109 protein-coding genes and 1 riboswitch (2 of these 110 cut by a window edge) are annotated in these 112787 nt (G+C 66.3%); of the genes, 69 read left to right on the forward strand and 40 right to left on the reverse strand.

The features are described 5' to 3' along the window. The 8 genes in view from gspN to gspG are tightly spaced (at most 16 nt apart) and all read right to left on the reverse strand, a layout consistent with a single transcriptional unit that may run on beyond the window. Positions 1-29: the 5' portion of a type II secretion system protein N gene (gene gspN / locus AC07NT_RS15115; protein ID WP_498599662.1), read on the reverse strand. The gene continues 772 nt to the left of window position 1, outside the view; 29 of the gene's 801 nt are visible here — the first part of the coding sequence; the start codon lies at positions 27-29; its stop codon lies off the left edge, out of view. A 2-nt stretch (positions 30-31) separates the two neighbouring features. Continuing rightward, entirely contained in the window at positions 32-526 is a 495-nt protein-coding gene (locus AC07NT_RS15120; RefSeq protein ID WP_498599298.1) for a type II secretion system protein M, read from the reverse strand. After that, positions 523-1734 (reverse strand): type II secretion system protein GspL, encoded by a 1212-nt coding sequence (gspL, locus tag AC07NT_RS15125; protein WP_498599297.1) that lies wholly within the window; start codon positions 1732-1734, stop codon positions 523-525. Before gspL ends, AC07NT_RS15120 begins: the two co-directional genes overlap by 4 nt. Before the next feature lie 16 nt (positions 1735-1750). After that, positions 1751-2713 carry a type II secretion system minor pseudopilin GspK gene (gene gspK / locus AC07NT_RS15130; RefSeq protein WP_498599296.1) on the reverse strand — a complete coding sequence of 321 codons (963 nt, stop codon included), beginning with the start codon at positions 2711-2713 and terminating at the stop codon, positions 1751-1753. Further along, a complete protein-coding gene (locus tag AC07NT_RS15135) occupies positions 2710-3423 on the reverse strand; it encodes a PulJ/GspJ family protein (RefSeq protein ID WP_498599295.1) in 714 nt (237 codons plus the stop codon). Before AC07NT_RS15135 ends, gspK begins: the two co-directional genes overlap by 4 nt. Next, positions 3423-3806 (reverse strand): type II secretion system minor pseudopilin GspI, encoded by a 384-nt coding sequence (gspI, locus tag AC07NT_RS15140; protein WP_498599294.1) that lies wholly within the window; start codon positions 3804-3806, stop codon positions 3423-3425. The genes AC07NT_RS15135 and gspI overlap by 1 nt, the downstream gene beginning before the upstream one ends. Positions 3807-3817: 11 nt before the next feature. Beyond that, positions 3818-4273 carry a prepilin-type N-terminal cleavage/methylation domain-containing protein gene (locus AC07NT_RS15145; RefSeq protein WP_498599293.1) on the reverse strand — a complete coding sequence of 152 codons (456 nt, stop codon included), beginning with the start codon at positions 4271-4273 and terminating at the stop codon, positions 3818-3820. Next, the gene (gspG, locus tag AC07NT_RS15150; RefSeq protein ID WP_498599292.1) at positions 4248-4694 is read right to left on the reverse strand and encodes a type II secretion system major pseudopilin GspG; all 447 of its coding nucleotides are present in this window, start codon (positions 4692-4694) and stop codon (positions 4248-4250) included. Before gspG ends, AC07NT_RS15145 begins: the two co-directional genes overlap by 26 nt. Before the next feature lie 24 nt (positions 4695-4718). Here gspG and AC07NT_RS15155 point away from each other — a divergent pair, with 24 nt between their 5' ends. The 7 genes from AC07NT_RS15155 to AC07NT_RS15185 all read left to right on the forward strand — a co-directional run bounded on the left by AC07NT_RS15155 (position 4719) and on the right by AC07NT_RS15185 (position 11514). Continuing rightward, the gene (locus tag AC07NT_RS15155; RefSeq protein WP_498612079.1) at positions 4719-5180 is read left to right on the forward strand and encodes a type II secretion system protein N; all 462 of its coding nucleotides are present in this window, start codon (positions 4719-4721) and stop codon (positions 5178-5180) included. Further along, positions 5177-5935: a heparan-alpha-glucosaminide N-acetyltransferase gene (locus tag AC07NT_RS15160; protein ID WP_498599290.1), complete on the forward strand. Its 759-nt coding sequence runs from the start codon at positions 5177-5179 to the stop codon at positions 5933-5935. Before AC07NT_RS15155 ends, AC07NT_RS15160 begins: the two co-directional genes overlap by 4 nt. A 130-nt stretch (positions 5936-6065) precedes the next feature. Continuing rightward, the gene (locus AC07NT_RS15165) at positions 6066-7136 is read left to right on the forward strand and encodes an efflux RND transporter periplasmic adaptor subunit (protein WP_498599289.1); all 1071 of its coding nucleotides are present in this window, start codon (positions 6066-6068) and stop codon (positions 7134-7136) included. Positions 7137-7144: 8 nt separating this feature from the next. Further along, a complete protein-coding gene (locus AC07NT_RS15170; protein ID WP_498599288.1) occupies positions 7145-10465 on the forward strand; it encodes an efflux RND transporter permease subunit in 3321 nt (1106 codons plus the stop codon). A gap of 16 nt (positions 10466-10481) precedes the next feature. Further along, entirely contained in the window at positions 10482-10709 is a 228-nt protein-coding gene (locus tag AC07NT_RS15175; RefSeq protein WP_498599287.1) for a YgaP family membrane protein, read from the forward strand. A gap of 17 nt (positions 10710-10726) precedes the next feature. Then, entirely contained in the window at positions 10727-11173 is a 447-nt protein-coding gene (locus tag AC07NT_RS15180) for an OsmC family protein (RefSeq protein ID WP_498599286.1), read from the forward strand. Positions 11174-11184: 11 nt separating this feature from the next. Beyond that, entirely contained in the window at positions 11185-11514 is a 330-nt protein-coding gene (locus AC07NT_RS15185; RefSeq protein ID WP_498599285.1) for a metal-sensing transcriptional repressor, read from the forward strand. Positions 11515-11529: 15 nt separating this feature from the next. Here AC07NT_RS15185 and AC07NT_RS15190 read toward each other — a convergent pair whose 3' ends face one another. The 7 genes from AC07NT_RS15190 to AC07NT_RS15220 all read right to left on the reverse strand — a co-directional run bounded on the left by AC07NT_RS15190 (position 11530) and on the right by AC07NT_RS15220 (position 18184). Continuing rightward, positions 11530-11799, reverse strand: coding sequence for a DUF2798 domain-containing protein (locus AC07NT_RS15190; RefSeq protein WP_498599284.1), 270 nt, complete (start codon positions 11797-11799; stop codon positions 11530-11532). Between the two features lie 60 nt (positions 11800-11859). Beyond that, positions 11860-12345 carry an arsinothricin resistance N-acetyltransferase ArsN1 family B gene (locus AC07NT_RS15195; protein ID WP_498599283.1) on the reverse strand — a complete coding sequence of 162 codons (486 nt, stop codon included), beginning with the start codon at positions 12343-12345 and terminating at the stop codon, positions 11860-11862. Between the two features lie 14 nt (positions 12346-12359). Then, positions 12360-13403, reverse strand: coding sequence for an adenosine deaminase (locus tag AC07NT_RS15200; RefSeq protein ID WP_498599282.1), 1044 nt, complete (start codon positions 13401-13403; stop codon positions 12360-12362). A gap of 70 nt (positions 13404-13473) precedes the next feature. Further along, positions 13474-14616, reverse strand: coding sequence for a BMP family ABC transporter substrate-binding protein (locus AC07NT_RS15205; RefSeq protein WP_498599281.1), 1143 nt, complete (start codon positions 14614-14616; stop codon positions 13474-13476). A gap of 34 nt (positions 14617-14650) precedes the next feature. Further along, positions 14651-15571 (reverse strand): ABC transporter permease, encoded by a 921-nt coding sequence (locus tag AC07NT_RS15210; RefSeq protein ID WP_498599280.1) that lies wholly within the window; start codon positions 15569-15571, stop codon positions 14651-14653. Next, positions 15571-16632: an ABC transporter permease gene (locus AC07NT_RS15215; protein ID WP_498599279.1), complete on the reverse strand. Its 1062-nt coding sequence runs from the start codon at positions 16630-16632 to the stop codon at positions 15571-15573. The genes AC07NT_RS15210 and AC07NT_RS15215 overlap by 1 nt, the downstream gene beginning before the upstream one ends. Beyond that, positions 16619-18184, reverse strand: a complete 1566-nt coding sequence (locus AC07NT_RS15220; protein WP_498599278.1) for an ABC transporter ATP-binding protein — start codon at positions 18182-18184, stop codon at positions 16619-16621. Before AC07NT_RS15220 ends, AC07NT_RS15215 begins: the two co-directional genes overlap by 14 nt. A 105-nt stretch (positions 18185-18289) precedes the next feature. Between AC07NT_RS15220 and xdhA the strand changes: the two genes are divergently transcribed. From xdhA to AC07NT_RS15235, 3 genes are read left to right on the forward strand one after another with little or no spacing between them, the layout of a single operon-like run. Next, positions 18290-19717 (forward strand): xanthine dehydrogenase small subunit, encoded by a 1428-nt coding sequence (xdhA, locus tag AC07NT_RS15225; protein WP_498599277.1) that lies wholly within the window; start codon positions 18290-18292, stop codon positions 19715-19717. After that, entirely contained in the window at positions 19714-22002 is a 2289-nt protein-coding gene (gene xdhB, locus AC07NT_RS15230; protein WP_498599276.1) for a xanthine dehydrogenase molybdopterin binding subunit, read from the forward strand. The genes xdhA and xdhB overlap by 4 nt, the downstream gene beginning before the upstream one ends. A gap of 9 nt (positions 22003-22011) precedes the next feature. Continuing rightward, complete coding sequence (locus AC07NT_RS15235) at positions 22012-23418, forward strand: 8-oxoguanine deaminase (protein WP_498599275.1); 1407 nt, start codon at positions 22012-22014, stop codon at positions 23416-23418. Here AC07NT_RS15235 and xdhC read toward each other — a convergent pair whose 3' ends face one another. Then, the gene (gene xdhC, locus AC07NT_RS15240) at positions 23419-24213 is read right to left on the reverse strand and encodes a xanthine dehydrogenase accessory protein XdhC (protein ID WP_498599274.1); all 795 of its coding nucleotides are present in this window, start codon (positions 24211-24213) and stop codon (positions 23419-23421) included. Between the two features lie 28 nt (positions 24214-24241). Further along, positions 24242-25387 (reverse strand): tRNA 2-thiouridine(34) synthase MnmA, encoded by a 1146-nt coding sequence (mnmA, locus tag AC07NT_RS15245; protein WP_498599273.1) that lies wholly within the window; start codon positions 25385-25387, stop codon positions 24242-24244. Positions 25388-25438: 51 nt separating this feature from the next. On the opposite strand from mnmA, the gene AC07NT_RS15250 reads away from it, so the two are divergent. Together AC07NT_RS15250 and AC07NT_RS15255 are read left to right on the forward strand one after the other, a co-directional pair. Beyond that, positions 25439-26371 carry a LysR family transcriptional regulator gene (locus tag AC07NT_RS15250; protein WP_498599272.1) on the forward strand — a complete coding sequence of 311 codons (933 nt, stop codon included), beginning with the start codon at positions 25439-25441 and terminating at the stop codon, positions 26369-26371. 150 nt (positions 26372-26521) lie between these two features. Next, complete coding sequence (locus AC07NT_RS15255; RefSeq protein ID WP_498599271.1) at positions 26522-27034, forward strand: GlcG/HbpS family heme-binding protein; 513 nt, start codon at positions 26522-26524, stop codon at positions 27032-27034. Between the two features lie 37 nt (positions 27035-27071). On the opposite strand, the gene AC07NT_RS15260 is transcribed toward AC07NT_RS15255, so the two are convergent. Beyond that, positions 27072-28007, reverse strand: a complete 936-nt coding sequence (locus tag AC07NT_RS15260) for a LysR substrate-binding domain-containing protein (RefSeq protein WP_498599270.1) — start codon at positions 28005-28007, stop codon at positions 27072-27074. Between the two features lie 148 nt (positions 28008-28155). Here AC07NT_RS15260 and AC07NT_RS15265 point away from each other — a divergent pair, with 148 nt between their 5' ends. The 19 genes from AC07NT_RS15265 (at position 28156) to AC07NT_RS15355 (ending at position 50508) form a co-directional block, all read left to right on the forward strand. Beyond that, positions 28156-29427, forward strand: coding sequence for an ABC transporter substrate-binding protein (locus tag AC07NT_RS15265; RefSeq protein WP_498599269.1), 1272 nt, complete (start codon positions 28156-28158; stop codon positions 29425-29427). Positions 29428-29502: 75 nt separating this feature from the next. Continuing rightward, positions 29503-30378: a branched-chain amino acid ABC transporter permease gene (locus AC07NT_RS15270; RefSeq protein ID WP_498599268.1), complete on the forward strand. Its 876-nt coding sequence runs from the start codon at positions 29503-29505 to the stop codon at positions 30376-30378. Between the two features lie 22 nt (positions 30379-30400). Continuing rightward, positions 30401-32935 (forward strand): branched-chain amino acid ABC transporter ATP-binding protein/permease, encoded by a 2535-nt coding sequence (locus AC07NT_RS15275; protein WP_498599267.1) that lies wholly within the window; start codon positions 30401-30403, stop codon positions 32933-32935. Between the two features lie 33 nt (positions 32936-32968). Then, positions 32969-33355 carry a cupin domain-containing protein gene (locus AC07NT_RS15280; RefSeq protein ID WP_498599266.1) on the forward strand — a complete coding sequence of 129 codons (387 nt, stop codon included), beginning with the start codon at positions 32969-32971 and terminating at the stop codon, positions 33353-33355. Next, positions 33355-34815 carry an aldehyde dehydrogenase family protein gene (locus tag AC07NT_RS15285; protein ID WP_498599265.1) on the forward strand — a complete coding sequence of 487 codons (1461 nt, stop codon included), beginning with the start codon at positions 33355-33357 and terminating at the stop codon, positions 34813-34815. The genes AC07NT_RS15280 and AC07NT_RS15285 overlap by 1 nt, the downstream gene beginning before the upstream one ends. A 25-nt stretch (positions 34816-34840) precedes the next feature. Next, positions 34841-36619: a thiamine pyrophosphate-binding protein gene (locus tag AC07NT_RS15290; RefSeq protein ID WP_498599264.1), complete on the forward strand. Its 1779-nt coding sequence runs from the start codon at positions 34841-34843 to the stop codon at positions 36617-36619. A gap of 118 nt (positions 36620-36737) precedes the next feature. Beyond that, positions 36738-37460 (forward strand): SDR family oxidoreductase, encoded by a 723-nt coding sequence (locus AC07NT_RS15295; RefSeq protein WP_498599263.1) that lies wholly within the window; start codon positions 36738-36740, stop codon positions 37458-37460. A 113-nt stretch (positions 37461-37573) separates the two neighbouring features. Continuing rightward, on the forward strand, positions 37574-38470 hold the full coding sequence (locus tag AC07NT_RS15300) for a sugar ABC transporter substrate-binding protein (protein ID WP_498599262.1): 897 nt from the start codon (positions 37574-37576) through the stop codon (positions 38468-38470). Continuing rightward, on the forward strand, positions 38467-39432 hold the full coding sequence (locus AC07NT_RS15305) for a Bug family tripartite tricarboxylate transporter substrate binding protein (protein WP_498599261.1): 966 nt from the start codon (positions 38467-38469) through the stop codon (positions 39430-39432). Before AC07NT_RS15300 ends, AC07NT_RS15305 begins: the two co-directional genes overlap by 4 nt. 11 nt (positions 39433-39443) lie before the next feature. Then, positions 39444-40415 carry a tripartite tricarboxylate transporter substrate binding protein gene (locus AC07NT_RS15310; protein ID WP_498599260.1) on the forward strand — a complete coding sequence of 324 codons (972 nt, stop codon included), beginning with the start codon at positions 39444-39446 and terminating at the stop codon, positions 40413-40415. Between the two features lie 10 nt (positions 40416-40425). Then, entirely contained in the window at positions 40426-41895 is a 1470-nt protein-coding gene (locus AC07NT_RS15315; protein ID WP_498599259.1) for an FAD-dependent oxidoreductase, read from the forward strand. A gap of 102 nt (positions 41896-41997) precedes the next feature. Then, positions 41998-42753, forward strand: coding sequence for an SDR family oxidoreductase (locus tag AC07NT_RS15320; protein WP_498599258.1), 756 nt, complete (start codon positions 41998-42000; stop codon positions 42751-42753). A 92-nt stretch (positions 42754-42845) separates the two neighbouring features. Then, entirely contained in the window at positions 42846-44264 is a 1419-nt protein-coding gene (gene tcuA, locus AC07NT_RS15325; RefSeq protein WP_498599257.1) for an FAD-dependent tricarballylate dehydrogenase TcuA, read from the forward strand. Next, a complete protein-coding gene (gene tcuB, locus AC07NT_RS15330; protein WP_498599256.1) occupies positions 44251-45438 on the forward strand; it encodes a tricarballylate utilization 4Fe-4S protein TcuB in 1188 nt (395 codons plus the stop codon). The genes tcuA and tcuB overlap by 14 nt, the downstream gene beginning before the upstream one ends. A gap of 80 nt (positions 45439-45518) precedes the next feature. Continuing rightward, on the forward strand, positions 45519-46058 hold the full coding sequence (locus AC07NT_RS15335) for a thiamine pyrophosphate-binding protein (protein WP_498599255.1): 540 nt from the start codon (positions 45519-45521) through the stop codon (positions 46056-46058). Positions 46059-46068: 10 nt separating this feature from the next. Further along, positions 46069-46716, forward strand: coding sequence for a thiamine pyrophosphate-dependent enzyme (locus AC07NT_RS15340; RefSeq protein ID WP_498599254.1), 648 nt, complete (start codon positions 46069-46071; stop codon positions 46714-46716). Beyond that, positions 46716-48128, forward strand: coding sequence for an aldehyde dehydrogenase family protein (locus AC07NT_RS15345; RefSeq protein ID WP_498599661.1), 1413 nt, complete (start codon positions 46716-46718; stop codon positions 48126-48128). The genes AC07NT_RS15340 and AC07NT_RS15345 overlap by 1 nt, the downstream gene beginning before the upstream one ends. Before the next feature lie 21 nt (positions 48129-48149). Continuing rightward, a complete protein-coding gene (locus AC07NT_RS15350) occupies positions 48150-49496 on the forward strand; it encodes an MmgE/PrpD family protein (RefSeq protein ID WP_498599253.1) in 1347 nt (448 codons plus the stop codon). A 1-nt stretch (position 49497) separates the two neighbouring features. Then, positions 49498-50508: a D-2-hydroxyacid dehydrogenase gene (locus AC07NT_RS15355; RefSeq protein ID WP_498599252.1), complete on the forward strand. Its 1011-nt coding sequence runs from the start codon at positions 49498-49500 to the stop codon at positions 50506-50508. A gap of 3 nt (positions 50509-50511) precedes the next feature. On the opposite strand, the gene AC07NT_RS15360 is transcribed toward AC07NT_RS15355, so the two are convergent. Next, complete coding sequence (locus AC07NT_RS15360; RefSeq protein WP_498599251.1) at positions 50512-51015, reverse strand: NUDIX hydrolase; 504 nt, start codon at positions 51013-51015, stop codon at positions 50512-50514. Positions 51016-51157: 142 nt separating this feature from the next. On the opposite strand from AC07NT_RS15360, the gene AC07NT_RS15365 reads away from it, so the two are divergent. The 5 genes from AC07NT_RS15365 to AC07NT_RS15385 all read left to right on the forward strand — a co-directional run bounded on the left by AC07NT_RS15365 (position 51158) and on the right by AC07NT_RS15385 (position 58930). Continuing rightward, complete coding sequence (locus AC07NT_RS15365) at positions 51158-52765, forward strand: Re/Si-specific NAD(P)(+) transhydrogenase subunit alpha (protein ID WP_498599250.1); 1608 nt, start codon at positions 51158-51160, stop codon at positions 52763-52765. A gap of 20 nt (positions 52766-52785) precedes the next feature. Beyond that, positions 52786-54198, forward strand: a complete 1413-nt coding sequence (gene pntB / locus AC07NT_RS15370; RefSeq protein WP_498599249.1) for a Re/Si-specific NAD(P)(+) transhydrogenase subunit beta — start codon at positions 52786-52788, stop codon at positions 54196-54198. A gap of 146 nt (positions 54199-54344) precedes the next feature. After that, positions 54345-56021 carry a long-chain-fatty-acid--CoA ligase gene (locus AC07NT_RS15375; RefSeq protein WP_498599248.1) on the forward strand — a complete coding sequence of 559 codons (1677 nt, stop codon included), beginning with the start codon at positions 54345-54347 and terminating at the stop codon, positions 56019-56021. 5 nt (positions 56022-56026) lie between these two features. Next, entirely contained in the window at positions 56027-56764 is a 738-nt protein-coding gene (locus AC07NT_RS15380; RefSeq protein WP_498599247.1) for a 5'-methylthioadenosine/adenosylhomocysteine nucleosidase, read from the forward strand. A 63-nt stretch (positions 56765-56827) separates the two neighbouring features. Continuing rightward, positions 56828-58930, forward strand: a complete 2103-nt coding sequence (locus AC07NT_RS15385) for an alpha/beta hydrolase domain-containing protein (protein WP_498599246.1) — start codon at positions 56828-56830, stop codon at positions 58928-58930. Between the two features lie 122 nt (positions 58931-59052). On the opposite strand, the gene corA is transcribed toward AC07NT_RS15385, so the two are convergent. Continuing rightward, complete coding sequence (corA, locus tag AC07NT_RS15390) at positions 59053-60039, reverse strand: magnesium/cobalt transporter CorA (protein WP_498599245.1); 987 nt, start codon at positions 60037-60039, stop codon at positions 59053-59055. A 457-nt stretch (positions 60040-60496) separates the two neighbouring features. Between corA and hpf the strand changes: the two genes are divergently transcribed. From hpf to hprK, 3 genes are all read left to right on the forward strand, one after another. Continuing rightward, the gene (gene hpf / locus AC07NT_RS15395; protein ID WP_460489619.1) at positions 60497-60826 is read left to right on the forward strand and encodes a ribosome hibernation-promoting factor, HPF/YfiA family; all 330 of its coding nucleotides are present in this window, start codon (positions 60497-60499) and stop codon (positions 60824-60826) included. A 192-nt stretch (positions 60827-61018) separates the two neighbouring features. Further along, positions 61019-61486, forward strand: coding sequence for a PTS sugar transporter subunit IIA (locus AC07NT_RS15400; RefSeq protein ID WP_498599244.1), 468 nt, complete (start codon positions 61019-61021; stop codon positions 61484-61486). A gap of 19 nt (positions 61487-61505) precedes the next feature. Continuing rightward, positions 61506-62453, forward strand: coding sequence for an HPr(Ser) kinase/phosphatase (hprK, locus tag AC07NT_RS15405; protein ID WP_498599243.1), 948 nt, complete (start codon positions 61506-61508; stop codon positions 62451-62453). A gap of 25 nt (positions 62454-62478) precedes the next feature. On the opposite strand, the gene fur is transcribed toward hprK, so the two are convergent. Then, positions 62479-62937, reverse strand: coding sequence for a ferric iron uptake transcriptional regulator (gene fur / locus AC07NT_RS15410; RefSeq protein ID WP_498599242.1), 459 nt, complete (start codon positions 62935-62937; stop codon positions 62479-62481). Positions 62938-63021: 84 nt separating this feature from the next. Between fur and AC07NT_RS15415 the strand changes: the two genes are divergently transcribed. From AC07NT_RS15415 to AC07NT_RS15455, 9 genes are all read left to right on the forward strand, one after another. Beyond that, the gene (locus AC07NT_RS15415; RefSeq protein WP_498599241.1) at positions 63022-63528 is read left to right on the forward strand and encodes an outer membrane protein assembly factor BamE; all 507 of its coding nucleotides are present in this window, start codon (positions 63022-63024) and stop codon (positions 63526-63528) included. Between the two features lie 13 nt (positions 63529-63541). Next, positions 63542-64357: a 4-hydroxy-tetrahydrodipicolinate reductase gene (gene dapB, locus AC07NT_RS15420; RefSeq protein ID WP_498599240.1), complete on the forward strand. Its 816-nt coding sequence runs from the start codon at positions 63542-63544 to the stop codon at positions 64355-64357. A gap of 16 nt (positions 64358-64373) precedes the next feature. Further along, positions 64374-67058, forward strand: coding sequence for a leucine--tRNA ligase (gene leuS, locus AC07NT_RS15425; protein ID WP_498599239.1), 2685 nt, complete (start codon positions 64374-64376; stop codon positions 67056-67058). Between the two features lie 4 nt (positions 67059-67062). Next, positions 67063-67566 carry an LPS-assembly lipoprotein LptE gene (locus AC07NT_RS15430; protein ID WP_498599238.1) on the forward strand — a complete coding sequence of 168 codons (504 nt, stop codon included), beginning with the start codon at positions 67063-67065 and terminating at the stop codon, positions 67564-67566. A gap of 16 nt (positions 67567-67582) precedes the next feature. Then, entirely contained in the window at positions 67583-68662 is a 1080-nt protein-coding gene (gene holA / locus AC07NT_RS15435) for a DNA polymerase III subunit delta (protein WP_498599237.1), read from the forward strand. Positions 68663-68666: 4 nt separating this feature from the next. Further along, positions 68667-69959 (forward strand): glutamate-5-semialdehyde dehydrogenase, encoded by a 1293-nt coding sequence (locus AC07NT_RS15440; RefSeq protein ID WP_498599236.1) that lies wholly within the window; start codon positions 68667-68669, stop codon positions 69957-69959. Next, positions 69956-70264, forward strand: a complete 309-nt coding sequence (locus AC07NT_RS15445; protein WP_498599235.1) for a c-type cytochrome — start codon at positions 69956-69958, stop codon at positions 70262-70264. The genes AC07NT_RS15440 and AC07NT_RS15445 overlap by 4 nt, the downstream gene beginning before the upstream one ends. Before the next feature lie 86 nt (positions 70265-70350). Next, positions 70351-71646: a glutamate--cysteine ligase gene (gene gshA, locus AC07NT_RS15450; protein ID WP_498599234.1), complete on the forward strand. Its 1296-nt coding sequence runs from the start codon at positions 70351-70353 to the stop codon at positions 71644-71646. A gap of 146 nt (positions 71647-71792) precedes the next feature. After that, the gene (locus AC07NT_RS15455) at positions 71793-73661 is read left to right on the forward strand and encodes a potassium transporter Kup (protein WP_498599233.1); all 1869 of its coding nucleotides are present in this window, start codon (positions 71793-71795) and stop codon (positions 73659-73661) included. Positions 73662-73730: 69 nt separating this feature from the next. Here AC07NT_RS15455 and AC07NT_RS15460 read toward each other — a convergent pair whose 3' ends face one another. Genes AC07NT_RS15460 through argS form a run of 3 tightly spaced genes read right to left on the reverse strand, consistent with a single transcriptional unit; the run spans position 73731 to position 76759 of the window. After that, positions 73731-74372 carry a thiol:disulfide interchange protein DsbA/DsbL gene (locus AC07NT_RS15460; protein WP_498599660.1) on the reverse strand — a complete coding sequence of 214 codons (642 nt, stop codon included), beginning with the start codon at positions 74370-74372 and terminating at the stop codon, positions 73731-73733. 56 nt (positions 74373-74428) lie between these two features. Next, complete coding sequence (locus AC07NT_RS15465; RefSeq protein ID WP_498599232.1) at positions 74429-75022, reverse strand: SPOR domain-containing protein; 594 nt, start codon at positions 75020-75022, stop codon at positions 74429-74431. A 51-nt stretch (positions 75023-75073) separates the two neighbouring features. After that, on the reverse strand, positions 75074-76759 hold the full coding sequence (argS, locus tag AC07NT_RS15470) for an arginine--tRNA ligase (protein WP_498599231.1): 1686 nt from the start codon (positions 76757-76759) through the stop codon (positions 75074-75076). A 156-nt stretch (positions 76760-76915) separates the two neighbouring features. On the opposite strand from argS, the gene AC07NT_RS15475 reads away from it, so the two are divergent. Next, positions 76916-77221 carry a PsiF family protein gene (locus AC07NT_RS15475; protein WP_498599230.1) on the forward strand — a complete coding sequence of 102 codons (306 nt, stop codon included), beginning with the start codon at positions 76916-76918 and terminating at the stop codon, positions 77219-77221. A 66-nt stretch (positions 77222-77287) separates the two neighbouring features. Here AC07NT_RS15475 and AC07NT_RS15480 read toward each other — a convergent pair whose 3' ends face one another. Continuing rightward, complete coding sequence (locus AC07NT_RS15480) at positions 77288-78265, reverse strand: LysR family transcriptional regulator (protein WP_498599229.1); 978 nt, start codon at positions 78263-78265, stop codon at positions 77288-77290. A 98-nt stretch (positions 78266-78363) separates the two neighbouring features. Here AC07NT_RS15480 and AC07NT_RS15485 point away from each other — a divergent pair, with 98 nt between their 5' ends. The 7 genes from AC07NT_RS15485 to AC07NT_RS15515 all read left to right on the forward strand — a co-directional run bounded on the left by AC07NT_RS15485 (position 78364) and on the right by AC07NT_RS15515 (position 86376). Beyond that, a complete protein-coding gene (locus AC07NT_RS15485; protein WP_498599228.1) occupies positions 78364-79635 on the forward strand; it encodes a GGDEF domain-containing protein in 1272 nt (423 codons plus the stop codon). Positions 79636-79717: 82 nt separating this feature from the next. Further along, on the forward strand, positions 79718-80569 hold the full coding sequence (locus tag AC07NT_RS15490; protein WP_498599227.1) for an HTD2 family dehydratase: 852 nt from the start codon (positions 79718-79720) through the stop codon (positions 80567-80569). 16 nt (positions 80570-80585) lie between these two features. Further along, the gene (locus AC07NT_RS15495; protein ID WP_498599226.1) at positions 80586-81743 is read left to right on the forward strand and encodes an acyl-CoA dehydrogenase family protein; all 1158 of its coding nucleotides are present in this window, start codon (positions 80586-80588) and stop codon (positions 81741-81743) included. Further along, positions 81743-82921 carry a CaiB/BaiF CoA transferase family protein gene (locus tag AC07NT_RS15500; protein ID WP_498599225.1) on the forward strand — a complete coding sequence of 393 codons (1179 nt, stop codon included), beginning with the start codon at positions 81743-81745 and terminating at the stop codon, positions 82919-82921. The genes AC07NT_RS15495 and AC07NT_RS15500 overlap by 1 nt, the downstream gene beginning before the upstream one ends. 2 nt (positions 82922-82923) lie before the next feature. After that, positions 82924-84279, forward strand: a complete 1356-nt coding sequence (locus tag AC07NT_RS15505) for an MmgE/PrpD family protein (RefSeq protein WP_498599224.1) — start codon at positions 82924-82926, stop codon at positions 84277-84279. 144 nt (positions 84280-84423) lie between these two features. After that, complete coding sequence (locus tag AC07NT_RS15510) at positions 84424-85410, forward strand: tripartite tricarboxylate transporter substrate-binding protein (protein WP_498599223.1); 987 nt, start codon at positions 84424-84426, stop codon at positions 85408-85410. A 147-nt stretch (positions 85411-85557) separates the two neighbouring features. Next, complete coding sequence (locus AC07NT_RS15515) at positions 85558-86376, forward strand: metal-dependent hydrolase (RefSeq protein WP_498599222.1); 819 nt, start codon at positions 85558-85560, stop codon at positions 86374-86376. 20 nt (positions 86377-86396) lie between these two features. Here AC07NT_RS15515 and AC07NT_RS15520 read toward each other — a convergent pair whose 3' ends face one another. After that, positions 86397-86585 carry a hypothetical protein gene (locus tag AC07NT_RS15520; RefSeq protein ID WP_498599221.1) on the reverse strand — a complete coding sequence of 63 codons (189 nt, stop codon included), beginning with the start codon at positions 86583-86585 and terminating at the stop codon, positions 86397-86399. 162 nt (positions 86586-86747) lie between these two features. Next, entirely contained in the window at positions 86748-87656 is a 909-nt protein-coding gene (locus AC07NT_RS15525; RefSeq protein WP_498599220.1) for a LysR substrate-binding domain-containing protein, read from the reverse strand. A gap of 175 nt (positions 87657-87831) precedes the next feature. Here AC07NT_RS15525 and AC07NT_RS15530 point away from each other — a divergent pair, with 175 nt between their 5' ends. The 6 genes from AC07NT_RS15530 to AC07NT_RS15555 all read left to right on the forward strand — a co-directional run bounded on the left by AC07NT_RS15530 (position 87832) and on the right by AC07NT_RS15555 (position 94527). Beyond that, entirely contained in the window at positions 87832-88554 is a 723-nt protein-coding gene (locus AC07NT_RS15530; RefSeq protein ID WP_498599219.1) for a haloacid dehalogenase type II, read from the forward strand. Positions 88555-88583: 29 nt separating this feature from the next. Then, the gene (locus AC07NT_RS15535) at positions 88584-90800 is read left to right on the forward strand and encodes a malate synthase G (RefSeq protein WP_498599218.1); all 2217 of its coding nucleotides are present in this window, start codon (positions 88584-88586) and stop codon (positions 90798-90800) included. Positions 90801-90906: 106 nt separating this feature from the next. Next, positions 90907-91749, forward strand: coding sequence for an NAD-dependent protein deacetylase (locus tag AC07NT_RS15540; protein ID WP_498599217.1), 843 nt, complete (start codon positions 90907-90909; stop codon positions 91747-91749). A 281-nt stretch (positions 91750-92030) separates the two neighbouring features. Continuing rightward, positions 92031-92795 carry a glucose 1-dehydrogenase gene (locus tag AC07NT_RS15545; RefSeq protein WP_498599216.1) on the forward strand — a complete coding sequence of 255 codons (765 nt, stop codon included), beginning with the start codon at positions 92031-92033 and terminating at the stop codon, positions 92793-92795. Between the two features lie 5 nt (positions 92796-92800). Then, positions 92801-93826 (forward strand): AraC family transcriptional regulator, encoded by a 1026-nt coding sequence (locus tag AC07NT_RS15550; protein WP_498599215.1) that lies wholly within the window; start codon positions 92801-92803, stop codon positions 93824-93826. A gap of 188 nt (positions 93827-94014) precedes the next feature. Beyond that, on the forward strand, positions 94015-94527 hold the full coding sequence (locus AC07NT_RS15555; protein WP_498599214.1) for a Rossmann-fold NAD(P)-binding domain-containing protein: 513 nt from the start codon (positions 94015-94017) through the stop codon (positions 94525-94527). Between the two features lie 155 nt (positions 94528-94682). Here the strand turns inward: AC07NT_RS15555 and AC07NT_RS15560 are convergent, their stop codons facing one another. From AC07NT_RS15560 to AC07NT_RS15610, 11 genes are all read right to left on the reverse strand, one after another. Beyond that, on the reverse strand, positions 94683-94958 hold the full coding sequence (locus AC07NT_RS15560; protein WP_498599213.1) for a KTSC domain-containing protein: 276 nt from the start codon (positions 94956-94958) through the stop codon (positions 94683-94685). Between the two features lie 42 nt (positions 94959-95000). Then, positions 95001-95420 (reverse strand): PaaI family thioesterase, encoded by a 420-nt coding sequence (locus AC07NT_RS15565; protein WP_498599212.1) that lies wholly within the window; start codon positions 95418-95420, stop codon positions 95001-95003. Positions 95421-95488: 68 nt separating this feature from the next. Next, entirely contained in the window at positions 95489-97840 is a 2352-nt protein-coding gene (locus tag AC07NT_RS15570) for an AsmA family protein (protein WP_498599211.1), read from the reverse strand. 157 nt (positions 97841-97997) lie between these two features. Continuing rightward, complete coding sequence (locus tag AC07NT_RS15575) at positions 97998-98354, reverse strand: DUF1304 domain-containing protein (protein WP_498599210.1); 357 nt, start codon at positions 98352-98354, stop codon at positions 97998-98000. 113 nt (positions 98355-98467) lie between these two features. Beyond that, positions 98468-99022 (reverse strand): hypothetical protein, encoded by a 555-nt coding sequence (locus AC07NT_RS15580; RefSeq protein ID WP_498599209.1) that lies wholly within the window; start codon positions 99020-99022, stop codon positions 98468-98470. Positions 99023-99041: 19 nt separating this feature from the next. Further along, entirely contained in the window at positions 99042-99275 is a 234-nt protein-coding gene (locus AC07NT_RS15585) for a hypothetical protein (RefSeq protein WP_498599208.1), read from the reverse strand. 110 nt (positions 99276-99385) lie between these two features. Beyond that, positions 99386-99471, reverse strand: a riboswitch (cyclic di-GMP riboswitch). Positions 99472-99542: 71 nt separating this feature from the next. After that, positions 99543-100283: a sulfite exporter TauE/SafE family protein gene (locus tag AC07NT_RS15590; RefSeq protein ID WP_498599207.1), complete on the reverse strand. Its 741-nt coding sequence runs from the start codon at positions 100281-100283 to the stop codon at positions 99543-99545. Next, complete coding sequence (locus AC07NT_RS15595) at positions 100280-101887, reverse strand: MFS transporter (protein WP_498599206.1); 1608 nt, start codon at positions 101885-101887, stop codon at positions 100280-100282. The genes AC07NT_RS15590 and AC07NT_RS15595 overlap by 4 nt, the downstream gene beginning before the upstream one ends. Before the next feature lie 51 nt (positions 101888-101938). Beyond that, the gene (locus AC07NT_RS15600; RefSeq protein ID WP_498599205.1) at positions 101939-102622 is read right to left on the reverse strand and encodes a glutathione S-transferase family protein; all 684 of its coding nucleotides are present in this window, start codon (positions 102620-102622) and stop codon (positions 101939-101941) included. A 23-nt stretch (positions 102623-102645) separates the two neighbouring features. Then, complete coding sequence (locus AC07NT_RS15605; protein WP_498599204.1) at positions 102646-103434, reverse strand: phosphatase PAP2 family protein; 789 nt, start codon at positions 103432-103434, stop codon at positions 102646-102648. 6 nt (positions 103435-103440) lie between these two features. Beyond that, entirely contained in the window at positions 103441-104964 is a 1524-nt protein-coding gene (locus AC07NT_RS15610) for an ArnT family glycosyltransferase (protein WP_498599203.1), read from the reverse strand. 59 nt (positions 104965-105023) lie between these two features. Between AC07NT_RS15610 and AC07NT_RS15615 the strand changes: the two genes are divergently transcribed. Then, positions 105024-105257, forward strand: a complete 234-nt coding sequence (locus AC07NT_RS15615; protein WP_498599202.1) for a cysteine-rich CWC family protein — start codon at positions 105024-105026, stop codon at positions 105255-105257. A gap of 11 nt (positions 105258-105268) precedes the next feature. On the opposite strand, the gene AC07NT_RS15620 is transcribed toward AC07NT_RS15615, so the two are convergent. Then, entirely contained in the window at positions 105269-105577 is a 309-nt protein-coding gene (locus tag AC07NT_RS15620; RefSeq protein ID WP_498599201.1) for a c-type cytochrome, read from the reverse strand. Between the two features lie 72 nt (positions 105578-105649). Here AC07NT_RS15620 and AC07NT_RS15625 point away from each other — a divergent pair, with 72 nt between their 5' ends. Genes AC07NT_RS15625 through AC07NT_RS15635 form a run of 3 tightly spaced genes read left to right on the forward strand, consistent with a single transcriptional unit; the run spans position 105650 to position 109039 of the window. Beyond that, a complete protein-coding gene (locus tag AC07NT_RS15625) occupies positions 105650-106783 on the forward strand; it encodes a cation diffusion facilitator family transporter (RefSeq protein ID WP_498599200.1) in 1134 nt (377 codons plus the stop codon). Continuing rightward, positions 106780-108267 (forward strand): DHA2 family efflux MFS transporter permease subunit, encoded by a 1488-nt coding sequence (locus tag AC07NT_RS15630; RefSeq protein ID WP_498599199.1) that lies wholly within the window; start codon positions 106780-106782, stop codon positions 108265-108267. The genes AC07NT_RS15625 and AC07NT_RS15630 overlap by 4 nt, the downstream gene beginning before the upstream one ends. A 4-nt stretch (positions 108268-108271) precedes the next feature. Continuing rightward, positions 108272-109039: a class II glutamine amidotransferase gene (locus tag AC07NT_RS15635; RefSeq protein WP_498599198.1), complete on the forward strand. Its 768-nt coding sequence runs from the start codon at positions 108272-108274 to the stop codon at positions 109037-109039. An 8-nt stretch (positions 109040-109047) separates the two neighbouring features. On the opposite strand, the gene gshB is transcribed toward AC07NT_RS15635, so the two are convergent. After that, complete coding sequence (gene gshB / locus AC07NT_RS15640) at positions 109048-110010, reverse strand: glutathione synthase (protein WP_498599197.1); 963 nt, start codon at positions 110008-110010, stop codon at positions 109048-109050. 171 nt (positions 110011-110181) lie between these two features. On the opposite strand from gshB, the gene lptA reads away from it, so the two are divergent. The 3 genes in view from lptA to rpoN are tightly spaced (at most 31 nt apart) and all read left to right on the forward strand, a layout consistent with a single transcriptional unit that may run on beyond the window. Further along, entirely contained in the window at positions 110182-110784 is a 603-nt protein-coding gene (lptA, locus tag AC07NT_RS15645) for a lipopolysaccharide transport periplasmic protein LptA (protein WP_498599196.1), read from the forward strand. A 14-nt stretch (positions 110785-110798) separates the two neighbouring features. Beyond that, on the forward strand, positions 110799-111611 hold the full coding sequence (lptB, locus tag AC07NT_RS15650) for an LPS export ABC transporter ATP-binding protein (protein ID WP_498599659.1): 813 nt from the start codon (positions 110799-110801) through the stop codon (positions 111609-111611). A gap of 31 nt (positions 111612-111642) precedes the next feature. Next, positions 111643-112787, forward strand: partial view of an RNA polymerase factor sigma-54 gene (rpoN, locus tag AC07NT_RS15655; RefSeq protein ID WP_498599195.1) — the 5' portion only. Its footprint extends 430 nt past the window's final position; the window shows 1145 of its 1575 coding nt (coding positions 1-1145); the start codon lies at positions 111643-111645; its stop codon lies beyond the right edge, outside the window.

Consider the following 112787-nt stretch of genomic DNA (forward strand, 5'->3'; position numbering starts at 1 on the left):
TTCGGCGTGCGCGTGGAGGTCATGGTCATCATCACTGGGGCAGGCCCATCACCAGGACCCCGTTCCAGGTCGCAGTGCCAGAGCTGTTGGTGCGCAGCAGACGCGCTTCGAGCGGCGTCGAGCGTGCATTGATTCGTGCCAGCGCCAGCCATTGGGCCAGCGCATCGGCCGGAACGTTCGTGAGCGTGACGGTGACCCGCCCGCCCGCCGTCGTCAGGCGGGCGCTGGCGCCCAGCGTTTCGCGGGTCGCGCGCTCTAGTGCCTGCTGCGCTTCGTCCTGGCCGAGGGACGGCTGGTTGTGCAGGGCCTGGGCCTGCCCTTGCATGGCGCGCATTTGCTGCAGCTGTGTATCCAGGGTCCGGGCCTGCGCTTCGGCCCCGCGCAACGTCGCCACGGCAGGTGCCAGCGCCTGCCACAGCAGCGCGGCCAGCACCAGGGCGGCGGCGAGCTGCACCAGGCCTTGCTCGCGTGCGGGCAAGCGGTGCCAGCGCGCCTGCCATGCCGCTAGCAGAGGGGGCCGGTTCATGGCGTGCCCTCCAGCTGGAGGATCAGGTTGTCCTCTTCCCAGCGGGCAGCGTAGCCCAGCGGCTTGAGCCGGGCGGTCACGTCGGCCAGGCCGGCCGCTGCCGGGTCCAGCCCCTTGAGCTGCAATCCGCCCGCTGCGAACTCGATGGCCGACGCCACGGGAGCCTCCGGTGCCGACTCCTGGTAGCGGGCCAGCATGGTTTCCATGTCGGCCCCGGAGGCTGTGCCGTTGTCGCGTTGCAGTGCCGACAACGCGCGCGCCATCTGCCGCGGGGCATCGACCACGACCCGGACATCGGGAAAGGTGGTGGTGAGAATCTCGCGCATGGCGGCACGCTGTGCCGCCTGCGCGGCCTGTTCCTTCCAGGCCAGGAGCAGCAGGCCTGCGAGATTGACCAGGACCAGCCCCAGGGCAGCCCAGCGCGCTGGGCGCCATTGCGGCGCACGCAGCAGGCTGGCGCCCAACGCGGCCAGCTGTCGGCGCAGGCGCGTGCCGCGAGTGCGCAGCAGCTCGAATTGCGCCAGATCCCAGTCGGACCGCGTGGCGGCGACGGCGCGCTCGGAGCGGGGCTGCAGAGCGACGGGCCCTGGCAGGAGCTGTTCGGCCTGTTCGGCCACCGCCGGTTCGGCGACCACCTCCGGTGGCATGTCGGTGCCGCTGGTCAGCGCTGCGGTGGCGGCCGTCAGGGGCAGCCGTGTCACGCCGCCTGCGCCGGCGTGCAGCAACTGGGGTTGGTCAGGCGTGCCCGTGACGTACAGCGTGCTTGCGTCGGCGGCCGTCGGGGCCAGCTCCGGAACGATGCGGGTGGCGCCGTGTCCGGCCTGCTCCAGCATTCCCAGCCAGGCGCGCAACCACGATTGTTCGCAGGCTGCGACCCAGAGGCTACCGTCCGGATCGGCCTGCGGTCCGAGCGCGAAATGGAGCCGGGCGGGTTCGTCCAGCAGGCGCTCTTCCAGCAGCCCTTCGAGCACGGCGCGCAGGCGCGGCGTACCCCGCCCCAGAACGCCGCGCGGGAGCTGCAGCCGATGCCAGGACAGCTTTTGCGCCGGGACCAAGGCCACGATTTCAGCGCCACGCGGCGCAGACAGCAGATCTGGTGTCACCTGCGTGTGGCGCACGATGCGCCCGCCCGCGTCGGCCAGCACCGTTTCGCAGAGCGTTCCTGGCGCGGGTGGGGTGGCAGGAAGGATGACGATCAGGGTGCTCATGCGCGATATCGTAGAGTCAAAGTGGGGCGGCGGGTTGCAGGACCGGGGCGCCACGCTCGCGCCAGAGCACGGACACCTTCAGTTCGTTGCGCTGCACCACCGATGCCTCTTCCACCACGGCCTGCTCCAGACGCAGCCGCCCCCTCACCTCGAAATAGCGTGAGCTCACGCCGTGCCGGGTCTCCACGAGCTGCCCCGGCGCCAGGTTGAGCACGCCGCTGGCATCCGACAGCGAACGGAAGTGGGACAGCTGGCGCGCATTCACCAGGCGCTGTGCCTGGGCCAGGTCCAGCGACGCGATGCTGGCATACAGCACCTGGGCGCCGGCCGTGTTGAGGTTGACCGTCGTGCGCGCTGGCAGCAGCGTGATGTAGGGGCGCAGCCGCGCCAGGCTGGCAGGCGACAGGCCCAACCAGACCAGCTGGTCCAGGCGTTGCGGCAGCAGGGCAACCAGCGCGTCGGGTCCGGGCTCGCTGCGGGTGTCGCGCGCCAGGCGCAGCCCTTGCGCCAGTGCCGTGAGTTCCGCCGGTGGCAGGCCCAGCAGCTGGAACAGCCGGGCAAAAGCCTGCAGATCAGGTTCGGAAATCCGTGTCTCGTCCACCAGGTTGTAGACGTTCAGGCGGCCCTGCAGATCGCTGATGCGACCCGACAGGAAGGCCTGCGGCAGCAAATCCCCGCTGTCTGCGGCGCCGGTGTCCGCGGCGAGGAAGGTCGTCAGACGTGCTTCCTCGAGCGCCACGGCCCATGGCTCGGCCAGGTGGTCGGCGCCGCCTGAACGGGCGTCTTCTATCAGGATGAGCCGCGCCCAGTCCAGCGCGCCGGTCAGCACCCAGGCCGACTGCACACGCTGCCGTTCGGCGGACTCGATCTCGATGTTGCGCCATTGCTGCCCGAGCGAGGTCGCGGCGATGCTGGTGACCAGGGTCACTGTGAGCATGGCCGAGATCAGTGCGGCACCCGACTGGACCGGCTTCGTCATGATGCACCGCCCCCCAGGGTGGCACGCATCCAGTCCCGGGTGAGGGTGCCGCTGATGGCGTCGCCAGGCGGCAGCGTGAGCACCAGGCGGATGCCATCGGGTGGCGGCAGGCCGACGGTCGTGTCCCCCGGGTCGGCCGGCGTCGCGTCGGCGCTCGACAGCGGATGGCTCCAGGCGTTGTTGCGGAAGTAGAACACCTGCCATTGGTCGAGTGCGGTGATGCGCACCTCGAATTTCTTCTCGTTGTCACCGGGGTTTTGCGCCCACAGTGCCGCCTGCTTCCACGCGGACTGCAACTCGCCGCGGGTGCGCAGCGGGGGCGACTGCCAGCGCAGCCACTGGCCGGTGCCGTCGATGCTGCGGCGCGCCCAGGCCACGACCAGCACGCCGTCGCCGGGGCTGGTGCTGTTACGGCGGGTCAGGCGCAGGCCGCGTCCGTCCCACATCAGCGTTGGCGTCTGCGGCAGCTCCACCAGGGCGTCCAGGTCGCTGCTCCACTGTGTGAGTCCGGCCTGCAGGGTCAGCACCGCGTCGCTGTGGTGGCGGACTGCCTCACGGGTCTGCACCATGGCGTCCAGCCCGCGCCAGCTCAGGCCGGCCATCAAGGCCAGGATGCCCAGGGCAATCAGGAGTTCGACCAGCGTGAAGCCCCGCTGATCCTGCGCACGAGGCGTGAGCGCCGGGCTGCCGGGGGCGAGGGTTGTCCACATCAGTAGCGGCCCACCACGGTCAGCAGGCTGCGTATCTGGCTGGTGCCGTCGAGCACCTGGGCCTCGACCCGCAGGAAGTTGGGATTGGGCGTGGGCTGCACCGCGAGCCGCAGGGTGTACTGCCGTCCCGCCTGCGCGCAAGTCGTGGTGCTCTCGCCCACGGCAGGCATCTGGCGGGCCAGGCGCATGTTGATCAGCGCGTTCTCGGCGCACAACTGGGCCAGCAGCTGCTCCGACTGACGTTCGGCATTGCGGCTCAGGGAGGCGCTGGCGCGTACGCCGGCCAGCAGCGCGACGGCCACGATGCCCAGCGCCACCAGCGCTTCCACCAGCGTGAAACCGCGCTCACGCACGGCGCGACCGGTGTTGATGCTGGTGCGCATGGGGGTGGCGCTCATGGCGGCAGGGGCGCTGTCGCCGTATCGGCAAACACGGCAAAGGGGCGCACGCCATCGGTGGCCACGAGCAGACTTTGCTGCGGCTCGGTGAGGGACTGCAGCCGGATCTGCTGCGGGCCGATCACCGCTTCCGGCCCCAGAACGACGGTGGTGGTGGGACGGACCTGCACATCGGTCCCGAGCCAGTTTGCGGGCAGGGTCGGGCCGGTCTGTCCTTCAAAAGCAAAGCCCTGGCCTGCCGGCCGCCAGCGGATCGGCATGGCGCTCATGCGCGACTGCGCGCGTGCGCTTTCCAGCAGCAGTGCCAGGCGTTGCGCTTCGCGCTCCAGCTGGGCGCCGGCCGTGTCGCGCAGCGCGAGGCCCACGGCGGCCGTGGCCAGCGCCATGATGGCCACCACGACCAGCAGTTCCAGCAGCGTCAGGCCTCTATTCCCAGCTTCCGATGTCCGCATTCTTGCCCTCCCCGCCTGCCTGACCATCGGCGCCGAAGGAGAGCACGTCGATCTCAGACCGGATCCCCGGATTCATGTACTGATAGGGATTGCCCCAGGGATCGTTCGGCAGTTTGTCCAGGTACGGCTTCCAGTTGGCCGGGACGGGGGCGGCGGTCGGCTTGACCAGCAGCGCCTGCAAGCCCTGGGCGGCGGTGGGGTAGCGCAGGTTGTCCAGCTTGTAGAGCTTGAGTGCCTGCATCAGGTTGTTGACGTCGGTCCTGGCCGCCGTGACCCGCGCATCGCTGGCACGGTCCAGCACATTGGGCACGATCAGCGAGGCCAGCACACCGATGATGACCAGCACCACCATCAGTTCGATGAGCGTGAAGCCGCGCGGCCTTGCGCCGGGGCCGGCATGACGAGTGATGGTGATATTCATGGTGCTGTGCATAATAATCCGGTCATGCAACCGCATCGTTACAGAATGTGGCCGAGCAAGGCCGTGGCGTTTGCCTTGTTTGCCCTGCTGGCCGCGAGTGCTGCCTACTGGGCACTGCAGGGCCCGGGCGGGGCTGTGCGGGTTGGCGGGCCGGCGCCGGCCCTGTCGGGTGATTCGGCACTCGACCCGCTGTCCGTGGCCCGTGCGTTGGGCGGGGGCCAAGCTCCGTCTGCGGCACCACCGGGCAGTGCCCCGGCCTCCGACATCCGTCGTTTTGCCCTGGTGGGCGTGCTGGCCGGCACCACCAGCGGTGGCGCGGCCCTGATCTCCGTCGACGGCAAGCCGGCCAAGCCCTATCGCGTCGGAGCTCCGGTGGATCAGCGCCTGATCCTGCAATCCGTGCAGGGTCGCCGCGCGTCGCTGGCCACGGGCATGACCGCGCCGGTGGAAATCACGCTCGAGCTGCCGGTGCCGGACAAGCGATGAGTCGGGAATCCGGGCCCTTCACCCCCGGAGTGCGGTTCGGGTCGCTCGACATCCTGCGGGGCGTGGCCGTGCTGTGGATGACGGCCTACCACTTTGCGTTCGACCTCAACCACTTCGGTTTCATCCAGCAGGACTTCTACCGCTCGCCGGTCTGGACTCTGCAGCGCACCTGCATCCTGAGCCTGTTCCTGCTGTGCGCGGGCATGGGCCAGGCGCTGGCCACGGCGGGCGGCCAGAGCTGGCAACGCTTCTGGCGGCGCTGGGTCCAGATCGCAGGCTGCGCCCTGCTGGTCAGCATCGGCTCCGTGCTCATGTTCCCGAACAGCTGGATCTACTTTGGCGTGCTGCATGGCATGGCGGCCATGCTGCTGGTGGCGCGGTTGACGGTTTCCTGGGGCCGCTGGCTCTGGCCGGCGGGCCTGGCGCTGGTCGTCCTGGACCCACTGGCGCCGCTGGCCCACGCGGCCTGGCCTTGGCTCGGCGCGCTGGACCGACCGGTCCTGCACTGGCTGGGTTTCATGAGCCACAAACCCGCGACGGAAGACTATGTCCCGCTCCTGCCCTGGATGGGCGTCATGTGGTGGGGCGTGGCTGCCGGCCAGTTCGCCCTCGCACGGGGCTGGTTCGATCGCCCGCAGCCCCTGCGGGCGCTGGCTGCCCCGGCCTGGGTCGGTCGCTGGAGCCTGAGCTGGTACATGTTGCATCAGCCGGTGCTCATGGGCTTGCTGATGCTGGTTTCCGTTCTGCTGCGCTGACCGGAGGGGGCCGCGCCGGCCCAGGCATCCGGAACCCCGCTCACCCCAGGGTCGGCGGGGTTTTTTTATGTCTTCAGTTTGTACTCCTGGGGGTATTAATATATACTGCCACCAGTATATGGAGAAGCCCATGAAATCGCTGCACACCCTCGCTTTTGTCGTCTCCCTGGCCGTGCTGACCGGCACACCTGTGCTGGCCCGGGCCGGCGTGGCCGTGCCCACTGTGCAGATCGGCGCGCGCGCCGTCGCCACCGGCTACGAGATCGACGGCGTGATCGAGCCGGTCAAGCAGAGCACGGTCTCGGCCCAGGCCTCCGGCCGCATCGTCACGCTGACCGTGAAGATGGGCGAGCGCGTCAAGGCCGGCCAGCTGCTGGCCACCATTGACGACCGCGAAAGCGCCGTGGGCGTGCAGCGCAGCGCGGCCCAGGTCGCGCAGAGCGAGGCCGAGTTGCGCAATGCCCAGGTTCACTACGAGCGCACACGCAGCCTGCAGAGCCAGGGCTTCGTGAGTCAGGCTGCGCTGGACGTGGCCGAGACCCAGTACAAGGCGGCCCAGGCCGGTCGTGAGCAGGCCACCGCCGGCGCGCGCCAGTCGGCGCTGTCGCAGGGCTACACGCGTGTGACCGCGCCTTATGACGGCTGGGTGCTGCAGACCCACGCCGAAGCTGGGGACCTGGCCGTGCCGGGCAAACCCATCGTGACGGTCTATGCGCCGCAGCCCCTGCGCGCCGTGGTGCAAGTGCCGGCCTCGCTGGCCGACAGCACGCGCGCCGCCAGAGAGGTGCTGGTGCAACTGAGTGAATCCAACGGCGCCTCGAAATGGGTCGCCCCGACCAGGCGCAGCGCCATGCCCGCGGCCGACCCGGTCTCGCAGACCGTGGTGTGGCGCCTGGACCTCTCGCCCCAGGCGGCACAGAACCTGCTGCCGGGCCAGCAGGTGCGCGTGCGTTTCGTTGGCGGTGAGGCGCAGCGCACCGTGGTGCCGGCCGCCGCCGTGCTGCGCCGCGGCGAGCTGACAGCCGTCTATGTGGCCTCTGACACGGGCTTCGTCTTGCGGGCCGTGCGCCTGGGCGCAGACCATGGTGAGCAGGGTGTGGAAATCGTGGCCGGCCTGAACGCCGGCGAGCAGGTCGCTACCGACCCCGTGCGCGCCGGCTTGGCCGGTGCCCGCGCCGCCATCACTGTCGGCAGCCGCTGAGGACCGCCATGAACGAGCGCAAATCGGAAGAATTGGGCATCTCCGGTCGCATCGCGTCCGCCTTCCAGGCCAATGCCATCACGCCGCTGCTGGCGCTCGTTGCGCTGCTGTTGGGCCTGTTCGCCGTGCTCGTGACGCCGCGCGAGGAAGAGCCGCAGATCAACGTGACCATGGCCAATGTGCTGATCCCCTTCCCCGGGGCCAGCAGCACGGATGTGCAGAACATGGTGGCGCAGCCGGCCGAGCAGGTGCTCAGCCAGATCGCCGGCATCGAACACACCTACTCCGTGGCCCGCCCGGGCCTGGCCGTGCTCACCGTGCAATTCAAGGTGGGCGTGCCGCGCACCGAGGCGCTGGTGCGCCTGTACGACGTGCTCAACGCCCACCAGGACTGGCTGCCGCGCGACCTGGGTACGCTGGCACCCATCGTCAAGCCCAAGGGCATCGACGATGTGCCCGTGCTCGCCGTCACACTGTGGAGCAAGGACGCCGCGCCCGCGCAGGAGCTTGAGCGTGTGGCCCACGCAATGGAAACCGAACTCAAGCGCGTGAACGGCTCGCGCGAGGTGCAGACCCTGGGCGGCCCCGGCCGTGCCGTGCATGTGTGGCTGGACCCCACGCGCCTGCGCGCGCGCGGCATCGACGTGCTCACGCTCAAGCAGACCCTGGCGGCCGCGAACTTCGGCATGCCCGCGGGCAGCGTGCTCGATGCGCAAGACAGGAAGAACGGTGCCGCGCCGCAGATGCTCAGCGTCGAAACCGGCGAGTTCCTGCGCTCCGCGCGGGACGTGGGTGACATCGTGGTCGGCGTCAACCGTAGCGCCCCGGTCTACTTGCGTGAAGTGGCGCGCGTCGAGGCCGGCGCACAACAGCCCCAGCGTTATGTTTGGTTCACGCCCGGTGCCGCCATGGCCCAGGGCGCTGGCGCCGAGGCCCCGGCTGCGGGCCAGGCCTACCCCGCCGTCACGCTGACCGTCACCAAGAAGCCGGGCGAGAACGCCGTGGACGTGGCGCGCGCGGCCAACGAGCGCGTGCAGGCCCTGCGCAACAGCGTGATCCCCGCCAACATCGAAGCCACCGTCACCCGTAACTATGGCGAGACCGCGGCCGAGAAGGCCAACAAGCTGATCCAGAAACTCGCGTTCGCCACCGGCTCGGTCATCCTGCTGGTCGGCTTTGCGCTGGGCCGGCGCGAGGCCGTCATCGTCGGCGCGGCCGTGATCCTGACGCTCATGGCCACGCTGTTCGCCTCTTGGGCCTGGGGCTTCACGCTGAACCGCGTCTCGCTGTTCGCGCTGATCTTCTCCATCGGCATCCTGGTGGACGACGCCATCGTGGTGGTGGAGAACATCCACCGCCACCAGCAGCTCACGCCCGAGGCTCCCCTGCGCGAGATCATTCCGCGCGCCGTGGACGAGGTGGGCGGCCCCACCATCCTGGCCACGCTGACCGTGATCGCCGCGCTGCTGCCCATGGCTTTCGTCAGTGGCCTGATGGGCCCGTACATGAGCCCCATCCCCATCAACTCGAGCCTGGGCATGGCCATCTCGCTGGCGATTGCCTTCACGGTCACGCCCTGGCTGGCGCTCAAGCTCATGAAGCAGCACGGCGCCGGCCATGCCGTGCACGACAGCCAAACCGGCGGCGGTATCGGCGCCAAATTGCAGACGCTGTTCACCCGCGTGCTCACACCTTTTCTGGAAACCTCGCGTCGGCGCCTGATGCTGTTGGCTGGCATCGTCGGCGCGCTGCTGCTCTCGGTGGCGCTGACCCTGGTGCCCTCGTCCTTCGTCGGCGTGGTGCTCAAGATGCTGCCCTTCGACAACAAGAGCGAATTCCAGGTGTTGGTCGAAATGCCGGCCGGCGCGCCGCTGGAAGACACGGCTGCCACCCTGCACGAGCTGGGCGCCTTTCTGTCGCAGCAGCCCGAGGTGCAGGACCTGCAGGCCTATGCCGGCGCGGCCTCGCCCATCACCTTCAATGGCCTGGTGCGCCAGTACTACCTGCGCGCCGAGGCCGAGCAGGGCGACCTGCAGGTCAACCTGGTCGACAAGCACCACCGCAGCGAAAAGAGCCACGCCATCGCCCAGCGCCTGCGACCCGCGCTGGAAGAGATCGGCGTGAAGCACGGTGCGCGCGTCAAGGTGGTCGAAGTGCCGCCGGGCCCGCCCGTCATGAGCCCGCTGGTGGCCGAGATCTACGGCCCCGATGAGGCCGGTCGCCAGCAGCTGGCGCAGCGCGTGGCCCGGGCTTTCAGCGGAACCGCCGACATCGTGGGCGTGGACACCTCGCTCAAGGAAGACGCGCCGCGCGCCTGGCTGCGCGTGCGCCGCCAGCGTGCCGAATCGCTGGGCATTCCCGTGGCCGCCGTGGCCCAGACTGTCTCGGCTGCGCTCTCCGGGGCCGATGCCGCCTGGCTGCACGACGCGCAGTCCAAGTACCCGGTGCCTGTGCGCCTGCAACTGCCGCGCGAGCAACAGGTCGGCTTGGACGCGCTGCTGGCCCTGCCCATGCGCGCCGCCAACGGGCAACTCGTGCCCCTGTCCGAGCTGGTGCGCGTGGAGCGCGGCGTGATCGACAAGCCGCTCTACACCAAGGACCTGGCGAACGTGAGCTACGTCTTCGGCGACATGGCTGGCAAGCTGGACTCGCCGCTGTACGGCCTGTTCGCGATCCGTCCGAAACTCGCCGCGGCCGCGCTGCCGGGGAGTGGCGAAGTGAACGAATACTGGATCCGCCAGTCCGTCGATACCTTCCGTCAGTACGCCCTCAAGTGGGACGGCGAATGGCAGATCACCTACGAGACCTTCCGCGACATGGGCGCCGCCTATGGCGTGGGGCTGATCCTGATCTACCTGCTGGTGGTTGCACAGTTCCGCTCCTACACCACGCCCCTGGTCATCATGGCGCCCATCCCGCTGACCATCATCGGTGTCATGCCGGGCCACGCTCTGCTGGGCGCGCAGTTCACCGCCACCTCCATGATCGGCATGATCGCGCTGGCCGGCATCATCGTGCGCAATTCCATTCTGCTGGTGGATTTCATCGAGCTGCAGGTGGCACAGGGCATGAAGTTCCGCGACGCGGTGGTGCAGTCGGCCGCAGTGCGGGCGCAACCCATTGCGCTCACGGGCCTGGCCGCCATGATTGGCGCCTTTTTCATCCTGGACGACCCCATTTTCAATGGCCTGGCCATCTCGCTGATCTTCGGCATCCTGGTCTCCACCCTGCTCACGCTGGTGGTCATCCCGGTGCTCTATTACGCCCTGTACCGTCGCAAGCACGAGAACGCCGACGGCACACCCCTGTTTCCCCTTTCCGCAACCTGAACCTAAGGAGTTTCAAATGACTGTTGAACGTTACATCCGCATCTTCGCCGGCTTCGTGGTCATGCTCTCGCTTGCCCTCGGCGTCGAAGGCAGCCCCCTCTTCGTGAGCAAATGGTTCCTGGCCCTGACGGCCTTTGCCGGTTTCAATCTGTTCCAGTCCGGCTTCACGGGCTTCTGCCCTCCCGCTATCCTGCTCAAGAAGCTGGGCGTGCCGGAAGGCGGCAGCGCCTGCTCCACGAAGTAAGCCCACAAGGAACACCCATGAGCGAGTCCACGCCCCACGCCGTGCTGCGTCAGCAGCAGGATTACCAGTTCACGATCGACTTCGGCGCTGGCATCCCGCCGCTGGTCGGTGACGAGACCCCGCCCCTAGGGCAGGGCAAGGGGCCGACGCCCGTGCAACTGCTGGCCGCCGCCGTGGGCAACTGCATGTCGGACTCGCTGCTGTTTGCCCTGCGCAAGTTCAAGCAGGCGCCCGAGCCCATCACATGCGAAGTCCGGGCCGAGGTGGGTCGCAATGCCGAGAACCGCATGCGCGTGCTGGGCCTGGACGTGACGCTCATCCTCGGTGTGCCCGCCGCCAGCCTGCAGCACCTGGATCGCGTCATCGCCCAGTTCGAGGGTTTCTGTACCGTGGGCGCCAGCGTGGCCCAGGGCATCCCCGTGCGTGTCAGCGTGCGCGATGCCGCGGGTCAGCAGCTCAAGTAAGGAGTTACATCATGGCCAAGAACACCAGCCCGGCCCAGACCGATGTCGACCCTGCCGTGCTGCATGACAGCAGCTCGCGCACCGAGATCCTCAACCGTCTGCGCCGCGCCGAAGGGCAGCTGCGCGGCATTCAGCGCATGATCGAAGACGGTGAGAGCTGTCTGAAGATAGGCCAGCAGTTCTCGGCCGTGCGCAAGGCCCTGGACAGCACCTACCTGCGCATGACGGTCTGCTTCATGGCACAGGAACTCGAGGCACGTCTCACGCCCGATGAGGAGCAGAAGGCCGATCTCTCGGGCATGATGAAGGACATGGAGACCATGCTGGCCCGACTGGGTTGAGGATGCCCCCTGGTTTCAGGCGACATCCACGATGGCGGCCGTGACCCTGCGCACCAGCGGCAACACAAACAGCAGTGTGGGGAAGGCCACCAGCCAGGAGATCGCCCAGGAGCCTAGCCAGAGGTGGGGCAGCGCTGGCGCGAAGCCCACGCTGCGCAAGGTGCTGATCAGGGAAACGATGAAGGTCATCAAGCCGGACAGCAGCAGGGGCGTGAACCAGACGGCGGCACGCGCCGGAAGCTTCGGCAAGCCGAGGAAGGTTTTCTTGGGGTCAGAAGTAGGCATGGGGTTCCATAGGTTGATGAGGTGTTGCCCGGAAGGCGGGTACCGGGCACGGCAAGGGGCTCACAGCACTTTCTGCCAGTAGCCCACGTCCAGCCACTGTCCGAACTTGAAGCCGACCTGTTCGAAGCGGGCCACCTGCTTCATGCCGAACTTCTCGTGCAAGGCGATGCTGCCCGGGTTGGGCAAGGCGATGCCGCCGATGGCGACGTGGACCTGGCGCTCCTGCAGGGCGCTGAACAGCGCCTCATACAGCCGGCTGCCCCAGCCCTGCCCCTGGGCCCGGTCGTGCAGGTAGACCGATACTTCCACCGAGTGGCGATAGGCCGAGCGTGCTTTCCACGGGCTCGCGTAGGCATAACCCACGACCTGCCCCGACTCCTCGGCCACGAGCCAGGGCAGGCCGGCGGCATGGATATCCCGGATGCGCTGCGCGATCTGTTCGGGCGACAGCGTCTGTTCCTCGAAGGTGATCGTGGTGTGGGTGATGTAGGGGTTGTAGATGGCGGCTATCGCGGCGTCGTCGCTCATTTCGGCAAGGCGGATCACGGGCGGCTCTCCTGTCATGCGGCCCAGCGGGCAAAGGTCTGGTCCAGTTCCTGCAGCCAGCGGCGCTGGTCGGCCGCCGGTGCAAAGCTCGCCGTGAGGCTGTTCGCCGCCAGGGTGTAGGCGTGCTGCGCGTTCAGCGGCAGGGCCGCGAAGGTCTGCAGGTAGTTGTCGTTCACATAACCACCGAAATAGGCCGGGTCGTCGGAGTTGATCGTCACGCAGACACCGGCATCGAGCATGCGGCCCAGGTTGTGCTGCGCCAGGTCCTTGAACACGCAGAGCTTGAGGTTGGACAGGGGGCAGACGGTCAACGGCATGCGGCTGTCGACCAGGCGCTGCATCAGGGCCGCGTCGTGGATGGATTGCACGCCGTGGTCAATGCGCTCGACACGCAGCACGTCCAGCGCCGACCACACGTAGGCCGGCGGCCCTTCTTCACCCGCATGAGCCACCAGGTGCAGGCCGAGCTCGCGGCAACGCGCGAACACGCGGGCGAACTTCTCGGGGGGGTGGCCCACCTCGCTGGAGTCCAGGCCGACGCCGATGAAATGCTGGCGCCAGGGCAGGGCGGCCTCCAGCGTGGCGAAAGCGTCCTCCTCGGACAGATGGCGCAGGAAGCAGAGGATGAGGTCGGCGCTGATGCCGAGCTTCTTGTGCGCATCGGCGCAGGCCCGGCGCAGCCCTTCGATCACGGTGGCCATGGGCACACCGCGGGCGGTGTGGGTCTGGGGATCGAAGAAGAGTTCGGCCCGCACCACGTGGTCGGCCCGCGCCCGCTCGAAATAGGCCCAGGCCATGTCGTAGAAGTCCTGTTCGTGCAGCAGCACGCTGGCCCCGGCGTAATACAGGTCCAGGAAACTCTGCAGGTCGGTGAAGGCATAGGCCGCGCGCAGCGCCGCCACGTTGGCGTAGGGCAGCGCCACGCCGTTGCGCCTGGCCAGCGCGAAGATCAGCTCAGGCTCGAGCGAGCCTTCGATGTGGATATGCAGTTCCGCTTTGGGCATGGTCCGCAGCAGATCAGGCAGACGTTCCGCCGGGATGTGGGGGATGGACGGCATGGCCTGTTTCTCCTGCTTCTTGAAACAACAAGGGGCTGCCGAAGCAGCCCCTGATCATCCGCCGGCGGGCTTACTTGCCCCCGGGGATCTTGCCTTCCACGCCCTTGACGTAGAAGTTGATGCCGCCGAGGAACTTGTCGTCGGCGACTTCGTTTTTCTTCAGCACTTCCTTGCCATCCTGGCCGACGATCGGGCCCTTCCAGATGGAGAAGGTGCCCGCCTTCAGGCCGGCCTTGACTTCGTCGATCTTCTTCTTTGTTTCGTCGGGCACGTCGGCGGCGAGGGACACCATGTCGATGGCGCCTTCCTTCACGCCCCACCAGCTCTGGCCGGTGGCCCACTTGCCTTCAAGCGCATCACGCGTGGCCTTGATGTAGTAAGGGCCCCAGTTGATGACAGCCGAACCGAGGTGGGCCTTGGGGCCGTAGGCGGTCATGTCGCTGTCCCAGCCGAAGGCGCGCTTGCCCATCTTCTCGGCGGTCTGCAGCACGGCCGAGGAGTCGGTGTTCTGCATCAGCACGTCGGCGCCGCCGTTGATCAGGGCGGTGGCGGCTTCGGTTTCCTTCGGCGGGTTGAACCAGTCACCCACCCAGACCACGCGGGTCTTGACCTTGGGGTTGACCGACTGCGCGCCCAGCGTGAAGCTGTTGATGTTGCGGATCACTTCGGGGATCGGGATGGAACCGACCACACCCAGGGTGTTGGTCTTGGTCATCTTGCCTGCGACCACGCCGGCCATGTAGGCGCCTTCGTAGGTGCGGCTGTCATAGGTGCGCATGTTGTCGGCCGTCTTGTAGCCGGTGGCGTGCTCGAACTTCACACCCTTGGTGTCGGCGGCAACCTTGAGCATGGGCTCCATGTAGCCGAAGGTGGTGCCGAAGATCAGGGTGTTGCCCTGGCCGGCCATGTCGCGGATCACGCGCTCGGCGTCGGCGCTTTCCGGCACCTTCTCGACGAAGCTGGTGACGACCTTGTCGCCGAATTCCTTCTCGACGGCCTTGCGTCCGTTGTCGTGCGCAAAGGTCCAGCCGCCGTCGCCCACGGGGCCCACATAGGCAAAGGCGATCTTCAGCGGTGCCGGCTTGGCGGCAGGAGCGGCTGCCGGCGCAGCGGCCGCAGGCTCTTCCTTCTTGCCGCAGCCCACAAGGGCGGCCGCAGCCAGGGTGATCAGGGCAGCAGCCTGGAACAGGCGGCGTTGGGTCAGGTCGGTCATGAAGGTCCTCACTGGTTGGAAAAAGACGAAGAGATTATGAACTCGGTGTGAACGGTTTTCCTAACGATGCCGGCATGTTCACACGTATCCAGGCCGGGTTGCGCGAAATCAGGGCCAGCACCACGATGGTGGCCAGGTAAGGCAGCATGTCCAGGAACTGGCTGGGTATGTCCACGCCCAAGCCCTGCAGATGGAACTGCAGCATGGTCACGCCACCGAACAGGTAGGCACCGAGCAAGACGCGTGCCGGGCGCCAGGTGGCAAAAGTGGTCAGGGCCAGGGCGATCCAGCCCTTGCCGGCCACCATGCCCTCCACCCACAGCGGGGTGTAGACCACGGAGAGGTAGGCTCCGGACAGCCCGCACAGCGCGCCCCCCACCACCACGGCCGCCAGCCGGATGCGCCGCACCGGGTAACCCAGGGCATGGGCCGATTCGGGCGACTCGCCCACGGCGCGCAGGATCAGACCGCTGCGGCTGCGGTCGAACCACAAGAGCAGGGCCACGACCAGGGCCATGGTCACGTAGACCAGCGGGTGCTGGCGGAACAGGGCCGGGCCGATCCAGGGGATGTCGCCCAGCAGGGGGATCACCCACTGCGTGCGTTCGGGCAGCTTGGCCTGCACGTAGGCAATGCCCGCAAAAGCGGAAAAACCCGCACCAAAAAGACTCAGGGCCAAGCCGGTGGCATAGGGGTTGGTGTTGAGCCAGATCACCAGCCAGCCGAAGAGCGCGGCCAGCAGTGCCCCGGCACCCATGCCGGCGGCAAAGCCGAGCCAGTCGTTGCCCGTGTGCACCACGGTGGCGAAACCGGCGATGGCCGCGCACAGCATCATGCCCTCGGCCCCCAGGTTGACGATGCCGGACTTCTCGTTGATCAGCAGGCCCAGGGCAGCCAGGGCCAGCACGGTGCCGGCATTGAGCGTGGCTGCGAGCAGCAGGGCGTAGGATTCCATCAGCGCTTCCTCCCCCAGACCAGCCGGTAATTGATCAGCGTGTCGCAGGTCAGCAGGGTGAACAGCAGCAGGCCCTGGAACACGCCGGTGATGGACTTGGGCAGGCCCAGGCGCGACTGCGCGAGTTCACCGCCGATGTAGAACATGCTCATGAGGATGGCCGAGAAGACCATGCCCACCGGATGCAGCCGCCCCACAAAGGCCACGATGATGGCCGCAAAACCGTAACCCGCCGGCACATAGGGCGTGAGCTGGCCGATCGGGCCCGCCACTTCCAGCGCCCCGGCCAGGCCGGCCGCGCCGCCCGAGACCAGCAGGGCCGTCCACAAGGCTTTGCGCGAGGAGAAGCCTGCATAACGCGCCGCCGCCGGCGCCAGGCCGCCGACCTGCAGCGCAAAACCTGCGCGCAGGCGGAACAGGAACACCCAGAGCGCGCCCGCGCCCAGCAGGGCCAGGACCAGGCCGATGTTCATGCGCGAGCCGCTCATGAGCCGTGGGATCTGCGTCACCGCGTCGAAGGTCTTGGTCTGCGGAAAGTTGTAGCCCCCCGGGTCCTTCCAGGGACCGTGCACCATGAAGTTCAACAGCTGGATGGCCACATAGACCAGCATCAGGCTCACCAGGATCTCGTTGGCGTTGAAGCGGTCGCGCAGCAGGGCCGTGAAACCCGCCCAGACCATGCCGCCCAGCACACCGGCCAGCAACAGCGCCGGAATGATCCAGGGCCCCGTGCCCTTGCCGGCCAGCAGCGCCACGCCGCCCGCGCAGACCGCACCGATGACAAACTGCCCCTCGGCCCCGATGTTCCAGACATTGGAGCGGAAACACACGGCCAGGCCCAGCGCAATGATGAGCAACGGCGTGGCCTTGACCATGAGTTCGCCCAGCGCGTAACCCGACTTCACCGGTTCCCAGAAGAACATCTGCAGGCCGCGCAGCGGGTCCTTGCCCAGCGCGATGAAGAGGATCACACCCAGCAGCACGGTCAGCGCGAGCGCCAGCAGGGGCGAGCCCAGGCCCCAGGCACGCGAAGGCTGGGGACGGATCTCAAGCCGCAGCATGACCGGCCTCCAGTTCCTGCAGATGGTGCTGCACCTCGCCGTGCCACAGGCCGCTCATCCACTCGCCGATGCGCTCGGTCGTGGCCTCGGCCATCGGCAGGGAGGGCGAGAGCCGCCCCTTGGCCATCACGTGCAGGCGGTCGCTGAGCTCGAACAGCTCTTCCAGCTCTTCGCTGACCACCAGCACGGCGCAGCCCGCGTCGCGCAGCGCCAGGATCTCGGCGCGGATCTGCGCGGCCGCACCCACGTCCACGCCCCAGGTGGGCTGCGAAACGATCAGCAGGCGCGGGCCGGCGTCGATCTCGCGGCCCACGATGAATTTCTGCAGGTTGCCGCCCGAGAGGCTGCGCGCTGCCGCGTGTTCGTCGGCCGCCTTCACGTGCAGGCGCGCGATGATGCCGCGCGCCTGGGCGGCCAGGGCGCTGGTGCGTATCCAGCCCAGCGGGCCCAGCGATTCGCCGCGCGTGAGCAGAAGGTTGTGGTCCAGGCCCATGGCCGGCACGGCGCCGCGACCCAGGCGCTCCTCGGGCACGAAATGCAGGCCCAGGGCACGACGGCGCGCCGGGTCCAGCCGGGTCGCGTCCTGCTCGCCCAGGCGGATGCTGCCGCTGGGGCTGCGCAGGTCCTCGCCCGAAAGTGCGTACAGCAGTTCGCGCTGGCCGTTGCCCGACACCCCAGCGATGCCCACCACCTCGCCCGCGCGCACCTGCAGGGCGATATCGTCCAGGTCCACACCAAAGGGGTCCAGGCGCGCCAGGTTCAGACCGTTCACGTCCAGCTGCACCGCGCCGGTATGGGGCGGCTTGTGCTGCAGGGCCGGTGGCTCGGCGCCGATCATCAGGCGGCTCAGCGAGGCATTGCTTTCTTCGCGCGGGTCGCAGGTGCCGGTGACCCCACCGCCGCGCAGCACCGTGCAGGCCGTGCACAGGGCGCGGATCTCGTGCAGCTTGTGGCTGATGTACAGGATGCTGCAGCCCTGCCCGGCCAGCTGGCGCAGCACGGCAAAGAGTTTTTCCACGGCCTGGGGCGTGAGAACGGAAGTGGGTTCGTCCAGGATCAGCAGCTGCGGTTCGCCGAGCAGGGCGCGGATGATCTCCACGCGCTGCATCTCGCCCACGCTCAGGCTGTGCACATGGCGCTCGGGGTCGATGTCCAAGCCGTACTGCTGGGCCTTGTCGCGGATGCGTTGGGTCACCTCGGCCAGCTTCAGGCTCTTGTCCAGGCCGATCCAGACGTTCTCGGCCACGGTCAGCGAATCAAACAGGCTGAAGTGCTGGAACACCATGCTGATGCCCAGGGCCCGGGCCTGCTGCGGGTTGCGGATGTACACGGCCTGTCCGTTGTAGACGATCTCGCCCTCGTCGGGTTTGACGGCGCCGTAGATGATCTTCATCAGGGTGGACTTGCCCGCCCCGTTTTCGCCCAGCACCGCATGGATCTGGCCAGGGAGCACCGTGAGCGCCACATTGCGGTTCGCGACCACACCGGGGTAGCGTTTGCTGATGCCGGTCAGCAGCAGGCGGGGTTGAGGGGCGTGGTCAGGCTGGCTCATGACAGACAGAAGCTTAAGCTATAAACATGCCAGACCCTTTAGGCGGTCGGGTTCGGATGCAGGACGTGGAGCTTACTGGTATGGTGTTTGCTTGAAATGAGTGGCATGAAACAGAACGTTCTCCAGTTCGTCCGTCGTGGCGAGATCGTCTCGCTGCCCGGCGTGGGGCCCACGCGCACCCTGCTGGAGGTGCTGCGCGAAGACCTGCAGTGCACAGCCGTCAAGGAAGGCTGCGGCGAGGGCGACTGCGGCGCCTGCACCGTGGTGCTGGCCGAGCCCCAAGGTCAGGGCCTGGGCTACAAGGCCATCAACAGCTGCATCCGCCTCGCCCAGTCGGTGCATGGCCTGGCCGTCTGGACCGCGCAGGACCTGCCCGCCGCTGATGGCGCTTTGCATCCCTGCCAGCAGGCCATGGTGGACTGTCACGGCAGCCAGTGCGGTTTCTGCACCCCCGGTTTTGTCATGAGTCTGTTCGGCATGTACCAGAACCGCGTTCTGGCCGGTCAGACCATCAGCCGGGAAGATGCCCAGACCGATCTCTCGGGCAACCTCTGCCGCTGCACCGGTTACCGACCCATCCTCGACGCCGCCCGACAGATGGGTGACTTGCCTCGCGCGCCCGTGGACGAGGCCGCCGTGCTGGCCCAGCTGCGCCAGATCGCACCCGCACCCGCCGCCGACTACAGCGCGCCCACCCGCCTGACCGATCTGCTGCGGCTACGTGCTGAGCAACCGCAGGCCCAGCTGGTGGCCGGCTGCACCGACGTGGGGCTCTGGGTCACCAAGCAGCATCGCCAGTTTGCGCAGGTGCTCGACGTGACCCGTGTGACGGAGTTGCGCGAACTGCGCCAAGCACCCGACACGCTGACCATCGGCGCGGCCGTGACCCTGCACGAGGCCTACGCCGCCCTGGTGGCCGACCGCCCGCAGCTGCAGCGCTTTGCCGAACGTTTCGCCGGTCTGCCCGTGCGCTCCAGCGGCACCCTGGGCGGCAATGTGGCCAACGGCTCGCCCATTGGCGACAGCATGCCCCTGCTGCTGGCCATGGGTGCGACCCTGGTGCTGGCCAGTGTGCGCGGCGAGCGGCGCCTGCCGCTGGACGATTTCTACACGGGCTACCGCAAGAACCTCATGGAGCCCGACGAGGTGCTGGCCTTCATCGAGGTGCCGCGCCCCGTGCCCGACGAACACTTGCGCGTCTACAAGATCTCCAAGCGCCAGGACGACGACATCTCCGCCGTCTGCCTGGCCCTGAACCTGCATGTGCGCGAGGGCCGCATTGCAGGCGCCCGCATCGGCGCGGGCGGCGTGGCGGCCACACCGGTGCGCGCGCGCGAGACCGAAGCGGCCCTGCTGGGCCAGCCCTGGGCGCGTGCCACCTTCGAGACTGCCATCCAGGTGCTGCAGGCCGAGTTCGAACCTATCTCTGACATGCGCGCCAGCGCGGCCTACCGTCGCAGCGTGCTCGGCCGTCTGCTGCTGCGTTACTGGGCCGAAGAGCAGGGCGAGCTGCAGCTGGAGGCCTTGGCATGAGCGCCGCTGACCCCGTCTTCGCCAGCGGCCAGTCGGTCGCGCACGAAAGCGCGCGCCACCAGGTCCAGGGCCTGGCGCCTTATGTGGACGACCTGCCCGAGCTGCGCGGCACCCTGCACGCTGCGCCCATCCTCTCGCCCGTGGCCCACGGCAAGCTCAAGGGCTTGGACACCAAGGCTGCGCGCGCCATGCCCGGTGTGGTGGACGTGGTGCTGGCCGCCGATATTCCGGGCGACCCGCTGCTCGCCACCTTCGTCCACGACGAACCCATCTTCGCGCGTGACACCGTGCAACACGTGGGCCAGGTCATCGGCCTGGTGCTGGCCGAGACCGTGATGCAGGCGCGCCGCGCCGCACGCGCCGTCAAGCTCGACATCGAAGCCCTGCCGGCCGTGCTCACCGCGCGCGCCGCCCATGCGGCGCAGAGTTATGTGCTGCCGCCCGTCACCGTGAAGCGCGGTGAACCCGAACAGGCCATGAAGAAAGCCAGGCACACGCTCAGTGGCAGCTTCGAGGTCGGCGGCCAGGAACACTTCTACCTCGAAGGCCAGATCGCCTACGCGGTGCCGCAGGAACAGCAGCAGTGGCTCATCTACAGCAGCACCCAGCACCCGGGCGAGATCCAGCACTGGGTGGCCCACGCCCTGGGGCTGGACAGCCACCGCGTGCGGGTGGAATGCCGGCGCATGGGTGGTGGTTTCGGCGGCAAGGAAACGCAGGCCGGTCACCTGGCCGTGTGGGCCACGCTGGCCGCGCGCAAGACCGGCCGCCCTGTCAAGCTGCGTCTGGATCGCGACGACGATTTCATGGTGACCGGCAAGCGCCACCCCTTTGCCTACGACTACACCGTGGGTTATGACGACGAAGGGCTGATCACCGCCCTGCAGCTCACTCTGCTGGCCGAATGCGGCTTCAGTGCCGACCTCTCGGGCCCCGTGGCCGACCGCGCCGTCTTCCACAGCGACAACGCCTACTTCCTGAGCGACGTGCGCATCGATAGTTACCGTTGCCGCACCAACACCCAAAGCCACACCGCCTTCCGCGGCTTCGGTGGCCCGCAGGGCGTGATCGCCATCGAGACCATCCTGGGCGACATCGCGCGCCAGCTGGGCCGCGACCCGCTGGACGTGCGCCTGCGCAACCTCTACGGCATCACGGAGCGCAATGTCACCCACTACCAGATGAAGGTGGAAGACAACATCCTGCAGCCGCTGATGACTCAGCTGGCGCAGACCGCGCGTTACCGCGAACGCCGCACCGAGATCGCCGCCTGGAACCGCGAGCACACGGCGCTCAAGAAAGGCCTGGCCCTCACGCCCGTGAAGTTCGGCATCAGCTTCACCGCCACGCTCTTCAACCAGGCCGGCGCGCTGGTGCATGTTTATGCGGACGGCAGCGTGCTGGTCAACCACGGCGGTACCGAGATGGGCCAGGGCCTGCACACCAAGGTAGCGCAGATCGTGGCCGATGAGTTGGGCCTGCCTTTCGAACGTGTACTGGTCAGCGCCAGCGATACGGCGCGCGTGCCCAATGCCAGCGCCACCGCGGCCTCCAGCGGCACCGACCTCAACGGCCGCGCGGCCCAGTTCGCCGCGCGCCAGGTGCGCGAGAACCTGGCCGCTTTTGTGGCCGGCCTGCAGGGCTGCGGCGCGGGCGAGGTGCGTTTTGCGAACGGCAAGATCCTCGCCGCCGGCAGCACCCGCGATTTCCGCGAAGTGGTCAAGGCGGCCTACGCCAACCGTATCCAGCTCTGGAGCGACGGTTTCTACCGCACGCCCAAGATCCACTACGACAAGACCACGCTCACGGGTCGACCCTTCTATTACTTTGCCTACGGCGCGGCCTGCTGCGAGGTGGCCATCGACACGCTCACGGGCGAGAGCCGTGTGCTCGCCGTGGACATCCTGCACGACGTGGGGCAGAGCATCAACCCGGCCATCGACATCGGTCAAATTGAGGGCGGTTTCATCCAGGGCATGGGCTGGCTGACTACCGAGGAACTGGTCTGGAACGCCGACGGCAAACTCGCCACCCACGCGCCAAGCACCTACAAGATCCCCGCCACGGGTGACGTGCCCGAAAAAATGCGCGTGGACTTCTGGCCCGAACCCAACCGCGAAGACAACGTCTTCGGCAGCAAGGCCGTGGGCGAACCGCCCTTCATGCTGGCCATCGCGGTCTGGGAGGCCATCCGTGACGCCGTGGCGACCGCACGCGGTGACGGCCGTGCGCGCATGGACGCGCCGGCCACGGCCGAACGCGTGTGGCGCGCTCTACAGGACTAACTTCGACTCATGACCACCCTGCTCATCAAGGACGCCCGCTGCATCGCCACCCAGGACGACGCGCGCACCGAGCTCAAAGACGCCTCCATCCTCATTCGTGACGGTTTCATCGACCGCATCCTGCCCGCGGGCACGGACCTGCGTGCGCTCGTGGCCGAGGTGGACGAGGTGATCGATGCCCGCAAGCATGTGGTCATCCCCGGCATGGTCAACACGCACCACCACATGGTGCAGTGCCTCACGCGCGCGATACCCGGTGTGCAGAACGCCGAGCTCTTTTCCTGGCTCAAGGGCCTCTACCCCATCTGGGCCGGGCTCACGCCCGAGTTGGTCCAGGTCTCGAACCAGGTGGCCATGGGTGAGTTGCTGCTCAGCGGTTGCACCACCAGCAGCGACCACCTCTACATCTACCCCAACGGCGTGCGCCTGGACGACAGCATCGAAGCCGCGCACACCATCGGCATGCGCTTCACGGCCACACGCGGCAGTATGAGCGTGGGCGAAAGCCAGGGCGGCCTGCCTCCCGACCGCGTGGTGGAAAAAGAAGACTTCATCCTCCAGGAAACGCGTCGCCTCATCGAGACCTGGCACGACACGAAACCCGGCGCCATGCTGCAGGTGGCCGTGGCCCCCTGCTCGCCCTTCACCGTGAGCCAGGACCTGATGCGCGAATCGGCCAAGCTCGCGCGCGCCTACGGCGTGCGCCTGCACACCCATCTGGCTGAAAACGACCACGACATCGCCTACACCCGCGAGCATTTCAACTGCACCCCGGCCGAATACGTCGAAGACCTGGGCTGGGTGGGCCAGGATGTCTGGCACGCCCACTGCGTCAAGCTCGACGAGCATGGCAGCCACCTGTTTGCCAAGACCGGCACGGGCATCGCCCACTGCCCCTGCAGCAATATGCGCCTGGCCAGCGGCATCCTGCCGCTGCGCAAGCTGCTCAACCTCGGTGTGCCCGTGGGCCTGGGTGTGGACGGCAGCGCCAGCAACGACGCGGGCCACCTCTTGAACGAAGCCCGTCAGGCCATGTTGCTCGCGCGCGTGGGCAAGGCGCTCGAACCCTTCGGTTGCGACACCGGTCCCGGCGAGATGACCCCGCGCGACGCGCTCTGGCTCGCCACGCGCGGTGGCGCCCGTGTGCTGGGCCGCGACGACATCGGCCAGATCGCACCCGGCAAATGCGCCGACCTGGCCATGTACCGCACCGACACCCTGAGCATGGCCGGCGGCGCCGTGCATGACCCCCTGGGCGCGCTGATGCTCTGCGCCAGCGAGAACGCCGACTACACGGTGGTCAACGGCAGGGTCGTGGTGCGTCAGGGCGAGCTGACCACGGTGGACACAGGCGTGCTGATCGAACGCCAGAACACCCTGGCCTGGCAACTCGCGCAGCAGGCCGGCACGCGCTGATCAGTTGGGCAGGCGCTGCAGCAGCTGCGCCGCCACCGCCACCGCGATCACCTCGGGCTGTTTGCCCGCGATGCCCGGCACGCCGATGGGGCTGGTCACGCGCGCAAAGTCCGCTTCGCCAAAACCGCGCGCCTCCAGTCGGTGGCGAAAGGTGGCCCACTTGCTCTTGCTGCCGATCAGGCCGATGTAGGGCAGGTCGTCTTTCTCCCGCGCGCGGCGCAGGCACTGCGCCAGGATCTCCAGGTCTTCCGCATGGCTGAAGCTCATGATGAGCACGGCCGAACCCGGTGCGACGTCGGCCACGGCCGCCTGCACCGGGTCCGAGTGTTCGCAGCGGATATTGGGTGCCGTGTCCGCAGGAAAGATCTCGTCGCGGCTGTCGATCCAGTGCAGGGCAAAAGGCAGGTGCGCGAGTTGGCGCGCAATGGCCTGGCCCACATGGCCGCCGCCGAACAGGGCCACAGGCTGTTGCGGTTTCTGAAGGTGTGCCTGCAGGCTGGTGATGTCCTGCATTGTCAGCTTTTCGAACTGCAACCACATCACGCCGCCGCAGCACTGGCCCATGCTCGGGCCGAGTGCTACACGTCGTGGTTTACTAGGGATAGATTCGGTGCCGGCCAGCATGGCGCGGGCCTGGGCGATGGCGTCGAATTCCAGGTGGCCGCCACCGATGGAACCGATTACATGATGGGTCTGCACGGTCATCCACGCACCCACTTCACGTGGTGCCGAGCCCTCAACGCGTACCACCCGTACCAGCAGCGTTGTCTGTGGTTTGCTCTCGGTGGTAGACATGCCTGGCCTGATCCGGATGCGGAGCAGTTCAGGCTTGGGCCGCGTCGATGACGCCACCACCCAAACACACCTCACCGTCATACAGCACCGCCGACTGCCCTGGCGTCACCGCCCATTGCGCCTCCGGGAAAACCAGGCTGAACCCCGCCCCCTCGACGCCCGAGATCGTGCAAGCCGCATCCGCCTGTCGATAGCGTGTCTTGGCCGCCATGGCGCCCGGCTGGGGCGGCTCACCCGCCACCCAGCTCGCGTCCTGCGCGTGCAGCTGCGGCGAGAGCAGCAGAGGATGGTCGTGCCCCTGCACCACCCACAGCGTGTTCTTCTCCATGTCCTTGCGCGCAACGAACCAGGGGGCGTGTTCACCGCCGCCCTTTTGCGCGCCCTTGGCCTTGATGCCGCCGATGCCCAGGCCCTGGCGCTGGCCCAGGGTGTAGAAGCTCAGACCTTCGTGTTTGCCGATGACACGGCCATAGGCTTTGTCGCCGGGCGCGGGCGTGCCGTCCTTGATGGGGCCGGGTTCCTTCTGGATGTAGCGGTTCAGAAACTCGCGGAAGGGGCGCTCGCCGATGAAGCAGATGCCGGTGCTGTCTTTCTTCTTCGCGTTGGGCAGGCCGATCTCTGCCGCGATGCGGCGAACCTCGGTCTTGTGCAGCTCGCCCACGGGGAAGAGGGTCTTGCTCAGCTGGGCCTGGTTCAGGCGGTGCAGGAAATAACTCTGGTCCTTGCTCGGGTCCAGGCCCTTGAGCAGCTCGTGTTTGCCGGTCTGCTTGTTGAGGCGGACGCGGGCGTAGTGGCCGGTGGCGATCTTCTCGGCGCCCAGGCGCATGGCGTGGTCCAGGAAGGCCTTGAACTTGATCTCGGCGTTGCAGAGGATGTCGGGGTTGGGCGTGCGGCCGGCCTGGTATTCGCGCAGGAACTCGGCGAAGACGCGGTCCTTGTACTCGGCAGCGAAGTTGACGTGTTCGATCTCGATGCCGATCACGTCGGCCACAGCGGCGGCGTCCACGAAGTCGATGTTGGACGAGCAGTATTCGCTGTCGTCGTCATCTTCCCAGTTCTTCATGAAGATGCCGATGACTTCGTAACCCTGCTGTTTGAGCAGGTGCGCGCTGACCGCAGAGTCCACGCCCCCGCTCAAACCCACCACCACCCTTTGTTTACCTTTGCTTGCCATAGGTATGCGATTATCCCAGCCGTGACTCAACCGGGCATTTGACGGGCTTTTATGGAACTCAGGCAGATACGTTATTTCGTGCGGGTGGTGGAGCTGGGCAGCATGAGCCGGGCCGCGCTGGAGCTCGACATGGTGCAGTCGGCCCTGAGCCAGCAGATCAGCCGGCTCGAGAGCGAGCTGTCCACCCGCCTGCTGCAGCGTTCCAGCAAGGGCGTGGTGCCCACCGAGGCCGGCCTGGCCTTTTTCCGCGAAGCCCAGCTGACCCTGCGCCATGCCGAGCAGGCCGCGCGCGCGGCCCAGCAGGCAAGACTCTCGGGTTCGGTCAGTGTGGGCCTGGCGCCCACCACGGCCGCCGTGCTGGGCATGCCGCTGCTGCGCGCCATGCGCGAGCGTTACCCCGATGTGCGCCTGCACCTGGTAGAAAGCATGTCGGGCCATGTCAGCACCATGCTCAACGCGCGCCAGCTGGACCTGGCCGTGCTGTTCAGCACCGATCCGGGGCGGCGCTGGAGCGTCATGCCTCTCCTGGAGGAGCGGCTGTATTACATCCGCGCGCGCAGCAGCGTACCCGGCAAGGTGCCGGCGCAGGTGCGCGCGGCCAGCCTCAAGGGCGCGCCGCTGATCATGCCCACGGGCGGCCATGGCCTGCGCAGCGCGCTGGACGCGGTGTTCAGCCGCGCGCGCATCCAGCCCACCGTGGTGGCCGAGATCGATTCCCTGTCCATGCTGATGGATGCGGTCGAAGCGGGCCTGGGTGGTTCGCTGCAGCCCTGGGCGGCGGTGAGCCGTTACCGCGATGCGGACGAGCGTTTTGCCCTGTCGGAGCTGGCCGATCCCCTGGCACGTCGTCGCAACATGTTGTGCAGCCTGTCGGACGACGAGCTGTCACCGGCCGGCCTGGCCGCCCGCGTGGTGCTGGCCGACTGCGCGCGCGAGCTGGTGCGCTCGGGCCGCTGGGTGGGCGCCAGCCTGCTGGCCGATTGAGGCGCGAAGCGCCCCCTCATCAGAAAAACTGATACCCCCATCGCGACCCTGAGGGGGGCGAGGGTATTGCGGCGGACTACATTGCGTCGGTCTGCTGCCGACCCTTTGCCAGGCGGGCAGACGTCATAAACACACAAACAGGAGACGTTCATGATCAAGACCCGCAAACTGCTGGTGGCGGCGACGCTGCTGCTGGCCGGCACCGCTTTCGCCCAGACGCCCAACCCGCTGGATGTGGTGCCCGAGAAGCAACCCAATGACTTTGCTTATGGCACGCCGATCAACCTGGAGCAGGCCGATACCATCCTGGCCGCAGCCGTGGCCGAGTCCAAGCGCCGTCAGTGGACGATCGCCTGTGCGGTGATGGATTCGGGCGCCACCCTGGTCGCTTTCCGGCGGGTGGATGGCACCCAGATTGCTTCCAGCGATATCGCGATCCACAAGGCCCGCACCTCGGTGAAGTACAAGCGCCCGACCAAGGCCTTCGAGGCCGGCATCCAGAGCGGCAACAACTACCTGCTCACGCTCGATGACGTGATTGCTTCGCGCGGCGGCATTCCGATCGTGCAGGGTGGCAAGATCATTGGGGCGATTGGTTGCTCCGGCGGCACCGGTTCGCAGGACGAAGTGGTCTCCAACGCGGGCATTGCCGCGCTGAAGTAAGACCCGGCGCTTGCGTTCACCAAGGGGGTCAGCCTGCTCAGAGCAGGTTGACCCCTTTCCACGTCCCGCTGTTCACCAGCTGCTTGACGGTCTCGCGCAGCTCGCCGCGCACGGCGGCGGCGGCGGGTGTGAGGCGCTCCGGGTCCACCGAGTAGAGGAAGTTGGGGCGTTTCATGTCGGCATCCGAAAAGGCCAGCGTGCGCCAGCCTTCGCGCATGCGGCCTTCGAGCAGGGCGGCCGACATGGGCTTGATGGTGGCGCCCATGCCGTCGCGCACGCAGGTCATGAGCAGGGAGAGCGAGTCGATCTCGGCCACCACGTGCAGGGCCAGATTGCGCTGCTCGAACTCGGCGGCGATACGCCGGCGCAGGCCGTGGATGCCCGTGGGCAGGATCAGCGGCAGGTCGGCCGTGTCGGTGCAGCTGAGCTTGATGCGCCGCGGCGGCACCAGGTCGCTGTCCTCGGGCAGCATCACAAACAGCTCTTCCTCCACCAGCGGCTCGGCCGGCAGGTCGGGCACGGCGTCGCGGCTGAAGAGGATGGCCAGGTCCAGCTGGCCCATGCGCATCATCTGCGCTAGGTGGCCGCTCATGCCCTCGACCACATTGAGCACGATGCCGGGGAATTTCTCGCGGATGCGGCGCATGAAGGGCACCCCCACCGCGCAGACGGTGGTGGCGGCCAGGCCCACCGACACCATGCCGTGCACGGTGCCCGGCTCCTGCCGCGCGATGGACAGGGCCTGGTCCAGCTGGCGCAGCATGAAACGCGCATGGTGGTGCAGGGCGGTGCCGTTTTCCGTGGGGGTCACGCCCTTGGCCGTGCGGATCAGCAGGGGCTTGCCGACCTCGGCCTCGAGCTTGGCGATGTGCTGGCTCAGCGCGGGCTGGGCGATGAAAAGCTGGCGCGAGGCCTTGGCCAGGCTGCCGCTTTCCACGATCTGTACGAAGTACTTGAGTTGTCGCAGGTCCATCGCCGCATCCTATAAGTTTTTCAGGATGGCCCCCTATAAGAAATAGCTATACCCCATCTCGGAAAACAGTATTTTTCAGAGTGAGGTGCTCTTCCTATCATCGGCCCTGCATTCCAAGTCCATACCCAAACCAACAGGAGACAAGATCATGGAAGCCAAACAGAACAAGCTTGAAATCAAGGCGACGTCGACGCAGCGCCGCACCCTGCTGCAGGCAGGGGCCCTGGTGGCCGGCAGCGCCGCCCTGGGTTTCCCCGGACTGGTGGGCGCGCAGTCCGGCCCGATCAAGATCGGCCACCTCACGCCCATGACGGGCTTCCTGGGCGCCCTGGGTGAATACGCGGTGCAGGGCATCAAGATGGCGGCCGAAGAGATCAACGCCGCCGGGGGCGTGATGGGCCGCCCGCTCGACGTCATGAGCGAAGACTCGGTCAACCCGCAGACCGCCGCGACCAAGGCGCAGCGCATGGTGGAACGTGACAACGTGGCCGTGCTGATGGGCGAGATCAACTCCGGCTCGGCGCTGACCATCTCGCAGGTGGCCGCGCGCAACAAGATCCTGTTCATGAGCATTGGCGCGCGCTCCGACGCGCTGCGCGGCAAGGACTGCAACCGCTACACCTTCCACGTGGACATCCCGGTCACGGTGATGGTCAACGCCGCCGGCGAAGCGCTGGTGCGCGAAGGCCACGTCAAGGGCAAGAAGATCTTTGCCCTCACGGCCGACTACCTCTTCGGCCACGACCTGTCGCGCCAGGCCAAGCGTTTCTTCACGGCCAACGGCGGCACGGTGATCGGCGACGAGCTGGTGGCCACTGACGTGACCGACTTCAGCCCCTACCTGCTCAAGATCCGCCAGGCCCGCCCGGACCTGGTGGCTACCAACCTGGCCGGCAACCAGGTGACCAACTTCGTGAAGCAGTATTCGGAGTTCGGTCTGCCCTACCCGGTGGCCGGCTTCAACCTGAACACGGCCGACGCCTGGGCCGCCGGCGAAGGCAACCTCGGCGGTATCTGGCCCACCGTGTGGCACCACGAGCTCAAGACCCCGGCCTCGCAGGCCTTCGTGGCCAACTTCACCAAGAAGTACGGCCGCATTCCGGAGAACCACGCCTGGATCGAGTACGTCTCGCTCAAGATGATGGCCCAGGCCATGAACGCCACCAAGTCCACCGACACCGAGAAGCTGATCGCCTACTTCGAGTCGGAAGCGCAGTTCGACATCCTGAAGGCGCGCAAGGCCTACTTCCGCAGCTGGGACCACCAGCTCATGCAGGAAGCCTATCCCTTCACCGTCAAGCCCAAGGGCCAGGCCAAGAACAAGCAGGACTTCCTGCTGTTCGGCGAGGCCGTGCCGGCGGCGAACCAGCCGCTGGACCTGCTGGCGCCCCCGAAGGCGGAGAGCGTCTGCAAGATGTGAGTTGAAAGTGAACTGAGCTGAGTTGGCCGGCGCCCTGTACTGGCGCCGGCACGTTTTTCCCTCTCCCGGACCCCCATGGAAATCTTGTTCTTGCTCGAGCAGGTCGTCAACGGCCTGGTGCTCGGTGGTTATTACCTGCTGCTGGCCCTGGGCCTGTCGCTGATCTTCAGCGTGGGCGGCATCGTCAACCTGGCGCACGGCGCCTTCTACGCGCTGGGCGCCTACGTCTCGCTGGAAGTCATCAAACATGCCGGTTTCACCGGCAGCATCTTCATCACCCCCGCGCTCGTGGGTCTGCTGGGCATCCTGTTCGAGCGCTATCTGCTGCGTCGTTTCTACACGGCCGACCCCATCCTGAGCCTGCTGGTGACCTTCGGCCTGGCCCTGGTGGCCGAGCAGGCCCTGCGCATGGCCTGGGGTTCGGCCCCGCTGGCTTCCACCATGCCGCCCGAGTTCAAGGGGCAGCTCATCATGGGCGACATGATGTTCTCCAAGTACCGGCTCTTCATCCTGGGCGTGGTGACGGTGGTGATGGCGGGCATCTGGCTGCTGTTGCACAAGACTTCCTTCGGCCGTGTGGTGCGCGCCGGTGTGCAGAAGCCCGACATGGTGGCCGTGCTGGGCATCAAGCTGCAGCCCTATATGACGGCCATCGTGATGCTGGGCGTGGCCACGGCTGCGCTGGGCGGCGTGCTCTTCGGCCCCATCACCATCGTGCATCCGGCCATGGGCACCGAGATCATGACCGTGGCCTTTGTCGTGGTGGTGATCGGCGGCCTGGGCAGTTTCTGGGGCGTGGTGCTCGCGGCGCTGCTGGTGGGTGTGGTGCGCGGCATCACCATCCATTTCCAGCCGGCGGCCGGCGAGGCCTCCATGTACATCCTGATGTTCCTCGTGCTGATGTTCCGTCCGCGCGGCCTGCTGGGTGAGCGCATCGAGCGCTTCGAGTGAGAACAAGAAGAAAACCAAAACAATGACTGCTTTGCTGAATTCCAAATACCGGCCCCTGTGGGTGGGCCTGGCAGCGCTGGTGCTGCTGCCCCTCGTGTTCCAGCTCATCGGCCTGACGCTGGACGCCGCCACCGTGGTGGTCATCCTGGCCATAGCGGCCATGGGCCTGAACCTGCTGGTGGGTTACAGCGGCCTCGTATCTTTCGGTCACAGCGCCTGGTTCGGCATCGGCGGCTACGCCGCGGCGCTGGCCCAGCTGCACTGGTTCAAGGACCAGATCGTGCTGCCTTTCGCCTTCTCCATTGTCTTCACGGCCACGCTCTCGCTGCTGGTGGGCTACCTGATCCTGCGCCGGCGCGGGGTGTATTTTTCGTTGCTGACCCTGGCCCTGTGCGCGCTGACCTTTGCCATCGCCTTTCGCTGGACCAGCCTGACCGGTGGCGAGGGCGGCCTGGGTGGCATCGAACGCGGCTCGCTCGGGCCCATCGATCTCAACGGCCACCTGACCTACTACGTTTTCACGGCCCTGATCGCCTTTGGCGTGCTTTATGCCCTGCTGCGCATCGTGCGCTCGCCCTTCGGCCATGTGCTGGTCGCGATCCGCGAGAACCAGCAGCGCGCAACCTTCCAGGGCTACAACATCGACCGCTACAAGCTGCTGGCCTTCGTGATCTCGGCCACGCTGACCGGCCTGGCCGGCGCGCTGGTGGTCTTCCTGCACCGCCTGGCGGCGGCCGAGTCCACCACGGTGGCCTTCTCGGGCGAGTTGCTGGCCATGGTGGTGATCGGCGGCATGCACAGCTTCCTGGGCCCGGCCCTGGGCGCGCTGTTCTTCCTGCTGTTCCGCGAGCTGTTCTCCATCTACACCGACAACTGGCTGCTCTATTTCGGCCTGATCTTTGTCGGCTTCATCATCTTCTCGCCCGCGGGCCTGACCGGCATCTGGGCCCAGCTCAAGCGGCGTTTCCGCCCCGTGCTTGAGGACGGCGCGGCCATGAGCAAGCGCAAGATCTACGAGGGCCTGCCTCTGCCCGAGTTCCTGCGCCCGAAACGCGTGGAAGGCGCCGTGCTCGAAGCCCAGGGCATCAGCAAGAGCTTTGGTGGCATCCAGGCCGTGCGCGAGAACAGCCTCACGGTGCAGGCCGGCCAGATCCACGCCCTGATCGGCCCCAACGGTGCGGGCAAGACGACGACCTTCAACCTGATCTCGGGCATGTTCATGGCCGACACCGGTACGGTGCGCCTGCACGGCAAGGAGATCCAGTTCCTCGCGCCGGACCGCATCTGCCAGAACGGTCTGGCGCGTTCCTTCCAGATCACGAACCTGTTCAAGGGTTTGACGATTTACGAAAACCTGCGGCTTTCGCTGCAGGCGCGGCACAAGGCGCGCTTCAATTTCTGGCGCGACATCGACAGCTACCCCGAGATCCACGCCGAGACCGCCGAGCTCATGAAGTTCCTGGGCCTGCAGGGCATGGAGCAGGTGGGCGGCGGCGACCTGTCCTACGGTGGCCAGCGTCTGGTGGATCTGGGCATTGCCCTGGGTTCCAAGCCCCAGGTGCTGCTGATGGACGAGCCCCTGGCCGGCCTGGCCGCGGCCGAGCGCGAGCGTGTGTCCAATCTGGTCAAGACCATTGCGAGCAACATTCCCGTGCTGATCGTCGAGCACGACATCGACCGCGTGTTGTCCCTCTCGCACCGCGTGACCGTGATGAACCAGGGCGAGGTGCTCATGAGCGGCACACCCGACGAGGTGCGTTGCGACCAGCGCGTGCAGGAGATCTACACGGGCACCGGTACGCCGCCGGTCACGGGTCGCAGCGGCGTGGCGTCGGGCGACCGGCCCCTGGTGCTGGACTTCGACAAGGTCAACGCCTTCTACGGCAAGAGCCACATCCTCAACGACGCCAGCCTGCAGGTGCGCGAGGGCGAGATTGTGGCGCTGCTGGGCCGCAACGGCGCGGGCAAGTCCACGCTGCTCAAGAGCCTGGTGGGTCTGGTGCCGCCGGCCAGCGGGCGGGTGGTCTTCAACGGCCGCGACATTGCCGGCATGAGCGCCCCCGACATCGCCCGCATCGGCATCGGTTATGTGCCCCAGGGCCGCGGCCTGTTCGCTGGCATGACCGTGAGCGAAAACCTGGCCCTGGGCCGCCTAGCCCGGCCTACCGACGGCAAGACCGGCGTGGTCTGGGATGAAGCGCAGATCCTCGAATATTTTCCGCGTCTGAAACAACGCATGAACGTGGCCGCCGACTACCTCTCTGGCGGTGAGCAGCAGATGGTGGCCGTGGCGCGCGCACTGTCGGGCAACGTCAAGCTGCTGCTGCTGGACGAGCCCTTCGAGGGCCTGGCGCCTACCGTGGTGCAGGAGCTGTTCACCGTGTTCGACAAGCTGCGCCAGCACGTGTCCATCGTCATCGTCGAGCACAACCTCGACCTGGTGCTGGCCCTGGCCGACCGCGCCTACGCGCTGGAGCGCGGCGCCGTCTTCCACGAAGGCCCGGCCGAACCGCTGCTGACCGATCTCGATTACCGCAAGAAGATTCTCTGGCTCTGAGCCGCTGCAACACACAAGGAAGGAAGAATGATCATGAGCAAGAAACCCGAGCTGCGGCTCCTGCTGGAAAAGATGGCCAACATGCCCTGGAAGGAATATCCGGGCCACTTCGGCGGCGCCCTGTCCAAGGAGCTGGCCGGCCCCACCACCACGGGCAGCTCGCGCGTGGACTTCCGCATCTCGCGCTACGCGCCGGCCGCTTATGTGGGTGAGCACGTGCACAAGGTGCAGGAGCAGGTCTATTACGTGCTGGAAGGCGAGGGCATCCTCACGCTGGACGACACGAAGAACCTGATGCGCCCGCATGACTACGTCTATGTGCCGCCGGGTGTGCGCCACAGCTTCACCAACACCGGCACCGCCGGCCTGGTCTTCCTGGTCATCACCACCCCGGCCGACGACGAAGAGGAGATGCGCTGATGAACCGACAGGCAAGCGCCAGACTGGATGCCGCCACGCCCGCCACCTACGGCCTGCTGATCGATGGTCAGTGGATCGAGGGCGCGGGGCCGCGTGTCTCCGTGCGCGACAAATACAAACTGCAGCCCTGCGCCACCGTCACCACCGCCGACGCGGAGCAGGTGCGGCAGGCCGTGGACGTGGCCCAGGCGGCCTTTCGCCAGGGCGCCCCCGTGGCCTACGAGCGCGGTGTGGTGCTGGAGCGCGCCGCCCAGCTGCTGGAAGCGCGCGGCGACGACTTCGTGCGCACCATGCAGCTGGAAGCCGGCTTCACCCAGAGTGATGCGGCAGGTGAAGTGCGCCGCTGCATCCAGACGCTGAAGCTCTCCGCCGAGGAAGCGCGCCGCCTGGCTGGCGACGTGATCCCGCTGGCCGGTGCACCCGGCGCAGCCGGGCGCATGGCCTTCACGCTGCGTGTGCCCCTGGGCGTGGTGGCGGCCATCACGCCTTTCAACTCGCCGCTCAACACGGTCACGCACAAGGTGGCCCCGGCGTTTGCGGCGGGCAACGCCGTGATCCTCAAGCCTTCGTCCTACACGCCGCTCACGGCCTGTCTGCTGGCCGAGGTGCTGCTCGAAGCCGGCATGCCCAAGGGTTTTCTGTCCGTGCTGCACGGCAGCGCCGAGGTGGTCCAGCACCTGCAGGCCGACGATCGCGTGCGCTTCTTTGCCTTCACGGGCAGCACCGAAGTGGGCCGCAAGATCCAGCAGGCTGCGGGCTTGCGCCGCACGCAGATGGAGTTGGGTTCGATTGCCTGCACCATCCTGTGTGATGACGCCAAGCTTGACGCGGCGCTGACCAAGGTGGTGAACGCCGGTTTCCGCAAGGCCGGCCAGGTCTGCACCTCGGTGCAGCTGCTGCTGGTGCACGAATCGCTGCAGAAAGAGGTGGAGACCCGCCTGGCGCAACAGGTCAAGGAACTGTCCTACGGCGACCCGCAGGATTCCAAGACCTTTGTCGGCCCGGTCATCAGCGAAGACAACGCCATCCGCATCGAGGCCTGGATCAACGAGGCCGTGGCCCAGGGCGCCAGGCTGCTGGCTGGCGGCCCAAGACGGGGGGCCGTGGTGCCGCCCACCTTGCTGACCAACATCAGCGACAACATGAAGGTGGGCTGCAACGAGATCTTCGGCCCCGTGGTCTGCATCGTGCCCTTCAAGACCCTGGCCCAGGCCATCGCGCGCGTGAACGCCACGCCTTTCGGCCTGGCCACCGGCATCTTCACCAACCGCCTGGGCGACGCCCTGGCTGCGGCGCAGCAGCTGGAGGTGGGCGGTGTGCACGTCAACGAGACCTCGAGTTCGCGGGTGGACCTCATGCCCTATGGCGGTAGCAAGGACAGCGGCTTCGGCCGCGAAGGCCCGCACTACGCGGTCCACGAGATGACCGAAGAGCGTATCGTGACGTTCACGACCCATTGACACCCGAGAGAAGAGAGAGCTAGTCATGCCCAAGATGAAAGGTGGCGAACTGATCGCCCAATACCTGGTCCAGGAAAAAGTGCCGTACATCTTCGGCATCTGCGGCCATGGCAACGTGGGCATCCTCGATGCCCTGTACGACGTGGAGGACGAGCTCAAGCTCATCTCGCCGCGCCACGAGCAATGCGCCGGCCACATGGCCGATGCCTACTTCCGCGTCAAGCACAAGCCGGTGGCCACGCTGACCTCCACCGGCCCGGGCTCGGCGAACATGGTGATGGCCTGCGCCACGGCGCTGTCGGATTCCTCCGCCTTCATGGCCATTACCTCGAACGTGCCGACCTCGCAGCACAACCGCGCGCCGTTCCAGGAGCTGTACAAGCACAACCAGGCCGACTTCGCGCAGGTGATGCGCCCGGTGGTCAAGCGGGCCTTCCAGCCCACCCGTGTGGACATGCTGCCCCTGGCCCTGCGCCAGGCCATGGACACCATGGTCACGGGCCGGCCCGGTCCGGTGAACCTGGACATCCCCTACAACGTCTACCAGGAAGAGGCCGACGTCGAGCTGCCGCCGGCCTCGCATGTGCAGCGCGCGCATCGCCCGGGCGCGAACGACGCCGACATTGCCATCGCACTCGACCTGCTGGCTGCGGCACGCGAGCCCGTGATCTTCATCGGCCACGGCGCCACGCTGTCCGAGGCTGGCCCCGAAATCACCGAGCTGGCCGAAAAGCTGGGCATCCCCGTTATCACCTCGCCCAACGGCATGGGCGCGATCCGTGGTGACCACCCGCTGGCCCTGGGTTTCATCGGCCGCAACGGCGCCTACCCCGCCAACGAGGCCGGTCGTCGTTCGGACCTGGTGATCACGCTGGGCACGCGTTTCGACGACCGCAGCTCCTCGAGCTGGTACGACGGTTATTCCTGGAACTTCCCCAAGACCCAACTCGTGCACGTGGACATCGACCCGCAGGAGCTGGGCCGCAACTACGCGCCCACCTTGGGTGTGATCGCCGACGTGAAAGTGTTCACGCGCCAGTTGCTCAATGCGCTGCCCACCCGCAAGGACATCACGGCCACGCGTTACGCGCCCTGGCTGGCCCAGGTGCAGGGTTGGCAGGCCCAGTGGGAGGCCTTTGTGCGTCCGCACTTCGGCGACTCCACGAGCCCGTTGCGCCCCGAGTTCGTCGTGGGCACGCTGCAGAAGGTCTTGCCCGACGACGTGATCCTCGCGCTGGACTCGGGTGTGCACCACAACTGGTTCATGCAGTTCTGGCAGGCCAAGCGGCCGCAGAGCATGCTCAACAGCTGGGGTTACTCCAGCATGGGCTTCGGCGTCTGCGGTGTGATGGGTGCGGCGCTGGCGGCGCCCGACCGCCCCTGCGTGGCCGTGGTCGGCGACGGTGGTTTCACCATGGCGCCTTATGTGCTGTGCACGGCGGTGGAATACAACCTGCCTGTCGTCTGGATCATCTGGAACAACTTCGCCTGGGGCGCGATCCGCGATTTGCAGTACGGCCTGTTCGACGGCCGCGAGATCGGCACGGCGTTCTACCACGGTGAAACCGGCGCGCGCTACAACCCCGACTTCGCGGCCTGGGCCCGTGCCTGCGGCGCCGACGGCTACACCGTGACGCGCCCGCAAGACCTGGGCGCCACCGTGCAGCAGGCGCTCAAGAACAAGCGCCCCTGCGTGATCGACGTGCACGTCGATGCCGAGGTGCGCCCGCCATCCACTGGTACTTGGCAGCTGCCGCCCATTCCCTACAAGGAACCCATTTACGGGAAACCTTACAAAGCATGACCCCCTGAGCCGCCTGAGGCCGCCACCCCCTGAGGGGGACGCCACCAGTGGCCCGGCCAAGCCGGTTCTGCGGTGGTCCGCGACAAGATACTTTGATAACTGACAGATTGGAGATTCCATGAGCAAGAAGATCGCACTCGTTTTCGGCGGCACGCGCGGCATCGGCGCGGCCACGGTCCAGAAACTGGCCGAAGGCGGCTACGACGTGGCCTACACCTATGTGAGCAGCGCGCCCAATGTGCCGGCCAAAATCGGCAGCGCCACGACCCGGGGCTACAAGGTCGACATCCGTGAGCCGGCCCAGGTGGCCCAGGTGTTTGCCGACGTGGCCAAGGATTTCGGCGGCATGCCCCACTGCGTGGTGGCCAATGCCGGCATCAACGTGCCGCCCGGCCCCATTGCCACGTACGACCCCGAGAATTTCCGCAAGGTGGTGGAGGTGAACCTCATCGGCGCCTTCAACGTGCTGAGCGCAGCTGCGAAGAACGTGGTGGACGGCGGCAACATCATCGGCCTGACCACCTCCATGGTGCGCGTCGCCGTGCCGGGTGGTGGTGCCTACACAGCGACCAAGGCCGGTGTGGAGAGCCTGCTGCGTTCCATGTCCAAGGAACTGGCGCCGCGCAAGATCCGCGTCAACGGCGTGGCCCCGGGCCCGGTGGACACCGACCTGTTCCGCGCCGGCAAGGACGAAGCGGCCATCGCGCGCTCGGCCGGCATGAGCCCCTTCAATCGCGTGGGCCAGCCCGAGGAAGTGGCCGAGGTCGTAGCCTTCCTGGCTTCGGACAAGGCCTCCTGGGTGCACGGCCAGATCATCCAGCCGAATGGCGGCATGGTCTGAAGCATGTGGCCCCCACAGTCGCTCACTGCGTGTAGCTCCTTGCCCCCCAAGGGGGCCGCGTTTTACCTTGGGGCGGCCCAGCGGCAAAACATGCTGATCAGGCGAACCTGATCATGCGTCTCGCAGTCTTTACCAAGAACTACACCAACCCGGCCTACGGTGCGGCGCGTCTGGGCGCGGAGCGCGCCGCAGCCGTCTTCGGCGACGAGGTGCTGCACTTCGTGCCGAAGAAGGGTGACGACCCGGTGGAGCAGAGTGCGCTGGTGGCCGAGGCGCTGGCGCTTGATCCGCGACCCGATGCCTTTGTCTTTTCCCCGGTGCACGCCAGCAAGGTGGACGCGGCCGTGCGCGAGATCGCCGCGGCCGGCATTCCCATGATCGGTTTCGTCAACCCCATCAACGCCGCGAGCAGCGTGGCTTATGTGAGTTCGGACGACCACCAGCTGGCACAGGCCATCGCTGGCTACCTCTTCAGGCATCTGCAGGGGCAGGGCCGGGTGCTCGTGGTCACCGGGCCCGAGGAATCGTTCACCAGCCTGGAGCGGCTGCGCGGTTTTCGCGACGCAGCGGCCGGTTTCCCCGGCATCGTGCTGGCGGGTCAGCTGGCGGGCGACTATGTGCGCGAGATCGCACGCGACCGCACGGCGGCCTGGCTGCAAGCGAATACGGCACCCGACGCGGTGCTGGTGGCCAACGACATCATGGCCATCGGTGTGCTTGATGCACTGGACGCCGCGGGCAAGACGGCCGCCGTGGTGGGCGTGAACGCCATCCCCCAGGCCATCGAGGCCATCGCCGCCGGTCGCATGCTGGCCACCGCCGACTTCAACGCCATGCAGATGGCCTACCTGGCGGCCGAATGCGCGGCGCGCCATCTGCGCGGCGAGATCGTGCCGGCCGCGGTGGAACTGCCCGTGCAGATCGTGGACCGCAGCAACTGTCAGTTGTGGGATCTGCCGTACGCGCAGCGCCCCGTGCTGACGCTGGAACAACTGAGGAACAAGACATGAAACGAGATCTCCTGAAGCTGCTGCTGCTCGGCCTGCTGGCTTGCAGTAGCACTGCCATGGCGCAGGATTACCCCAACAAGCCCATACGCATCGTGGCGCCCTTCGCGCCTGGCGGTGCGGTGGACATCCTGGCCCGCATCATTGCCGAGCGCCTGGGCACGGCCTACGGCCAGAACGTCATCGTCGACAACAAACCCGGCGCCAGCGGCCACCTGGGCGCGCAGCTCGTGGCCAAGTCGCCCGGCGACGGCTACACCCTGATGGTGGGCACCATCGGTATCCACGCGGCCTACAAGAGCTACACCAAGCTCACCTACGACCCGGCCAGGGAGTTGCAACCCATCATGATCATCGGCGAGTCGCCCAACCTCGTGCTGGTGCCGGCCAACTCCAGGTACAAGACCTTTGTCGATTTCCTGGCCGACGCCAAGGCGGCACCGGAGAAGATCAACTACGCCACGGCAGGCGCCGGCTCCTCGGTGCACATGGTGACCGAGCTGTTCCAGCTGGCCATCGCCCAGCGTATGAACCACGTGCCCTACAAGGGCAGCGGCCCGGCGTTGATCGACCTGATCAGCGGCCAGGTCGACGTGATGTTCGACAACTTCTCCTCGGGGCTGCCGCAGGTGCAGGGCGGCAAGCTGCGCGTGCTGGCCGTGACCGGCCCCAAACGCGATCCGCGCCTGCCCGAGGTGCCCACCATCGCCGAGGCCGGTGTGCCAGGCTACAGCGGCACCTCCTGGTTCACGCTGGCCGCGCCGGCCAGCATGCCCGCCGCGCTGGTCGAGAAGCTCAACAGGGATGTGCAGAAGGTACTGGCCAGCCCCGAGGTGAAGGCCCGCTACAACCAGCTGGGCATCGAGTACACGCCCAACAGCCCGGCCGAGGCCGCGGCCTATTTCAAGAGTGAAACCGTCAAGTGGAACCGCGTGATCGAAGCGGCCAAGCTGCAACTGGATTGAGGAGCCTTACCATGCTGAACAAGATTTTCAAGTCGCTGCTGAGCTGCAGTCTGCTGGCAGGCGCTCTGCTGGCCACAGCCCAGGAGGTTTTCCCGAGCAAGCCCGTGAGGATCGTCGTGCCCTACGCGGCCGGCGGTCCGGCCGACCTGCTCGCACGTTCCGTGGCCGAGAAACTGGGCCCGCGCCTGGGCCAGCCCGTGGTGGTGGAGAACAAACCCGGTGCCGGCGGCCACACCGGTGGCGAGCAGGTGGCCAGGGGCGCGGCCGATGGCTACACCCTGGTGCTGGCCACCATCGCGCACAACGGCGCGGTCAAGCTCTATCCCAATCTGCGTTACGACCCCTTGAAGGAACTCAAGCCGGTGATCCTGCTGGCCGAGGCTCCGAGCGTGCTCATCGTCAAGCAGGATCTGCCGGCCAAATCGGTGCAGGAGCTGCTGGCCCTGGCCCGCGCCCAACCCGGCAAGCTGACCTATGGTTCGGCCGGCAACGGTTCGGCCATGCACATGGCGGCCGAGCTCTTCCGTTACATGAGCAAGGTGGAGTACGTGCACGTGCCCTACCGCGGCGGGGCCCCGGCCATGGCCGACCTGCTGGGCGGCCAGATCGACATGCTCTTTGAAAGCCTGGGCACGGCCCACCCGCAGCTCAAGGGCGGCAAGGTGCGCGCCCTGGCCGTGACCGGCACCACGCGCAGCCCCAGCCTGCCCGACGTGCCCACCGTGGCCGAGGCCGGCATCCCCGGCTATTCCTCCGTGCCCTGGTACACGCTCTCGGTGGCCAGCGGCACGCCCGCGGCCATCGTGGGCAAGCTCAACGCCGAACTCAATGCCGCCCTCAAGGACAAGGACCTGGTGCAGCGTTGGGAGGGCCTGGGCATCGTGGCCCTGGGCGGCACGGTGGCCGACGCGCAGAAGCGCAACGAAGTGGAGACGGCCAAGTGGAGCGCCGTGATCGACGCCGCCAAGATCAAACTGGATTGAGCGCCCGCGCATGCAGAGATCAGAACTGACTTACGACGTGGTGGTGGTCGGCGGTGGTGGTGCCGGCCTGGCGGCGGCCATCGAGGCGCGCGAGAGCGGGCGCAGCGTGCTGCTGCTGGAAAAGAACCCGGCCCTGGGCGGTTCGACGGCCTGGTCCATCGGTTCGGTCACGTCCAGCGGCACACCGCACCAGAAGAAACGCGGCATCGTCGACAACCCTGCGGACCACTGGGCCGATATGCCGGGTTTTGCGGGCGATCTCGATGCCCGCGACAACGCGGAGCTGCGGCGCATCCTCTGTGACGAAATCCCGACCACCTTCCAGTGGCTGCTCGACAGTGGCGTGCGTTTCATGGGCCCCATGCCCGAACCGCCGCACCGCCAGCCGCGCATGCACAACGTGCTGCCCAATTCGCGCTCCTTCATCTACCACCTGGGCCGGCGCGCGCGCCGCGCGGGCGTGGAGATCCGCACCGGCCTGCGCGTGACCGCGCTGCTGCAGGAGCAAGGCCGCGTCACCGGCGTGGATGCCGAGGGCGACATCGGGCTGATGCGCTACCGCGCGCGCGGCGGTGTGGTGCTGGCCGCTGGCGACTTCACCAATGGACCCGAGTTCAAGGCCCGTTTCATGGGGCCACAGGAGGCCAAGGTGGAGGGCGTGAACCTCACGGCCACGGGCGACGGCCAGCGCCTGGGTGAGACCCTGGGCGCGACCATCGTCAACGGCGACCTGGCCCTGGGCCCGGAGATCCGTTTCATCGCCCCGGCCAGGGAGACCCTGGTGCGGCGCCTGCCGCCCTGGCGCTGGCTGGCCGTCTTCATGCAGTGGTCGCTGGACCACCTGCCCCAGGCCATCCTGCGGCCCTTCATGATGAAGTTCCTGACCACGGCGCTGGCGCCCTCGACGGCTTTGTTCGAGCAGGGCGCCCTGCTGGTCAACCAGCGCGGCGAACGCTTTGGCAACGAACTCGACAGGGCGGCCTGGCGCCTGCCAGACCAGCCCGGCAAGCTGGGCTACATCGTGATCGACGCGGCGCTGGCGCGCCAGTTCTCGGCCTGGCCGCACTTCGTGTCCACCGCGCCGGGCATCGCCTACGCCTACATCCCCGACTACCGTCAGAACCGCCCCGACGTCTACACCGAGGCCCCCACGCTGGCAGCGCTGGCGGGCAAGCTGGGGATGGACGCGCAGGCGCTGGCGGCCAGCGTGGCGGCGTTCCCTGTGCGTCCCCTGGGCGCGGGGCCCTATGTGGCCCTGGGTCCGGTGCGTTCGGTTTTTGTGCACAGCGAAGGCGGTCTGCGGGTGGACAGCCAGCACCGCGTGCTGGGTGCCAGCAACCAGGCCCTGCCCGGCCTCTACGCGGCCGGCTCCACGGGCCAGGGCGGCCTGCTGCTCAAGGGCCATGGCCACCACCTGGCCTGGGCTTTCGTTTCGGGCCGGCGTGCGGGCCGCCTGGCGGCGCAGGCCGTGGGCGGCTGAGGGGCCATCACAACTTGTGATACCCCTGAGCCTGGGCCCCTCTCGCCCGAAAGGTCTCTCCGGTATAGAGTTCACGCACTCATCTGAAGGAGACTCAAGGTCATGGATTTGCAGCTCAAGGACAAGACAGCGCTGGTCACCGGCGCCAGCGTGGGCATCGGCCGTGCCATTGCCAAGGCCCTGGCCGCCGAAGGCGTGCGCCTGGCCATCACGGCGCGGCGCGTGGACAAGCTCAAGGAAGTCGCCGCCGAGATCGTGGCCGCGGGCGGCCACGCGCCGGTGCTGATCGAGCAGGACATGTACGCCGACGATGCCGCGCAGAAGCTGGCGCAGGCTGCCGTCAAGGGCCTGGGCCATGTGGACATTCTGATCAACAACGCCGGTGGCTCGCGCAGCTTCAAGGACCTGCACGTGAGCGAAGAGCAGTGGCAGGAAGCGATCACGCTGAACTTCCATCGCCCGCGCCAGCTCGGTGACGCCCTGATCGACCAGATGATCGCGCGCAAGTGGGGCCGCATCGTGTGCATCACGGGCAAGAGCGAACCCGAACACATCAATGGTGCCTTCTGCGCCAAGGCCGGCGTCCACAGCTGGGCCAAGGGCCTCTCGCGCATGGTGGGCCAGCACGGCATCACCGTGAACTGCGTGCCGCCCGGGCGCATCATTTCCGAACAGATCATGCGCAACTACTCGCCCGAATACCAGAAGTGGCAGTGCGAGAACGAGATTCCCGTGGGCCGTTACGGCGATCCGGAGGAGCTGGCCAATCTGGTGACCTTCCTGGCCTCGACACGCGCCAGCTACATCACGGGCGCGGTCATCCCGGTGGACGGTGGCCTGCGCAAGTACCAGTTCTGAACGGAACACGCTGAGCGTCCCGCTCCCCGGCCTGCAGAGGCCCCGGGGGCGGCGCATGAATTTTGTAGTGCAGGGAGTGTGGGGTTGATGTCATGAGTCTGGATGTTCTGGTGATCGGTGGCGGCAACGCCGCCCTGTGCGCTGCGCTGATGGCCCGCGAGGCCGGGGCCAGAGTGATGCTGCTGGAATCCGCGCCCAAGGAGTGGCGCGGCGGCAATTCCATCCACACGCGCAATCTGCGTTGCATGCACGATGCGCCGCAGGACGTGTTGCAGGAGGCCTACCCCGAAGAAGAGTTCTGGCAGGACCTGCTCAAGGTCACCGGCGGCATCACCAACGAGCATCTGGCCCGCCTGACCATCCGCGCTTCCTCGACCTGCAGGCCCTGGATGATGAAACACGGCGTGCGCTTCCAGCCCTCGCTCTCAGGCACCCTGAGCCTGTCGCGCACCAACGCCTTTTTCATGGGCGGGGGCAAGGCCCTGGTCAACGCCTACTACCGCAGCGCCGAGAAGCTGGGCGTGCAGATCCGCTACAACGCGGCTGTCGATCGCCTGGACATCCAGGACGGAAAGTTCAAGGCGGCCTACATCGGCACTGAGCGCATCGAGGCCAAAGCCTGCGTGCTGGCCGCCGGTGGTTTCGAGTCCAACCGCGCCTGGCTGCGCGAGGCCTGGGGCCAGAACGCCGATGGCGAGTGGCCGGCCGACAACTTCCTGATCCGTGGCACGCGTTTCAACCAGGGTGTGCTCATCAAGGACATGATGGCCCACGGCGCCGACATGATTGGCGACCCCTCGCAGTCGCACTGCGTGGCCATCGACGCGCGCGCCCCGGAATACGACGGCGGCATCTGCACCCGGCTGGACTGCGTCTCGCTCGGGGTGGTGGTCAACAAACATGCCCGGCGTTTCTACGACGAAGGCGAGGACTTCTGGCCCAAGCGCTACGCCATCTGGGGCCGCCTGGTGGCCCAGCAGCCGGGGCAGATCGGTTACTCCATCATCGACAGCAAGGCCGTGGGCCGCTTCATGCCGCCAGTGTTCCCGGGCATCCAGGCCGACAGCCTGCCCGAACTCGCGCGCAAGCTGGGCCTGGACGAGGCTGCCTTCATGCAGACCCTGAACGCCTACAACGCGGCCTGCCGCGTCGGCACCTTCGACCACACGGCGCTGGACGACTGCCACACCGAAGGCATCACCCCCGCCAAGACCCATTGGGCCCTGCCCATCGACACCGGGCCGTTCTACGGCTACGCGCTGCGCCCGGGCATCACCTTCACCTACCTGGGGCTCAAGGTCGACGAGCGGGCCGCCGTGCATTTCGGCGGCCAGCCCAGCGACAACCTCTATGTCGCCGGCGAGATGATGGCCGGCAATGTGCTGGGCAAGGGCTACACGGCGGGTGTGGGCATGTCCATCGGCACGGCCTTCGGCCGCATCGCCGGCACCGAGGCGGCGAAGGCTGCCCTGAACATCAAGGATACGGAGAAGCAACGTGCAGCAGCTTGAGACTTTGACCCGCGAGGCGCGGGCCCTGGCCAACGGTGAAGTCGTGCCCGGCACGGCGGAAGCCGAGGTGGCGCGCCAGCTGCAGATCTGCAATGCCTGCCGCTATTGCGAGGGTTTCTGCGCCGTCTTCCCGGCCATGACACGCCGCCTGTCCTTCAACGCCGCCGACGTGCATTACCTGGCCAACCTCTGCCACAACTGCGGCGCCTGCCTGCACGCCTGCCAGTACGCCCCGCCGCACGAGTTCGCGGTCAACGTGCCGCAGGCCATGGCCAAGGTGCGCCTGCAGACCTACACGGACTTCGCCTGGCCGCCGGTACTGGGCCAGCTCTACCAGCGCAACGGCCTCACGCTCTCCCTGGCCACGGCCGGCGCGCTGGCCTTTTTCATGATGCTGACCCTGTGGCTCAAGGACACCCTGTGGCGCGTGCCGGCCTCGGCGGACTTCTACGGCATCTTCCCGCACAACCTGCTGGTGAGCCTGTTCGCACCGGTGTTCCTGTTTGCCCTGCTGGCCCTGGGCCTGGGCTTGCGCCGCTTCTGGCGCGAGGTCACGCCGGGCCGCGACTACGAGGCCCCGGTGATTGCGGCCGTGCAGGGCGGTGCGGCGCTGGAAGCCACGCACGACGTGTTGCGTCTCAAGTACCTGGACGGCGGCCACGGTGAGGGCTGCCACAACGAGGACGACGCCTGGACGAAAAAGCGACGCGCCTTCCACCACGCTACCTTCTACGGCTTCATGCTGTGTTTTGCGGCCACCAGCGTGGCCACGCTGTACCACTACCTTTTCGGCTGGGTCGCGCCCTATGACCTGCCCGGCCTGCCCAAGATCCTGGGCGCCGTGGGTGGTGTGCTGCTGCTCATCGGCACGGCGGGCCTGTACTGGCTCAACCTGCGGCGTCACCCGCAGCATGGCGACGCGGCGCAAAAACCCATGGACCGCGGCTTCATCGCCTTGCTGTTCTTCACCTCGCTGACGGGCCTGGGCCTGTGGGCGGCGCGCGGAACGGCCGTCATGCCGGCCACCCTGGCCCTGCACCTGGGTTTCGTGATGGCCCTGTTCCTCACGCTGCCCTATGGCAAGTTCGCGCACGGTTTTTTCCGCAGCGCGGCCCTGCTCAAGTGGGCCATCGAAAAACGCCTGCCGAGCCAACTCAAGGTGGGTGACGAGTAAGAACTCGGCGCGAAAAATTGACGATGCATGGCCCCGGCGGTGCATCGGTTGTCATCTGAAATCAACAGGAGAGTATTGCCATGGCGCAAGAAGCTGCCGGCCTTGCCGGCGAAACCTGGGACGAGACCCTGGTCCGCGTCTTCAAGGCGAACGAGATCAAGCTCATCACCTATGTGCCCGACAAGGTGCTGGCCCCCTTGATCAAGCGTCTGCACGCCGACCCGTATTTCACGGTGGTCTGCCCGGCGCGCGAGGAAGAGGCCGTGGGCATCGTGACCGGCGCCTATATGGGCGGCCTGCGCGGCATCGTGCTCATGCAGACCAGCGGTTTTGCCACCCTGCCCAATGCCCTGGCCTCGCTGACCGTGCCTTACCAGATTCCCCTGCTGATGCTGATCTCGGAGCGTGGCACCCTGGGCGATTTCCAGCTGGGCCAGGTCATCGTCTGCCGCACCATGCGCCCTATCCTGAATTCGCTCAACATCGAAAACTACGCCATCGAGCGCCAGGACGATGTGGAATTCATCGCTGACCGTATGATCAAACAGGCTTACGCCACCCAGGCTGCGGCCGCCATGATCCTGTCGCCGCTGCTGACCGCGCGCGTGAAGAAGAACTGAGGTGTATGTCATGAACGCACAACTGCTCGAATCCGTGGGCCGTGAAACGGCCAAGGTCATGAACCGCTCCGACCTGACGCGTCGCCTGGTCGCCAAACTCAAGCACGAAGAAGCTGTGGTCGGCGGCATAGGCCACACCCACTTTGATCTCTGGGCCGCCGGCCAACGCGCGCAGAACTTCTACATGCTGGGCACCATGGGTCTGGCCGCGCCCATCGCCATCGGCGTGGCCCTGGCCCAGCCGCAACGCAAGGTGTTTGCGTTGGAAGGTGACGGCTCCCTGCTGATGCAGCTCGGTACCCTGGGCACCATCGCCAATCTCAAGCTCAGGAACCTGGTTGTCATCGTCTGGGACAACGGTTCCTACCAGATCACCGGCGGCCAGCCCACGCTGACCTCCACCAATGTAGACCTGGTGGCCATCGGCAAGGGCTCGGGCCTGGTCCAGAGTGTCTGGGCGCGGGACGAGGCGCACTTCGAGGCCCTGGTCGAGGCCGCGCTCACGGGCGAAGGCCCGCTCTTCATCTGCGCCCGCACCGACATGGCACCGCCGGCCGGCGTGACCGAGCGCGACGCGGCCAAGATCCGCAACAAGTTCATGGAAGGCCTCAAGGTCAACACGCGCGGCAACCAGCAGACCTACGCCGGAGCCGCATGATGAAACAGCTGCTGATCGGCGGGCAGTGGGTGGCCGGTGTGTCCAGCCAGGCCCTGCGCGACAAGTACGACGGCCAGGTCTATGGCGAGATGGCCGTGGCTTCGCCCGAGCAGGTGACGGCCGCCGTGGCCGGTGCCGTGGTGGGCCAGCAGCAGTCCACGCTCACGCCCTACCAGCGCTACAAGATCCTGCTGGCCGCGGCACGCATCGTCGAATCGCGCATGGAGCCGTTGATCGAGCTCATGCGGCACGAGGCCGGCTTCACCCGCGCCGATGGCGACAACGAAGTGCGGCGCTGCGTGCAGACCTTCGAGCTCTGCGCCGAAGAGGCCAAGCGCCTGAACGGCGAGATGGTGCCCATGCAGGCGGCGGACGGTGTGAAGAACCGCGTCGGATTCACCCTGCGCTCCCCGCGTGGTGTGGTGTGCGTGATCACGCCCTTCAATTCACCGCTCAATGTGCTCGTGCACAAGGTGGGCCCGGCGCTGGCCGGCGGCAACGCCGTGGTGATCAAGCCCTCGGAGTTCACGCCGCTCACCGCCGTGGAGCTCTGCAAGATCCTGATCGAGGCCGGCCTGCCGCCCACCCTGCTGGCCCTGGTGCACGGCGACGGCGCCGTGGTCGGTCCGCAGCTGTGTGCCGACCAGCGCATTGCTTTCTACGCGTTCACGGGCAGCACCCGCGTGGGCCGCGAGATCCAGCGCGCTGCCGGTCTGCGTCGCACGCAGATGGAACTGGGCAGTATCGCCAGCACCATCGTCTGTCATGACGCCGACCCGGTGCTGGCCATACCCAAGATCCTCAACGCGGGTTTTCGCAAGGCGGGCCAGGTCTGCACCTCGGTGCAGCGCCTGTATGTGGACCGCCGCATCGCCGCCACCTTCGTGCCCCAGCTGGTGGCTGCCGCGCAGAAGATGAAGGCCGGCGACCCGGCCGATGCGGCCACCATCATCGGACCCATGATCAGCGAACACCATGCCAGGCGTGCCCAGTCCTGGGTGGACGAGGCCGTTGCGGCCGGTGCGCGCCTGCTGACCGGCGGCCAGCGGGTGGGCAACGTGATCCAGCCCACCATCCTGACGGGTGTGCAAGCCGAGATGAAGGTGGTCTGCGAGGAGATTTTCGCGCCCGTGATGTCGGTGATCGAGTTCGACGGCATCGACGACGCGGTGGCCCAGGCCAATGCCCAGCCCTTCGGCCTGTCGGTGGGCCTGTTCACGGCCGACCTGCACACGGCCTTCACGGCAGCCAAGGCCCTGCGTTTTGGCGGCGTGCACGTGAACGAGGCTTCCAGCGCGCGCATCGATGCCATGCCTTTCGGCGGCGTCAAGGACAGCGGTTTCGGCTGGGAAGGCCCGGCCTACGCCATCCGTGAGATGACCGAAGAACGGCTGATGACCATCAGCTACTGACTTGCTTCCGGGCCCCGCACCATGATCGTCGATGAACTGGCCGAGTACGCGCAACGCGAAGCCGCCCGCCCCCTGCCCGCCGAGGTCACGCACCATGCCAAGCGCGCGCTGATCGACTGGTTCTCGGCACTGTTCCCGGGCATCGCCCTGGCGCCGGGTCCGCAGCTCATGCGCACCCATGCCGACGAGCTGGGCAGCGGACGGTCCAGCCTGCCGGGCCAGCGCACCACGGCCTTCGCGGCCACGGCGGCCTGGATCAACGGCAGCATCTCGCATGCGGCCGAGTTCGACGACATCTTCCGCGACGCGGTCTACCACCCGGGCTGCCCGACCATCGGCGCGGCCCTGGCCGTGGCCGAGGAGCGCGGCAGCAGCGGTGCCGACCTGCTCAAGGCCATCACCATAGGCTATGAAATCTCCACGCGCATCGGCGTGGCCGTGCAGCCCTCGCACTACCGTTTTTTCCACACCACCGGCACCATCGGCTGTTTCGGCGGCGCGGCGGCCACCGCGGCGCTGATGGACGGAACCAACCCTGAAGTGATGCGCCATGCGCTGGCGACCGCGGCGACCTTTGCCTCCGGCCTGCAGCAGGCCTTCCGCTCGGACGCCATGACCAAGTGCCTGCACGCGGGCCACGCAGCTTGGGTGGGGGTGAATGCCGGCAAGGGCGCAGCCCATGGCGTGACAGGTGCGCTCGACATCCTCGAAGGTGCCGCAGGTTTCGGCGCAGCCATGTCGCTGAACCCCAACTGGGCCGAGGCCACGCGGGACCTGGGCACGCGTTACAACATCCAGGTCATCACGCAAAAGAACCACGGTTGCTGCGGTCACACCTTCGCGGCCATCGATGCCATGCTGGACATCCGTGCGGGCGGGCGGCTTGATCCGGCACAGATCGCGTCCATCCGCATCGACACCTACCAGACCGCACTGGACGTGACCGGCAACTTCGAGCCGCGCACCGCCTTCGAGGCCAAGTTCAGCCTGCCCTATGTGGTGGCCCATGCCTTGTTGTACGGTGCGGTGCGCCTCAACGCCTTCGAGCCCCGGCGCCTGGCTGACGCCAGCCTCCGCGCGCTGATGGCCAAGACCCGGCTCGTGGCCGATCCGCGCTTAAGCGCCGGTTTCCCGGCCCTGCGCGCCGCGCGCATCGTCATCACCCTGCTTGATGGCCGTGTGGTCGAGCAGTACGCGCCCTGCCGCAAGGGCGACCCCGAGGCGCCGCTGAGCGACACCGACATCAACGACAAGTTCACCGAACTGGCCTCGCCGGTCATCGGCGCCGAGGCTGCTGCCCGCCTGCTGGCGCAGCTCTGGCAGATGGAGCGGCTGCAGGTCGCGGACCTGCACCTGACCAGCCTTTGACATGAGCGCCAGTCTGCTGATCTCACGGCACATCGCCGAGACCTACCAGGAGGTCCTGGCGGACATCCTGGCCCGGGCCCCGCGCCGCTTCGGGCTGCTGCACTACGAGCCGGGGGCGCACTATAGCGCCGAGCAGATCGCCAGCATCGAGGCCACCTTCTACTCGCGCGACATCTGGGAGGGCACCCAGGGCAAACACCGCAGCCCCGAGGCCCAGGCTTACTGGTCCCTGGTGGACGCAGCACCGAATCTGCGCTGGCTGCAGCTGGTGTCGGCCGGGCTGGACCATCCGGCCTACCTGCCTTCGAAACAGCGCGGCATCCGCATCAGCACCGCAGCGGGCACCAACGCCGAGCCCGTGGCCCTGAACGGATTGACCGGTTTGCTGATGCTTTCACGCGGTTTCCCGCACTGGCTGCGCGCGCAGCAGCAGCGGGTGTGGGCGCCCATCCGTGACGCGGACCTGCCCCATGACCTCGGCGGGCAAACCGCGTTGATCGTGGGCACAGGCCATATCGGCACCAGGGTCGCCCGTGGTTTGCAGGCCCTGGGGGTGCGCACCATCGGTCTGCGTCGCCAGGTGCAGTCGGCTCCGTATTTCGATCAGGTGCATGGCCTGGAAGCGATCGACGGCCTGCTGCCGGGCTGCGACTGGCTGGTATTGGCCTGCCCGCTGACCGAGCAGACGCGCCATCTGGTCAATGCGCGTCGCCTGGCCCTGCTGCCGCGCGGCGCGGGGCTGGTGAACATCGCACGGGGCGAGATCGTCGACGAAGCGGCGCTGATCACCGCGCTCAGCAGCGGCCATCTGCTGGGAGCCTACCTGGACGTGTTTGCCAAGGAGCCCTTGCCGCCCGAATCCCCCTTGTGGAGTCTGCCCAATGTCCTGATGACCCCGCACAGCGCTTCGGCGTCCCTGGGGACCCGCCAGCGCGGTGCCGAACTGTTCCTGCGCAATCTGCGTGCTTATCTGCAGGGCGACACGCTGGAAGGCGAAGTGACGGGTCGCTGAGGCTCAGCCCTGCAGCAACTGCACGGTGGCGTCGGTGTAGACCAGGTCCAGTGGATAACGCTGGCCGCGCAGATGATCTTCCATGCAGCGCAACAGCAACGGGCTGCGATGCCGCGCGGCGCTGGCGCGGATCTCGTCGGGGCTCATCCAGAGCGTGCGCACGATGCCGGTGTCCAGCTGGCGACCCGGCACCACGGCGCCCAGTTCGCCGGCGTAGGCAAAACGCAGGTAGGTGATGTCTTCCACGCCGCCGCCCACCGTCTCGGGCAGGGGGCGCTGGAACCGTGACAGATAGATGCCGACCAGATGGGTGGGCGTGAAACGGTGGGTGGTTTCCTCCAGCGCCTCGCGCGCGCAACCCTCGGCGGGCGCTTCCCCCGGATCCAGGTGGCCGGCCGGGTTGTTGAGCTTCAGGCCTTCGGCGGTTTCTTCCTCGACCAGCAGAAAATGACCGTCCCGCTCGATGATGGCGGCCACGGTCACGCTGGGTTTCCAACGGGTGTTCATAGCTGGCGATTATGAATCGGGCGGGAAATAGTTATGGAGCTTATACCTGGGGGGTGTGTAATTCTCGGGTAAGCTAGTCGCGTTTCGGGCCGCTCCGAGGAGCCTGCCCGCGTGACGATTCATAAAACTCCAGGAGATTTTCATGCAAGCAGGCACAGCCAAAGCGGTGCAGCGCATCGGGGTGCCACGGGAAACCTTCCCGGGCGAGAAGCGCGTTGCGACGGTTCCCGAAGTCGTCGAGAAGCTGATCAAGCTTGGTTTCCGGGTGGCGGTCGAGTCCGGTGCCGGGGATGCCGCCAATTTCAGCGACGAGGCCTACCGCGCTGCGGGCGCCGAGGTCATCCAGGGCGCGGCGGCGCTGTGGGCGGCTTCTGACATCGTGTTCAAGGTACGTCCCCCGAGCAAGGAAGAAGTGGCCCTGCTGCGCGAGGGCGGTGCCCTGATCGGCTTCGTCTGGCCGGCCCAGAACCCCGAGCTCATGCAGCAGCTGGCCGCCCGCAAGGCGACGGTGCTGGCCATCGACGCCTTGCCGCGCACGCTCTCCCGCGCCCAGAAGATGGATGCCCTGACCTCCATGGCTGGCGTCAGCGGTTACCGCGCCGTCATCGAGGCGGCCAACGCTTTCGGCCGTTTCTTCAACGGCCAGATCACGGCTGCAGGCAAGGTGCCCCCGGCCAAGGTTTTCATCGCCGGCGCCGGCGTGGCCGGCCTGGCGGCCATCGGTACCGCGGCCAGCCTGGGCGCCATCGTGCGCGCCAATGACACCCGTGCCGAAGTGGCCGACCAGGTCGTGTCCCTGGGCGGCGAGTTCGTCAAGGTTGATTACGAAGAAGAAGGCTCGGGCGGCGGCGGTTACGCCAAGGTCATGAGCGAAGGTTTCCAGGCGGCGCAGCGTGCGATGTACGCCCAGCAGGCCCGCGAAGTCGACATCATCATCACCACCGCCCTGATTCCGGGCAAGCCGGCGCCCAAGCTCATCACCGCCGACATGGTCAAGACCATGAAGCCGGGCAGCGTGATCGTGGACATGGCCGCCGAGCAGGGCGGCAACTGCGAGCTGACCGAGCCGGGCCAGGCCGTGGTGAAACATGGCGTGACCATCGTGGGCTACACGGACCTGGCTTCGCGCCTGGCCAAGCAGTCCTCGACGCTGTACGCGACCAATCTGTTCCGCCTCAGCGAGGAACTGTGCAAGGCCAAGGACGGTGTCGCCAATGTCAACATGGAAGACGACGCCATCCGCGGCCTGACGGTCATCAAGGACGGCAGCGTCACCTGGCCCGCCCCGCCGCTCAAGCAGGCTGCAGCGCCCGCCCCGAAGCCGGCAGCGGCCCCGGTGGCCGAGAAGAAGTCCGGTCACGGTCACGGCAGCGGCGCACCGCTGCCCGCCAAGACCCTGGCCATCATCTTCGCCGTGGCCGCGCTGGCCTTCTGGTTCATCGGTGCCTACGCGCCGGCGGCCTTCCTGGGCCACTTCACGGTCTTCGTGCTCGCCTGCTTCATCGGCTACATGGTGGTGTGGAACGTGACGCCCGCGCTGCACACGCCGCTGATGAGCGTGACCAACGCGATCTCCAGCATCATCGCCATCGGCGCGCTGGTGCAGATTGCGCCGCCCGAGGCCGGCACTGCCGGTCGCCCGGACGAGCTGATCCGCTGGCTGGCCTTCGCCGGCATCGTGCTGACGGCGGTCAATATGTTCGGCGGCTTCTCCGTGACCCGCCGCATGCTCGCCATGTTCCGCAAATAAAAAAGAGAAGAAAGACGATCATGTCCCAAAGTCTCGCTACGGTGGCCTACCTCGGCGCCGCCATTCTTTTTGTCCTGAGCCTGGGTGGCCTGTCCAACCCGGAAACCTCGCGCCGCGGCAACTTGTTCGGCATGGTCGGCATGGCCCTGGCCGTGCTGGCCACCGTCTTCGGCCCGCGGGTCGGTTCCTCCGGCATCGCCTGGATCATCGTTGCGCTGGTGATCGGTGGCGGCATCGGTCTTTACGCCGCCAAGGTGGTGAAGATGACGCAGATGCCCGAGCTGGTCGCGCTGATGCACAGCCTGGTCGGCCTGGCGGCCTGCCTGGTCGGCTTTGCCAGCTACATCGACACCTCGGTCCAGTACCAAGGTGCTGAAAAGATCATCCATGAGGTGGAGATCTATATCGGCATCCTGATCGGCGCGGTCACCTTCTCGGGCTCGCTGATCGCTTTCGGCAAGCTCAACGGCAAGATCGGCGGCAAGCCCCTGCTGCTGCCCGCACGCCACTGGCTCAATCTGGTCGGCCTGCTGGTCGTGATCTGGTTCGGACGCGAATTCATCCACGCGCCCACTGCGGCCGAGGGCATGACGCCGCTGATCGTGATGACGGTCATTGCCCTGCTGTTCGGCGTGCACATGGTGATGGCCATCGGCGGCGCCGACATGCCGGTGGTGGTGTCCATGCTCAACAGCTACTCGGGCTGGGCCGCCGCGGCCACCGGCTTCATGCTGTCCAACGACCTGCTGATCGTGACCGGCGCGCTGGTGGGTTCCTCCGGCGCCATCCTGTCCTACATCATGTGCAACGCGATGAACCGCAACTTCATCAGCGTCATCGCCGGCGGCTTCGGCTCCGGTGCGGGCACCCCGGCCAAGTCGGGCGCCGCCGCCGAGCCGCAAGGTGAAGTCGTGCCAGTGACCGCGGCCGACACCGCCGAGCTGCTGCGCGACGCCAAGAGCGTGATCATTGTTCCGGGTTACGGCATGGCGGTGGCCCAGGCCCAGCACACGGTGAACGAGATCACCAAGACCCTGCGTGACAAGGGTGTCAAGGTGCGCTTCGGCATCCACCCGGTGGCGGGCCGCATGCCGGGCCACATGAACGTGCTGCTGGCCGAGGCCAAGGTGCCCTACGACATCGTGATGGAGATGGACGAGATCAACGAGGACTTCCCGGACACCGACGTGGCCATGGTCATCGGTGCCAACGACATCGTGAACCCGGCCGCCCAGGACGATCCGACCAGCCCCATCGCCGGCATGCCGGTGCTGGAGGTCTGGAAGGCCAAGACCTCCATCGTCATGAAGCGCTCCATGGCCTCGGGTTATGCCGGCGTGGATAACCCGCTGTTCTACAAGGAAAACAACCGCATGCTCTTTGGTGACGCCAAGAAAATGCTGGACGAGGTGCTGGTCGCCCTGAAGGCCTGAAAACTGTTGACGTTTCCCCGGGGGTGTCGGTGGATTCTGGCGAGGCATAATCCCGCCACAGGAAAAAAGCACGACCGTGCTGGAAATTCCAGCACGGTCTTTTTTTGTTCCGCTAAAGTCAGAACCGAAAACACAGGAGACAAGACATGAGCGACCGCATCTGGCTCAAGAGCTACCCCGAAGGCGTGCCCGCCGATCTGCCGCCTTCACCCTACACCTCGTTGGTGGCCTTGATGGAAGAGAGCTTCCGCCAGTACGCCGACCGCACCGCCTACAGCTTCATGGGCAAGGATGTGAGCTTCGGCGAGACCGACCGCCTGAGCCGCGCCTTTGCCGCCTACCTGCAGGGCCTGGGCCTGGCCCAGGGTGACCGCGTGGCCATCATGATGCCCAATGTGCCGCAGTACCCGGCGGCCGTGGCCGCCATCCTGCGCGCCGGTTATGTGGTGGTCAACGTCAACCCTCTGTACACGGCGCGCGAGCTGGAGCACCAGCTCAAGGATTCGGGTTCCAAGGCCATCGTCATCATCGAGAACTTCGCCCACACGCTGGAGAAGTGCATTGCCAACACGCCCGTCAAGCATGTGGTGCTCTGCGCCATGGGCGACCGCCTGGGCCTGCTCAAGGGCGCGCTGGTCAACCTCGTGGTGCGCAAGGTCAAGAAGCTGGTGCCGGCCTTCAGCCTGCCGGGCGCCGTGCGCTTCAATGACGCGGTGGCCAAGGGTGAGCGCGGCACGCTGCGCCAGCCCGCCATCAAACCCGATGACGTGGCCGTGCTGCAGTACACCGGTGGCACCACGGGCGTCTCCAAAGGTGCGGTGCTGTTGCACCGCAACGTCATCTCCAACGTGCTGCAGTCGGAGATCTGGAACAGCCCGGCCATGAAGAAGGTGCCGGCCGGCGAGCAGCCTACGGGCGTGTGCGCGCTGCCGCTGTACCACATCTTTGCTTTCACGGTGGGCATGATGCTGTCCATGCGCACGGGCGGCAAGCTCATCCTGATCCCGAACCCGCGTGACCTGCCAGGCGTGCTCAAGGAGCTGTCCAAGCACACCTTCCACAGCTTCCCGGCGGTCAACACCCTGTTCAATGGCCTGGCCAACCACCCCGATTTCAACAAGGTCGACTGGAGCCACCTCAAGGTGTCGGTCGGCGGCGGCATGGCCGTGCAGGGCGCGGTGGCGCAGAAGTGGTTCGAGAAGACCGGTTGCCCGATCTGCGAAGGCTACGGTCTGTCCGAGACCAGCCCCTCGGCCAGCTGCAACCCGGTGACGGCCACCGAGTACACCGGCACCATCGGCGTGCCGCTGCCCAGCACGTGGATGAAGATCATCGACGACGATGGTCGTGATGTGCCGCAAGGCCAGCCGGGCGAGATCTGCATCAAAGGCCCGCAGGTCATGGCCGGCTACTGGCAGCGTCCCGACGAGACCGCCAAGGTCATGACGGCCGACGGCTGGTTCAAGAGCGGTGACGTCGGCATCATGGACGAGCGCGGTTTCTTCCGCATCGTGGACCGCAAGAAGGACATGATCCTGGTCAGCGGCTTCAACGTCTATCCCAACGAGATCGAGGACGTGGTGGCCAAGCTCGCCGGCGTGCTGGAGTGCGCCTGTGTGGGCGTGGCCGACGAGAAAACCAGCGAGGCCGTCAAGCTCGTGATCGTCAAGAAGGATCCCGCACTGACCGAAGAGACGGTGCGTGCCTACTGCAAGGAAAACCTGACCGGCTACAAGCAGCCCAAGGTGATCGAGTTCCGTACCGACTTGCCCAAGACCCCCGTGGGCAAGATCCTGCGCCGCGAATTGCGCGACAACAAGTAAGGCCCATGGCCGTGCGTCCTGACACCACGGCCATCCTCAGTGCGCTGGCCGAGGAGCAGCAGGGCCTGCTGGACCTGCTGCAGCGGCCGCAACGCACAGCGCGCGCCGGGCGCGAGTTCTGGTCGGGTGAGCTGCACGGCCAGCCCGTGGTACTGGCCCTCTCGCGCATCGGCAAGGTGGCCGCGGCCACCACGGCCACCACCCTCATTGAGGCCTTCGGCGTACAGCGCCTGGTGTTCACCGGTGTGGCCGGCGGCATCGGTCCCGGCGTGCAGGTGGGCGATGTGGTGGTGGCTCAGGAGTTTGTGCAGCACGACATGGACGCCTCGCCGCTGTTCCCGCGTTACGAGATTCCTCTTTACGGCCGCGAGCGTTTCGCCTGCGACGCCGTCCTGAGCGAGGCCCTGCTGGCGGCGACTCGCAGCGGTTTGCACGGTCTGGCCCTGCCGGCCACGGTGCACCACGGACTGATTGCCAGCGGCGACCGCTTTGTTTCTGCCGCCGACGAGGCCCGCCGGCTGCACGCCGCGCTCAACGAGGCAGGCCATGCCCCGCTGGCCGTGGAGATGGAAGGCGCTGCCGTGGCCCAGGTCTGCCACGACTACGGCATCCCCTTTGCGGCGGTGCGGACCATCTCCGACCGTGCCGACGACACGGCCCACGTGGACTTCCCCAGGTTTGTGAGCGAAGTCGCCAGCCGCTACGCACGGGCCATCGTTGGCGAGCTGCTGCGGCGCATCTGAGCTCCGCGCCGGACCCGGCGCAACCCGTATCCGGGTACGATCCGAAAAAAGAGGAGACATACCATGACCATGGACTGGAAAGCCATCTCGGCAGCGCTGGTTTTTCTGGCGGGCGTCTGTGTTCCGGCGGCGCAGGCGCGCGTGACACGCATCGTCATCGACGAGCGGCGGCCGATGGCCGCCCAGGACTCAGGCGGCGTTGCCTACGAGCAGATCGCCGGCCGTGCCTACGGCGAGCTCGACCCGGCAGTGGCGGCCAATGCCATCATCAACGACATCGCGCTGGCCAAGGACCCCGACGGCAAGGTGCGCTACGTCGCCACCTTCGTGCTGACCAAGCCGCTGGAGCCGGCACGCGCCAGCGGTCTGCTGTGGCATGAGGTACCCAACCGCGGCGTGCGCCGGCCCAATGTGATCGCCGAGCGCAGCAACGGCGACATCGACCTGACCAGCGCCTGGCAGGGCGACAACGCGGGTGCCACGGCAGTGCGGGCCGCGGCGGCTGTCGACCAGCCGCACTGGCTGAAACTGCCCTTGGCGCGCGGAGCCGACGGTGCGCCCCTCACGGGCGAGGTGTTCGGTCGCATCGTCAACCGCAGCGGTCCGGGCTCTCAGCCTTTGATCGTGCAGACGAACCCGGTGCCCTACAAGCCCGTCAGCCTGGACACGCGGCAATCGCGCCTGGTGTCTCGGGTGGCCGAATCGACACGAGGCGAGGTGATAGGCGAGACGCCGATCCCGTCCACCGACTGGGCCTGGGCCCGCTGTGATGCCAGCAACCCATTTCCCGGCACACCCGATCCGACGCAGATCTGTCTGAAGAGCGGCTTCGACGCCACCAAGCTCTACCAGGTGGTGTACCGCTCTGCCGAGCCCTACGTCCTGGGCATCGGTTTTGCCGCATGGCGCGATCTGGGCGTGTTCTTCAAGACCGCGGCTGCCGATGATGGAGGCACACCTAACCCGATCGCCGGCATGGTGACGCACAGCATCGGTCGCGGGGTGTCGCAGTCGGGCAATTTTTTGCGCGGCTGGCTGCACCTGGGTTTCAACCAGGACGAAACCGGCCGGCAGGTGCACGACGGGCTCTGGCCCATCATTGCCGGCCGTCGTATCGCCCTGAATTTCCGCTGGGCCCAGCCGGACGGTGTGCTGGAGCTCTACCAGGCAGGCAGTGAAGGGCCCCAGTGGTGGTTGCCGCATCCCGATCCGGTGCGTGGCGGCGCCGCGGCGGGGCTGCTGGACCGTTGCACGGCCACCCGCAGCTGCCCCAAGATCGTCGAACACTTCGGCTCGGCCGAGGTGTGGGCGCTCAAGCTCACGCCGGAGTGGGTGGGGACCGACGGCAAGGCCGACCTGCCCTTGCCGTCCAACGTGCGTCGTTACTACATTGCCAGTTCCAACCATGGGGGAGGAGCGGGCGGTTTTGACACCAGTCTGCCCGGCGTGGGCCTGCCCACGAGTGGCGCCACCTGCCCGGGCAACAACTATGGTGTGGGCACGCTGCCCGCCAACCCCGTGCCGCACACCGAGACGGTGAATGCGCTGCGCGTGCATTTCCGCAACTGGGTCATGCGCGGTATCGAGCCCCCGGCCAGCCGCTGGCCCAGGCTCGCCGAGGGGACACTGGCGCCAGCGCACAAGCAGGCCATCGGCTTTCCTACCCTGCCGCAGCTGCGCCCCACGCTGCCCGAACCCGACTTCATCATGCCCGTGCTCGACTACGACTGGGGCCCCGGTTTTAATGCGGCGGATGGCTCGGGTGTCGCAAGTCACGCGCCGCCGCCGATCCGGCAGGTCCTGTCCATGTTCGCCCCCAAGGTCGACGCGGACGGCAACGAGCTGGGCGGCGTGCCGGTGGTGCTGCTGGGCGCACCTCTGGGAACCTACCTGGGCTGGAACATCACGGCCGGCGGGGCGCGGCCGTTTCATCAAGGCCAGATCTGCAACTACGTGGGCGGCATGATCCCGTTCGCGCGCACGGCCGCCGAACGCCAGGCCACGGGCGATCCGCGCCTCTCGCTGGAGGAGCGTTATGGCAACCACGAGGGTTATGTGGCCGCCGTGCGCCGCGCCGCCGATCGCGCGATGGCCACCGGCTTCCTGCTCAAGGAGGATGCCGAGCGCCTGGTGCGCAGCGCGGACGCGAGCCAGGTCCTGCGCTGAACCCCAAGCACAAGCGTTACGTCGTAAGGTTTTGATCCAGCGAACGCCGTGGAACCGGCTTGGCCGGGCCGCTGGCGTTGTCCCCTTGAGGGGAAGGCGGCGACAGCCGACTCAGGGGTGCTTCACTTCAACCAGCCGCGGCGCCGGAAATACCACATGGGCACCAGCGCACTGGCCACCATCAGCGCCAGTGCGTAGGGGTAGCCCCAGGTCTGCGCAAGCTCGGGCATGAACTGGAAGTTCATGCCGTAGATGCTGGCGATCAGCGTGGGCGGCAGCAGGGCGACGCTGGCCACCGAGAAGATCTTGATGATCTTGTTCTGGTTGATGTTGATGAAACCGACGGTCGCATCCATCAGGAAGTTGATCTTGTCGAAGAGGAAGGCGGTGTGCGAGTCCAGCGAGTCGATATCGCGCAGGATCTGGCGCGCCTCCTCGAACTGCTCGGAGTTCAGCATCTTGCTGCGCAACAGGAAGCTCACCGCGCGGCGTGTGTCCATGACATTGCGGCGGATGCGGCCGTTCAGGTCTTCCTGGCGGGCAATGGCGCCCAGCACTTCGCCGGCCAGGGCGTCGGTCACGTCGCCCGAGAGCACCAGCTTGCCGGCTTTCTCCAGTTCGTCGTAGATGCCTTCGAGCGTGTCGGCCGAATACTCTGCGTCGGCGTCGAAGAGCTTGAGCAGCACGTCCTTGGCATCCTCGATCAGGCCCGGAGCTCGCCGCGCGCGCATGCGCAGCAGGCGGAACACGGGCACGTCCTCGTCGTGGATGGAGAACAGCACGCCGCGGCTGCGCAGGCCGGTGTTGTGCTGGTTCAGGATGAAGGCCACGCGCACGGTGCGAGGCTCGGCGTCGTCGGCGATCAGGAAGTCGCTGCGGATGTGCAGCTCGCCGTTGTCCTCTTCATAGAAGCGGGCGGATTCCTCGATGTCCTCGTCCATCGCGTCTTCCGGGATGGACAGGCCGTAGTACTGCTTGACCCAGCGCTTCTCTTCGAGCGTGGGGGATTCGAGGTCGACCCAGATCGGCTGGAATCTGGAGAGCTCCTCCAGCGACTCGATCTCTTCCTGGAAGAGCCGGCCGTTGGCGAGCGTGAAGATGTTGAGCATGGCTCACTCCCTTGAGGGGTTGGCATCGGGCAGGTAGGGGTGGGGCTGGCTTCCAACCCCCGATGCATGAAGGGAGTCGAAAGCTACCGACTAGGGCAGGTTTCCAAGGAGCGTTCTCCAGAGTGACGACAGGCGCAATTATGGCACTGAGCGGGGGCGGGAGGCGGGGATTTACAGCGCGTTTGCAAGGCCTGGGGGCTGTTCGCGCAGGGGCGAAAAAAGCGCTGGAATCCCCGCATTCTGCACCGGCAATTTCGGGCTGGCAAGCCCCCGCGCGACAAGCGGAAATCAAGGGGTCTTGAGCGTGAAAAAACTTGCGCGGCGTCAAGGAAAAGGGATTGCATTTCGAACGGGCCGGGCGCATAGTGAATTTGCCTGCAGCAGCGAAGTCCGAAGTCGTCGTCGGGCTTGCTGGTACGGGCGGACGTTCCAATCCGAGAGCAATAGGAGGCTACTCATGAACCTGACGATCAGCGGTCATCACCTCGAAGTCACCCCGGCCCTGCGTACCTATGTCACGACCAAGCTTGATCGGATCACACGGCACTTTGACCAGCTCGTTGATATCAAGGTGCTATTGACAGTTGAAAAACAGAAGGAAAAGGAACGACGACAACGCGCTGAATGCAACATCCACGTCAAGGGCAGTGACCTGTTCGCGGAAAGCTCCCACCAGGACCTTTACGCTGCCGTGGATGAACTGGTCGACAAGCTCGACCGGCAGGTGGTGCGCCACAAGGATCGTCTCCAGGAGCATCACCACGAGGCGCCCAAGCGCCTGATGTGAGCGGCCGGGAGGTCGCAGGGGCCAGGCGCGAGGCAGGCCGGCCCCACCCAGAGCAAGCCGCGGCAGCCCCGCGGCTTTTTTGCGACTTGGTGATGGGGGCTGTGACAAAGTAGTCGTTTCGGGGCGCCCGCTGGCGTCAGCGGGGCGTATAGGCGGGACGTTTTGTGTGCATAATCTGCCCACTCGAACATCATGAATCGTCTTGCGTCCATCCTGCCGACCGCACAAGTGCTTGTGCATGTCGATGCCACGAGTAAAAAACGTGCTTTCGAGGAAGTGGGCCTGCTGTTCGAGAACCTGCACGGTCTCAACCGCGCCCTGGTGACTGACAGCCTGTTTGCGCGCGAGCGCCTGGGCTCCACCGGCCTGGGCCACGCGGTGGCCATCCCCCACGGACGCATCAAGGGCCTGAAAGCGCCCATGGCCGCCGTGCTGCAACTGGCCCAGCCCATCGGTTTCGACGCGCCAGACGAACTGCCGGTGAGTCTGCTGATCTTTCTGCTGGTGCCCGAGGCCGCGACCCAGAAGCACCTGGAAATCCTGTCCGAGATCGCCGAGCTACTGAGCGACGCCGCCCTGCGCGCCAAGCTCAACAGCAGTGCCAGCGCTGCCGAACTGCACGGCCTGATCGCCAGTTGGCGTTCGGCCCAGCCGGCCTGAGCCCGGCCGTCCGCCCGACATGAGACCCACCGTCGTCAGCGCTGAAGTCCTTTTCGAGGAGTTCCGCGCCAAGCTCAAATGGGAGTGGGTCGCAGGCCTGGGGGCTTCGGAACGCCGCTTCGACGAGGTGGCCGTGCGCGCCGCCAACTCCGGCGCCGACCTGGTGGGCCACCTGAACTACATCCATCCTTACCGCCTGCAGGTTCTGGGCGAGCGCGAAGTGGCCTACCTCACCAATGCCACGCCGGAAGACTGCGAGCGCCGCATCTCGCGCATCACCACGCTGGAGCCGCCGGTGCTGGTGCTGGCCGATAACCAGCAGGTGCCGCCAGCGTTGCTGGCCATGTGCGAGGGTGCCAATATCCCGATGTTCTCGTCGCCCGAGTCCTCGGCCTATGTCATCGACGTGCTGCGCAGCTACCTCTCGCGCCACTTTGCAGACCGTGCCTCCATGCACGGCGTGCTCATGGACATCCTGGGCCTGGGCGTGCTGATCACCGGCGAATCGGGCCTGGGCAAGAGCGAGTTGGGGCTGGAGCTGATTTCGCGCGGCCATGGTCTCGTGGCCGACGACGCGGTGGACCTCTACCGCGTGAACCAGGACACCATCGAAGGGCGCTGCCCGGAGCTGCTGCGCAACCTGCTGGAGGTGCGCGGCATCGGTCTGCTCGACATCCGGGCGATCTTTGGCGAGACGGCCGTGCGCCGCAAGATGCGCCTCAAGCTCATCGTGCACCTGGTGCGCCGCGAGACGCTGGAGCGCGACTACGAGCGCATTCCCTATGAGCCGCTCACGCAGGATGTGCTGGGCATACCGGTGCGCAAGGCGGTGATCCAGGTGGTGGCCGGTCGCAACCTGGCCGTGCTGGTGGAGGCCGCGGTGCGCAACACCATTCTGCAGCTGCGCGGCATCGACACCTACCAGGAATTCGTGGAGCGCCACCGCAAGGCGATGGGCGAGAGCTGAGGCGGGCCTGCGCAGCCCGGCAGGCTCAATGGCCGGGAGTGTGGCCGCCCCGTCCGCCGCTGCTGCGGTTCGGGCATTTGTCCTTGGTGCAGTGGGCGTAGAGGCTCAGCGCATGCTCGGCCAGCGCAAAACCGCGGGTCTTGGCCACGGCGTTCTGCCGGTTCTCGATCTCGGCGTCAAAGAATTCCTCGACCTTGCCGCAATCCAGGCAGACCAGGTGGTCGTGGTGCTGGCCCTCGTTGAGTTCGTAGACGGCCTTGCCGCCCTCGAAATTGCTGCGCGTCAGGATGCCTGCCTGCTCGAACTGGGTCAGCACCCGGTAGACCGTGGCCAAGCCCACGTCGGAGCGGTCTTCCAGCAGCACGCGGAATACGTCCTCGGCGCTCATATGGCGCTGAGCGCCCTTCTGGAAAATCTCCAGCACCTTCAGGCGGGGCAGCGTGGCTTTCAGGCCGGTGCTCTTGAGTTCGTCGATGGTGTTCATAGGCGTGTTTCCAGGGGGTGCAGGGCCGCGTGGCGGCGAGCCCTGCCGCTACAATGGGCCGATCATATCGCTAGCGCCAGTTTCATGTTCATTTTCCATCGTGCCCTCGGCCGTCTGGGGCTGGCCCTGCTCTTGGGCGCCACCCTCTCGGCCTGTAGTTACCTGGAGCCCTACCGTGTCCCGGTGGTCCAGGGCAATGTGGTCACGCGCGAGCAGGTAGCCGTCCTGCGCCCCGGCATGAGCCGTATCCAGGTGCGCGACATCCTGGGTACCCCGCTGCTGGCCAGTGTGTTCCACGCCGACCGCTGGGACTACGTCTTCACCCTCCAGCGTCAGAACACCGAGCCGCAGGCCCGGCGCGTGACCATCTATTTCAAGGCAGATGTGCTCGAACGCTTCGAGGCGGACGCTCTGCCCAGCGAGACCGAGTTCGTGTCCACCCTGGGCCGCCAGGAAGCGCCCAAGGTGCCCTTGCTGGAGGCCACGCCCGAGAAGCTGCAGGAGTTCCCGACCCCGGCTCCCAAGCCCGAGCCGGCTCCCTTGCCGCCCCTGCCCGCCAGCTACCCGCCGCTGGAACCGGCCATCCGCTGAGATCGTTCACACCATGACTGCACAGACACATCACCCCATCGCTATCGCCGGCGCCTCCGGTCGCATGGGCCGCATGCTGATCGAAACCGTGCACGCTGCCGGGGACTGCCGGCTCGCCGGCGCCCTGGACGTGGCGGGCAGCCCGGCCATCGGCAGCGATGCCACCGCTTTCCTGGGCCACGCCAGCGGCGTGGCCATCACGGCCGACCTCAAGGCCGGCCTGCAGAACGCCCGCACCCTGATCGACTTCACGCGTCCCGAGGGCACCATGGCGCACCTCCGGGTCTGCCGTGAACTGGGCGTGGCCATGGTGATCGGCACGACCGGCTTTACCGAGGCGCAAAAGGGCGAGATCACGGCTGCGGCGAAAGACATCGCCATCATGCTGTCGCCGAACATGAGCGTGGGCGTCAACGTCACGCTCAAGCTGCTGGAGATGGCGGCCAAGGCCCTGTCCACGGGGTATGACATCGAGATCATCGAGGCGCATCACCGCCACAAGGTCGACGCGCCCTCAGGCACGGCGCTCAAGATGGGCGAGGTCATCGCCGATGCGCTGGGCCGCGACCTCAAGGACTGCGCCGTCTACGAGCGTTACGGCCACACCGGCGAGCGCGACCCTTCCTCGATCGGTTTTGCCACCATCCGTGGGGGCGATATCGTGGGTGACCACACCGTGCTCTTCGCCGGCACCGGCGAGCGCATCGAGATCACGCACAAGTCCGCCAGCCGTGTGACCTATGCCCAGGGCAGCCTGCGCGCCGCGCGTTTCCTGGCCGGCCGCAAGAGCGGCCTGTACGACATGTTCGACGTGCTCGGACTCAAGTAATCCTGTGCCGACCGCCATGCAAGACAAGTACCAACATCTCGACGTCGAGAAAACCGCCCACAGCCACTGGGTGGCACGTGATGCCTACCGCGTCACGGAAGAAGCGGGCAAGAAGAAGTTCTACGCCTGCTCCATGCTGCCTTACCCCAGCGGCAAGCTGCACATGGGCCATGTGCGCAACTACACCATCAACGACATGCTCACGCGCCAGCTGCGCATGAACGGCTACAACGTCCTCATGCCCATGGGCTGGGACGCCTTCGGCCTGCCGGCCGAGAACGCAGCGCTCAAGAACGGCGTCCCCCCGGCCAAGTGGACTTACGAAAACATCGCCTACATGAAGGGGCAGATGCAGGCCATGGGCCTGGCCATAGACTGGAGCCGCGAGGTCGCCACCTGCGACCCCAGTTATTACAAGTGGAACCAGTGGCTGTTTCTGAAAATGCTCGAGAAGGGCATCGCCTACCGCAAGACCCAGGTGGTGAACTGGGATCCGGTGGACCAGACCGTGCTGGCCAATGAGCAGGTCATCGACGGCCGCGGCTGGCGTACCGGCGCGCTGGTGGAAAAACGCGAGATCCCTGGTTATTACCTGAAGATCACCGACTACGCGCAGGAGTTGCTGGACCACGTGCAGCTGGGCAACGACAAGGCCACGCTCAACGGTTGGCCCGAGCGTGTGCGCCTGATGCAGGAGAACTGGATCGGTCGCAGCGAGGGCGTGCGCTTTGCCTTCACGCACGATATCAAGGGTGCTGACGGCCAGCTGATCGGCGACGGTCGCATGTACGTCTTCACCACGCGCGCCGACACCATCATGGGCGTGACCTTCTGCGCCGTGGCGCCCGAGCACCCGCTGGCCCAGCATGCCGCGCACTCGAATCCCAAGCTGGCAACCTTCATCGAAGATTGCAAGAAGGGCGGTACCACCGAGGCCGAACTCGCGCTGCGGGACAAGGAGGGCATGCCCACCGGCCTGTTCGTGAAGCACCCGCTGATCGATGCGCCGGTCGAGGTCTGGGTCGGCAACTACGTGCTGATGAGCTATGGCGACGGCGCTGTCATGGGGGTGCCGGCGCACGACGAGCGTGACTTTGCCTTCGCGCTGAAGTATCAGCTGCCGATCCGCCAGGTGGTGCACGTTGATGGCGAGCACTACGACTACAAGCAGTGGCACGACTGGTATGGCGACAAGAGCCGGGGTGTGACCGTCAACTCCGATACCTTCAGCGGCCTGTCCTATGTCGAAGCCGTGAACGCCGTGGCCCATGCCCTGCAGGTGAGGGGCCTGGGCGAGAAGAAGACCACCTGGCGCCTGCGTGACTGGGGCGTCAGCCGCCAGCGCTACTGGGGCACGCCCATCCCCATCATCCACTGCGAGGCCTGTGGTGCGGTGCCGGTGCCGGAAAAAGATCTGCCCGTGGTGCTGCCGCAGGATCTGGTACCCGATGGCAGCGGCAACCCGCTCAACAAGTGCGAGGCCTTCCTCAAGGTCAATTGCCCCTGCTGCGGCAAACCCGCCCGGCGCGAGACCGACACCATGGACACCTTCGTGGATTCGTCCTGGTACTACATGCGCTATTGCGACCCCAAGAACGACAGCAAGATGGTCGATGCGGGTGCGCAGTACTGGATGCCGATGGACCAGTACATCGGCGGCATCGAACACGCCATCCTGCACCTGCTGTACGCGCGCTTCTGGACCAAGGTCATGCGCGACCTGGGTCTGGTGAAGGTCGATGAGCCCTTCACCAAGCTGCTCACACAGGGCATGGTGCTCAACCACATCTACTCGCGCCGCACCGACAAGGGCGGCAAAGAGTACTACTGGCCGCACGACGTGGAGCATGTGCTCGATGAAGGCGGCAAGATCGTGGGCGCCAAGTTGAAGAACGCGGTTGGTGGTTTGCCTGTGGGCACGGCCATCGACTACGAGGGTGTGGGCACCATGTCCAAATCCAAGAACAACGGTGTGGACCCGCAGGACCTGATCGAGAAATACGGCGCGGACACCGCGCGCCTGTACACCATGTTCACCGCGCCGCCCGAGGCCACGCTGGAGTGGAACGACGCGGCGGTGGAGGGCAGCTACCGCTTCCTGCGCCGGGTCTGGAACTTCGGCGTCAAGCTCTCTGCCATGGACCAGGCGGCAGCGTTGGCCAGCGTGGCCGGCGCGAAGAAGCTCAAGGACGTCAGCTTCGGCAAGGAAGCCAAGGCCTTGCGCCTGGAGATCCACAGTGTGCTCAAGCAGGTGGATTACGACTACCAGCGCATGCAGTACAACACCGTGGTCTCCGGGGCCATGAAACTGCTCAATGCGTTGGAAGACTTCAAGGCGACCGGCACGCCGGGTGCCGAGGTCGCGCTGATCGAAGGTTTCGGCATCCTGCTGCGTTGCATCTACCCGGCCACGCCCCACATCACCCATGTGCTGTGGAGCGAGCTGGGATATGCCGGTGTGCTGGGTGAGCTGCTCGATGCGCCCTGGCCCCAGGTGGACGAGTCCGCCCTGCAGCAGGACGAGGTCGAGCTCATGCTGCAGATCAACGGCAAGCTGCGCGGCGCCATCCTGGTGCCGGCCGGCGCGTCGAAGGAAGCCATCGAGGCCATTGCCGTGGCCAGCGAGCCGGTGCAGGCCCAGGGCGCGGCGATCAAGCGCGTCATCGTGGTGCCGGGCCGGCTGGTGAACGTGGTCGTCTGACCCCATGCAACGGCGCCTCTTTGCCTGTCTTCTGTGCGCGCTCCTGCTGGCGCTGACAGGCTGCGGCTTCGGGCTGCGTCAGCCGGTCAGTTTCGCCTTCTCTTCGCTGTACAGCAGCGTGGCGCCGAACTCGCCACTGGGCGTTGAGCTCAAGCGCCAGCTGCAATCCAGCGGCGAGTTGAAGTACATCACCGAGCCCGAGCGCCAGCAGGAGGCGCAGGCGGTGCTCGACATCATGTCGGAGCAGCGGGTCAAGACCGTGGTCGGCGTCAGCGCCACCGGCCAGGTGCGCGAGTTCCAGCTGCGCCTCATCCTCAAGTTCCGCCTGCGCACGCCTCTGGGCAAGGAGCTCATCCCCGAGACCGAGCTGGTGCAGCAACGTTCGCTCAGCTACGACGAAGCCTATGCCCTGGCCAAAGAGGTCGAGGAAACCATGCTTTATCGCAATATGCAGAGTGACATGGTGCAGCAGATCCTGCGCCGCCTGGCGGCTGTGAAGCAGCTCTGAGCGTCGCCTGACCACCATGCAAGTTGCCGCCGCCCAGATCCAGGCCCAGCTGCAGCGGGGGCTCAAGAGTCTGTACACCGTGCACGGCGACGAGCCGCTGCTGCAGCAGGAAGTGGCCGACGCCATCCGCGCCGTGGCGCGCACCCAGGGCTATACCGAACGCACGGTGCACACCGTGGCCGGAGCGCATTTCGACTGGAGCGAGGTGCTGGCCGCCGGCGGTTCGCTGAGCCTTTTCGCCGACAAGCAGATCGTCGAGATCCGCATCCCTTCGGGCAAGCCTGGCAAGGACGGCAGCGTCGCCCTGCAGCAGCTGGCCGAAGCGGCCCAGGGCAACGACAGCACGCTCACCATCGTCCTGTTGCCGCGCCTGGACAAGGCCACCAAGACGGGGGCCTGGTTCGGCGCGCTGGAGAGCTTTGGTGTGACGGTGCAGGTCGAGCCCATCGAACGGCGCGCTCTGCCGCAGTGGATCGCCCAGCGTCTGGGCACCCAGGGCCAGCGCGTGGTCGGGGGCGAGGAGGGACAACGCACCTTGCAGTTCTTCGCCGACCGGGTGGAGGGCAATCTGCTGGCCGCCCACCAGGAAATCCAGAAGCTGGGCCTGCTCTATCCGCAGGGCGAGCTGAGCTTCGAGCAGATCGAGGGCGCGGTGCTCAATGTGGCGCGTTACGACGTCTTCAAGCTTTCTGAAGCCGTGTTGGCCGGGCAGGCGGCACGCGTGCAGCGCATGCTGGACGGCCTCAAGGCCGAGGGCGAAGCCGAAGTGCTGGTGCACTACGCGCTGAGCGAGGACATCCGGGCCCTCAAGCGCGTCAAGGACAGCATGGCCGCCGGGCGGCCCCTGCCCATGGCCCTGCGCGAACAGCGCGTCTGGGGCCTCAAGGAGCGCCTTTACGAGCGCGTCCTGCCCCTGCTGAGTCCGATCGATCTGGCCAATCTGTTGCAGGCCGCGCACCAGGTGGACGGCATCGTCAAGGGGCTGAAGCTGCCGGACTGGCCCGCGGACGGCTGGCAGGCCCTGCAGCGCTTGGCCTTGCAGCTGTGCGGGCTCTGCAGCGCAGTCCCCGCGAAAAGCGCGACCGTGAGAAAATGAGCTCATGAACGCGCCCGATTCCGCCGCCCGCATCGCCGAAACCACCCAGACCCTGGGCCGGCAGGCGCGCGCCGCTGCGGCCCTGATGGCCAAGGCGGGTACCGCCCAGAAGAACGCCGCCCTGCGCCGACTGGCCGGGCTGCTGCGGGCCAATACCGCTGCGCTGGCGCAGGAGAATGAAAAAGATCTCGCCCGTGCCAAGGCGGCCGGCCTGGCCGAGCCCCTGGTGGATCGTCTGCGCCTGACTCCCAAGGTCATCGAGACCGTGGCCTTGGGCTGCGAGCAACTCGCCGCCATGGGCGACATCATCGGCGAGATCATCGGCATGAAACAGCAGCCCAGCGGCATCCGCGTGGGCCAGATGCGTGTGCCCATCGGTGTCTTCGGCATGATCTTCGAGAGCCGGCCCAATGTGACCATCGAGGCGGCCAGCCTGTCCATCAAGAGCGGCAACGCCTGCATCCTGCGCGGCGGCTCGGAAGCCATCGAGTCGAACAAGGCCCTGGCCAAACTCGTGCAACAGGCGCTGACCGAATCGGGCCTGCCAGCCGAAGCCGTGCAACTGGTGCAGACCACGGACCGCGAAATCGTGGGCCAGCTCATCACCATGCCGCAGTATGTGGACGTGATCATCCCGCGCGGCGGCAAGTCCCTGATCGAGCGCATCAGCCGTGAAGCCAAGGTGCCCGTGATCAAGCACCTGGACGGCAACTGCCACACCTATGTCGACGACCCCTGCGATATCGACATGGCCGTCAAGGTGGCCGACAACGCCAAGACCAACAAGTACAGCCCCTGCAATGCCAGCGAGGGCCTGCTGGTGGCACGCGGCGTGGCAACCGAGTTTCTGCCGCGCATCGGTGCGGTCTTCGCTGCCAAGGGTGTGGAGATGCGTTGCGATCCCGAGGCCTGGGCCATCCTGGAGGGCATTCCGGGTGCCAACCTGAAGGTGGCGACCGAGCAGGACTGGTACGAGGAGTACCTCGCGCCCATCATCAGCGTCAAGGTGGTGGCGGGCCTGGACGAGGCCATCGCCCACATCAACCACTACGGCAGCCACCACACCGACGCCATCCTCACGCGCGACCACATGCACGCCCAGGCCTTCCTGCGCGAGGTGGATTCGGGCAGCGTGATGGTCAATGCCAGTACGCGTTTCGCCGACGGCTTCGAATACGGCCTGGGCGCCGAGATCGGTATCAGCACCGACAAGTTCCACGCGCGTGGCCCGGTGGGCCTGGAAGGCCTGACCTCGCTCAAGTACGTGGTGCTGGGCGAGGGTGAGGTCCGGTCTTGAGTCTGCGCTGGATCGCCATCGGGCTGCTGGGCCTCGTGCTGCCGCTGGCCTGCCACGCCAGTTCCTCGTTGGCTGTCGAGATGGGCTGCTACAACTGCCATGGCCAGCCGACACGCGCCGATGCGCCCAGCTTCGAAAGGCTTGCGGCCAAATTCACCCGGCGCCAGGGTCAGGCCGGGGCCGAGGAGCATGTGGTGGACGAATTGCGCAAGGGCGAGCTCCTCCAGCACATTCCTGTGCATGAGCGTCTCAGCCCGCAAACCGCCCGCCAGCTCGTGCACTGGCTGTTCGAAGGCGGGAAATAGGCCCATCCGGCTCGCCCGGCCGGCTTGAATCGTGCCGGGCTGCCCTCACGTCCTAGAATTGCCGCAACAACAATCGCGAGGACTGCATGGTTCCCCATCTCATCACGGCCCTGACCGGTCCCATCAACGAACTCGAACAGCGCATCCTCGATTCCATGCCGGCCATCGAGCGCTGGTTCCGCCTGGAGTGGATGGAGCACACGCCGCCTTTCTACAGTTCGGTGGACATCCGCAACGCCGGCTTCAAGCTCGCGCCGGTGGACACCAATCTCTACCCGGGCGGCTGGAACAACCTTACGCCCGAGATGCTGCCGCTGGCCGTGCAGGCCGCGATGGCCGCGATCGAGAAGATCTGCCCCGAGGCGCGCAATCTGCTGCTGATCCCCGAGAACCACACGCGCAACACCTTCTACCTGAGCAATGTGGCGCAGCTGCGGCGCATCTTCCACATGGCCGGCCTGAACGTGCGCATCGGCTCCATCAGCCCCGAGATCAAGAAGAACACCACCATCGAGCTGCCCGGTGGCGAGGTCGTGACGCTGGAGCCGGTGATTCGCAACAAGACCCGCCTTGGGTTGAAGGACTTCGACCCCTGCACCATCCTGCTCAACAACGACCTCTCGGCCGGCATCCCCGGCATCCTGGAGGATCTGCATGAGCAGTATCTGTTGCCGCCGCTGCACGCGGGCTGGTCCGTGCGGCGCAAGAGCAAGCACTTCCAGAGTTACGAGGACGTGTCCAAGCGTTTCGGCAAGCTGCTGGGCATCGACCCCTGGTTGATCAATCCCATGTTCAACCGCTGCGGCGAGGTCAACTTCGCCGAGAGCAGCGGCATGGAATGCCTGACCAGCAATGTGGACGCCCTGCTGACCAAGATCCGTCGCAAGTACAAGGAATACGGCATCAAGGAAAAGCCTTTTGTCGTCGTCAAGGCCGACAATGGCACCTATGGCATGGGCATCATGACGGTGCGTGACGTCAAGGAACTGGAAGACTTGAACCGCCGCACGCGCAACAAGATGAGCGTGATCAAGGATGGCCAGGAAGTCAACGAGGTCATCATCCAGGAAGGCGTGCTGACCAATGAACGCATGCATGACGCCGTGGCCGAGCCCGTGGTCTACATGATGGACCGTTATGTCGTGGGCGGTTTCTACCGTATCCACGCCGAGCGCGGTGTGGACGAAAACCTCAACGCCCCGGGCTCCAGCTTCGTGCCCCTGGCTTTTGACCAGAGCACCCACCTGCCCCAGCCCGGCGCCAAGCCCGGCGCCAGCGCCCCCAACCGCTTCTACATGTACGGGGTGATCGGCCGCCTGGCCATGCTGGCGGCCAGTTACGAGCTGGAAGCGACCAATCCCGAGGCCGAGGTCTACGAATAGACCGGAACCGGCCTGAGTTGCTGCGCTGCAACAATCCGGGCCGCCGGCAGGGGCGAGGACTGCCTTCGTTTGGTGCATGGAGGCAGGCGGAGCACAATAGCGCATCTGCATTCCAAGAACCCCGCCCGTGAAGACGGGGCCCCGTCGTGTCCGCATCCAAATCCTCGCTCGCCGCCCTGACCCTGGGTGCTATCGGTGTTGTCTACGGTGATATCGGTACCAGCGTGCTGTACGCGGTCAAGGAGGTGTTCGGCTCCGGACATGTGCCCTTCACCACGGCCAATATCTACGGCATCCTCTCGATCTTCTTCTGGACGCTGACGGTCATTGTCTCGCTCAAGTACGTCACGCTGGTGCTGCGTGCCGACAACAATGGCGAAGGCGGCCTGGTGGCCATGCTGGCCCTGGCGTCGCAGTCGGTCAAAGACAAACCCCGGCTGCGCCGTGCCTTGCTGCTGGTGGGCATCTTCGGTACCTGCCTGTTCTATGGCGACGGTGTCATCACGCCGGCCATCTCGGTGCTGTCGGCGGTGGAAGGCCTGGAGGTGGTGTCGCCGGCTTTCAAGAGTGCGGTGATACCGCTTACCCTGGTGATCCTCTTCGGCTTGTTCGCCGTGCAAAAGCGCGGCACTGCCGGCATCGGCAAGTTCTTCGGCCCCATCACCCTGGTCTGGTTCGCGGTCATCGCCCTGCTGGGCCTGGCGCACATCGCCAGCAACCCCGCCATCTTGTGGGCGCTGAGCCCGCACCATGCGCTGGGCTTCATGTGGAACAACCCTGGAACCACCTTCATCATCCTCGGTGCCGTGGTGCTGTGCGTGACCGGTGGCGAGGCCCTGTACGCCGACATGGGCCACTTCGGCAAACGGCCGATCCGCCTGGCCTGGTTCTCGGTGGTCATGCCCGCGCTCACCCTCAACTACTTCGGTCAGGGTGCGCTGCTGCTGAGCAACCCCGAAGCCGTGAAGAACCCCTTCTTCATGATGACGCCCGACTGGCTGCTGCTGCCCATGGTCGGTCTGGCCACCATGGCCACGGTGATCGCCTCGCAGGCCCTGATCTCGGGCGCCTTCAGCGTGACCAAGCAGGTGATCCAGCTGGGCTACCTGCCACGCCTGCAGGTCCAGCACACGAGTGTCAAGGACACAGGCCAGATCTACATGCCCTTCGTGAACTGGGGCCTGTTCGTGGCCATCGTGCTGGCGGTGCTGATGTTCCGCTCCTCCAGCAACCTGGCCGCAGCCTATGGCATCGCTGTCACGCTGGACATGCTGATCACCACCGTGCTGACCTTTTTTGTCGTGCGCTACGGCTGGAAGTATCCTTTGCCGCTGTGCATCGCGGCCACCGGCTTCTTCTTCGTGGTGGACTTGGCCTTCTTCAGCTCCAACCTCATGAAGCTGCACCACGGGGGCTGGTTCCCCCTGGCCATCGGTGGCGCCGTCTTCATGCTCATGACCACCTGGAAGCAGGGTCGGGCCCAGCTCAACGCCGCGTTGCGCCAGGAAGCGCTGGACCTGCCCGGTTTCCTGGAGGCCGTTTTCGTCAGCCCGCCGGTGCGCGTGGAGGGCACGGCCGTGTTCCTGACCGCGGACACCGGTAGCGTGCCCAATGCACTGCTGCACAACCTCAAGCACAACAAGGTGCTGCACGAGAACAACCTCTTCGTCACCGTGCGCAACCACGAGGTGCCCTGGATCGGCATGGACAAGCGCATCGAGATCGAGCCTCTGGGGCACGACTGCTGGCAGGTTACCGTGCACTACGGTTTCAAGAACGACCCCGACCTGCCCGCTGCCCTGGCCCAGGTCCGTAGCCAGGGGTGTTCGCTGGAGCCCATGACCACCAGCTACTTCCTGTCGCGCGATATCGTCATCCCCACCATGGGCCATGGCATGTCGCCCTGGCGCGAGAAGCTGTTTGCGCAGATGCACCACAACGCAAGCGCGGCAGCGGAGTTCCTCAACCTGCCGAACAATGCGGTGGTGGAGCTGGGGTCGAAGATCGAGATCTGAGAGAGGCCGGTACCGCCCAAAGAAAAAGCCCGCATGCGCGGGCTTTTTCTTTGGGGCCGGCAGGGGCTTTCAACGCCCCTTGCGCACCTCACCCACCAGATAGTCCACCACCTGCAAGGCGCGCTCCATGTTGCGCGTCATCGTGCCATCGGTGTAGAAGCGGCCGGCCACGCCCAGGGCGGGCACGCCTTCGACCTTGTAGGCGGCCGTCAGCTGGGAGGCACGGGTGGTCTTGGAGGCCACGGTGAAGGAGTTGAACTGCTCCATGAACTTGGTCTTGTCCACGCCCTGTGTGGCGATCCAGTCGGCGATGACTTCGGGCTGTTCCAGGCGCTTGCGCTCGACGTGGATGGCGGCGAAGACCTTGGCGTGGAGCTTGTCGACCAGACCCATGGCTTCGAGCGTGTAGTACAGGCGCTGCTGGCCCTGGAAGGTGCTGTTGAAGGCCACCGGCACGCGCCGGATCACCACGTCCTTGGGCAGGCGCTTGATCCAGGCTTCGAGGGCGGGTTCGAAGGCGTTGCAGTGCGGGCAGTTGTACCAGAAGAACTCGACCACCTCGATCTTGCCGCTGGGGGTCTCGACAGGGGCCGGCTTGTCCAGCGGCAGGTAATCCTTGCTGGCTTCAAAACGCATCTGGGCGAGGGCGGGCAGCACGGTGGCACCGGCCAGGGCCGCGCCACAGGCGCGGGAGAAATCACGACGTTTCATCATCTGCATAGGCTCCATGTGAATGCCCGGGTGGGACACGGCTGGCTGGAAAAAGTTCAGCGCTGCACGCGCACCAGCGCGGTTTCGTGGCCGGCGGCCTCGATCTGCGCCTTGATCTTCTCAGCCTCTTCCTTCTTGTCGTAGGGGCCGACGCGCACGCGGTAGATCTGGCGACCCGCCTGTTCACGCTCGGTCACCTTGGCTTCCACGCCGGTCAGCGAGAGTTTGGCGCGCTGGGTCTCGGCATCCTCGGGGGTGCGGAAAGCGCCGACCTGGATGAAGTAGGCAAAGGGGTCAGCGCTGGCGCCCGCCTTGGCGCGCGCCAGATCACCCAGGGGATCGGCCGAGGGTTTGGTCTCGACCTTGGGCGTCGGTTTCACCGCAGGTGCCGGGGCCGGCTTGGCGGCGGGTTTGGGAGCCGAGGCGGCTGGCGCCGGCGGCTTGGTCTTGTTGTAGAGCGGGGAGTTCGGGTCCCAGTCCTTGTTGCGTTTTTCCTCGGCCGCGTCCTGGTCCGGGGTACGGTTCTGGCCCTTGTTCAGGAAGGGTACCGGGGTCTTGGTCACGTAAAGGGCGACGATCAGCGCCGCGCCCAGGCCGATGACGACACCAATGATCAAACCCAGGATGGTTCCGCCGCGTTGCTGTTTCATGCCTCAACCTTGTCTCGCAAATAGGGATGCCCGGTGGCGCTGCGCCACCGGCTACATCTTCTCCGGTGCGCTCACACCCAGCACCGCCAGGCCATTGTGCAGCACCTGCGCCGTGGCGGCCACCAGGGCCAGTCGCGCGCGCTTGAGCGCCTCGTCCTCCACCAGGATGCGCTCGGCATCATAGTAGCTGTGGTAGCTGGCGGCCAGTTCGCGCAGGTAGAAGGTCACGTCGTGCGGCGCAAAGTCCTGCGCGGCGGCGCTGAGCATCTCGGGGTACTTGGACAGCTGCAGCATCAGGGCCTGCGCGGCCGGGCTGTCCAGCAGCGCCAGGTTGGCGTCCTTGAGCGTGCTGCGGTGGCCGCCTTCCTTCTCGCGCCAGGCGTTGATCACCGAGCAGATGCGCGCGTGGGCGTATTGCACGTAGTAGACCGGGTTCTCGTTGTTCTTCTGTATAGCAAGGTCCACGTCGAAGGTGTACTCGGTGTCGGGCTTGCGGCTGAGCAGAAAGAAGCGAACCGCGTCCTTGCTGGTCCACTCGATCAGGTCGCGCAGGGTCACGTAGCTGCCGGCGCGTTTGGAGATCTTCACCTCCTGGCCACCGCGCACCACGCGCACCATGGTGTGCAGCACGTAGTCAGGGAAACCCTGCGGAATGCCCAGGCCCACGGCCTGCAGGCCGGCGCGCACGCGCGCGATGGTGCCGTGGTGGTCCGTGCCCTGGATGTTGACCACACGCTCGAAGCCGCGTTCGAACTTCGTGATGTGGTAGGCCACGTCCGGCACAAAGTAGGTGTAGCTGCCGTCGCCTTTGCGCATGACACGGTCCTTGTCGTCGCCGTACTCGGTGGTCTTGAGCCACAGGGCGCCGTCGTGCTCGTAGGTCTTGCCGGCCTGGCGCAGTTTTTCCACGGCGGCGTCGACCTTGCCGCTGGTGTAGAGACTGGACTCCAGGTAGTAGTTGTCGAATTTCACCGCGAAGGCCTGCAGGTCCAGGTCCTGCTCGTGGCGCAGGTAGGCCACAGCGAACAGGCGCATGCCGTCCAGGTCGTTCACATCGCCGCTGGCCGTGAACTCGCGGTCGTCGGACTTGACCGACTTCCTGGCCATGAAATCCGCGGCGATGTCGGCGATGTAGTCGCCGTTGTAGGCGGCTTCCGGCCATTCGGCATCGCCCGGCTTGAAGCCCTTGGCGCGCAGCTGCACGCTGTTGGCCAGGGTGCCGATCTGCACGCCGGCATCGTTGTAATAGAACTCGCGGCAAACCTCCCAGCCCTGGGTCTGGTAGAGGTTGCAGATGGCGTCGCCCAGGGCGCCCTGGCGGCCGTGTCCTACGTGCAAGGGGCCCGTGGGGTTGGCCGAGACGAACTCGACCATCATGCGCCGGCCTTTGGCCGTCTGCTCACCGTAGTGCCGGCCCTGGGACAGCACTTCGCGCACCACCTGCTGCTTGGCAGCGGGCTTGAGGCGGATGTTGATGAAACCCGGGCCGGCGATCTCCACTGCCTCGACCCAGGTCGCGAAAGCCGGCGTGGCCATCAGGGCACTGCGCAGGCTTTCCGCCACCTGGCGCGGGGCTTGTTTCAGAGGCTTGGCCAGTTGCATGGCCGCGGTGGTGGCCAGGTCGCCGTGTTCGGCCACCTTGGGGGATTCAAAGGCCGCCCGTGCACCCGCGCCGGGCAGCAATTGCTCCAGCACGATGCCGAGGGTCTGGAGCAGTTCGTTTTTGACGGTCAACATGGAGCCCGATTCTACTGACCGGGGCTGTGCCACTCCCCGGTGCATCGTGCAAGCCGGGGTAACCGTTTGTCAGCAGATTTGCCGCCCCGGCCGTTGTATGCTGGAATCCCCTGCGGGATTTCGTTCAACCACCATCCGCATCAACGAGGAGACACCATGAAGAAACTGCTTTCCCTGCTCGCCCTGGGCCTGTCCCTGAGCCTGGGCGTCGCCCATGCCGACGAAGAGAAGAAGGCGCCGACTGCCCAGCAGAACAAGATGGGCATGTGCAACAAGGAGGCTGGCGACAAGAAGGGCGACGAGCGCAAGGCCTTCATGAGCAACTGCCTCAAGGCCAAACCCGCCGCCAGCGACAAGCAGACCGCCCAGCAGAACAAGATGGGTACCTGCAACAAGGAAGCCGGCGACAAGAAGGGCGACGAGCGCAAGGCTTTCATGAGCCAGTGTCTCAAGGCCAAGTAAGCCTTTGCTCCTGCGCCACCCCCGCCCGGCGGCTCGCTGTGCGGGGGTTTTTCATGGGCGACCGCTTCAGCGGCGGGTCTGCCAGAAGCCGGGCTGGCCGTAGTGATGCTTGAGAAAGTCCACCCAGAGTCGCACGCGCAGCGGCAGGTGCTTGCGCTGCGGGAACACCGCATAGATGCCGTTGGGTGGTGCGGCGTAGGCCTCCAGCACGGCCACCAGGCGGCCCTCGGCGATTTCCTCTTCCACCTCCCAGGTGCTGCGCCAGGCGATGCCATAGCCGGCCAGGCACCAGTTATGCAGCACCTGCCCGTCTGAGCAGTCCATGGGGCCGTTGGGGCGCAGGTGGATGACCTCACTGTCGTTGTCGCTGGCAGCCGCCGCGCCCGTCAGGGCGCTTCCATCTTGTCGCCCTTGGGCGTTACGCGGAACGCGAAACGCCCAGCCGCGGGTCTGCGAGGCGTCGCTGGACAGCACCAGGCAGTCAAAGCGGTTCAGGTCCTGCGGGTGCTCGGGCGTGCCGTGGCGTTTGAGGAACTCGGGCGTGGCCACGCACAGGCGCCGGTTGTCGGCCATGCGCACACTGACCAGGGAGGAATCCGGCATGTCGCCCACGCGCACGGCACAGTCATACCCCTCGCCTGCAATGTCCACCACGCGGTCGCTGAGGTTCAGCGAGATGGTCACGTCCGCGTGCAGTTCGCGAAAGCGGGGCACCAATGGGGCCACGTGGCGGCGGCCGAAACCGGCGGGTGCCGTGATGCGCAGGTGGCCGCTGGCCTTGACGCCACCGGCCGAGACACTGGCCTCGGCATTGGCCACATCGGTGAGCAAGCGCTGGCAATCCTCCAGGAATGCGCTCCCCTCGTGGGTCAGGCTGATGCGCCGGGTGGTGCGCACCAGCAGCTTGACGCCCAGGCGTTCCTCCAGGGCGTCAAGCCGGCGTCCCATGATGGCCGGCGCCACACCTTCGGCATGGGCCGCCGCCGTCAGGCTGCCACGCGTGGCTACCGAGACGAAGGACTCCATTTGCTTGAGCTTGTCCATCGGGTAATTATGTCGCCGCACGTCGCTAATTGAGGAAAAACGAGACGGATTTGTTCATTTTTGGGAAAATCAATCCACCACCATCTGCAGGTCCGTCCATGGACTCCTCGCCCGTCTCGATCTATCCCGAAAGCCTGCCCCCGCTGGAGGAGGAGACAGTCCAGGTGCGCATGCTGCGCGAGCTCTTCGCACGCACACGGGAGTCGGCTCTGGTCGGCTTCTTCCCGGTCTTTCTCATCGTCTGGTCCCACTGGTCGGCCCAGCCGCGCGAGCAGTTGCTGTGGTGGGCCGTCTGCGCCCTGGTGGCGCTCAGTTTTCGCGTCCTGCTGGCCCATGTTTTCCTGGCCGCGCGTCTGCAGACCCAGGCGGTCTATGGGCGGCTGTGGTTCTGTCTGGAGTGGCTGGGGTCGGTGATGCTGGCCCTGGTCTGGGTGGGCAGCATCACCATGATCGGCACCGGCCAGGTCGACGTGCTCTTTTATCTGCGCCTGATCTTCATCGTCGCGCTCGTGGCTTTTCTGCTGAGTGCGCTGGGTATCGAGACCCGGCTTTATGCCAGCTTCCTGGCCGTCATCGTCCTGGGCACCCTCTGGCAACTGCACCGGCACTACCCGGGTTTCGTCCGCGACCTGCCCGTCGTCAACTGGGCTTTCCTGGTGTACGCGGGGATGCTGATGATCCGCAGCCGCGGCGAGCACCGGCGCACCCACGAATGGGTGCGCGCGCGCCTGACCCAGCGCAAGCTGCTGGACCAGTTGCACCAGAACATCCAGCAGGAACTGCAGATGCACGAGCTGCTGCGTACCCGTACCCAGGAGCTGGAGGAAAGCAATCGCAAGCTCGGCGAGCTGGCCATCCATGACGGCCTCACCGGTGCCTTCCGCCGCGGCCATATCGAAGCCGAGTTGCGCCGCCAGGTCAAGGTCTGGGAGCGCCGGCCGGACGACTTCTCGATCCTGCTGCTGGACATCGACCTGTTCAAGCGTGTCAACGACGAACATGGCCACGCCACCGGTGACGAGGTGCTGCGGGGCCTGGCGGCGCAGGTGCAGCAGACGCTGCGCGGCAGCGACCTCTTTGGCCGCTGGGGCGGCGAGGAGTTCATGGTGCTGCTGCCCGGCACCAGCCTCGCCCAGGCATTGGAGGCCGGCGAACGCCTGCGCCTGGCCATCGCCGGCCTGACCTTCAGGGACGAATCGGGGCGGCGCTTCTGCGTCACGGTCTCGATCGGCGTGGCCCACCTTGAACCTGGCGAAACCGCCGACAGCCTGACCGCGCGCGCCGACAAGGCGCTGTACGCCGCCAAACACGCCGGGCGCAACCGCGTGCTGGCCTACGAGCCGGGGCAGACCGAGTTCAGCGCCCTTTGAACGGCGCGTTAAGGGCTGCCTAACGGACCCTTGGGGAAATTCAAATGGCAAGGCGGGCGCGGCGGGCGCATGATCTGCGCCCATGAGCACATCTGACCTGAGCCACCTGCGCGACTGGATCGGCCGCAGCGAGACACGCGACGACCAGCTCACCGCCACGCCCGTGGCCGCCCTCTGCGCGACGCTGGACCGCGACGACCCTGCGCCTGTGCCGGGTACCGCCCTGCCGCCGCTGTGGCACTGGCTCTACTTCACGCCACTCACGCGCCACAGCGACATCGGCGAGGACGGCCATGCCAGGCGCGGCGGCTTCCTGCCCCCTGTGCCGCTGCCGCGGCGCATGTGGGCCGGTGGGCGGCTCGATTTCCTGAACCCGTTGCGGGTGGGCGAGCAGGTCACGCGCCTGTCGACGATCAAGGATGTGACGCTGAAAGAGGGGCGCAGCGGCGCCCTGGTTTTTGTCTGTGTGCGCCATGAATTCAGCAACGCGCAGGGCCTGGCCCTGGCCGAGGAGCACGACATCGTCTACCGCGATGCTCCCGCGCCCGGTGCGCCGCAGCCTGCGCCCACCCCGGCCCCGCGCGACGAACAGTTCAGCCGCGAAATCGTGCCCGATCCCGTGTTGTTGTTCCGCTATTCGGCGCTGACCTTCAACGGCCACCGCATCCATTACGACCGCAGTTACGTCACGGGCGTCGAAGGTTACCCCGGTCTCATCGTGCACGGCCCGCTGATTGCGACGCTGCTGCTGGACCTGCTGCGTCGCAACTTGCCCGATGCCACTGTGAAGCGCTTCAGCTTCAAGGCTGTGCGCCCCACCTTCGACATCCATCCCTTCACCGTCTGCGGCAAGCGCGAGGGGAACACCGTCACGCTCTGGGGCCGAGACCACGAAGGCTGGCTCACCATGCAAGGCACAGCCGAGATCGCATAAGCCAAGAACATACGATATGAACAAGACCGACAAGCATCAGGATATCCGCGACGCCGTGCGTGCCCTCTGTGCCCAGTTCCCTGACGAATACCACCGCAAGATCGACGCCGCGCGCGCCTACCCCGAGGAATTTGTCGACGCCTTGACGAAGGCCGGCTGGCTGGCCGCGCTGATCCCGCAGGAGTACGGTGGCTCGGGCCTGGGCCTGACCGAGGCTTCCGTGGTCATGGAAGAGATCAACCGCAGCGGCGGCAACGCCGGTGCCTGCCACGGCCAGATGTACAACATGGGCACACTGCTGCGCCATGGCTCGAAAGAGCAGAAAGAGCTCTACCTGCCCAGAATAGCCAGCGGCGAATGGCGCCTGCAGTCCATGGGCGTGACCGAGCCCAGCACGGGCACCGACACCACCAAGATCAAGACCACCGCCGTGAAGAAGGGGGATCGTTACGTCGTCAACGGGCAGAAGGTCTGGATCTCGCGCGTGCAGCACTCGGACTTCATGATCCTGCTCGCGCGCACCACAGCCTTGGCGGACGTGAAGAAAAAGAGCGAGGGCATGTCCATCTTCATGGTGGACCTGCGCCAGGCCGAGAAGTCGGGCCTGACGGTGCGACCGATCCCGAACATGGTCAACCATGAGACGAATGAGCTGTTCTTCGAGAACCTCGAGATTCCCGCGGAGAACCTGATCGGTCAGGAGGGGCAGGGCTTCAAGTACATCCTCGACGGCCTCAACGCCGAGCGCACGCTGATCGCCGCCGAATGCATCGGCGACGGCTACTGGTTCGTGGACCGTGTGACCAAGTACGTGAAAGACCGCGTGGTCTTCGGTCGCCCCACAGGCCAGAACCAGGGCGTGCAATTCCCCATCGCAGAGAGCTATATCGAAGTGGAAGCCGCCAACCTCATGCGCTGGAAAGCCTGCGAACTCTTCGATGTGCACCAACCCTGCGGCGCCGAGGCGAACATGGCCAAATACCTGGCGGCCAAAGCCTCCTGGGAGGCGGCCAACGTCTGCCTGCAGATGCACGGCGGTTTCGGTTTCGCATGCGAATACGACATCGAGCGCAAGTTCCGCGAGACCCGCCTGTACCAGGTGGCGCCCATCTCCACCAATCTCATCTTCTCCTACGTGGCCGAGCACCTGCTGGGTCTGCCCAGGAGTTTCTGATGAAACCATTGACCGGTATCACCGCCGTTGCGCTGGAGCATGCCATCGCCGCACCCTTCTGCTCGCGCCAGCTGGCCGACCAGGGAGCGCGTGTCATCAAGGTCGAGCGTCCAGGCAGCGGCGATTTCGCGCGCGGCTACGACAGCCGCGTGAACGGCCTGTCTTCGCACTTCACCTGGACCAACCGCTCCAAGGAAAGCCTTTCACTCGACCTCAAGCACGACAAGGCCGGTGAGATCATGGACCGGCTGCTGGCCCAGGCCGATGTGCTGGTGCAGAACCTGGCGCCCGGTGCGGCCGCGCGCATGGGCCTGTCCTTCGAGGCCCTGCACGAGAAATATCCCCGGCTCATCGTCTGCGACATCTCGGGTTATGGCGACAGCGGCCCCTACCGCGACAAGAAGGCCTACGACCTGCTCATCCAGAGCGAGGCCGGTTTTCTTTCCGTCACCGGCAGCCCCGACGAACCCGCCAAGGCCGGCTGTTCCATTGCCGACATCGCCGCCGGCATTTACGCCTACAGCAACATCCTCACGGCGCTGATCCAGCGCGGCAAGACCGGCCTGGGCCGGCGCATCGACGTCTCCATGCTCGAAAGCATGGCCGAGTGGATGAGCTTTCCCATGTACTACGCCTATGACGGCGCCAGCCCGCCGCCACGGGCCGGCGCTTCGCACGCCACCATCTACCCTTACGGGCCCTTTGCCGCCGGTGACGGCAAGAGCGTGATGCTGGGCCTGCAAAACGAGCGCGAGTGGGCCGTGTTCTGCGAGAAAGTCCTGCAGCAACCCGCCCTGACGAAAGATGAACGCTTCGATGCAAACGCCAAGCGTTCTGCTGCGCGTGCGCCATTGCGCCAGATCATCGAGGCCGAGTTCGGCAAGCTGACGGCAGCGCAGGTGATCGCGCGCCTGGAAGACGCCGGCATTGCCAACGCCCAGGTCAACACCATGGCCGATCTTTGGGCCCATCCGCAGCTGGCTGCGCGAGCGCGCTGGACCGAGGTCAGCACACCCGTGGGCCCCGTGCCCGCGCTGCTGCCGCCGGGCGCCCCCGATGGGTCGCACGTGCGCATGGACGCCATCCCCACTGTGGGCCAGCACAGTGAAGCCATCCTGCATGAACTGGGTTTCACTGCGCAGGACATTGCACAACTCAAGAACGACAAGGCGATCTGAACGTGAACGCACCCTCTACCCAGGCGCTGGCCGAATTCGCCGCCACGCTCGCATTCGATGCCATTCCCACTCCCGTCATCCGCCGCACCGAAGACCTGCTGCTCGACTGGTTCGGCTCCTGCCTGGCGGGCAAGAACGCGCGCGCGGTGGAGATCCTCGCGGCTTTCGTCGAGAGCATGGGTCCGGCAGAGGGTCCGAGCGAAATCCTGATCCACCGCCGCACCAGCAGCCCCTTGCTGGCCGCCATGGCCAATGCCGCGGCCTCCCATGTGGCCGAGCAGGACGACGTGCACAACGGTTCGGTCTTCCACCCGGCCACCGTGGTCTTCCCGCCAGCGCTGGCCGTGGCGCAGGCCCAGGGTAATTCCGGCAAACAACTGCTCACGGCCTGCGTGGCGGGCTACGAGGTGGGCATACGCGTGGGGGAGTTCCTGGGCCGTTCGCACTACAAGGTCTTCCACACCACGGGCACGGCCGGCACGCTGGCCGCCGCCGCGGCCGTGGGCCATCTGCTCAAGCTCACACCCGAGCAGATGCTCCATGCCTTCGGTTCGGCGGGCACACAGTCGGCCGGCCTGTGGGAGTTTCTGCGTGACGCAGCGGATTCCAAGCAACTGCATACTGCGCACGCGGCCGGCGCGGGCCTGAGCGCCGCGTATCTGGCGCAGAAGGGGTTCACCGGCGCGCGCCGCATCCTTGAAGGCCCGCAAGGCCTGGCCGCCGGCATGTCCAGTGATGCCGACGTGAGCAAGCTCACCGATGGCCTGGGTACACGCTGGGCCACGGCCGAGACCTCCTTCAAGTTCCACGCCTCCTGCCGCCACACCCACCCCGCGGCCGATGCACTGCAACAGGTGCTGCAGGCCAACAACTTGAAAGCGGGCGACGTCCAGCGTGTCACGGCCCTCGTGCACCAGGGCGCTCTCGACGTGCTGGGCCCCGTGACCGATCCGCAGACCGTGCACCAAAGCAAGTTCTCCATGGGCACGGTGCTGGGGTTGGTGGCCGTACTGGGTCGGGCCGGCCTCAGCGAGTTCGACACCAGCTTCAAGCGTGTCGACGTCAGCGCCTTCCACGACAAGGTCGTGATGGAGCTGGACGCGGAGGTGGACCGGGCCTATCCCTCACGCTGGATCGGCAAGGTGCGTGTGGAAACCACGGACGGACGTGTGCTGTATGGCCGCGTGGACGAGCCCAAGGGCGACCCGGGCAACACGCTCACACGCTCCGAACTCGAAGACAAGGCCCTGCGTCTGGCCCTGTACCACGGCGGCGCCAGCGAGGGCGAGATGCGCGCGGCCATGGCGCGGCTCTGGGCCATCGCCGATGCACCGACGCTGGGCCGCCTGCTGAGCTGATGCGCAGGCGCCGCAAATCCCCAGGACCCGTGGGCCCAAGCCTTAGGGATGACCCGGCTTGTCCCTCTGCGGCATCTGAACGAGCATAGCCACATAAGAAGGAAAAGGGAGCTTCCTATCCACCAAGAAAGAGGACGACAAACCATGAACCTGAAACGCAGAATCTTCACCGCTGTTGCCGTGGCCTCCACCCTGGCCCTGGGCAGCGGCTTCGCGCAGGCCCAGGCCTACCCGGCCAAGCCGATCTCCCTTGTCGTCCCCTTCGCCGCCGGCGGTCCCACCGACATCGTGGCCCGCACGCTGGCCGCCACCATGACCAAGTCCCTGGGGCAGAGCGTGGTGGTGGAGAACAAGCTCGGCGCGGGTGGCACCATCGCCGCCAGCTATGTGATGAAGGCCCCAGCCGATGGCTACACCTTCCTGATCCATCACAACGGCATGGCCACCGCGCCGGCCCTGTACCGCAAGCTGGCCTACAACCCCGTGAGCGATTTCGAGCACGTGGGCAATGTGGTGGACGTGCCCATGACCATGCTCGCGCGCAAGGACATGCCTGCCAGGAACCTGGCCGAGCTCATCGTCTACATCAAGGCTAATGCCGAGAAGATCAATCTGGCCAATGCCGGCCTGGGCGCGGTCTCGCACCTGTGCGGCACCCTGTTCCAGCAGTCCCTCGGTGTGAACCTGACCACGGTGCCCTTCCAGGGCACGGGCCCTGCGCTCAATGCGCTGCTGGGCGGCCAGGTGGACCTGCTCTGCGACCAGACCACCAACACCGTGCCGCACATCAAGGCCGGTACCGTCAAGATGTATGGCGTAACCAGCAAGCAGCGCATCAAGGCTTTGCCGGACCAGCCCACACTGGACGAAGGCGGCCTCAAGGATTTCGAGGTCATCGTCTGGCACGGTGTCTATGCGCCCAAGGGCACGCCCGCGGCCGTGGTGCAGAAGTTCGGCGACGCACTGCGTGAGGCGCTCAAGGACCCGACCTTCGTGAACCGCATGGCCGATCTCGGCGGCGAAATCCCGCCGGCCTCACGCCAGACGTCCGACGGCCAGCGTGCCTGGCTCATCGCCGAAGTCGACAAGTGGGGCAAGGCCATCCGCGCGGCGGGCCAGTTCGCCGACTGAGCTTCATTTCGCGCGCACATGAAAACGCCGGGTCCGCCCGGCGTTTGTTTTGAGGGTGCGCGAACGCCTGCCTTTCCTTGACAGCCCCTGCTGTTTTCGCCAGCATCTAGCCTCCGCCGTGTCGCACATCCCTAACCAACTCTGCCCATGACCGATCTTGTTGTTCGCCGCCTGCTCGTGAACATGGACGCGCCCCTGGCGCGCCACTGGTGTGCCGGTGATCCCCTGCGCACCGCCTTCTTCAATGCCCTGTCCATGAGTTTTCCGGTGGGCGAACAGTTCTTCATCGATACCGTGCGCCAGGGCTACAAAGCCCTGCCGGCCGGCTTGCAGGATCAGTACAAGGCGGAGGTGCAGGGGTTTGTGGGGCAGGAAGCCACCCACCGGCGCCTGCACGAGCTGTACAACCAGCACCTGGACAAGCTGGGGCTGGAGAACCGCTGGGGCCCGCGTGCGCAGGAGCGCCTAAAGCAGCTGGAGAACATCGACCCGCGGCACCCGCTGGCCATCACCGCGGCCAACGAGCATTTCACGGCCATCTTTGCCGACTGGCTTCTGAAGAACCCGGATTGGCTCGGCAGCGAAGACCCGCGGCTGGCCACGCTGTGGCTGTGGCACAGCGCCGAGGAGTCGGAGCATCGCAACGTGGCTTTCGATCTCTACCGGGCCCTGGGCGGCAACGAGGCCTGGCGCCGCACCTGGTTTCGCCGGGCCACGGTGTTTTTCATCGCCGATCTGTTGCGCCAGACCCTGCTCAATCTGAGGCGTGACGGCACGCTCTGGCGCTGGCGCACCTGGACCAGCGCAGTCGGTTTTCTCTTCGGGAAACGGGGTCTGGTGCGCTGCACCTTCGGTCCCTGGCGCGACTACAGGCGCCCGGATTTCCACCCGGCGCAACACGACGCGCAGGCATCACGCGACTGGCTGGAGGCCCACCGCGGTGACTACGCCGTGGTGGGAAGCTGAAATACCTGAAGAGTGCGTCCTCAGAAGGACGAATGCAGCTCGCGCTCGGCCTTGTGCTCGGCGATCATGAAGTTGGTGATGGCTATGCCCAGCGAGACGAGCAGGGCGATGATGCCGATGACGAGTGCCTTCATGTTCGGGGCCGCCATGCCCAGCAGGGTGAAGAGGACAAAGGCGGCCAGGAGCGTGATCTTGAAGCGGAGCAGCATGATGTGTGGTGCAGGGTGGAGATAGCGTCAGGGCAAAGACAGCTTTTGCCGTTGACGAGCCTTCCATTGTCGGCAGCTTGCGTGCGGCAGGCAAGGCGTATCCCGTATCAACCGTAACCAAGCGTACGGGTTTCATGCCAGTGTCATGTCCTTGTGCTGGTCCTAAGTTGGCTCCTGCCGCGCATCCTCCACCAGCAAATCCACCAGTTCCCGCGCGTACGCCGGTAGCGCGTCCAGGCTGCGCACCACGATCTGCATGGCGCGTTCGGCCCAGGGGTCGGCCAGGGGCACGATGACGATGCCCATGGTCTGTGCATGCCGGTGCGCGGCCGAGCCCGGCAGGATGGCCACGCCCACGGCGGCCTCCACCATGCGGCAGGCGGCCTCGAAGTTGCTGACCTGGATGCGCTGCCGCATGGGCCGGTGCAGGCCTTCGCAGATCTGCTGCAGAAAGGCGCGGATGGCGCTGCTCTCGTGCAGGCCGATGTGGTCGAGGTCCAGCGTGTCGGCAAAACTCACGGCGCTGGCGCCGGCCAGGGCGTGGCCGCGCGGTACCACCAGCACCAGACGGTCGCGCCGGTAGGGCAGCACCTGCAGGTTCTCGGTGCGCACCAGGCCGGCCACGATGCCGATGTCGGTCTGCCCTTCGGACACCGCGCGCACGATGTCATGGCTCAGGCGTTCCTGCAGGTCCACGTTCACGTCGGGGTGGTCCAGCAGGTAAGAGCGCAGCACGGGCGGCAGGAACTCGCCCAGGGCCGTGGTGTTGGCGTGCACGCGCAGATGGCCGCGGATGCCGCGCGCGTACTCCTGCAGGTCGGTGCGCAGATGCTCCAGCTGGCCCAGCACCAGGCGGGCGTGGTGCACCAGGGCCTGGCCGGGCGGCGTCAGCGTCACCCCCTGGGAGCTGCGGTGCAGCAGCTTGACGCCCAGGCTTTCCTCGATGTTCTTGATCCGGGTGCTGGCGGCCGGGGCCGACATATGGGCGGCCTCGGCCCCCTTGGTCAGGCTGTCGGCTTCGGCGATGCGCACCATGAGGCGCAGGTCAACCAGGTCGAAGGGGATGGACATGAATAGCTGCTAGTAAGCCGAAGATGCTGCGGAAAGGCCCGGAAATCATGCCGCCGGCCCCAAACTGTCCAAATCATACCTGCCGAGGCCTGAAAATCGATTCGATACTTTTTGTTTTCAATTTAGGAATTATTTTGGTATTAATGGTTTAGAAAGTATCAAATAAAGTGCAGGCATGGACAAAACCCGTGCCATTGCCCCATCCGTGTCGAAACAGCCGCCGCAAGCAGTGCTGTTCGACGCCTATGGCACTCTGTTCGATGTCTACAGCGTCGGTCTGGTGGCCGAGCAGTTGTTCCCCGGCCAGGGCGAGGCCCTGGGCCTGCTCTGGCGCGAGAAGCAGATCGAATACACGCGCCTGGTCACCACCAGCAACGACGGCGCGCACTACCAGCCCTTCTGGCAGCTCACGCTCGCCGGCCTGCGCTACGCGGCCAAACGCCTCAAGCTTGCGCTCACGCCCGAGGCCGAGCTGCAGCTCATGAACCAGTACCGGCACCTGAGCGCCTTCCCCGAGAACCGCGAGGTGCTGCAGGCCCTCAAGGCGCGCGGCATCGTCACCGGCATCCTGTCCAACGGCGACCCCGAGATGCTGGGCATCGCCGTGCGCAGCGCAGGCCTGGAAGGCCTGCTGGACCACGTGATCAGCGTGGACGCCGTGCGCAAGTACAAGACCCACCCCGAGGCCTACGCCCTGGGCGAACAGGCCTGCCGTTTGCGTGCATCCCAGATCGTCTTTGTCAGCAGCAACAGCTGGGACGCCCTGGCCGCCACCTGGTACGGCTACCAGACCCTGTGGGTCAACCGCTACGCGCTGCCGTTTGAAGAGCTGGGCACCCAGCCCACGCGCACCGGCAGCACTTTCAGCGCCGTGCTGGATTTCTTTCCAGCCGCCTGAACCGATTTCAAAACTTGGAGGTCCAGACCATGACACAACGCACCAAAGCTCACCGCCTGCAGGTGGCCACCCAGCTCTACCGCTTCATCGAAGACAAGGTGTTGCCGGGCACCGGCATCAGCAGCGCCGCCTTCTGGAAGGGCTTCGACGCCATCGCCCATGAGCTGGGCCCCAAAAACGCCGCCCTGCTCAAGGAGCGTGACCGCCTGCAGACCGAGATGGACGCCTGGCACAAGGCCCACCCCGGCCCCATCAAGGACATGAAGGCCTACCGCGCCTTCCTGGAAAAGACCGGCTATCTGGTTCCCGTGCCCGATGAGGTGCACAGCGATACGACCAATGTGGACGCCGAACTCGCCGTCCAGGCCGGCCCGCAACTGGTGGTGCCCATCCTGAACGCGCGTTACGCGCTCAATGCCGCCAACGCGCGCTGGGGCTCGCTGTACGACGCGCTCTACGGCACCGACGCCCTGCCCGAAGACGGCGGCGCCACCAAGGTGGGTGCCGACGGCAAGAGCTACAACCCGAAACGCGGCGCCAAGGTCATCGAATACGCGCGCCATGTGCTGGACCGCGTGGCTCCGCTGCGCAAGGGCACGCATGTGGGCTCCACTGGCTACACCGTCGAAGGCGGCAAGCTCATGGTGGCGCAGGCCGACGGCAGCAAGCACACCCTGGTCGACTGCAGCAAGTTCATCGGCTACCAGGGCAGCGCCGCTGCCCCCTCGGCCCTGCTGCTGCGCAACCACGGCATCCACATCGAAATCCAGATCGACCGCAGCACGCCCATCGGCCGCAGCGACAGCGCCGGCGTGAGCGACCTGCTGATGGAAGCTGCACTGTCCACCATCCTGGACCTGGAAGACTCCGTGGCCGTGGTCGACGCCGACGACAAGGTGCTGGCCTATGACAACTGGCTGGGCATCCTCAAGGGCACGCTGACCGAAGAAGTCGCCAAGGGCGGCAAGACCTTTGTGCGCCGCCTCAACGCCGACCGCGTCTACAAGGGCTCGGCCGGTGAAGAGATCCGCCTGCACGGCCGCTCCCTGCTCTTCGTACGCAACGTCGGCCACCTGATGACCAACCCGGCCATCCTCTACGGCGACGGCAGCGAGATCCATGAAGGCATCATGGACGCCGTCATCACCACCACCATCGCCTTGCACGACCTCAAGGGTCTAACGCAGAACGGCGTGCGCAACTCGCGCACCGGCTCCATCTACATCGTCAAGCCCAAGATGCACGGCCCGGCCGAAGTGGGCTTCGCCTCCGAGCTGTTCGCGCGTGTCGAGCAGCTGCTAGGCCTGGCCGAGAACACCGTCAAGCTCGGCATCATGGACGAAGAGCGCCGCACCAGCGTCAACCTCAAGGCCTGCATTGCCGCCGCCAAGAGCCGTGTGGCCTTCATCAACACCGGCTTCCTGGACCGCACCGGCGACGAGATGCACACCGCCATGTACGCCGGCCCCATGATCCGCAAGGCCGCCATGAAGGGCACCGAGTGGATCGACGCGTATGAGAAGAGCAATGTGCTCGAAGGCCTGGCCTGTGGCCTCAAGGGCCGCGCGCAAATCGGCAAGGGCATGTGGGCCATGCCCGACCTCATGGCTGCCATGCTCAAGCAGAAGGTGGTGCACCCGCTGGCTGGCGCCAACACGGCCTGGGTGCCCTCGCCCACCGCCGCCACGTTGCACGCGCTGCACTACCACCAGGTCAATGTGGCCGCCATCCAGGACGAACTGGAAAAGCAGGCCACCGCCAAGAACTTCAAGCAGCTCGAAGACAAGCTGCTCACCGGCCTGCTGACCATCCCCGTCGCCGCCAAGCCCAACTGGAGCGCCGAAGAGATCAAGCAGGAGATCGAGAACAACTGCCAGGGCATCCTGGGTTATGTGGTGCGCTGGATCGACCAGGGTGTGGGCTGCTCCAAGGTGCCCGACATCCACAACGTGGGCCTCATGGAAGACCGCGCCACGCTGCGCATCAGCAGCCAGCACATCGCCAACTGGCTGCTGCACGGTGTCGTGACGGAACAGCAGGTGACCGCCGCTTTCGAGCGCATGGCCGCCGTGGTGGACCAGCAGAACGCCGGCGACCCGCTGTACCAGAAGATGGCCGGCCACTTCGCCACCTCCGCCGCCTACAAGGCCGCTACCGACCTGGTCTTCAAGGGCCTGGAGCAGCCCAGCGGCTACACCGAGCCGCTGCTGCACGCCTGGCGTCTGCGGGTCAAGGCCGTGGCTTGACCTGGACACAAACTCAGGAGGAAACGGCGCCTGCGAGCGCCGTTTTTCATGGGCGCGGCTTATCCCTTGGCTCCCGTTGGTCACGCAAAGCCCGCACAATCTCCGCATGGACGGCCTGCAGCCTTTGATCGAATTTGTACAGAAGCACCCGCGCCTGCTGGTCATCACCGGCGCCGGTTGCAGCACCGCCGCCGGCATCCCCGACTACCGCGATGAAAACGGCGCCTGGAAACAGCGTGAACCCATGCGCTACCAGGTCTTCACGGGTGACCCCGTTGCGCGCAAGCGTTACTGGGCGCGCAGCATGCTGGGCTGGCGCACCATGGCCCATGCGCAACCCACGGCTGCGCACAACGCGCTCGCGCAGCTGGAACGGACAGGGCGTGTGGCCTTGCTCGTGACGCAGAACGTGGATGGCCTGCACCAGGCCGCGGGCAGCGCCAACGTCGTGGACCTGCATGGCCGTATCGACACCGTCTGTTGTCTGAGCTGCGGCTCGCGTTCTCCGCGCCGTGACTTGCAAGAACAACTTATGGCACGCAACCCGGATTGGTTGGGGCTTGATGCGCGCAGCCTGGCCGATGGGGATGCAGATCTGGATGGCTTGGACTTTGCGGCCTTCGACGTACCAGATTGCCCGGCCTGCAGCGGCATGCTCAAACCCGACGTGGTGTTCTTTGGGGAGAGCGTGCCGCGTGATCGTGTGGCCGCCGTGCGAGAGGCGTTGGCTCAGGCGGACGCCGTGCTCGTGGCTGGGTCCTCGCTGATGGTGTATTCGGGTTATCGCTTTGTGGAGGAAGCGGTTGCATCCGGAAAACCAGTGGTGGCAGTGAACCGGGGGCGAACACGTGCCGACACGGTCTTGTGTCTCAAAGTGGAAGCAGAAGTCGGCGAGGCATTAGTCGCGTTGACTTCGCGGCAAGCGGAAGAGACCACCGCCCAGGGTTGACGGCTGTCGACCCATAACAGCCCCTAGGTATTGGTTACCGAAGGTCCGCTTTGCAGCGGTTGCTGTCTCCGCTACCCTTTATAGAACTCAGAACAAGCCAAGTCCGAATCTTCCCGATGCTGGCTGGGCTGCCTGGCAACTTCGGTTCAAGCAAGTGGCTGAGCCCTTGGCTGGCGTATTTAGAATATCATGTGGCGTGATCTGAATATTACTCATGCCATCGAACTCCTAGACTTCTTACATCCCGAGAACTTCTCTCGGTCTATCAAAAGGAGTCTGAAATGTCCAATCAAGTAGCCCTGATTACTGGCGGCGCCACTGGCATCGGCAAGGCCGTCGCCCTCAAGCTTGCCGCCAAAGGCGTCACTGTCATCATGAGCGGTCGTCGTGCCGAAGTTGGCAAGGCAGCCGTCGCCGAGGTTTCTGCTGCGGCCCGCAACGGTGCACAAGTTCGCTTCGTGCAAAACGACGTGGCCGATGAAGCCGCGGTCAAGACGATGATTGACAGCATCGTGGCTGAGTTCGGTCGCCTGGACATGGCGGTCAATAACGCTGGCGTGTCCAACGAGACTGGCACTCTTGTGCAGTCGAGCAGTGACAACTACCGTGAGATGGTCGAGACCAACATCATGGGCGTGTACTTCAGCATGAAACACGAACTCGTTCAGATGGTCGAACAAGGTGGCGGCGCTATCGTCAACTTGGCGTCCATCGCCGGCCTGAATGGCATCGCCTGGAGTGCTCCGTACGCTTCGACCAAGCACGCAGTGGTGGGCCTGACCAAGTCGTCTGCTCTGGATCACGCGACTCAAGGCATCCGAATCAACGGCGTGGCTCCTGGCGCCATCAAGACCGACATCATCGCCGTCCAGCTCAGCGGCGGTGACCCCAACTACAACGAAACAAGCATCTCGGCGATGCACCCCATGAATCGCCTGGGCCGCCCCGAAGAAGTCGCCAACGCCATCTGCTGGCTGCTGTCGGAAGAAGCCAGCTTCGTCACCGGTCACATCCTCAACGTAGATGGCGGCTTCCAAGCGAAGTAAGGGCAATGAACAGCACCGTTTCAGACAAGTTGAAGATTCCGGCCACGCTGTGGGAGGGCCTCAAGCGGGCCGGGGTTGACCGTGCAGAGGTCATTCGACGCGCGAACCTGCCTCTGAGCGTGCTGAGGGACGACGCGCCGATTGCCACGACGCAGTTCTTCGCCCTGTGGCGGGCCATCGAAACTGTTAGCCAAGACTCGACCATTGGCCTTCGTATCGCAACGGGTCTGGACGGGGCTGTGATGCCTCTCGCTTTTGTCGCGGCACAGCACGCCCGAACGTTCCGCGACGCACTGAGTCGGGTTGCCCGTTTCAAGCGGTTGTGCGCACCCGAAGACGTTTCGGTCAAAGATTTTGCTGACGGAGGTGAGCTCGTCATCCGGTGGCCTCATGGAGGTTCAGAAACTGCTCCGCGTTCGTTAGTTGACGCGACGATGGCGTCGTTCGTGGAGCTGGGACGCAGAGGAACAGGTGAGCGCCTCGCACCTCTGTCGCTGGAGCTCGCTCGTCCGGCCGCGTCAAGGTCTGCACTTGAGAGGTACTTCAGCTGTGACATCAAATTCGACACGAAGATCGACCGAATTGCGTTCCGACGAGAAGACCTCGACAAGCTTTTCATCACTCACAACAAGGAACTGATCGATGTTCTTGCACCGGAACTGGACAGGCGCCTTGAACATCACGGGGCTTCCGATTCTGTGGCGGAGCAGACCAAGTGGGTTCTGCGACGTCGTTTGACAGCCGGTCGCCCGGATATTCGCTCGGTGGCCGCTGAACTTGCAATGAGCGAACGCTCTCTACAACGCCGCCTGACGGATGAAGGTGTCAGTTTCCAAACCTTGGTGAGTCAGACCCGACATCAGATGGCACTCGAGCATCTGGCAGACAACTCACTCACGCTTATCGAAATTGCCTATCTGCTGGGCTACGAAGACCAGAACTCATTCTTCCGTGCCTTCAGGCAATGGGAGAACCAGACCCCTTCCGATTGGCGTGATGCACACACTGCTGTCGGCCACACGGACAACTAGGCGAGTCAACAATGCGCGTTCTGATATTTGGAGCTTCAGGGATGGTGGGCGGTGGCGTACTGCGAGAGTGCCTTCGTGCGCCCGATGTCGAACAAGTGGTCTCGGTTGGCCGTACCGCACTTGCTATGGCTCATGCCAAGCTTATTCAATCAGTGCGGCCCAACTTCGCAATCGACCCGTCCACTATCTTGGACGATGAACTGCGTGGTGTGGATGCCTGTTTTTATTGCTTGGGCGTGTCGTCATCCGGTATGACGGAAGAACAGTACACCGCCGTGACCTACCGATTGACGCTGTTGATCGCGGAGCGCTTGGCCGATCTGAGCCCCAACGCCACGTTCGTGTACGTCTCTGGAGCTGGAGCTGATAGCAGCGAGCAAGGTAATTCCATGTGGGCACGCGTGCGAGGCAAGACTGAGAACGCACTCCTTCGACTCCCCTTCAAACGCGTGCACGCAATCAGGCCCGCTGTTATCCAGCCGCTAAACAATCAAGTTTCGAAAACAGATTCGTACCGTGTCTTCTACAAGGTGCTTGGTCCGTTGCTCACGGTCGGCCGAAAGCTGTTCCCATCGCATGTGCTTAGCACCGAGGTCATCGGCCAAGCAATGCTACAGATTGCCCGCCATGGCGTACATGTACCAGTGCTCGACGCGCCTGCTATCTATGCCGTGTCTCTCTCAAAGGCTGAGCTGCGCTAGAACGACAGCCCGCCATCTGACAAAACGGGGACAGAAGACTTAAGAAAAAGGATCAAGAATTTAGCGAGCCGCAGATCGCTTCCGCCGTATTGCAGAAGTCCGAATCCGTCGCCCGAAGCAGCCATTGGCCAACGACTGCTCTTGGCCGGTAGGCGTCAGTCTCCACCGCCAAACAGATCACGAAACTTCTGCGCGGCATCGTCCGAACCCGCCCCCTTGCTCATCGGCACGCCTTTCGGATACTCCTCCGCAATCCTGTCCTCCCAATAGGTGGTCGGGTTCGGCGCGCTGCACAACCGGCGAAAGACTTCCTGCGGCACCTGTTTGTAGGCCTGCACGGTCTTGCTGTCCCAGTGCAGGTCCAGTTGCTGGGTGGTCTCGTCGTAATCCGCGCGGCGGATGCGGCCCACGGTGAAGGTCTTGCTCTGCATGGGCGCATTCTCTACGGCGCTCAGGTCCTGCGCAAGATGGCCTCAGCCGGCGTCGCCGACCGGCGTCAGCAGGGCCTCGCCTGTGGCCACGAGTTTCTCCACGCCTTCTTGCACCGCATACAACTCGCAGGCCGTGAAGACCTGCGTCTTGCCGGGTTTGACCACACGGGCCCGTGCGATGAAACGTTCACCCACGGCAGGGCGCAGGCAATTCACGCTGTAGTGCACGGCCAGCACACGCCCGGCGACGGTGGCGGCGGCAAAACCGCAGGCGGTGTCGATGAGGGCGCCCACCATGCCTGCGTGCATGAAACCCGCGTACTGCCCGAACTCGGCGCGCCAGGCCAGGCTGAGTTCGGCGTTGCCCGTTTCGGCCTGTGTGACTTCGATGCCGGCCCAGCGGTTGAAAGCGGCCAGTTGGTTGAAGGCGCGCAGTTGCGCCAGGGTGGCGAAGGTGGACATGGCGGCTCCTGTGTAGAAGCCTCAATGTAGTGAGGGCCGGTGCCGGCCCTTGTCGCGGCTGCGACGGGCTAGCGGGCGTTGACCGGGGCGGCGACGCTCAGGCTGGCGGCCTGGCGCGCCTGGTTGGCCCGCGCCAGCCGCGGCAGGCCGCCGCCGCTGGCTTCGCCCAGGTTGTAGCTGAGCGTGGCCGCGTTCATGGGGCCGTTGACACGCATGGGGATGCTGATGCCCGAGAGCTCGGCCAGCTCACCCGCGCTGGCACGCTTGAGGCCCATCGCCACCGTGGTGTCGAGCCAGGCGTCGACCTGCAGGCTGTCGAGGTCCAGGTCCACTTCGCCCTTGCTCGTGAAGAGCGGGGACTTGAGCAGCAGGTCTTCGCTGCGCGCCTTGCCCTGCGCCAGGGTCAGGCTGGCCTTGAGTTCGTTGTAGGTGGTGGTCTCGGTCAGGCGCACGCTGTCGCGGCGCTCCGCGCCGCTCAGGCCCAGCTGGTCTTTGCCTGCGAGCAGGGCTTCGGGCAGGTCGACGCCGGCCAGCGTGCCACGCACTAGCGCCAGGCTGGCCGTGCCGGTCAACGACTGCCGCAGCGCGACCAGGCTGCTGCCCTGGGCCGCCAGGTCCAGGATCAGCTGGCCCTTGCCGCTGAGCTGGGCTTCGCCGCCGGGCAGCAGGTCGGCCAGCAGCGCGTCGAACTGCACGTCCGAAAGCTTCTGGCGCAAGCTCAGTTGCGGTGTTTCGCCGGCGCTCAAGTTCAGCGCGCCGGATGTGCTGCCGCCGTACAGCTTGGCTGTGAACGGTTCCACGCTGAGCGTGCCGGCAGCAGCGCGCAGCTCGGCGCTGAACAGGCTGGCCTGCAGGCGAGCCGCGCGCAAGGCATCGCTGCGCAGCTTGCCGCGCAGGTTCAGGGTCTTGAGCCGGGCCAGGTCCTGGGCCTGTGTGCCTTCCTGCAGGCGGCGCGTCCAGTCGCTGACGAGGTAGCGGTCCAAGTCCAATGTGTTGGCGGCGAGGTCGAAGGTCCAGGCCGGTGACTTGAAATCCTGCACTTGCACGCGGCCGCTGAGCTGGCTGTCGTCCACGCCGGCCTTGAGGTCCAGCGTCACTTCCTGTGCGGCCAGTGCAGCCTGCAGCTTGCCGCTGACCGTGGCCTGCAGCCGCGCGGCCAGCAGGGGGTGGGTGATGTTCCAGCTGCTGCTCAAGGCTTCCAGTTGCAGCTGGCGTTTCTCGCTGTCGTAGAGCAGGGGGCTGTTGCCGCGGCCTTGCAGCAGGCTGTTCGTGTTCTTGAATTCCAGGTTGGCCAACACGTCAGCGCTTTTCCAGGCCTTGGGGCCGACCTCCAGCGTTGTGGTCTGCAGCGTGCCGGTCAGCTGGGTCGGCTCGTTTTGCACACTGCCTTCGAGCTTGAGGGCGCTGGCCTGCCACAGGCCCTTTGCCAGCTCCACGCGTGCGGCGCTGAGCTTGCCCTCCAGCTGGTTTGCCTCCAGCTTGCCGCGCGCCGTGGCGCTGAAGGGTTCCAGCAGCAGCTTGTGCTGGGCCGGCCAGGTGCTGAGCTTGCCCCGCCAATCCAGCGCCAGCTCCTTCACGCCCAGGGCCTCGCCCTGCGCATGGCCGTCCATCTGCGAGAGTTCGTAGCGCTGGCTGGCGTGGTCGTAGAGCAACTGCGCGTCCAGCTGCACCTGCACATTGAGCAGGGGCTGCGCCGATGACAGGCGCCCGCTGGCCTGCACCTGGCCGGCCGTGGCGTCGGCCAGGCGGCCGGTTTCCAGCTTGAGTTCGTGCAAGGAAAAGGCCTGACCCGTGGCCTCGTCCTGGAAGTGCAGCGTGGAGTCGAGCACGCGCACCTTCTCCACGGCGAACTGCAGCTCACCCATCCAGTCGGCCGGTTCCAGCAGGTCGTCGAAATTGGTGCTGCCGTTGGGGTGGCGCAGCAGTCTGGCCTGCACGCCATCGAGCACGATGCGCTCTACCTGCACCTCTTTGCGCAGCAGCGGCCACCAGGCCACATAAAGCCGCGCGTTCTCGACCGATGCGAACTGGCTGCCGCCGCGGCGTTCGCTCAGGCTGAGCTTGCCGGTTTCCAGGCCCAGCTGGGGGAACCAGGTGATGTGGATGTCGCCCTCGAGCACCAGGTCGCGCTGTTTGTGCGTCTTGACGTAGTCGACGATCTGCGCCTTGAAGTCATTGGCGTCGAGCAGGTGAAAGGCCAGGCTTATCAGGCCGCCGATAAGCATGAGCACCAGCACCAGGCTGGCCAACGCGTGGCGCCAGTGCTCCTTGGCATAACCTTCGGAGAAGGGCAGCTTGACGGGCGTGAGGTAAGCCAGCGTGACACCGACCACCCCGTACCAGCCCAGGAAGGCGAGCTTGAGCGAACCCGGTGGCGCAGCCTCGGGCGCGGCGGGGGTTTTCTTGCTGGGCTTGCTCATGGGGAACAGGGCGTGGGGGCGGGAGGATCATTCTTGATGAAGCCGCTGTTGCCGTCTGTAAGTTGTGGTAACGACTGCGCAGCTGGCTGCGCAGTGCACCCGGGCAAGCCCGGCGCAGGCCGGAGCGCTGTGCCCAGCGGTCCGGCCGAGGGGCTGCTCAGGCAAGCAGGAGCAGCACTAGCCCCAGTGCGGCCGGCAGAGCCTGCACGAAGAGGATTTTGCGGCTGGCGGTGGCCGCGCCGTAGAGGCCGGCCACCAGCACGCAGAGCAGGAAAAAGACCTGGATGTGCGTGCCGGCCGCGCCCAGGCTCAGCCCCCAGAGCAGGCCCGCAGCGAGGAACCCGTTGTACAGGCCCTGGTTGGCGGCCAGCACCTTGGAAGCCTGGGCCTTCTCCAGCGTCTGGCCAAAGGCCTTCAGACCCGCCGGCTTGTCCCAGAGGAACATTTCCAGCACGAGAAAGTAGATGTGCAGCAGGGCGACGAGGACGATGACGATGGAGGCGAGGATGGCCATGGTGTTTCCTTCAGTGGGGGTGCGCAAGTATGCGGTGATACGCCCGGCGCTGACAAGCCAAGGCAGGCGCAGACTGTGGCGTGCAGGCGGCGGTCCAGTCCGCCCGGGGCACCTCAGAGCTGGCCGTATTGGGTGCCGCTGATCTCGCTGCCGGCAGGCGGTGTCGGCGGCTCCATTTCCGGTGTGGCTTCGGCGGCGCGGCGCGCCAGACGGATGCTGGCCTGGGAGACATCCCCCGGAACCTCCCGTCGGCGCAGGGCGACACCGGCGGTGCTGGCGCCATCCGCGCTGCGCGCCGGCATGGCATAGGTGTCCACGGTCTCGTCGACACGCCAGAACACGGCTTGCAGCTGCACGCCGGCCCGGTTCAGGGCGCCGGTGATCATGCGCCGCTCGATCTGGGAAAAGCTGGCAGGCGTGCCGTTCCACTTGGCTGCAAAGAGCTTGCTCACCTCCACCATGACGATGAAGATATGGTGCCGCGGGTCCACGTTCACCACCTTGAACTTGTACATATTGGAGAGCACCTCCATGGCCAGCATGCTTTCGCGCACGGAATGGTGGAGCATCTCGCGCCGGTAATGCATGCCTTCGTCCGCCGGCATGCGTTCGGAAGCGATGGAGGGGTTCGTCGGGTTGCCGAGCAGGGATTTGATGGAGGAAAGCATGTCTGTCCTTCGTCGCGGGTTAACGAAATTTCATGCGGGCCTGGAAGATGGCCCAGCAGTTGGCACACCTGAAGCGGCCGGGGGAAGTTTCCACCCCGCCGGCCAGCGGCCGGTCGGCCTGGCAGGCGCTACCGATGCAGAAGCGCAGCTTGTCGCGCTGCGGATCCAGCGAACCGGGCAGGGAGGGCGACAGGCGCGCGCGCGCCGGACGGTCCTGCGGGCCCGCGGTGCGTTCGTGAGACTGAGGATCCATGCGCGTGTTTCCCTGCAAAAGATGGCACGGGGCAGAGGGCGGGGAGGCAAAACACGGAGCGCTGGCGTAGCGTTCCGCTTGCGGCAAGAGGGGGGCTGTTGCCCCGCCTTGACGGCAACCCCGCTATCGTGCCCTGAGGGCCTTAGACCGGAGGCTTTGCGACCCCGACTTTCGTACGGGTGTGCCTGGGTGAACTCGGAAATTCCAGAAGCGACTATATAGCAGCGGCTGCAAAAAGCCAGCCCTGTTGCCCGGGTGCGCCCGTTTTCAGCGTTCCGGCCAGGCCATCCACAGGATGGACATGCCCGAGACCAGCATCACGGCCTCCATGAGCTGCAGGAAACGGTGCTCGGGCAGGTGCAGCACCAGGCGCTTGGAGAGGGTGGAGCCGGCCAGCACGAAAGCGCCGATCAGCAGGCCCTGGCCGATGGCGCGGCTGTCGATCACGCCCAGCTGGTGGAAGGTGGCGCCCTTGGCCAGGAAGACGGCCAGGGAACTGGCGGCTTCGGTGCCGATGTAGGCGCCCTTGAGCAGGCCGTAGGAGAGGAAGAAGGGGGTGTTGATGGCGCCGGTGGAGGCCACGATGCCCGTGAGGTAGCCGATGACCGCGCCCACCAGAGCCATGTGCCACAGGCGCAGCTTGAATTCCTGGCGGCGCAGCCAGCGCCGCGCGGGGATCATGAGCAGCAGGAAACTGCCCAGGATGAGCTCGATCAGGCGCGGGTTGAACTGCACCAGGGTGTTGGCGCCCAGCACCACGGCCGGCACGGCGGTGGCGCTGTAGACGCCGCAGACGCGCCAGTCGATCGCGCGCCACCACAGGCCCACGCGGGCCAGGTTGGCCACGATGGCCACCAGGGCGATCACGGGCACGGCCTGCATGGGGCCATAGAAGTGCACCAGTGGTGGCATCAGCAGGATGGTGGTGCCGAAGCCGATCACGCCGCCCAGCACGCCGGCGCCCAGGCCGACGGTGCAGATCAGCAGCATGGGAAGGTATTCGCTCATGTGTGGCGCACTGTGCCCTCGATGACAAAACGCTTCACGACTGGCAGGGCGTCCCCGATGTGGAAGGCCCGCGCGCGTTCGCGCAGCGCAACGTCGTCGGCGGTCATGCGTTCGAAACGGCGCAGGTGATCGGTCCAGGATTCGTCGACGATGTGTTCGACGTAGACGCCCGGCTGGCTCAGGTCGTGCAGCAGCTCCCAGTGGAGGGCACCGCGGCGCAGGCGGCTGTGCCGGTTGTCTTCCAGCACGGCCTTGAAGGCTTCGGCCTGCGCCGGATCGATGCGGTATTCGATCGTGACCAGGATGTGGCCGGCGGGCGGTGGTGTGTCGAGGACCGGCTGCGTGTACTCGCTTGCCGGTGTCAGGTCTTCTTCCCCGTGCTGGCCTGCCCAGTAGCGGCGGGCCAGGAACAGGGTCAACATGGCGGAGATGGCGGCCACCAGCAGGCTGGTCTGCACGCTGCTCCAGGTGGCCACCTGCCCCCAGACGGCGGCACCGATGGCACCGGAGCCCATGAGCGCCATCTGGTACATGGACATGCCGCGGGCGCGCACCCAGTTGGGCAGGGCCATCTGGGCCGACACGCTCAGGGAGTTGGCCACCGTGATCCAGGCCACCCCGCCGAGGAACATGGTGGGCACCGCCACGTAGACGTTGGGCGCAAAGGCCATCACCGCCATGGACGCAGCCTGCAGGCTGGTGCCGAAGACCACCCGCTGGTTGAGGTTCATGGCCTGACGCATGCGCGGCAGGAAGAGCACGGCCAGCACGGCGCCCAGGCCCATGGCGGCCAGCAGCAGCGTGAAGGTGCCGGCGCCGCCGTCGGGCAGGCCTTTGGCGATCAGTGGCAGCAGCGCGAGAACGGCGGTGCAGTGGCTGTAGAAGAGGGCGATGCGCAGCAGCACGACACGCAGGCGCGCCGAATGCGCGACGAACTGCAGGCCCACGCGCATGGCGCTGAAGAGTTTCTCGCGGCCCAGGGGGTGGGGCTTGTGCTCGCGGCGCCAGCGCATGATGGTGAAGCCGGCGATCACGGAGAGCGCGGCATTGAGCAGGAAGACATAGAGCGTGCCGGCGCTGGCGATCAGGGCGCCCGCCACCAGCGGCCCGATGATGCGCGAGCCGTTCATGGCCGCGCCATTGAGCGCCAGGGCCGCCGGCAGCTGGGTGCGTGGCACCAGCTCGGGCACGATGGCCGCGAACACGGGCCAGCGCATGGCCAGGCCGATGCCGTTGGCAAAGGTCAGCAGCAACAGCAGCGTTGGCGACATCCAGCCCGCCAGGATGGTCACGCACATCAGCAGCGCCACGCCGGCCACCCAGAACTGGGTCAGGATGAAATAACGCCGGCGGTCCAGGATGTCGGCCATGGCCCCGCTGGGCAGGCCCAGCAGGAACACGGGCAGGGTGGAGGCGGTCTGCACCAGGGCCACCCAGATGGGAGTCGTGGTCAGCGAGGTCATCATCCACGCGGCCGCGACATCGTTCATCCACATGCAGACGTTGGCGGTCAGCCAGGTGGCCCACAGCATGCGGAACACGGGCAGGCGCAGCGGGGCCAGGGCGGACGGAGGGGCGTTGTCGGAGGGAGCGGGGGACGTCATCGGGGCGGGTGGTCTGACACGGGGCAAGGACAGCCGGGAGCCCCTATTTTGTCAGGCGACCAGCTCCTTGCGTGCGGCGCCTGCGTAAAGATCCAGACAACGCTCGCGCCAGGCGTGGACCGGGTCATCGGCAAGCAGCAGCTCAAAAGGGCTGCTGGTGCGTGCCCACATGAAACCGCCAAAGGCCAGGTAGTCGGCATAACCCGGCTGCTCGCCGGCAATAAAAGGGTGTTGGCTCAGGGCCAGACGCATGGGTTGCAGGCTCTTGCGGAAGGCGTCCACACGTTCCTCGCGACCGGCCTGCAGCTCTTCCAGCGTGGTTTTGTACATCTTCTCGCGCGAGGCGCGGAAGTAGGCCTGGTCGGTCGGGTCCAGTCGCTCGTGCAGGTCCTTGAGGATCAGGCGCGCGATGCCACCATGCACTGTGGTCTGTGCCCAGTACTGGAAGAACTTGAGCACATGGCCTTCGGCGCCGTCTGGAATCAGGCGCGGGGTATCGGGGAAAGCCCTGTCCAGGTACTGCACGATGGCCCAGCTGTCGGTGACGAGCTGGCCCTCATGGCCCAGGGTGGGGATGGTGAGCTTGTCGCCGCTGCTGTGGATGCTGGGGATGTCGCCGAACAGCACGTCACGCACCTCGAAGGCCAGGCCTTTGTGCAACAGGGCCAAACGCACGCGCCAGCTGTTGGGACTGAAGTGGGCACGTTTCGCATTGACGAGGTCGTACAGCAGCATGGGCGGGGCTCGGTTCGTGGGGTTCAGGCGCGGCGCAGGCTGCGCGTGGCAAACAGCAGCAGACAGACGGCCAGGAAGGCGCCCAGTGCGTGCTGCCAGGGCTGGTTGATGGCGAAACCCATCTCGTCGGTCCACAGCACGTAAAGGCTGTAGAGGCCGAGCAGGGCCACACCACGCATCAGCCAGGCCTGGGGACGCAGGTGCCGCTCGGGGATGCGCGCGGCCAGCCAGGCGCCGGTCAGGCCGCTGAGCAGGCCGATGGCCGCGCCGATGGCGGCGTCGGCCGGCCAGTGCGCGCCCACCGCGATGCGCGAGCAGGCCACGCCGAAGGCAAAGACAAAAAGCCAGAGCCAGCGCAGACGTTGTCTGGGTGCCATGGCGAAATAGATGGCGGCGGCGCCGGCAAAGGCCGTGATGCTGTGCCCCGAGGGCATGGAGGCGATGAAGAGCGGCTCGCCGATGACGTGGATGCCTTCCAGGCCCAGCACTTCGAGCGGGCGCGGGTTGTCGGCCACGTTCTTGCCCAGGCGGGTGAACACACCGGCCAGAGGCGCGGCGCACAGCCAGGCCAGGATGATGCGCGGGGCGCGCCACAGCGCGGGCGCGGTGGCCGCGTAGATGGCCCAGCCGGTGCCGAAGAGCGAGAGCAGGGCCCACAGGCCGTCAGGCAGCACCATGAAGGCGCGATTGAGCGTGCGGAAGACGGCGGGTTCGTACAGGCCCAGCCACAGGGGTGTGGTCAGCGCGGCCACGACGAAGGGGATGGCCCAGTGCCAGGGGGCGATGCGACGTTCGGGTTCAGCGTTGTTCATGAGGGTTCAGGAGGCGTCCTGGCGGCGCGGCGCGGGTTTGCCGCCCCAGCCGTGGCACAGGTAGAGGCGGAAGCTCGAAATGGGGCGCCAGGCGTGTTGCACGGCAAAGCTGTCGCCCGGCTCGCAGCGTTCAAACATGCCCTCGCCCACGGGGAGCTCGTGGGCCATCTGCGACCAGTCCAGCAGGACGGCGCTGGCGCCCAGGGGCAAGGGGCCGGTCCACAGCGAGAACTGATCGAAATCCGGTGCCAGCACGTGCACGGGCATGGGGCGGGCGTACCAGGCGAAGCGGCTGGCCAGGGTCCAGTTCTGCACGGCCAGGCGCGGGATGTTGTTTTCGCGCGCGAGCTGCTGCGCGCGCGCGCCGGCTTCGTCCCAGCCGTAGAAGTCGGTGAAGGGGTTGAGCATCTCCGGCTCTTTGCTGTCGGGCGCTTCGGCGGCAATCCAGGGCGGCCCGGCCAGCAGCATGAGCACGTACATGCCCCCGGTGAACAGGGCTTGCAGGCCGCCCAGCAGCCAGATCATCTTGCGTCGCCCACCGTCCCACAGGGCGGCCAGGCCCAGGCCGGCAAAGGGCGCCAGGGCGACCCAGGCCGGCGCCGTCCAGTGCGGCAGGCTGGAGCCACCGCCCGAGAGGTAGGCCAGGACCGCGAAGGGCAGGGCAGCGAAGGCCAGCAGCCAGGACTGGGCAGGGTCCAGCTCAAAGCCGCCTATCACCTTGTGGCGCAGGCCGAACATGCCCCGGATCATCAGCGGGTAGAGCAGGGCCTGGGCCAGCAGGAAGACCAGAAGCGGGCCGATCTGCCAGTGGCTGCCCTGGCCGTGCTTGAGCTGGTAGGTGAAGGAGATCCATTCGTGCTGCGCGTTCCACACGAAAACGGGCAGCACCAGCGCCACCGCCAGCAGCAGGGCGATCCACGGGCCGGCTTGCCTGAGCAGGCGCAGGCCGTGGGCAGCCAGCAGGCAGGCAATGACCGGCAGCGCGGCGAAGATGGCGGTGTATTTGGAGAGGCCGGCCAGGCCCAGCAGGGCGCCCAGCAGCAGCCATTCGGGCAGGCGCTGCGCCACGCTGTCGTCGAGCATGCGCAGGGTCTGCCAAAGGATGGCGGCGGTGAACAGCATCAGCAGCGTGTCAGGCAGCAGGCCGATGCCCAGGATGTGCAGCACCGGCGCCAGGCTGTAGGCCGCTACGGCCCACAGGCCGGCGGCGTCGATGCTGCCCACGGCCGGCACCAGCAGGGTGTGCAGGCGGCGCGCGGTGTTGTGGATGAACAGCGCGGTCAGCACCCAGAGGGCCTCGGGGACCAGGCGCAGAAAGCCCTCGGGCGCATCCAGCGCGACCAGGGGCCACTGCACCCAACCCACCAGGGGCGGGTGGTCGTAATAACTGAGGGCGAGGTTGGCACCGTAGAGCGCGTAGTGCGCTTCGTCACCTGACAGGCCCAGCACCCAGCCCAGCACGAAATGCAGCAGGCTGTGGCCTGCCAGGAGCAGGGCCAGGATGTGGGAGGGGCGCAGGGTGACAGACACGGGGGATCTCGGGGGTGGGAGCACGAAGTCTAAACGAGGGGCAGCGCTAAACTGCTGCCATGGAACCGAAATCCGTGGCCGGCTTGCCGTCCGCCATCGACCCCACTCTCTGCCCTCTGTGCGGCCAGTCCAACGCCTGCGCCAACCAGCTGGCACGTGCCACCGGGGTTGCCCAGCCGCCCTGCTGGTGCACCACGGCCACCTTCACCCCGGAGCTGCTGGCGCGCGTACCGGCCGAGGCACGACGACTGGCCTGCATCTGCGAGGCCTGCGCCCGGGCGGCCCGGCCCTAGGCGGCTTCGGCTTATTTCGCTCCCTCGATGATCCAGCGCATCAGCGCTTCAGACTCTTCGCGGCTGAGGCGTTCATGGGCTGCAATGTGGCCGAACAGGCCGCCCTCGCGCAGCTTGTCGGCCAGCCGGCGCGGCGCATCCACCTGTCCGCGGTAGCGCGCGTAGTCGCCAGCGAGCTGGTTCATGCTCGGCGCGCTGCGCCGTGGCGGTTCGCCATGGCAGCTGAAGCAGCCCTTGTCCAGCGCAAGTTGCGCGCTGGCCAGGGTGGCTGGCGCGTACGCCAGCAGCAGAAGCAGGCAGCCCATGTGGTGCAGTGTCATGTACCGCATGGTGCCACCATGGCGCCCCGCCTGCTAGCATCAGGTTCCCACCGTCTTCCAGCCTCCCAAGCCATGACCCGCACCCACGAAGAGCAGCGCCAGGCCCGGCGTTCGACCTGGATCAGCGTCTGGGTCAATGTGTTCCTGGCGGCTGCCCAGGTGGTGATCGGGGTGTTCGCCCGCTCTCAGGCCCTGATCGCTGACGGCCTGCATTCCCTGTCCGACCTGGTGGCCGATGGCGTGGTGCTGTTTGCCGCGCGCCATTCCCATGCCGAGGCCGACGCGGAACACCCCTACGGCCATGCACGTTTCGAGACGGCCGCCTCCCTGGCCATCGGCCTGATCCTCGTGGCCACGGGTGTGGGCATGGTCTGGACGGCCGGGGTCAAGCTGCACGAGGGCCAGAACCTGGGCGCCGTGCACCCGCTGGCGCTGGTGGCCGCGCTGATCACGCTGGTCGCCAAGGAGGGTTTGTTCCGCTACATGCGGCGCATCGGTGAGCAGCTCAAGAGTTCCATGCTGATCGCAAACGCCTGGCATGCACGCGCGGATGCGGCTTCTTCCCTCGTGGTGGCGCTGGGCATAGCTGCCAACCTGCTGGGCTACCACAGCATGGACGCGGTGGCGGCGGTCATCGTGGGTTTCATGATCGTCAAGGCGGGCTGGGATTTCTCGGTGGATGCCTTCCACAGCCTGACCGACCACGCGCTCGACCCCGAGGAGATCGAGCGCATCCGCCGCACGGTGCAGGCCATCGATGGTGTGCTGGACGTGCATAACCTGCGCACGCGACGCATGGGCGACTGGGCCGTGATCGACATGCATGTGGAGGTGGGCACGCATCTCTCGGTGTCTGAGGGGCATTACATCGCCGAGCAGATCAGCGCGCAGGTCAAGTCCGCGCACCGGGTGGCCGAGTGCACGGTGCACATCGATCCCGGCACGGTGCGCCATCTGGCCCGCGTGCTGGCCTTGCCGCCGCGGGACCGGGTGCTGGCTCGCGTGCAGGAGCTGCTGCGCGAGGCGCCGGCCGCGCTGCGCCTGCATTATCTGGAAGGCGGGCTCGAGGTGGAGATCGAACTGGCCCGGCCCCATACGCCGGACGAGCTGTCGCGCCTGCAGCGCGAATTGCAGACGGCCCTGGCCAATCTGGGCCCTCTGGCCCGTGTTACGGTGGCCGGCCCCGGCACAAGGTCCTCGACATGAAACACCCCTCCACCCTGCCCGAAATGCAGGCCCGCTACGGCGAAGGCTACCGCTGGCTGCTGCTGCTGGCCGTGATGGTGGGCACCATGGCCTCCATCATGTCCTCGACCATCATCAACGTGGCCATCCCCGACATGAGCCACCAGTTCGTGCTGGGCCAGGAGCGCGCGCAATGGGCCACCTCCAGCTTCATGGTGGCCACCACCGTGGCGATGTTGTGCACCCCCTGGCTGCTGGCGAGCTTCGGCTACCGCCGCACCTATGTGGTGGCCATGCTCATGCTGCTGGGCGGCGGTGTGGGCGGCGGCCTGGCGGGCAGCTTCGAGGTGGTGCTGGTGGCGCGTGTGGTCGAGGGTCTGGCCGCGGGTGTGGTGCAGCCCATCCCGGCCATCATCATCATGCGGGCCTTCGCTGCCCACGAGCGCGGGCGCGCGGGCGGCATCTTCGGCATGGGTGTGGTGCTCGCGCCCGCCCTGGGCCCCAGCATCGGCGGCCTGCTGGTGGACTGGTTTGGCTGGCGCTCCATCTTCTTCATGGTCGTGCCCTTCTGCCTGGCATCGCTGTGGCTGGCCTTCCGTTATGTGCCCACCACTTCGCCCGGGGGCAGCGCGCCCGATCGCCACGGCAATCGGCTCGATTGGCAGGGCCTGCTGCTGGCCACGGTGGGTACCCTGTGCCTGCTCAACGGCATGGTCGAGCTGCATGGTGCGGCCGGGCCGCAGGCCTGGGCCCTGCTGGGCCTGGCCCTGGCCTGTACGGTGGTGTTCATACTCTGGCAACGGCACCAGGCGCGCCGCGGCGACATGCCGCTCATGCATCCGGACCTGTTTGCCTTCCGTTCCTTCGCCATGGGCAGTCTGGTGGCCTTCATCTACGGCACGGCCCTCTTCGGTTCCACCTACCTGCTACCGCTCTACATCCAGATGGCCCAGCAGCTCTCGGCCTCGCACGTGGGCACCATCATGCTGCCGGCCGGCCTGGTGCTGGCCGTGACCATTCCGCTGGCCGGGCGCCTGTCGGACCACTGGCCCATCCGGGTGCTGATCTGCATCGGCCTGGGCCTGCTGGCTGTCTCTTTCGCGCTGATGCTGACCCTGATGCCGGGCATGGCGCGCCAGACCGTGCTGGCCTTGCTGGTGGCCTGGGCGATCCTGGGTCGTATCGGCCTGGGGTTCATCCTGCCCTCGCTGAACAACGGGGCCATGGCCGGGTTGGAGCCGCGCCTGATCTCGCAGGCCTCGAGCGCCATCAATTTCCTGCGCATGCTGGGTGGCGCCGTCGGTGTGAGCCTGTGCGGCATCGTGCTGGAGTGGCGCATCGCCGTGCATGGCGACAGCCTGGCCCGCGGCGAGACCAGCCCCGCGCGACTGGCCGCCTTCGACGAGACCTTCGTGATGCTGGCCGGGGTCTGCGCCCTGGCCATGCTGGCGGCCTGGCGCATGCGCAGCACACCGCGCGGGCAGCCCGAGCCGAAGGAGGCCTGAAACCATGTGCCAGCTGCTGGGCATGAACTGCAATGTGCCGACCGATGTGCTGTTCAGCTTCGCCGGCTTTGCCGAGCGCGGCGGGCGTACCGACCACCATGGCGATGGCTGGGGCATTGCCTTCTTCGAGGACAAGGGCCTGCGCCATTTTGTCGACCACCAGTCGGCCGCCGAGTCGCCGGTGGCCGAGCTGATTCGCCACTACCCGATCAAGAGTCGCAACGTGATCTCGCACATCCGCAAGGCCACCCAGGGGGAGGTGACGCTGGAGAACTGCCACCCTTTCGTGCGCGAGCTCTGGGGCCGCTACTGGGTGTTCGCGCACAACGGCGACCTCAAGGACTACATGCCGCGCCTGCACGGCAGCTTCAGGCCTGTGGGCCACACCGACAGCGAGCGCGCCTTCTGCTGGCTGATGCAGGAACTGGCCAAGTCACATGCCAGCGTGCCCAGCATTGCCGAGCTGACCTTGACGCTGCGCGAGCTGGTGCCGCAGATTGCGAAACACGGCACCTTCAATTTTCTGCTGAGCAATGGCGAGGCCCTGTGGGCCCATGCCTCGACGAACCTCTACCACGTGGTGCGCCAGCACCCCTTCGGCAGCGCCACGCTGCGCGACGAGGATCTGAGTGTGAATTTCGCCGAGCACGCCGCGCCGGGCGACCGCGTGGCGGTGGTGGTGACGGCCCCGCTGACCACCGATGAGCAGTGGACGGCGTTTGCACCGGGTGAGTTGCGGGTTTTTGTGGACGGCACGCCCGCCAAGGGCTGAGCCGACGCTCAACGCACTGTCAGTGCGGTTTCCAGCGCGTCGATGAACATGGCCGCCACGTCGAAGCCGGCCTGGTGCGTGATTTCCTGGAAGCAGGTGGGGCTGGTGACGTTGATTTCGGTCAGGCAGTCGCCGATCACGTCCAGGCCCACCAGCAGCAGGCCGCGCGCGGCCAGCACCGGGCCGATGGCCCCGGCAATTTCCAGATCGCGCGCGCTCAGGGGCTGGGCAACACCCTTGCCGCCGGCTGCCAGGTTGCCACGCACTTCGCCGCCCTGCGGGATGCGCGCCAGCGCGTGGGGCACGGGTTTGCCGCCGATGACCAGGATGCGCTTGTCGCCCTGGGCGATGGCCGGCAGGAACTTCTGCACCATCAGGGACTGCGCGCCGTCGCGGTTCAACGTCTCGATGATGCTGCCCAGGTTCATGCCGTCGTCGCGCACGCGGAAGATGCCCATGCCGCCCATGCCGTCCAGCGGCTTCAGGATGATGTCGCGGTGCTGCGCGTGGAAGTCGCGCACGGCCTGCGCGTTACGTGTGACCAGCGTAGGCGTGGTGAATTGCGGGAATTCCAGGATGGCCAGTTTTTCGGGGTGGTCGCGCAGTGCGCGTGGTTTGTTGAAGACCCGGGCGCCTTCACGCTCGGCCTGCTCCAGCAGATGGGTGGCGTAGAAGAACTCGCTGTCGAAGGGTGGATCCTTGCGCATGACGATGGCGTCGAAGTCGCGCAGCGCGGCCAGGCGCTGGGCCGGTGCCAGCGGTGATTCGTGGAACCAGTGCTCCTCGTGGCCGGTCAGGCGGATGCGGCGCACCGGCGCCTGCACGCCGGTGCTGGCCGTCCAGCTCAGGTGCTGGGGCTCGCAGGCGGCCACCGTGTGGTTGCGGCGCTGGGCCTCGCGCATCATGGCGAAGGTGCTGTCCTTGTAGGTCTTGAAGGATTCCAGCGGGTCGGCGACAAAGAGCAGGTTCATGGATGGCGCAACAGGGCTAGCGGTGGCCGGAAGTCTCTCACGAATCCTCGGAAGACATACGGCAGGGGTCCTGCAAGCACGCGTACCGCCCAGGGGCAAAAGCAAGGACTGGACCAGCCGCCCGGCCCGATTACAATGCCCAGGACCCCAAAGAGCAAGATTCGTGCCTTTATGAAATTCACCATCCTCCGCTTCCTTCTGTGCGCAGCCTGTGCACTGAACGCGGGCGTGGCCAGTGCCGAGAAGGCCGATGCCAAGAAACCGATGAACATCGAGGCCGATGCCCTGCGCTATGACGATCTCAAGCAGACCAGCGTCTTCAGCGGCAATGTGGTGCTGACCCGGGGTTCCATCATCATCAAGGGCACACGCATCGAAGTGCGCCAGGACCCCCAGGGTTACCAGTTCGGCGTGGTGACGGCCGAAGCCGGCCAGCGCGCCTACTTCCGCCAGAAACGCGACGGCGAGGACGAATACATCGAGGGAGAGAGCGAAACCATCGAATACGACGGCCGCGCCGACGTGTTCAAGCTGATCAAGGACGCCCGCCTGCGCCGCCTGCGCGGCACCCAGGTGGCCGATGTGGTGACGGGCAACATCATCCAGTACAGCAGCCTGACGGACGTGTTCACGGTGGACGGCGGCCCGCAAAAGGGTGGCGAGCGCGTGCGCGCCACGCTGACACCGCGCAACGAGACGACAGCGGCCCCGGTGGCACCACGCCCCGGCCTGCCCCTGCGCAATGACGACACCTTGGGCGGAGGACGCAAGTGAGCGACAGCCAGCAGATGGTAAGCGGGGCTGTGCCCGACTCCCAGCCCGACTCGGCGATCGCCCAGGACACGCAGCCCGGCGCCGACACCAGCCGCCTGGAGGCGCGCCACCTCAAGAAGTTCTACGGCAGCCGCGAGGTCGTCAAGGACGTGGCCCTGACCGTGCGCAAGGGCGAGGTGGTGGGACTGCTGGGCCCCAACGGGGCGGGCAAGACCACCTCCTTCTACATGATCGTGGGCCTGGTGCGTGCCAGTGCCGGCGAGATCCTGATCGACGACGAGCGCGTGGAGCACATGCCCATCCACCAGCGCGCGCGCATGGGCCTGAGCTACCTGCCGCAGGAGGCGTCCATCTTCCGCAAGCTCAACGTCGAGGACAACGTGCGCGCCGTGCTGGAGCTGCAGCGTGACGAGGCCGGCAAACCGCTGAGCAAGGGCGAGATCGAGAACCGTCTTACCGCCCTGTTGCAGGACCTGCGCGTGGAGACGCTGCGCTTGTCGCCCGCGCTCGCGCTGTCGGGTGGCGAGCGCCGCCGCGTGGAGATCGCCCGCGCCCTGGCCACCCAGCCGCGTTTCATCCTGCTGGACGAGCCTTTTGCCGGTATCGACCCGATCGCGGTGATCGAGATCCAGCGCATCATCAGTTTCCTCAAGGCGCGCGGCATCGGCGTGCTGATCACCGACCACAATGTGCGCGAGACGCTGGGCATCTGCGACCACGCCTACATCATCAGCGAGGGCCGGGTGCTGGCCCAGGGCACGCCAGCCGAGATCGTCAACAACGCCGATGTGCGCCGGGTCTACCTCGGCGAGCACTTCAAGATGTGAGGGGGTCCCCCCTGCACATCGGCTTGGCATCATGAAACAGGGACTGTCGCTACGGGTCTCCCAGCACCTGGCGCTCACGCCCCAGTTGCAGCAGTCCATCCGTCTGCTGCAGCTCTCTACGCTGGAGCTGAACCAGGAGGTCGAGCAACTGCTCGACGAAAATCCCTTCCTTGAACGCGCCGACGACAGCGTCGAGCGCGAGGCCCATGGCCTGGAGCGTGCCGATACGCCGGTGGCACAGGACGAGGCGGAATACGACTACAGCAGCAGTAGTGCGTCGTCCAGCGATGGACCGGACGACAGTGCCACCACCAGCCTGGAGATCGAGGGCAACTGGGAGGGCGACGGCAGCGTGGACATGTCGCCCGACGACAGCGAATGGGGCGGCGACGCGCCGGCGCGCAACGGCGCGCGCGAGGACGACGAAGCCGACGCCACCGAACTGGCGCGCAGTCAGGAATCGCTGCCGGACTTCCTCAAGCGCCAGGCCCTGTCCCTGCGCCTGAATGCCGTCGACCGCGCGGCCCTGCTGTTCCTGATCGAGTCGCTCAACGACGACGGTTATCTGGAAGACACGCTGGAGTCCCTGGCGCAGGGCCTGGCTGGCGACGATCTGGAGCAGGTGGAGTCCGTGCGCGAGCATTTCGAGCTCGCGCTGCGCCTGCTGCAAAGTCTGGAGCCCACGGGTGTGGGCGCGCGCAACATGGCCGAATGCCTGCGCCTGCAGCTGCACGCCTTGCAGGCCGATGCGATGAGGGGTGCGGCGGCCTTGCCGGAGCCCGCGGTGGTGGCGCAGGCCCTGCGCATGATCGAGCAGCCGCCCGAACTGCTGGCGCGGCGTGACCTCAAGAAGCTGGCACAGCTCTGCGGCGGCAGTGAAGCCCTGACGCGCGAGGCCCTGGGTCTGGTGGCGCGGCTGGAGCCCAAGCCCGGCCGGCGCTTCGTCAACGTCGAGCGCAACGTCATCGTGCCCGACGTGCTGGTGCTGCGCAGCGGCAATGGCGCGCAGACCCGTTTTCGCGTGCAGCTCAACCCGGACATCATGCCGCGCCTGCGCGTGCACGACATCTATGCCAACGCGCTCAAGGGCCACAAGGCCGGCGGCCGCGAAGGCGACAACTACGCCGCGCTGCAGCAGCGCCTGCAGGAGGCGCGCTGGTTCATCAAGAACATCCA

It is taken from the genome of Hylemonella sp. GW821-FHT10B10 (assembly GCF_059415585.1).

Coding starts and splice junctions, on each gene's coding strand:
- AC07NT_RS15120 (WP_498599298.1), bottom strand. CDS start 526: ATGAACCGGCCCCCTCTGCTAGCGGCATGGCAGGCGCGCTGGCACCGC.
- gspL (WP_498599297.1), bottom strand. CDS start 1,734: ATGAGCACCCTGATCGTCATCCTTCCTGCCACCCCACCCGCGCCAGGA.
- gspK (WP_498599296.1), bottom strand. CDS start 2,713: ATGACGAAGCCGGTCCAGTCGGGTGCCGCACTGATCTCGGCCATGCTC.
- AC07NT_RS15135 (WP_498599295.1), bottom strand. CDS start 3,423: ATGTGGACAACCCTCGCCCCCGGCAGCCCGGCGCTCACGCCTCGTGCG.
- gspI (WP_498599294.1), bottom strand. CDS start 3,806: ATGCGCACCAGCATCAACACCGGTCGCGCCGTGCGTGAGCGCGGTTTC.
- AC07NT_RS15145 (WP_498599293.1), bottom strand. CDS start 4,273: ATGCGGACATCGGAAGCTGGGAATAGAGGCCTGACGCTGCTGGAACTG.
- gspG (WP_498599292.1), bottom strand. CDS start 4,694: ATGAATATCACCATCACTCGTCATGCCGGCCCCGGCGCAAGGCCGCGC.
- AC07NT_RS15155 (WP_498612079.1), top strand. CDS start 4,719: ATGCAACCGCATCGTTACAGAATGTGGCCGAGCAAGGCCGTGGCGTTT.
- AC07NT_RS15160 (WP_498599290.1), top strand. CDS start 5,177: ATGAGTCGGGAATCCGGGCCCTTCACCCCCGGAGTGCGGTTCGGGTCG.
- AC07NT_RS15165 (WP_498599289.1), top strand. CDS start 6,066: ATGAAATCGCTGCACACCCTCGCTTTTGTCGTCTCCCTGGCCGTGCTG.
- AC07NT_RS15170 (WP_498599288.1), top strand. CDS start 7,145: ATGAACGAGCGCAAATCGGAAGAATTGGGCATCTCCGGTCGCATCGCG.
- AC07NT_RS15175 (WP_498599287.1), top strand. CDS start 10,482: ATGACTGTTGAACGTTACATCCGCATCTTCGCCGGCTTCGTGGTCATG.
- AC07NT_RS15180 (WP_498599286.1), top strand. CDS start 10,727: ATGAGCGAGTCCACGCCCCACGCCGTGCTGCGTCAGCAGCAGGATTAC.
- AC07NT_RS15185 (WP_498599285.1), top strand. CDS start 11,185: ATGGCCAAGAACACCAGCCCGGCCCAGACCGATGTCGACCCTGCCGTG.
- AC07NT_RS15190 (WP_498599284.1), bottom strand. CDS start 11,799: ATGCCTACTTCTGACCCCAAGAAAACCTTCCTCGGCTTGCCGAAGCTT.
- AC07NT_RS15200 (WP_498599282.1), bottom strand. CDS start 13,403: ATGCCGTCCATCCCCCACATCCCGGCGGAACGTCTGCCTGATCTGCTG.
- AC07NT_RS15205 (WP_498599281.1), bottom strand. CDS start 14,616: ATGACCGACCTGACCCAACGCCGCCTGTTCCAGGCTGCTGCCCTGATC.
- AC07NT_RS15210 (WP_498599280.1), bottom strand. CDS start 15,571: ATGGAATCCTACGCCCTGCTGCTCGCAGCCACGCTCAATGCCGGCACC.
- AC07NT_RS15215 (WP_498599279.1), bottom strand. CDS start 16,632: ATGCTGCGGCTTGAGATCCGTCCCCAGCCTTCGCGTGCCTGGGGCCTG.
- AC07NT_RS15220 (WP_498599278.1), bottom strand. CDS start 18,184: ATGAGCCAGCCTGACCACGCCCCTCAACCCCGCCTGCTGCTGACCGGC.
- xdhA (WP_498599277.1), top strand. CDS start 18,290: ATGAAACAGAACGTTCTCCAGTTCGTCCGTCGTGGCGAGATCGTCTCG.
- xdhB (WP_498599276.1), top strand. CDS start 19,714: ATGAGCGCCGCTGACCCCGTCTTCGCCAGCGGCCAGTCGGTCGCGCAC.
- AC07NT_RS15235 (WP_498599275.1), top strand. CDS start 22,012: ATGACCACCCTGCTCATCAAGGACGCCCGCTGCATCGCCACCCAGGAC.
- xdhC (WP_498599274.1), bottom strand. CDS start 24,213: ATGTCTACCACCGAGAGCAAACCACAGACAACGCTGCTGGTACGGGTG.
- mnmA (WP_498599273.1), bottom strand. CDS start 25,387: ATGGCAAGCAAAGGTAAACAAAGGGTGGTGGTGGGTTTGAGCGGGGGC.
- AC07NT_RS15250 (WP_498599272.1), top strand. CDS start 25,439: ATGGAACTCAGGCAGATACGTTATTTCGTGCGGGTGGTGGAGCTGGGC.
- AC07NT_RS15255 (WP_498599271.1), top strand. CDS start 26,522: ATGATCAAGACCCGCAAACTGCTGGTGGCGGCGACGCTGCTGCTGGCC.
- AC07NT_RS15260 (WP_498599270.1), bottom strand. CDS start 28,007: ATGGACCTGCGACAACTCAAGTACTTCGTACAGATCGTGGAAAGCGGC.
- AC07NT_RS15265 (WP_498599269.1), top strand. CDS start 28,156: ATGGAAGCCAAACAGAACAAGCTTGAAATCAAGGCGACGTCGACGCAG.
- AC07NT_RS15270 (WP_498599268.1), top strand. CDS start 29,503: ATGGAAATCTTGTTCTTGCTCGAGCAGGTCGTCAACGGCCTGGTGCTC.
- AC07NT_RS15275 (WP_498599267.1), top strand. CDS start 30,401: ATGACTGCTTTGCTGAATTCCAAATACCGGCCCCTGTGGGTGGGCCTG.
- AC07NT_RS15280 (WP_498599266.1), top strand. CDS start 32,969: ATGAGCAAGAAACCCGAGCTGCGGCTCCTGCTGGAAAAGATGGCCAAC.
- AC07NT_RS15285 (WP_498599265.1), top strand. CDS start 33,355: ATGAACCGACAGGCAAGCGCCAGACTGGATGCCGCCACGCCCGCCACC.
- AC07NT_RS15290 (WP_498599264.1), top strand. CDS start 34,841: ATGCCCAAGATGAAAGGTGGCGAACTGATCGCCCAATACCTGGTCCAG.
- AC07NT_RS15295 (WP_498599263.1), top strand. CDS start 36,738: ATGAGCAAGAAGATCGCACTCGTTTTCGGCGGCACGCGCGGCATCGGC.
- AC07NT_RS15300 (WP_498599262.1), top strand. CDS start 37,574: ATGCGTCTCGCAGTCTTTACCAAGAACTACACCAACCCGGCCTACGGT.
- AC07NT_RS15305 (WP_498599261.1), top strand. CDS start 38,467: ATGAAACGAGATCTCCTGAAGCTGCTGCTGCTCGGCCTGCTGGCTTGC.
- AC07NT_RS15310 (WP_498599260.1), top strand. CDS start 39,444: ATGCTGAACAAGATTTTCAAGTCGCTGCTGAGCTGCAGTCTGCTGGCA.
- AC07NT_RS15315 (WP_498599259.1), top strand. CDS start 40,426: ATGCAGAGATCAGAACTGACTTACGACGTGGTGGTGGTCGGCGGTGGT.
- AC07NT_RS15320 (WP_498599258.1), top strand. CDS start 41,998: ATGGATTTGCAGCTCAAGGACAAGACAGCGCTGGTCACCGGCGCCAGC.
- tcuA (WP_498599257.1), top strand. CDS start 42,846: ATGAGTCTGGATGTTCTGGTGATCGGTGGCGGCAACGCCGCCCTGTGC.
- AC07NT_RS15335 (WP_498599255.1), top strand. CDS start 45,519: ATGGCGCAAGAAGCTGCCGGCCTTGCCGGCGAAACCTGGGACGAGACC.
- AC07NT_RS15340 (WP_498599254.1), top strand. CDS start 46,069: ATGAACGCACAACTGCTCGAATCCGTGGGCCGTGAAACGGCCAAGGTC.
- AC07NT_RS15345 (WP_498599661.1), top strand. CDS start 46,716: ATGAAACAGCTGCTGATCGGCGGGCAGTGGGTGGCCGGTGTGTCCAGC.
- AC07NT_RS15350 (WP_498599253.1), top strand. CDS start 48,150: ATGATCGTCGATGAACTGGCCGAGTACGCGCAACGCGAAGCCGCCCGC.
- AC07NT_RS15355 (WP_498599252.1), top strand. CDS start 49,498: ATGAGCGCCAGTCTGCTGATCTCACGGCACATCGCCGAGACCTACCAG.
- AC07NT_RS15360 (WP_498599251.1), bottom strand. CDS start 51,015: ATGAACACCCGTTGGAAACCCAGCGTGACCGTGGCCGCCATCATCGAG.
- AC07NT_RS15365 (WP_498599250.1), top strand. CDS start 51,158: ATGCAAGCAGGCACAGCCAAAGCGGTGCAGCGCATCGGGGTGCCACGG.
- pntB (WP_498599249.1), top strand. CDS start 52,786: ATGTCCCAAAGTCTCGCTACGGTGGCCTACCTCGGCGCCGCCATTCTT.
- AC07NT_RS15375 (WP_498599248.1), top strand. CDS start 54,345: ATGAGCGACCGCATCTGGCTCAAGAGCTACCCCGAAGGCGTGCCCGCC.
- AC07NT_RS15380 (WP_498599247.1), top strand. CDS start 56,027: ATGGCCGTGCGTCCTGACACCACGGCCATCCTCAGTGCGCTGGCCGAG.
- AC07NT_RS15385 (WP_498599246.1), top strand. CDS start 56,828: ATGACCATGGACTGGAAAGCCATCTCGGCAGCGCTGGTTTTTCTGGCG.
- corA (WP_498599245.1), bottom strand. CDS start 60,039: ATGCTCAACATCTTCACGCTCGCCAACGGCCGGCTCTTCCAGGAAGAG.
- hpf (WP_460489619.1), top strand. CDS start 60,497: ATGAACCTGACGATCAGCGGTCATCACCTCGAAGTCACCCCGGCCCTG.
- AC07NT_RS15400 (WP_498599244.1), top strand. CDS start 61,019: ATGAATCGTCTTGCGTCCATCCTGCCGACCGCACAAGTGCTTGTGCAT.
- hprK (WP_498599243.1), top strand. CDS start 61,506: ATGAGACCCACCGTCGTCAGCGCTGAAGTCCTTTTCGAGGAGTTCCGC.
- fur (WP_498599242.1), bottom strand. CDS start 62,937: ATGAACACCATCGACGAACTCAAGAGCACCGGCCTGAAAGCCACGCTG.
- AC07NT_RS15415 (WP_498599241.1), top strand. CDS start 63,022: ATGTTCATTTTCCATCGTGCCCTCGGCCGTCTGGGGCTGGCCCTGCTC.
- dapB (WP_498599240.1), top strand. CDS start 63,542: ATGACTGCACAGACACATCACCCCATCGCTATCGCCGGCGCCTCCGGT.
- leuS (WP_498599239.1), top strand. CDS start 64,374: ATGCAAGACAAGTACCAACATCTCGACGTCGAGAAAACCGCCCACAGC.
- AC07NT_RS15430 (WP_498599238.1), top strand. CDS start 67,063: ATGCAACGGCGCCTCTTTGCCTGTCTTCTGTGCGCGCTCCTGCTGGCG.
- holA (WP_498599237.1), top strand. CDS start 67,583: ATGCAAGTTGCCGCCGCCCAGATCCAGGCCCAGCTGCAGCGGGGGCTC.
- AC07NT_RS15440 (WP_498599236.1), top strand. CDS start 68,667: ATGAACGCGCCCGATTCCGCCGCCCGCATCGCCGAAACCACCCAGACC.
- gshA (WP_498599234.1), top strand. CDS start 70,351: ATGGTTCCCCATCTCATCACGGCCCTGACCGGTCCCATCAACGAACTC.
- AC07NT_RS15460 (WP_498599660.1), bottom strand. CDS start 74,372: ATGAAACGTCGTGATTTCTCCCGCGCCTGTGGCGCGGCCCTGGCCGGT.
- AC07NT_RS15465 (WP_498599232.1), bottom strand. CDS start 75,022: ATGAAACAGCAACGCGGCGGAACCATCCTGGGTTTGATCATTGGTGTC.
- argS (WP_498599231.1), bottom strand. CDS start 76,759: ATGTTGACCGTCAAAAACGAACTGCTCCAGACCCTCGGCATCGTGCTG.
- AC07NT_RS15475 (WP_498599230.1), top strand. CDS start 76,916: ATGAAGAAACTGCTTTCCCTGCTCGCCCTGGGCCTGTCCCTGAGCCTG.
- AC07NT_RS15480 (WP_498599229.1), bottom strand. CDS start 78,265: ATGGACAAGCTCAAGCAAATGGAGTCCTTCGTCTCGGTAGCCACGCGT.
- AC07NT_RS15485 (WP_498599228.1), top strand. CDS start 78,364: ATGGACTCCTCGCCCGTCTCGATCTATCCCGAAAGCCTGCCCCCGCTG.
- AC07NT_RS15490 (WP_498599227.1), top strand. CDS start 79,718: ATGAGCACATCTGACCTGAGCCACCTGCGCGACTGGATCGGCCGCAGC.
- AC07NT_RS15495 (WP_498599226.1), top strand. CDS start 80,586: ATGAACAAGACCGACAAGCATCAGGATATCCGCGACGCCGTGCGTGCC.
- AC07NT_RS15500 (WP_498599225.1), top strand. CDS start 81,743: ATGAAACCATTGACCGGTATCACCGCCGTTGCGCTGGAGCATGCCATC.
- AC07NT_RS15510 (WP_498599223.1), top strand. CDS start 84,424: ATGAACCTGAAACGCAGAATCTTCACCGCTGTTGCCGTGGCCTCCACC.
- AC07NT_RS15515 (WP_498599222.1), top strand. CDS start 85,558: ATGACCGATCTTGTTGTTCGCCGCCTGCTCGTGAACATGGACGCGCCC.
- AC07NT_RS15520 (WP_498599221.1), bottom strand. CDS start 86,585: ATGCTGCTCCGCTTCAAGATCACGCTCCTGGCCGCCTTTGTCCTCTTC.
- AC07NT_RS15525 (WP_498599220.1), bottom strand. CDS start 87,656: ATGTCCATCCCCTTCGACCTGGTTGACCTGCGCCTCATGGTGCGCATC.
- AC07NT_RS15530 (WP_498599219.1), top strand. CDS start 87,832: ATGGACAAAACCCGTGCCATTGCCCCATCCGTGTCGAAACAGCCGCCG.
- AC07NT_RS15535 (WP_498599218.1), top strand. CDS start 88,584: ATGACACAACGCACCAAAGCTCACCGCCTGCAGGTGGCCACCCAGCTC.
- AC07NT_RS15540 (WP_498599217.1), top strand. CDS start 90,907: ATGGACGGCCTGCAGCCTTTGATCGAATTTGTACAGAAGCACCCGCGC.
- AC07NT_RS15545 (WP_498599216.1), top strand. CDS start 92,031: ATGTCCAATCAAGTAGCCCTGATTACTGGCGGCGCCACTGGCATCGGC.
- AC07NT_RS15550 (WP_498599215.1), top strand. CDS start 92,801: ATGAACAGCACCGTTTCAGACAAGTTGAAGATTCCGGCCACGCTGTGG.
- AC07NT_RS15560 (WP_498599213.1), bottom strand. CDS start 94,958: ATGCAGAGCAAGACCTTCACCGTGGGCCGCATCCGCCGCGCGGATTAC.
- AC07NT_RS15565 (WP_498599212.1), bottom strand. CDS start 95,420: ATGTCCACCTTCGCCACCCTGGCGCAACTGCGCGCCTTCAACCAACTG.
- AC07NT_RS15570 (WP_498599211.1), bottom strand. CDS start 97,840: ATGAGCAAGCCCAGCAAGAAAACCCCCGCCGCGCCCGAGGCTGCGCCA.
- AC07NT_RS15575 (WP_498599210.1), bottom strand. CDS start 98,354: ATGGCCATCCTCGCCTCCATCGTCATCGTCCTCGTCGCCCTGCTGCAC.
- AC07NT_RS15580 (WP_498599209.1), bottom strand. CDS start 99,022: ATGCTTTCCTCCATCAAATCCCTGCTCGGCAACCCGACGAACCCCTCC.
- AC07NT_RS15585 (WP_498599208.1), bottom strand. CDS start 99,275: ATGGATCCTCAGTCTCACGAACGCACCGCGGGCCCGCAGGACCGTCCG.
- AC07NT_RS15590 (WP_498599207.1), bottom strand. CDS start 100,283: ATGAGCGAATACCTTCCCATGCTGCTGATCTGCACCGTCGGCCTGGGC.
- AC07NT_RS15595 (WP_498599206.1), bottom strand. CDS start 101,887: ATGACGTCCCCCGCTCCCTCCGACAACGCCCCTCCGTCCGCCCTGGCC.
- AC07NT_RS15600 (WP_498599205.1), bottom strand. CDS start 102,622: ATGCTGCTGTACGACCTCGTCAATGCGAAACGTGCCCACTTCAGTCCC.
- AC07NT_RS15605 (WP_498599204.1), bottom strand. CDS start 103,434: ATGAACAACGCTGAACCCGAACGTCGCATCGCCCCCTGGCACTGGGCC.
- AC07NT_RS15615 (WP_498599202.1), top strand. CDS start 105,024: ATGGAACCGAAATCCGTGGCCGGCTTGCCGTCCGCCATCGACCCCACT.
- AC07NT_RS15620 (WP_498599201.1), bottom strand. CDS start 105,577: ATGACACTGCACCACATGGGCTGCCTGCTTCTGCTGCTGGCGTACGCG.
- AC07NT_RS15625 (WP_498599200.1), top strand. CDS start 105,650: ATGACCCGCACCCACGAAGAGCAGCGCCAGGCCCGGCGTTCGACCTGG.
- AC07NT_RS15630 (WP_498599199.1), top strand. CDS start 106,780: ATGAAACACCCCTCCACCCTGCCCGAAATGCAGGCCCGCTACGGCGAA.
- AC07NT_RS15635 (WP_498599198.1), top strand. CDS start 108,272: ATGTGCCAGCTGCTGGGCATGAACTGCAATGTGCCGACCGATGTGCTG.
- gshB (WP_498599197.1), bottom strand. CDS start 110,010: ATGAACCTGCTCTTTGTCGCCGACCCGCTGGAATCCTTCAAGACCTAC.
- lptA (WP_498599196.1), top strand. CDS start 110,182: ATGAAATTCACCATCCTCCGCTTCCTTCTGTGCGCAGCCTGTGCACTG.
- lptB (WP_498599659.1), top strand. CDS start 110,799: ATGGTAAGCGGGGCTGTGCCCGACTCCCAGCCCGACTCGGCGATCGCC.